We start from the raw sequence: 113961 nt of genomic DNA on the forward strand, positions 1-113961 counted from the left end.
ATTCCCGAGCGAGTACGCAACCCCTCACGTGAAGAAAATGTAGCCCAGTTTACGCCCCCCCGCCATGACCCGAATCAAGTTCCTTGCCGGCACCCTCTTCGGGGCCTCGGCGCTCTTCCGGATGTGGAACCGCGTCAGATCACGAACAGGTCGACGAACCTGTGGACCGGCGTGGCTTCGAGCCGGGCCTGGTCGCGGCACGACTCGAGAATCCTCTCGCAGCGCCGTTGCGGGAAGCGGGTGGTCAGGTGGCGGCGGAATTTCTCTTCCAGCACCGGCACCCCCTCGTCACGACGGCGTCGATGGCCGATCGGGTACTCGACCTCCAACCTCTCCGTGGCAGTGCCGTCCCTGAAGAAGACCTGGATGGCATTGGCGATGGAGCGCTTGTGCGGATCCAGGTAATCGCGGGTATAACGCGGCTCCTCGACCACCTCCATCTTTCCGCGCAGCTCGTCGATGATCGGATTCGCCGCGTGGAAGTCGTCCTCGTAGTGTTCGGCGGTCAGCTCACCGAAGATCAGCGGCACCGCGGTCATGTACTGCAGACAGTGGTCGCGGTCGGCAGGATTGGCCAGCTGGCCGGACTTGGAGATGATACGGATCGCCGACTCGTGGGTGGTGATGACGATGCGCTCGACCTCCTCGAGGCGGTCCCTCACCTGGGGATGCAGGGTAACGGCGGCTTCACAGGCAGTCTGGGCATGGAACTCCGCCGGGAAGGAGAGCTTGAAGAGGATGTTCTCCATCACGTAGCTGCCGAACTCGCGCTGGAAGCTGAAACGGCGCTCGGCTTCGGGCTTGAGCGCCTGGTCCTTGTTGGTCTTGGTAAAGAGGACATCGTAGAAGCCCCACTGGGGCGCGGAGAGCGCCCCGGGAATGCCCATCTCGTCGCGCAGGGCGATATCGGCCAGGCGCACCGCCCTGGAGGTGGCATCCCCTGCCGCCCAGCTCTTGCGCGAACCGGCATTGGGGGCGTGGCGGTAGGTTCGCAGGCTCTGGCCGTCGACCCAGGCGTGGGAGAGCGCCGAGAGCAGCTGGTCGCGATCGGCGCCGAGCATCCTGGTGACCACGGCGGTGGAGGCCACCTTGACCAGCACCACGTGGTCGAGACCGACCCGGTTGAAGGAGTTCTCCAGGGCCAGTACGCCCTGGATCTCATGCGCCATGATCATCGCCTCGAGGACGTCACGCATCGTCAGCGGTGCCTCGCCCTGGGCCGCCCGCTTCTGGGAGAGGTGATCGGCCACGGCGAGGATCGCGCCCAGGTTGTCGGAGGGATGTCCCCACTCCGCCGCCAGCCAGGTGTCGTTGTAGTCGAGCCAGCGCACGATGCAGCCGATGTCCCAGGCCGCCTTCACCGGGTCCAGGCGGAAGGCGGTGCCCGGTACCCGGGCGCCATGGGGCACCACGGTGCCTTCCACCAGGGGCCCCAGGTGCTTGGTGCACTCGGGAAAGCGCAGCGCCAGCAGGCCACAGCCCAGGGTGTCCATCAGGCAGAGCCGTGCGGTGTTCCAGGCCTCATCGCTCTCGATCCGGTAGCCGAGCACGTAATCGGCAATCTTCTGCAGCTCGGCGTCGTAGTCCGGCCGTACATTGGCATCCACGGTGCTCATGCGCTTCTCCTGTCACGGCATCGAATGGGTACCCTCCACTATAGGAAACGCCCCGAGCCCTGCGACCCGGAGCGTATTTCCTGAAGGGGTTTCAGCCTGAACAGGGTGGCGTCAGAAGCTGTCGCCGGGCACGCACACCCAGCCCTCCATCAGTACCCGAGCACTGCGGCTCATCACCGCCTGGTCGATCACCCAGCGGCCGTTCACCAGGCTCGCCTCTGCACCCACCCGCAGGGTGCCGGAGGGATGGCCGAAGGTGACGGCGTTGCGCTTGCCGCCACCGGCGGCCAGGTTGACCAGGGTACCCTCGATGGCCGCCGCCGAGGCGATGGCCACTGCCGCGGTGCCCATCATGGCGTGGTGCAGCTTGCCCATGGAGAGCGCCCGCACCAGCAGGTCGATCTCACCGGCCTCGACCGGCTTGCCGCTGGAGGCGGTATAACCGGTGGGCGATGCCACGAAGGCCACCTTGGGCGTGTGCTGGCGACTGGCCGCCTCGTCCAGCGACTGGATCAGCCCCATCTTCAGGGCCCCATGGGCACGCAGCGTCTCGAAGCGCGCCAGGGCCGCCGGGTCGCCGTTGATGGCCTCCTGCAGCTCGGTGCCGGTGTAGCCGAGATCGGCGGCGTTGACGAAGACGGTCGGGATGCCGGCGTTGATCAGGGTGGCCCGGATCGTCCCCCCCTCCACCACCTCGTTGGGTACCTCCAGGTCATCCACCCGATTGCCGGTGGGGAAGATGGCACCCTCGCCGTCGGCGGGATCCTTGAAGGCCACCGGCACCTCTGCCGCCGGGAAGGTCACCCCGTCCAGCTCGAAATCACCGGTCTCCTGCACCTGGCCGTCGGTGATCGGCACCCGGGAAACGATGGTCTTGCCGATATTGGCCTGCCAGATGCGCACCTCGGCCACGCCGTTGTCGGGAAGACGCGCCGGATCCACCAGGCCGTTGGCGATGGCGAAGGGGCCCACCGCGGCAGAGAGATTGCCGCAGTTGCCGCTCCAGTCGACGAACGCCTTGTCGATGGAGACCTGGCCGAACAGGTAGTCCACGTCATGGTCGGGGCTTTCGCTTTTCGACAGGATCACCGTCTTGCTGGTACTGGAGGTGGCGCCGCCCATACCGTCGATCTGCTTCTGGTAGGGATCGGGGCTGCCGATCACCCGCATCAGCAGACGATCCCGGGCCTCGCCTGGCTTGCGGGCGGCCTCGGGCAGGTCATCCAGCTTGAAGAAGACGCCCTTGCTGGTGCCGCCACGCATATAGGTGGCAGGGATCCTGATCTGCGGAACCTGGCTCATGCCGTGGCCTCCTCGCTCTCCAGGAAGTCCTTGGCGAAGCGCTGCAGCACGCCGCCGGCGGAGTAGACCGTCACCTCCTCGGCGGTATCCAGGCGGCAGGTCACCGGCACCCGATCGACCTCACCCGTCTTGCGGTGGATGATAAGCTCCAGGGTCGCACCCGGCGCCGGCTTGCCCTCGACGTCGTAGGTCTCGGTGCCGTCGAGCTGCAGGGTATGGCGGGTAGTGCCTTCCCGGAACTGCAGCGGCATCACCCCCATGCCGATCAGGTTGGTGCGGTGGATCCGCTCGAAGCCCTCGGCCACGATGGCCTCGACCCCGGCCAGCGCCACGCCCTTGGCCGCCCAGTCCCGGGACGAGCCCTGTCCGTAGTCGGCACCGGCGATCACGATCAAGGGCTGGCCGCGCTCCATGTAGGACTCGATGGCTTCCCACATGCGGGTCACCTCGCCTTCCGGCTCGATGCGCGCCAGCGAGCCCTGCTTCACCTCGCCGTTCTCGTCGCGGACCATCTCGTTGAACAGCTTGGGGTTGGCCAGGGTGGCCCGCAGGGCGGTGAGGTGGTCGCCGCGGTGGGTGGCGTAGGAATTGAAGTCCTCCTCCGGCAGGCCCATCTTGTGCAGGTACTCCCCCGCCGCGCTGTCCATCATGATGGCGTTGGACGGCGACAGGTGGTCGGTGGTGATGTTGTCCGGCAGGATCGCCAGCGGCCGCATGCCCTTGAGCGCACGCACCGCCGCCATGTTGCCTTCCCAGTAGGGCGGCCGACGGATGTAGGTGCTCTGGGGGCGCCAGTCGTAGAGCGGGCTCTCGGCCTTCTCGGCGGCGTCCAGGTCGAACATCGGAATGTAGACCCGCTTGAACTGCTCCGGCTTGACGAACTCGCCGACGATGGCGTCGATCTCCTCGTCGGAGGGCCACAGGTCCTTGAGGGTCACCGGGTTGCCGTCCTTGTCGGTGCCCAGCACGTCCTTCTCGATGTCGAAGCGCACGGTACCGGCGATGGCGTAGGCCACCACCAGCGCCGGCGAGGCCAGGAAGGCCTGCTTGGCGTAGGGGTGGATGCGGCCGTCGAAGTTGCGGTTGCCGGAGAGCACCGCGGTGGCATAGAGGTCCCGGTCGATGATCTCCTGCTGGATCGCCGGGTCCAGCGCGCCGGACATGCCGTTACAGGTGGTGCAGGCGTAGGCGACGATGCCGAAGCCGAGCTTCTCCAGTTCCGGCAGCAGGCCGGCCTCCTCCAGGTAGAGGCGCGCCACCTTGGAACCCGGGGCAAACGACGACTTCACCCAGGGCTTGCGAATCAGACCGAGCTCATTGGCCTTCCTGGCCAGCAGGCCGGCCCCCACCACGTTGCGCGGGTTGGAGGTGTTGGTGCAGCTGGTGATGGCGGCGATGATCACCGCGCCATCGGGCATCCTGCCCGCCTTCTCCTCCGCCTGGGCCTTGTCGTAGTCCACGGCGATGCCGCGCTCGTGCAGGGCGCTGGTGGGCAGGCGGCGATGGGGATTGGAGGGGCCGGCCAGGTTGCGCTCGACGCTGGAGAGATCGAAGGTCAGCACTCGCTCGTACTGGGCACCGGTCAGGCTGTCGGCCCACAGGCCGGTCTGCCTGGCGTAGGTCTCGACCAGCTCGACCTGCTCCGGCTCGCGGCCGGTCAGCGTCAGGTAGTCGAGGGTCTGCTCGTCGATGTAGAACATCGCCGCGGTGGCGCCGTACTCCGGGGTCATGTTGGAGATGGTGGCGCGGTCACCGATGGTGAGGCTCTTGGCCCCCTCGCCGTAGAACTCGAGATACGCCCCCACCACGCGTTCCTTACGCAGGAACTCGGTGATCGCCAGGACGATATCGGTGGCGGTGATACCGGGCCTGGGCTTGCCGGTCAGCTCCACGCCGACGATATCGGGCAGGCGCATCATGGAGGGGCGACCCAGCATCACGATCTCGGCCTCCAGCCCGCCGACGCCGATGGCGATCACGCCCAGGCAGTCGATGTGCGGGGTGTGGCTGTCGGTGCCCACGCAGGTGTCGGGATAGGCCACCCCGTCGCGTGCCTGGACCACCGGCGACATCTTCTCCAGATTGATCTGGTGCATGATGCCGTTGCCGGCGGGGATGACATCGACGTTCTCGAAGGCGGTCTTGGTCCACTCGATGAAGTGGAAACGGTCCTCGTTGCGACGGTCCTCGATGGCGCGGTTCTTCACGAAGGCGTGCGGGTCGAAGCCGGCGTGTTCCACGGCCAGGGAGTGGTCGACGATCAGCTGGGTCGGCACCACCGGGTTGACCTTGGCGGGGTCACCGCCCTGCTCGGCGATGGCGTCGCGCAGGCCGGCCAGGTCGACCAGCGCCGTCTGGCCGAGGATGTCGTGGCACACCACCCGGGCCGGGTACCAGGGAAAGTCCAGGTCGCGGCGGCGCTCGATGAGCTGCTTGAGGGCATCGGTGAGCAGCTCCGGCTCGCAGCGACGCACCAGCTGCTCGGCGAGCACCCGGGAAGTGTAGGGAAGGGTGTCATAGGCACCGGGCTGGATCGCCTCGACGGCCGCACGCACGTCGAAGTAGTCCAGCTCGGTGCCGGGAAGCGGTTTGCGGTATTCGGTATTCATGGCGTGAGGGATCTCTTGCAGGCGTCGGGGCGAAGGGGAAGAAGGCCGGACGACCCGAGAAGGGTCGTCCGGGGGCGGCAATCGATCAGTCGCGCTCCTCGATCGGCACCCACTCGCTGTGCTCGGGGCCGACATAATCCGCGCTCGGGCGAATGATGCGGTTGTTGGCACGCTGCTCGAAGACATGGGCACACCAGCCGGTGACGCGCGAGCAGACGAAGATCGGCGTGAACAGCTTGGTGGGGATGTCCATGAAGTGGTAGGCGCTGGCGTGGAAGAAGTCGGCATTGCAGAACAGCTTCTTCTCGCGCCACATCACCGCCTCGACACGCTCGGAGACCGGATAGAGCACGCTGTCGCCCACGTCCTCGGCCAGTTTCTTCGACCACTCCTTGATGATGGCGTTGCGCGGGTCGGACTCGCGATAGATCGCGTGGCCGAAGCCCATGATCTTCTCCTTGCGCTCGAGCATGCCCAGGATCTCGCGCTCGGCCTCGTCCGCGGACTTCCAGTCCTCGATCATGGCCATGGCCGCCTCGTTGGCGCCGCCGTGCAGCGGGCCGCGCAGGGAGCCGATGGCGCCGGTCACGCAGGAGTGCATGTCGGAGAGCGTCGAGGCGCAGACCCGCGCGGTGAAGGTCGAGGCGTTGAACTCGTGCTCGGCATAGAGGATCAGCGAGACGTTCATCACCCGGGCGTGCAGCTCGGAGGGCGCCTCGCCGCGCAGCAGGTGCAGGAAGTGAGCACCCACCGACTCGTCGTCGGTCTCGGTCTCGATGCGCACGCCGTCATGGCTGAAGCGGTACCAGTAGCAGATGATGGAGGGCAGCACGGCCAGCAGGCGGTCGGAGACGTCCTGCTGCTCGTCGAAGCTCTGCTCGGTCTCCAGGTTGCCCAGCATGGAGGCGCCGGTGCGCATCACGTCCATGGGGTGGGCATCCTTCGGGATCTGCTCGAGCACGGTCTTGAGCGCGTCGGGCAGGCCACGCAGGCCCTTGAGCTTGCTGATGTAGGCATCGAGCTCGGCCTGGTTGGGCAGCTTGCCCTTGAGCAGCAGGTAGGCCACTTCCTCGAACCTGGCCTTCTCGGCCAGCTCCGCGATGTCGAAGCCCCGATACGTCAGGCCGGCGCCGCTCTTGCCGACGGTGCACAGGGCGGTGGTGCCGGCGCTCTGGCCGCGCAGGCCGGTGCTGCTGACGGGTTTATCTGCCATGGTCGTGTCTCCTTGGTCGATCGCGCTTGTCCGGCGCGTTCTTGTCGTCGATGTCGGTTCGAGGTTCAGGCGTCGCTGCCCTTCTCGGCAAGCTCGGTCTCGGCAAAGAGCGCATCGAGCTTCTGCTCGAAGGCGTGATAGTTGAGGAAGTCGTAGAGCTCGTCGCGGGTCTGCATGGTGTCGACCACGTCGCGCTGGTGGCCGTTGTCATGGATGCTCTGGTAGACCTTGAGCGCCGCGGCGTTCATGGCGCGGAAGGCCGACAGCGGGTAGAGCACCATGCGGCAGCCCACCTCGCCCAGCTCCTGCTGGGAGAACAGCGGCGTGGCGCCGAACTCGGTGATGTTGGCCAGGATCGGCGCATCGACCCGCTCGCAAAAGGCACGGTAGTCATCCAGGGTGTGGACCGCCTCGGCGAAGATCGCGTCGGCGCCGGCCTCGATGCAGGCCCGGGAGCGCTCGATGGCGGCGTCCAGCCCGTCCTTCTGGAAGGCATCGGTGCGGGCGATCAGGTAGAAGTCCGGATCGATGCGCGCGTCGGCGGCGGCCTTGACGCGGTCGACCATCTCCTGCTGGGAGACGATGGCCTTGTTGGGGCGGTGGCCACAGCGCTTCTGGGCGACCTGGTCCTCGAGGTGCACGGCGGCCACGCCGGCGCGCTGCATCTCCTTGACGGTGCGGGCGATGTTGAAGGCGCCGCCCCAGCCGGTGTCGATGTCCACCAGCAGCGGCAGGTCGGTGGCGCCGCAGATCCGGTGGGCGTCCTCGACCACGTCGTTCATGGTGGTCATGCCGAGGTCCGGCAGGCCGAAGGAGGCGTTGGCCACCCCGCCGCCGGAGAGATAGATGGCCTGGTGGCCGACGCGCTCGGCCATCATGGCGGTGTAGGCGTTGATGGTGCCGACGATGGGCAGCGGGCGGTTGGCCTCGAGGGCGGCGCGGAAGCGCGCGCCTGGGGTCTGCTGGGTCATGCTGGTTCTCCTCGTGTTGCCGGGCCGCCCTCAGGGGGTCGTCTCGGCTTCCTGTTGCAGAATGGCGGCATAGCGGTCGGCGACGTTTGCCCGGGAGGCACTGACGTGTCGGCGCATCAGCAGCTCGGCCAGTTCGGCATCCCCTGCCTCGATGGCATCGACGATGCGATGGTGCTCGACGAAGGCACGCTGGGGGCGCGAACCGCTGGCACTGAACTGGGTACGATAGAGCCGTACCAGGTAATAGAGGTCGTCACAGAGCATCGTCATCAGCATGCGATTGTGGCTGCCCTGCACGATGCGGAAGTGGAAGTCCAGGTCGCCTTCGCGCTGGAAATAGGACTCGCCACGCTTGAGGTCGCTCTGGCGCTCGTGCACCGCCAGCACCTCGCGCAGCCCGGCGATCTCCTCGCTGGTCATGTGCTCCGCGGCCAGCCGGGCGGCCATGCTCTCCAGCGCCTCGCGCACATCGAACAGCTCGAGCAGCTCCTTCATGGAGAGCTTCACCACCCGGGCACCGACATGGGGCACCCGCTCGATGAGACGGTGGGCTTCCAGGCGGCGCATCGCCTCGCGCAGCGGCCCGCGGGAGATGCCGTAGGCCTTCGACAGCCCCGGCTCGGTGATCTTGCTGCCTGGCGCCAGCTCACCCCTGACGATGGCATCCTGCAACTGGTGGAAGACCCGCTCGGCCAGGGTTCGAACCTCGGGGGCGGCCTGTTCGAATACGATTGAGTTCATGGCAATTGTCGACAATCAAAGGATGAAAACACTTTAAGCACTGTCCAGGGGGCGGTCAACCTGGCAAGTGGCGAGACAGCCTACACCTTTGGTTGTAGACAACCCGACCCCCTGAAGGACCAGTGTCGACAATCAAGACGCCCCTCGTTGATTGGGCGTCCTTGCACCAGCGGGACAACGGGAGGGACAAACCACGCCGCGATGCCTAGAATGAGGCGCCTGTTCAGGGAAGGCGCTTTGATGACACCACGACTCGAGATCACCCCCCTGCCCCACCGGGTGGATCCGCTGGCCTACTTCACGGCATTGCGCCACCGCCCCGGTGCGGTGCTGCTCGACAGCGGGCGCCCCGCCGCCCCGGGGGGGCGCTACGACATCCTCAGCAGCGACCCGCTGTGCCTGCTCGAGATCGATGCCGAGGGTCGTGTCCATGGCGACCCGACCCTCGCCGGGCTCTCGCCCTTCGCCGCCCAGCAGGCACTGCTCGACCGACTCCCGACCACGGTGCCCGACAGCGAGCTGCCGTTTCTCGGCGGGCTGATCGGCTACTGGAGCTACGACCTGGCGCATCATCTGGAACCGGTCACCCGCCGGGCACGACGGATCGTCGAACTGCCCTCCAGCCGTGTCGGACTGCATGACTGGGCGTTGATCCAGGATCACGTGCGCCAGGAGACCTGGCTGGTGGCCACCCCCGAACGGCGTCGGCAAGTGAGCGAGTGGCTGGCCTCACCCCCGCCACCGACGGGTGACTTCCACCTCACCGGTGCCTTCGAGGGCGAGATGGATCGTGACGGCTACCTGCGACGCTTCGATGCCGTGCAGCGCTACATCAGGGCCGGGGACTGCTACCAGATCAACCTGGCGCAGCGCTTCAGCGCCCCCTACGAGGGCGACCTCTGGGCCGCCTACCAGCGCCTGCGCCGGGCCACGCCGACCCCGTTCGCCGGCTACATGGCCTGGGGCGACAAGGCGATCCTGTCGCTGTCGCCGGAACGCTTCCTGCGCAGCCGCGATGACTGGATCGAAACACGCCCGATCAAGGGCACCCGTCCCCGAGGGGCCACCCCCGGCGCGGACCGGCGTCTCGCCATGGAACTGGAGACAAGCCTCAAGGATCGCGCCGAGAACGTGATGATCGTCGATCTCCTGCGCAATGACCTGGGCCGGGTCTGCCGACCGGGCAGCGTGCAAGTCCCCCAGCTCTGCGGCCTCGAGAGCTATGCCAATGTCCACCACCTGGTCAGCGTGATCATCGGCGAGCTGGCACCCGACCGGCGCCCCCTGGACCTGCTTGCCGCGGCCTTTCCCGGCGGCTCCATCACCGGCGCGCCCAAGGTACGCGCCATGCAGATCATCGACGAGCTCGAGCCCTGCCGTCGTAGCGTCTACTGCGGCAGCCTCGGCTACGTGGACGTGCGCGGCTGCATGGATACCTCCATCGCCATCCGCACCGCCGTGGCCGACCGCGGCTACCTGCACCTCTGGGGAGGCGGCGGCCTGGTGGCGGACTCCAGGGGCGAGGACGAGTATGCCGAGACCCTGGACAAGATCCGTCACCTGATGCATGCCCTGACGACCGCCGGAGATCAGCACTATATGGAATAAGCGGCAACGCTTTTCTGCCTTATTGGCATATCCATCCAATGAAACGGTATTGGGGGGCGTTCTGCAGGCTTTGGTAGGGTAGGCCCGACTGCCTCAACGACCTGGAGCCCCCATGGCATCAACACTCGACGCTATCAACGGTGAGCTCGGCAACGATCCGGAAGCACTGATTCACTGGGCCCTGACACAAGGCGAACGCCCCATCTGCACGACCAATTTCCGCCCCTTCGAGGCGGTCATCCTGCACATGGTGACGCGCCAGCTGCCGACGATTCCCATCGTCTGGATGGATAACGGCTACAACACCCCGGCCACCTACCGCTTCGCCGACGAGCTGGTCAAGCGGCTCGACCTCAACCTGATCACCTATCTGCCGCGCCGCACACGGGCTCACCGCGAAGCCGTGGAGGGGCCGATGCCCGGTATCGAGGATCCCCGCCACGAGGCCTTTACACGGGAAGTGAAGCTGGAACCCTTCGAGCGGGCGCTGCGGGAGATGGCACCCGACGTCTGGTTCACGGCGCTGCGTGCCGAGGACACGCCGGAGCGTGCGCGCATGGCGCCCGTCAGTCGCAATGCCGATGGCCTGTTGAAGGTGTCGCCGCTGCTCAACTGGACGGCCCGCGACCTCTACCGCTACCTGCAGGAGCATGACCTGCCCAACGAGTTCGACTACTTCGATCCCACCAAGGTCGAGGAGAAGCGCGAGTGCGGCCTGCACCTCCAGCACTGAGCCGGCTCAGCGCACCGGCAGCTCGATGCCCTCGAACAGCCCCTGCTCGTGGCGCGGTCCCGCATTCATGGCGGCGTCGACGAGGTCCCGCTCGAGGTGAGAGGCGAAGCGCTGGAGAAAGTCGTACATGTAGCCGCGCATGAAGGTGCCGCGACGAATGCCGATCTTGGTGGTGGAGCTCTCGAACAGATGCCCCGCATCCAGCGCCACCAGGTCGGTATCCTGCTCGGGATCCACCGCCATGTGGGCCACGATCCCCACGCCCATGCCCAGGCGGACATAGGTCTTGATCACGTCGGCATCGGCAGCGGTCAGGACCACGTTGGGCGTGAGCCCATGGGCACGGAAGGCGTCGTCGAGCTGGGAGCGGCCGGTGAAGCCGAAGACATAGGTCACCAGCGGATAGCGGGCAAGCGCTTCCAGGGTGAGCTCGCCCTCCTCCGCCAGGGGATGCCCCCTGGGCACCAGGATGCAGCGGTTCCAGCGATAGCAGGGCAGCAGCACCAGGTCGTTGAACAGCTCCAGCGATTCGGTGGCGATGGCGAAGTCGGCCTGGCCATCGCTGACCATCTGGGCGATCTGCTTGGGGGTACCCTGTTGCATGTGCAGGGCCACGTCCGGGTACTTGCGGGTGAAATCGCGGATCACCGGGGGCAACGCATAGCGAGCCTGGGTGTGGGTGGTGGCGATGGACAGGCTGCCGCGGCGTTCGTCGCTGTGCTCCTGGGCCACTTCCTTGATGTTCTCGGTGATGCGGAGCACCTGGCCGGCGAGCTCGATGATCGCCTGCCCTGCCGGTGTCACCCGGGTGAGATGCTTGCCGCTGCGTGCGAAGATCTCCACGCCCAGTTCGTCCTCCAGCAGGCGGATCTGCTTGGAGATCCCTGGCTGAGAGGTATAGAGACTCTGAGCCGTGGCCGACACATTGAGGTTGTGGCGAGTGACTTCCCAGATGTAGCGCAGCTGCTGAAGTTTCATGATGGACTCGACCTCCTCTGTCGCCCGTCGGCTAGATACGCAATCGCGATTAAAGCGACATCATGTAATCACTATATAGCATAAAAGAAAACCACCAACGTCGCCTTGGGTCTCGGAAGCTCATGACCGCGCGCCATGGCCCGGCTAGCCGCCTCCCATTTGCCAGCGACCCGGTCGGCCGCTAACATCAGCCGACCGGACATGCCCGAGGCATGTCATCCGATCCGCTCGATGCAGCGCAACGTAACTGGAGAATCACATGGCCAATAACGTCGATGTCACCAATGCCAACTTCGAGCAGGAAGTCCTCAAGGCCGAGACACCGGTCCTGCTGAAGTTCTGGGCCCCCTGGTGTGGTCCCTGCAAGGTGATGGCACCGGTGGTCGACGAGGTCGCCGAGGAACGTACCGGCAACCTCAAGGTCGTCAGCATCAACGTGGACGATGCCCCGGAGATCGCCGCGGAACAGGGCGTGCGTGGCGTCCCCACCGTGATGCTGTTCAAGTCGGGCAGCAAGGTCGCTTCCCTGGTCGGCGCCCAGTCCAAGTCCCAGCTGACTCAGTTCATCGATCAGAACGCCTGATCGCTTCCCGCTGGAACCGCTCCTTCGCCCCGGGCTCGGCCGGGGCGAAGTCGTTTCGGCATCCTGCAGCCGCTTCAGTTCCCCCCATCGCGTTGCGAGGGCGGCTGGTCGGCATCCTCGATGTCGTCATCGACGAATCGCTCGCCGGGGCCGAGCAGGTGAGCGATCCAGCGGGTGTCGGGATGGCTGTCGAGGGCGATCTTCAGCGTCATGGTCAGCACCACCGACAGCAGCATCCCCACCGCGCCGAACACCCAGCCCCACACCACCAGTGAAAGAAAGGCCACGAAGGTCGACAAGCCCAGTGCACGCCCCATCACCCGTGGTTCCACGATGTTGCCGAGCACGAAGTTGATGGCCAGGTAGGCCGCGGCCAGGAGCGTGGCAGGCAGCAGGCCACCCTCCTGGGACACCAGCAGCAGCAGTACCGGCGGTATGGCGGCAATGGCCGAACCGATGTTGGGGATGAAATTGAGGGCGAAGGCGAGCACGGCCCATAACAGGGGGAAGTCCACGCCCACCAGCAGGCAGGCCAGCCAGACCAGCGCTCCTGTCACCAGGCTGATCATCGTCTTCACCGCCAGGTAGCGCTTGAGCGTCAGGCTGAACTCGCTGAAACGGCGCAGGCTCGGTGCAGGATTGGCCAGTGCCCGCGAGACCTTGTCGCGGAAGTTCAGGGTCTCGAAGAGCATGAAGACCACCAGCAGCGCCACCACCGTGCTCTGCATCAACAGGTTGCCCAGCTCACCCAGCAATGCGGTCACCCAGATGCCATCGTCCTCGATCTCCAGCAGCCGCGCCAGGCGCTCCGGGTCGATGGCCAGCCCCATGGTGGCCAGTCGATCGAGGAGGCTCAGATAGTATTCGTAGAGGCGCGTCTCGATGCCCGGCAGGGCCTCGATGAAGGTCCCGAAGCTGTTGACCACGAGCAGTCCCAGCAGGGACAGGAAGGCCCCGATCACCAGCAGGGTGATCCAGACCGCCAGGCGCAGGCTGAGCCCCAGGCGATTGAGCCACTGCACCGGTGCGGTACAGACCACCGCGATGAACAGCGACAGCAGTAACGGGACGATCAGGCTCGACCCCGCCTTCATCCCGGCAATGATGACCACCAGGGCGGCGAGAGCCAGAATGAGGTTGAGGGGAACGGTCCGGAAGGACTCGTTGTCTGGGAGTTGCATGCCGGGGTCCCTGCCAGCCAGTGGATACCCATGATGCCGCCTGCCAGGCGCGGGTACAAACCGTTTGAAATCCCCGTCGATGAAGGTGCAGATTCGATGGATGCCGCCTTCGACCGCGGAACCCTGCTCGACGTCTGCGCTCGAAGCGAGCGCGCGGTATCATGCCGCGGTTTCCACTACCCGTCGCAAGGAGGCTTCCATGTCACTCTCCCTGTCACCCCGGCCACTGCTGCTGGGCGCCCTGCTCGTCGCCACGTCACTGATCGCCGCCACGGCGGTGGCCGAGGAGCCCCGCTCGCGGCTGGACGTCCAGGCCGAAGCCCGGCTGGACGTGACACCGGACAGGGCCACCCTCAGTGCCCGCCTCTGGGAACGCACCCCGGCCATCGCGCGGCGGGATGACACCACGAGCGACCCCGATGCCCTGCGCGAGGCCCGCGACCGACTCGAGACCCGCGCCGCCACCCTGATCGGAACCCTCGAGGAGGCCGGCCTGGAGCGCGAGACGATCAGTGCCGGCTCCCTGAACGTGCAGCCCGAATACCTGCCGGATGCACGACGAGACGATGGCGAGCACGAGGCACTGACGCGTACTCGCCTCGAGCGCCCCTTCCGGATCGAGGTCGAGGACCTGGCGCGCCTGCCCGTGCTGCTCGATGCCCTGACCGAGGCCGGCGTCGATGCCCTGGACGGCGTGACCTATGACCTGGCCGACCGCGACGCCGCCAGCGACGAGGCCCTGGTCAAGGCGCTGGAGAGGGCCCGCCACAAGGCCGAGCTGATGGCCGACACCCTGGGCGTATCGCTGGGCCCGGTGGTCGGCGTGAGTGAAAACCGCTCGCCGGTATTTCAGCCGCGCATGATGGCCATGAGCGCCGACGCCCGGGAAGGCGCACCCCAGGCGGAGTACCGCCCCGGCACCATCAGCATCGAGGCCGGGGTCAGCGTCAGCTGGGAGATCGAACCACGGCCGTAAGCTGGAAGCTGGAAGCTGGAAGCTGGAAGCTGGAAGCTGGAAGCTGGAAGCTGGAAGCTGGAAGCTGGAAGCTGGAAGCCAGCCTGTTGCCACCAATCCCTGTGTCGAGGCCATTCTTCCAGCTTCCAGGCGCGAAGCGCCGCTCTTCAAGCTTACGGCTACCATTAACGCCTCAAGCGTTAATGGTATCGATCCCGCCCATATAGGGCCGCAGCGCCTCGGGCACGGCGATGGAGCCATCGGCGTTCTGGTGGTTCTCCATCACCGCGATCAGGCAGCGGCCCACCGCCAGGCCGGAGCCGTTGAGGGTGTGCAGCAGTTGCGGCTTCTTCTGCTCCGGGTGGCGGAATCGCGCCTGCATGCGGCGCGCCTGGAAGTCCTCGCAGTTGGAGACCGAGGAGATCTCGCGGTAGGTCTGCTGGCTGGGGAGCCACACCTCCAGGTCATAGGTCTTGGCGGCGCCGAAGCCCATGTCGCCGGTACACAGCGTGACGACGCGGTAGGGCAGCGCCAGCGCCTGGAGGATCGCCTCGGCGTGGCCGCGCATCTCCTCCAGCGCCGCGTAGCTCTTGTCGGGCTCGACCATCTGCACCATCTCGACCTTGTCGAACTGGTGCTGGCGGATCATGCCGCGGGTGTCGCGGCCGTGGGAGCCCGCCTCGCTGCGGAAACAGGGGGTGTGGGCGGTGAGCCTCACCGGCAGCGCCTTGGCATCGAGGATCTCGTCCCGGGCGAAGTTGGTCAGCGGCACCTCCGCGGTGGGGATCAGGTGGTAGCCGCGCTCGTCGTCGAGGCGAAACAGGTCCTCGCCGAACTTGGGCAGCTGGCCGGTGCCGTGCAGCGATGCCTCGTTGACCATGTAGGGGACATAGCACTCCTCGTAGCCATGCTCGAGGGTCTGCTTGTCGAGCATGAACTGGGTCAGGGCCCGATGGAGCCGGGCGATGGGCCCGCGCATCACCGCGAAGCGGGCACCGGTGAGCTTGGCCGCCAGGTCGAAGTCCAGGTGACCCCTGAGCGCCCCCAGGTCGACATGGTCGCGGACCTCGAAGTCGTACTCCCGCGGCGTGCCCCAGCGATGGAGCTCGACGTTGTCGTCCTCGCTCTCGCCCACCGGCACGCTCTCGTGGGGCAGGTTGGGCAGGCCGCTGATCACCTCGTCCCACTCGGCCTGCACCTCGGCGAGACGCGCCTTGGCGGCGTCGAGCCGGTCACCCAAATCGCTCACCTCGGCGAGCAGCGGCTGGATATCCTCGCCCTGGGCCTTGGCCTGACCGATCGCCTTGGAGCGGGTGTTGCGCTCGTTCTGCAGGGACTCGGTCTGGGCCTGCAGCTCGCGTCGCCGGGACTCCAGCGCCTCGAGACGGTCGGTGTCGAGGACGAAGCCCCGCTTGGCCAGTCGTTGGGCGACCGCGTCGAGGTCGCTGCGCAGCAGTTTGGGATCGAGCATGGAATCCGGTCCGTAGCAGTCGGTGAAGTCGTCAGGCTTAGTCTGAACCGTCGCCGAGCGATGGACAGGCAAGGCAAAAATCAGCGAAAAGACGGAGTTTACAAGCTGTAAATGAGTACTTTGAGCTGATTTTTAACGCCGCATGGCCGAGCGCAGGCCCGGTTCGGGCAAGCCTGAATCAAGGCCGCCCATTGTAAGCAAAAGGCCCTCACTGCGCCACGCGCCACCGACCGCAGGATGCGCGGCACCGCCCTCTCGCGGTAAAGTAGTGCCATTCCTTCGCCGCGCCCGCCCCCCGGCGGCGCCGACACGACTGATACCCATACCATGATCGCAAGACTGGACACGGCTAGTTCCCATCCGGCGACACGCCTCGCCGCCCCCTACCTGCGCTTCCTCGAGGCGCTCAAGGACGCCGGCTTCGCGGGCGAGATCGCCCCCGACTACGCCAACCGCACGGTGCTCGCCACCGACAACTCCATCTACCAGCGCCTGCCCCAGGCGGTGCTCTACCCCAAACACGCCGACGATCTGGCGCGCATCGCCCACCTCGCCGGCCAGGTGGAGCACCGCCAGGTGGTGCTCGCCCCGCGCGGCGGCGGCACCGGCACCAACGGCCAGTCGCTCACCGACGGCCTGGTGGTGGACGTCTCCAAGCACATGAACGCGATCCTCGACATCGACGTCGAGAACCGCCGCGTGCGCGTTCAGGCCGGGGTGGTCAAGGACCAGCTCAACGCCGCCTTGAAGCCCCATGGGCTCTTCTTCGCCCCCGACCTCTCCACCTCCAACCGCGCCACCATCGGTGGCATGATCTCCACCGACGCCAGCGGCCAGGGCAGCTGCGAGTACGGCAAGACCCGCGATCACGTGCTCGAGCTCGACAGCGTGCTGCTCGGCGGCGAGCGACTGATCAGCCGCCCCGTGGCGGATACCGAGCTCGAGCGGCTCTGTGAACGCGACGATGTCACCGGCCGCGCCTACCGCACCGCCCGGGAGATCATCGACACCCAGCGCGAGCGGATCGCGTCCACCTTCCCGCCGCTCAACCGCTGCCTGACCGGCTACGACCTGGCGCACCTGCGCGACGACGAAGGCCGGCTGAACCTCAACAGCCTGCTGTGCGGCGCCGAGGGATCGCTGGGCCTGCTCAACGAGGCGGTGCTCAACGTGCTGCCGATCCCCAGGCACTCGACCCTGGTCAACGTGCGCTACGCCGGCTTCATGGACGCCCTGCGCGACGCCAAGGCCCTCATGGGCGCTTCACCAGATCAGCCGCAGGCGCTTTCGGCCAAGCCCACCTCCATCGAGACGGTGGACGACACCGTGCTGATGCTGGCCATGGAGGACTTCGTCTGGGACAGCGTCGCCGAGTTCTTTCCGGCAGGCGGCGAGACGCCGGTGCGCGGCATCAACCTGATCGAGTTCAACGACGACGACCCCGAGCGCCTGGCCGAGCGGGTCGCCGCCTTCTGCCGCCACCTGGAGGAGGACGAGAGCGTGCCGCGCCTCGGCTACACCCTGGCGGAGGGGCGGCCGCAGATCCAGAAGGTCTACGCCATGCGCAAGCGCGCGGTGGGCCTGCTCGGCAACGTCCAGGGCGAGAAGCGCCCCATCCCCTTCGTCGAGGACACCGCCGTACCGCCGGAGCACCTGGCGGACTTCATCGGCGAGTTCCGCGCCGCGCTCGACGCCCGGGGGCTCGCCTACGGCATGTTCGGCCACGTCGACGCCGGGGTGCTGCACGTGCGCCCGGCCATCGACATGAAGGACCCGGCCCAGGAACGGCTGATCCGCGAGGTCTCCGACGAGGTCGCCGAGCTGACCCACAAGTACCACGGCCTGCTGTGGGGCGAGCACGGCAAGGGCGTGCGCTCCGAGTACGCGCCCAAGTTCTTCGGCGCGCTCTACCCCAGCCTGCAGCGGGTCAAGGCCGCCTTCGACCCCCACAACCAGCTCAACCCGGGCAAGATCGCGACGCCGCTGCCAGTGGGCAGCGCCGCCCAGGAGGAAACGGTCAACCTGGTCGACCCGGGCCTGCTGACCATCGATGGCGTGCCCACCCGCGGCCAGCTCGACCGCACCATCGACGAGCGGGTGTGGCAGGCGCACGCCGCCACCGTCTACTGCAACGGCAACGGCGCCTGCTACAACTACGACCCCAACGACGCCATGTGCCCCTCATGGAAGGCCACCCGCGAGCGCATCCACTCGCCCAAGGGGCGCGCCAGCCTGATCCGCGAGTGGCTGCGCCAGCAGGAGGTGGCCGGCATCGACCTGGTCGAGGAGTCGCGCAAGAAGAAGGCCGAGGGCGCCTGGGGCTTCGTCAAGGACTTCCCGCTGCGGCTCAAGAACAGCCTGGCCCGGCGGCGCGGCGAGGCGGACTTCTCCCACGAGGTCTACGAGGCCATGGCGGGGTGTCTCGCCTGCAAGTCGTGCGCCGGCCAGTGCCCGGTCAAGGTCAACGTGCCCGACTCGCGGGCGCGCTTCCTCGAGGTCTACCACGGCCGCTACCTGCGCCCGCTGCGCGACTACCTGGTCGGCGGCCTGGAGTTCCTGATGCCCACGCTTTCCCGCATCGCGCCGCTCTACAACGCCGCGCTGGGCAACCGCCTGGTCGAGCGCCTGCTGGCCGGGCCGCTGGGCCTGGTCGACACGCCGCCGCTCTCGCGCGCCAGTCTCAAAAAGCAGCTCGCCGCCTGGGGGGTGGCCGAGGCCACGCCCACCGCGCTCGGCCTGCTCACCGAGGCGCAGAAAGCCAGGAGCGTGGTGATCGTCCAGGACGCCTTCACCAGCTTCTACGAGGCCAAGCTGGTGATGGACATCGTCGAGTTGCTCGCGCGCCTCGACGTGCGGGTGTTCGTCGCCCCCTTTTCGCCCAACGGCAAGCCGCTCAACGTCCAGGGCTTTCTCGGCGCCTTCGAACGCACCGCCGAGAAGCAGGCCGCGCGCCTGCGCACCCTGGCCGAGTTCGGCGTGCCGCTGGTGGGCATCGACCCGGCGATGACGCTGACCTACCGCCAGGAGTACGTGCACGCCCTGGGCGCCGACGCCGTGCCCGAGGTGCTGATGCTGCAGGAATGGCTGATCACCCGGTCACCCACCCTGGCCCGCCAGCTCGCGCCGAACGGCCTGACACTCGACGACCCCGGCTTCAAGCTGCTCGCCCACTGCACCGAGAAGACCACCGCCCCCGGCTCGCCCGGCGCCTGGCAGCAGGTGTTCGCCGCCTTCGGCCTGGAGCTCGAGCTGGTGGCCACCGGCTGCTGCGGCATGTCCGGCACCTACGGCCACGAGGCCAGAAACCGCGAGACCTCCCAGACCATCTACGCCCAGTCGTGGCAGCCGGTGGTGGAGAATGAGGCCAACGCCGGCCGCCTGCTCGCCACCGGCTACTCCTGCCGCAGCCAGGCCAAGCGCCTCTCCGACACCGCGCTGCCCCACCCGCTGCAGGGGCTGCTCGAAGTGCTGCGGCGCGCCGGCTGAGCCATCAACGCACAGCGCCCACCGGCCAATGACCGGTGGGCGCTGTCTTCTCTCAGACTTAGGGAGGCGACCCATCCCATGAACCGCACCCTGATCCTGATCGGCCTGATCGTCGTCGCCATCGGCCTGCTCTGGCCCTGGCTCGCCAAGCTGCCCCTCGGCCACCTGCCCGGCGATATCGTCATCCGCCGCGAGAACTTCTCGTTCTACTTCCCGATTACCACCATGATTTTGGTGAGCGTGATCCTCTCGGCGCTGCTGTGGCTGTTCAATCGCTAGCCGCAGGAAGCCTGCCGAGCCTGGATCCCGCCGCCCCCCAAGCGTCAGGAAGCGCCGACGGGAAGCCCCTGGGCTGCCCGCCGGCATCGCGTGCGATCGTGGGCATCCACGACCTGCTAGAAGAACAGCCGCCTGAGCGCCTCGCCGGGGTCGGCCTCGCGCATGAAGGCCTCGCCCACCAGGAAGGCGTTGACGTCGTGCTCGCGCATGCGCAGCACGTCGCTGCGGGTATGGATGCCGGACTCGGTGACCACGGTGACGCCGGCCGGAATCCGCGGCAGCAGTTCGAGGGTGGTCTCCAGCCGGGTGTCGAAGGTATGCAGGTCGCGATTGTTGATGCCCACCAGGGCGAGGTCGAGCTTCAGCGCCCGCTCGAGCTCCAGGGCATCATGCACCTCGACCAGCACATCCATGCCCAGCTCCACGGCCTGACGATGGAGATCCGCCATGCGCTCGTCATCGAGAGCCGCGACGATCAGCAGGATGCAGTCGGCGCCGATGGCCCGTGCCTCGCTGACCTGATAGCCATGGGTGATGAAGTCCTTGCGGATCACCGGCAGGTCACAGGCCTCGCGGGCCTCGATCAGGAAGTCCTCGTGTCCCTGGAAGAAGTCGGCATCGGTGAGCACCGAGAGGCAGGTGGCGCCCCCGGCCGCATAGCTGGCGGCGATATCGGCCGGGCGGAAGTCCTCGCGGATCACGCCCCTGGAGGGCGAGGCCTTCTTGATCTCGGCGATCACCGCCGAATCCCCCTCGGCGATGCTCCGCGCGAGCGCCGCGTTGAAGCCCCGTGGAGCGCTCTGCTCCGCGGCGAGTGCCAGCAGTTCCCGTTCGGGCACCGCGCGACGACGCTCGGCGACCTCCTCGTCCTTGCGAGCCAGGATGCGGGTGAGAATGGTGGGGGTATCGGGGCTCATGTGGATGTCCTGGTTGACAGTAACGACGTGCGGGCTCAGGGCGTGAGCACGCGGGTGAAGTCGGCGAGTTCCTTCATCTTCTCCAGCGGCAGCTTCGAGGCCTGGGCGTCCTGCGCCATGGCCACCCCCTCCTTGAAGCTGTCGGCGATGTCGGCACAGTAGAGTGCCGCCCCGGCGTTGAGCGCGACGATATCCGCCGCCGCTCCCTCACCCACCAGGGCCTCGCGCACCAGGCGCAGGCTGTCCTCGGCGCTGACCACCTTGAGTGGGGCGAGCTCCTGACGCTCGATGCCCACGTCTTCCGGGGCAATGGTGTACTCGAGGATCTCGCCGGCCCTGAGCTCGGCCACCCGGGTCGGTGCCGCCAGCGAGATCTCGTCCAGGCCGTCCTCGGCGTGCACCACCATGACGTGGCGGCTGCCCAGGGTCTGCAGCACCTCGGCCATCAGCGGCACCAGCTCGGGGGCATAGACGCCGAGCACCTGGTTGGGTGCCCCCGCGGGGTTGGTCAATGGCCCGAGGATGTTGAACAGGGTCCGCACCCCCATCTCGCGGCGCGGACCGATGGCGAAGCGCATTGCCGGGTGATGGTTGGGAGCGAACATGAAGCCGACCCCCACCTGCTCGATACAGCGCGCCACCTGCTCGGGATCCAGGTCCAGGTGGATGCCGGCCACATCGAACAGGTCGGCACTGCCGGACGACGAGGAGACGCTGCGGTTGCCGTGCTTGGCCACGTGGGCCCCGGCCGCAGCCGCCACGAAGCTCGAGGCGGTGGAGACGTTGAACAGGTTGGCCCCATCGCCACCGGTGCCGACGATGTCGACCACGTTCTCGGCGACGACCCTGACCGGCTTCATCAGCTCGCGCATCACCTGGGCGGCGGCGCTGATCTCCTCGACACTCTCTCCCTTCATCGCCATGCCCATCAGGAAGGCGGCGATCTGAGCGTCGGTGGCCTCGCCCGTCATGATCAACTGCATCACGGCATGGGTGGCATCGAAGCTCAGGTTCTCGCGGCGCATCACCGCGGCGATGGCATCTCGCATCTGCATGGGAAGATTCTCCTCTCGCCTGGCGCGGCTCAGCGGCGTTTCAGGAAGTTGGCCAGCAGCTCGTGCCCCTGGCGGGTAAGGATCGACTCCGGGTGGAACTGCACCCCCTCGACGTCGAGCTCGCGGTGACGCAGCCCCATGATCAACCCCGGGGTGATATCGTCGTCGTCGGTCCAGGCCGTCACCTCGAGGCATTCCGGCAGGCTCTCGCGCTCGACCACCAGGGAGTGGTAGCGGGTCACCTCCAGCGGATCCGCCAGCCCCTCGAACACCCCGGCGCCATGGTGGCGAATCCTCGAGGTCTTGCCATGCATCACCTGGGGGGCGCGCACCACCCGCCCCCCGTAGACCTGGCCGATCGCCTGGTGGCCGAGGCAGATGCCCAGGATCGGCAGCTTGCCGGCGAAGTGGCGGATCGCCGCCATGGAGATACCGGCCTCGTTCGGGGTGCAGGGGCCCGGCGAGATCACCAGGTGGCTCGGCGCCAGCGCCTCGATCTCCTCGAGGGTGATCGCGTCGTTGCGATAGGTGACCACCTCGGCCCCCAGCTCGCCGAGGTACTGCACCACATTGAAGGTGAAACTGTCGTAATTGTCGATCATCAGCACGGACATGGATCGCTCTCCGGCGCTCACCCGGCAATCCCGGGTGATGGAAATCAGGGGGTCACTCGAGGTTGTCGAGGCCACGCTCGGCCATGGCCACGGCGCGGAACAGGGCACGGCCCTTGTTGAGGGTCTCCTGCCACTCCAGGTCGGGTACCGAGTCGGCCACGACCCCGGCACCGGCCTGGACGTGCAGTTCGCCATCCTTGATCACCGCGGTGCGGATGGCGATGGCGGTATCCATGTTGCCGTGCCAGGAGAGATAGCCCACGGCGCCGGAGTAGACGCCGCGCTTGACCGGCTCCAGCTCGTCGATGATCTCCATGGCGCGGATCTTGGGTGCCCCGGAGAGGGTCCCCGCCGGGAAGGTGGCGCGCAGCACGTCCATGGCCGACAGTCCCGGCTTCAGCCGCCCGGTGACGTTGGAGACGATGTGCATGACATGGGAGTAGCGCTCCACCACCATCTGGTCGGTGACCTTCACCGATCCGGTCTCGCTGATGCGCCCCACGTCATTGCGCCCCAGGTCGATCAGCATCAGGTGCTCGGCAACTTCCTTGGGATCGGCCAGCAGGTCGGCCTCCAGCGCCCGGTCCTCCTCCTCCGTCCTGCCCCGCACCCGAGTGCCGGCGATGGGCCGAACGGTGACCTCGCCGTCCTCGAGGCGCGTGAGGATCTCCGGCGAGGAACCGACCACATGGTGGTCGTCGAGGTTGAGAAAGAACATGTAGGGCGAGGGATTGAGACTCCGCAGGGCCCGGTAGAGATCCAGGGGCGAGGCCCGGTAGGGAATCGACATGCGCTGCGACGGCACGCACTGCATGACATCACCGGCCAGCACGTACTCCTTGATCTTTTCCACCGCGGCCTTGAAGCCCGCCTCGGTGAAGCCCGAGGTGAAATGCCCCTCCTCCACTGCCGCCCCGCCGGTGCCGGGGCTGATGGTGTTGAGGGTGGCACTGCGCAGCCGCACCTCGAGCCGCTCGAGGTGCGCGCGGCCGCGCTCGTAGGCATCGGGGTCGGCGGGGTCGACGTGGGTCCAGAGGGTCAGTCGACCGGAGAGGTTGTCGAACACCACCAGGTCGTTGCAGACCATCAGCAGGATGTCCGGCACGCCGATGGGGTCGGGCTTGGCCTCGACATGGGGGCCGCGCAGCCGCGGTTCGATGTAGCGGATGGTGTCGTAGCCGAAGTAGCCCACCAGGCCACCGTCGAAACGCGGCTGATCGTCGAGCCGAGGCACCCTGAAGCGCGACTGGAACTGCTCGATCCAGGCCAGGGGGTCCTCTACCTCGGTAGCCCCCTGGCGCTCGCCGTCGATGACATGGCTGACGGTGAACCCGCGCACCTCGATCCGCTCTCGGCAAGGCAACCCGATGATCGAGTAGCGGCCCCACTTCTCGCCACCCTGAACGGACTCCAGCAGGAAGGTCCAGGGCTCGTCGGCGAGCTTCAGGTAGGTGGACAGGGGCGTGTCGAGATCGGCCAGCACCTCGCGGGTGACCGGAATACGGTTGTAGCCGGCGTCGGCCAGCTCATGGAAACGTTCGGGGGTCATCATGCCCGGATCCTCGATGATGGGGGTTGGCGATGGTGGTGGCGAAGACGAGCGAAAGCCCGCCCTAGCAAGGGTGCGTCACCATCGCCAGCCGCCGGGCACGGCGAGCGGCGCTGCCGGGAGGGCAATGACCGCCAGGGGGTCACCGCCACGGTAGGAAAGGTCATCCAGCGTCATGCGGCCGTCCATCGAAGCATTTCCCTCAGGGGAAGTATGATAGCGAAAACATATTGACAAGCCAGCGCTCATAGCGACAGCCAAAGTTACCCTAAACGAGTTCCGCCAGCGATTCAACCACGCCATCGGGACCGCTGTCGCGCACCGGTTCACCATGATTGTAGCCGTAGGGCACCGCCAGGGTACGAAAGCCCGCAGACCGGCCCGCGGCGATGTCGTGGCGCGAATCCCCCACCATCAGGCAGGCTTCCGCGGCCACGCCGAAATGGGCCGCCACATGCAGCAGCGGCGCCGGGTCGGGCTTCTTCTCGGGCAGGCTGTCACCACCGAGACAGAGGTCGAAATGCCTCTCCAGACCGAAGCCCTCGAGGATCGGTGCGATGAAGGCAACGGGCTTGTTGGTCACCAGGGCCAGGCGAAGGCCACGCTCGCGCAGGGCATCGAGGCACTCGCGCACACCGGGATAGAGCCGTGTGTGGGCGCCGGGGTCGCGGCCGTAGTGCTCGAGAAAGCCCCGGTGGGCACGCTCCAGCAACGCCTCGTCGACTTCACTGCCAGCTCCCGGCGAGGCCGCGTCGGCGTGGGTAGCAAACCGCAGGGCGCGCTCCATCAGCTTGAGCGAGCCATTGCCCACCCAGTCGCGCACCTTGGCCGTACCGGCCGCGGGTAGCGCCAGATCGGCCAGGACGGCGTCCACGGCCCGGGCCAGATCGGGCACCGAGTCGACCAGGGTACCGTCCAGGTCAAAGGCGACCAGCTCGATGTCGTCGAGGAGTGGGTGCATGAGACCCTCCACTGCAGTGAGGCCTCATTGTGCCGGATTGTCCATGGCCAGGAAATGCCGAACGGCTGAACGAGATGCACCGGGGCGAGGAGCCCCCTGCCAGTCCGGCCCGGATCCGCCAGGCGCCATGACGACGAGGTCACCGAGGCGTGACGATTCAGTCGGGCAGGGTCGCAACGATCTCGATCGATTCGTACCAGGCGGCGAGGTGGGAAATCTCCTCGTCGCTGAGGTCCCGGGCAATCACCGACATCATCTCGTGCTCGCGCTTGCCACTGCGGAATGCCTTGAGCTGGGTCTCGAGATAGATTCGGCTCTCGCCGGCCAGGTGCGGCGCGATGGGAATCCTGGCGATACCGTCCAGGCCGTGGCAGGTCCGGCACTGGCTGGCCAGCTCGCGTCCCTTGGCGGGGTCGGCCGCCTGGGCACCCGCCCACACGGCCAGACACGCCACCACCGGCAGCGCCTTGCGCAGGTAGTTCATGACAGCTCCTCCAGGGGAGGCGCCGGCGAGTCGAGACCCGCCGGCGCCGGGGGCGCTCACTCGTTGGCGGCAGGTTCGCGGTAGGAGATGCGATAGATGGCACCGGCCAGGTCGTCGGAAACCAGCAGGGAACCATCCCGCAGCTGGGCGACATCGACGGGGCGGCCGAGGTACTCGCCGTTCTCGTCGAGCCAGCCCTCGGCGAAGGGCACGGTATCACCGGTCACATTGCCCTCGGCATCGACGGGGGTGAACATCACCCGCGCGCCGATCGGCTCGGTACGGTTCCAGGAGCCGTGCTGGGCCGAGAAGATGCCACCCCGATAGGCCGCGGGGAACATGTTGCCGGTATAGAACATCATCCCGAGGTCGGCCGCGTGAGCAACCGTTTCGACCACTGGGAAGAGGACATCCTCGGGCACTTCCTCGTCCATGTACTCGTTGGTACGCACATCTCCCCCGCCATACCAGGGAAAGCCGAAGTTCTGTCCCATTTCCGTCTGACGGTTGATCTCCCCGGGGGGAATATCATCGCCCATGCCGTCCACCTGATTGTCGGTGAACCACAGTTCCCCGGTTGCCGGGTGGAAGTCGTGTCCCACGGAGTTGCGGATGCCGCGTGTGTACACCTCGCGATTGTTGCCGTCCGGATCGACACGAATGATGCCCCCGATCCCGTGCTCGTCGAACACTTCCCGGAGTTCCTTGGGCGGAACGTTATAGGGCTGGCCCAGAGAGATGTACAGCTTGCCGTCGGGCCCCACGTCGCAGACGCGGGCGGTATGGTTGTAGCTGACGTGCTCCTCCGGGATGAGCTCCCCTCCGGCAATGACCGGTACCGCCACCACGTCCGGACTCTCGTAGAAGAATTCGGCGGCAGGATAGGCGAGCACGCGGTTCTGCTCGGCGATGTAGAGCACGCCGTCCGGCGAGAAGCAGGGGCCGTTGGGGATCGCCTTGACCAGGGAGGGGGCGAAGTTCTTCACCTCGTCGGCCACGCGATCCTTGTCGCGATCGGTGACCACCCAGACCTCGGTCTTGCGGGTGCCGACGAAGACGGCGACTCCCTGGCTGCCGACGGCCATGTGCCGTGCATCCGGCACCAGGGCATAGAGGTCGATGCTGAACCCCTCCGGCAGGGTGATGCGCTCCAGCGTCCGACGGATCGCATCGGCGCTGGAGGTGTTCTGGTCGATGACCGTGAACTCGGTGGTCCCGGTGCTCTGGAAGCTGCCGAGCTTTTCCAGGACATCGGCTTCACCGGTATCGGCCTGCTGGGCGTGGGCGTGAGTGAACATGAGGGTGCCGGAGGCCAGGCCGGCGACAAGAAGTTTATTATACATTATAATCTCCTGTTATGCCGATGACTCAGTGACCGGCAAGAACTGAGTTAAGTCACCCCCTTGACAGCCGTCAAGTTGTTCAAACAGGCCCGATGCAGATTCACAGCGTGGCAAGCCAGGATCGCGCCCTCAGCGCCCGAGCGTGCCGCCGCCCCGTCGCCGTGCCAGCCAACGGCGCTTGTCCGCCGCCGACAGTCGCTTGATCTCGGCCTCCAGCCGCAGCGCCTCGCCCCGGCTGCCCACCGCCTCGTGGTAGACCAGCACCAGCGGCCCCTTGCCGCGCAACGCCTTGGCCCCACGCCCGTCGCGATGCTGCGCCAGGCGCCGGGCCACGTCGGTGGTGATGCCGGTATAGAGGGCACCGCCGGCGGTCTCGATCAGGTAGAGATGCCACAGCGGCGGTGACGCGGCATCGTTCACCGAACCTGGGCCAGCTGCTCGCGGAAGTCGCGGATCACGCTGTCGTAGCGGTGCGGGTCGGACGCATTGCCGGCCTTGAACACCGCCGAACCGGCCACGAAGGTATCGGCCCCGGCCCGGGCGATCTCGGCGACGTTGTCCACCTTGACGCCCCCGTCGATCTCCAGGCGGATATCGAGCCCCGAGGCGTCGATACGGTGTCGAGCCGAGCACAGCTTGTCCAGGGTGCCGGGCAGGAACGACTGGCCGCCGAAACCGGGATTGACGCTCATCAGCAGGATCATGTCGACCTTGTCCATCACATGGTCGAGGAATGACAGGGGCGTGGCCGGGTTGAACACCAGCCCCGCCTTGCAGCCGCCGTCGCGGATCAGCTGCAGCGAGCGGTCGATGTGATCCGAGGCCTCCGGGTGGAAGGTGATATAGGTGGCCCCGGCGTCGATGAAGTCCCCGATCAGGCGGTCCACGGGCTTGACCATCAGGTGCGCGTCGATGGGCGCCGTCACGCCGTGCTTCCTCAGTGCCTCGCAGACCATGGGCCCGATGGTCAGGTTGGGCACGTAATGGTTGTCCATCACGTCGAAGTGGACGATGTCGGCGCCGGAAGCCAGCACATTGTCCACCTCCTCGCCCAGGCGCGCGAAATCGGCGGAGAGGATCGAGGGGGCGATAAGGAAGTCGCGGGTCGCGTCGGTCATGGAAGTGTCCAGGCGGTTGCTCCAGGAAGGCTGCATTCTACCAGAGGCCCGACGGGCCGGCAGGCGCCATGGATACCGCGACCGGGCGGGATGCCACACATTTATTCTACAATCGTATATAAAACACGATTGTAATTCCACAATGCCAGGATTAGTCTGCTCACCATATCCCGAGTTCCCGGAGTGAACCGCATGCCCCTGCTCACCCTGTTCCACCGCGGCGCCGTGGGCGCCACCCTGACCATCGCCCTGGGCGCCGGCCTGGCCGGCCCCACCGCGGCGGCCGAGCGCGAGCTGCTCAACTCCTCCTACGACATCGCCCGTGAACTGTTCTCCGCCGTCAACCCCGAGTTCATCGCGCACTGGCAGGCCGAACAGGGCGAGGCGGTGACCGTCAGCCAGTCCCATGGCGGCTCCTCCGCCCAGGCCCGCGCCATCATGCAGGGCCTGCGCGCCGACGTGGTGACCTTCAACCAGGTCAGCGACGTCCAGGTGCTGGCCGAGGCCGGCCTGGTAGCCGAGGACTGGCAGGCCCAGTTCGACAACAACGCCTCCCCCTACTACTCCACCACCGCCTTCCTGGTGCGTGAAGGCAACCCCAAGGGCATCGAGAGCTGGGACGACCTGGCCCGCGAGGACGTGAGCATCGTCTTTCCCAACCCCAAGACCTCCGGCAACGGCCGCTACACCTACCTGGCCGCCTGGGGCTTCGCCGAGCAGCAGTTCGACGGCGACGAGGCGCAGGTCCACGACTTCATGCGCACCCTCCTGCGCAACGTGGCAGTGTTCGACACCGGCGGTCGCGGCGCCACCACCAGCTTCATCGAACGCGGCCTGGGCGACGTGCTGATCAGCTTCGAGTCCGAGGTCAACAATATCCGCGGCGAGTACGGCGAGGATGACTTCGAGGTGATCGTGCCGCCGGTGAGCATCCTGGCCGAGTTCCCGGTCGCCGTGGTCGAGCCCAACGCCGAGCGCAACGGCAACCTCGACCTGGCCCGCGGCTACCTGGACTACCTCTACACCGAAGAGGCCCAGCGCCAGCTCGCCGGCTTCAACTACCGCGTGCATCACGAGGCGGTGGTCGAGGAGTTCGCCGACGCCTTCCCCGAGACCGAGCTGCTGCGCGTCGAGGAGGTCTTCGGCGGCTGGGAGCAGGCCATGGAGACCCACTTCGCCGGCGGCGCCCTGCTCGACCAGCTGCAGCGGCGCTGAGCCACCGGAGACGAGCCACGCCCATGAGCACCCGCGCCCTTCCCTTCGCGTTCGGCCGCACCCCCAGACGGGTGCTGCCGGGCTTCGGCCTGTCGCTGGGCGTGAGCCTGCTGTTCGTGTCGCTGGTACTGCTGCTGCCGATGACCGGGCTGTTCGGCCAGCTGGCCGATCTCAGCCTGGCCGAGTACTGGGCGATCATCAGCGACGGCCGCGTGGTGGCCAGCTACACCGTGACCATCGGCGCCGCCGCGGTGGCGGCGCTGGTCAACGCCGCCTTCGGCCTCCTCCTGGCCTGGGTGCTGGTGCGCTACGCGTTTCCCGGCAAGCGCCTGCTCGACGCCCTGATGGACCTGCCCTTCGCCCTGCCCACGGCGGTGGCCGGCATCACCCTGGCCACCCTCTACTCGAGCAACGGCTGGATGGGCCGGCTGCTCGAGCCGCTGGGCCTGCAGGTGGCCTACACCTGGGCAGGCATCGCCCTGGCCATGGCCTTCACCAGCATTCCCTTCGTGGTGCGCACCGTGCAACCGGTACTCGAGGACCTGCCCCACGAGGTGGACGAGGCGGCGATGACACTGGGTGCCGGTGACGGCGTGGCCTTCCGGCGGGTGATCCTGCCGCACCTGTGGCCGGCGCTGGTGACCGGCACCGGCCTGGCCTTCGTGCGCTCCCTGGGCGAGTTCGGGGCGATCATCTTCATCGCCGGCAACATGCCCTTCGAGACCGAGATCACCGCGCTGATGATCTTCGTCAGGCTGCAGGAGTACGACTACGCCGGCGCCTCGGCCATCGCCTCGGTGGTGCTGTTCGTGTCGCTGGCGCTGCTGCTGGCGATCAACATCTGGCAGGGGCGCTTCGCCAGGCGCCTGCATGGAGGGCGCGGCTGATGCAACGTATCGGTGATGCCCCGGCGGTACGCCGGACCCTGATCCTCGCCGCCGTGTCACTGGCGGCGCTGTTCCTGCTGCTGCCCCTGGTGGCGATCTTCGCCCAGGCCTTCGCCCAGGGCGTCGGCGTCTTCTGGAGCAACGTCAGCGACCGCTACACCCTGGCGGCGATCGGCCTGACGCTGTTCATCACCGTGCTGACCATTCCGGTCTGCCTGGTGTTCGGGGTAGCGCTGGCCTGGCTGGTGACCCGCTTCAGCTTCCCCGGCCGTCGCCTGCTGCAGACCCTGATCGACATCCCCTTCGCCGTCTCGCCGGTGGTGGCGGGCCTGATCTACCTGCTGCTCTACGGCCGCAACGGCTGGATCGGCGGCTGGCTGGACACCCATGACATCCAGCTGATGTTCGCCTGGCCGGGCATCCTGATGGTGACCATCTTCGTCACCTGTCCCTTCGTGGCCCGGGAGCTGATCCCGCTGATGCAGGCTCAGGGCTCCCGCGACGAGGAGGCCGCCGTGACGCTGGGCGCCTCCGGGTGGACGCTGTTCCGCCGCGTGACCCTGCCCAACATCCGCTGGGCGCTGCTCTACGGGGTGATACTGACCAATGCCCGCGCGGTGGGCGAGTTCGGCGCGGTGTCGGTGGTCTCCGGCGCCATCCGCGGCCAGACCAACACCCTGCCGCTGCACCTGGAACAGCTGTACCAGGACTACAACACCGTGGGCGCCTTCGCCAGCGCCGCCCTGCTGGCCCTGATCGCCCTGTTGACGCTGGCCGCCAAGGCCGGCCTGGAATGGCGCGTCGCGCGCCAGGAGGCTCACGCATGAGCATTCGCCTGCACAACATCGGCAAGCACTTCGGCGCCGGGCGCCAGCGCACCCGGGCCCTGGAACCGGTGAACCTCGACATCCACGACGGTGAGCTGGTCGGCCTGCTCGGCCCTTCGGGCTCCGGCAAGACCACCCTGCTGCGCATCATCGCCGGACTCGAGAGCGCGGACCCGGATGCCGGGGCGCGCATCCTCTTCGGCGACCGCGACGTCACCGGCCTGCACGTGCGCGACCGACGCATCGGCTTCGTCTTCCAGCACTATGCACTGTTTCGCCACATGACGGTGTTCGACAACGTCGCCTTCGGCCTGACAGTGATGCCGCGCAGGAGCCGCCCCACCACCGGCGAGATCCGCGCCCGGGTCCACCGCCTGCTGGAAATGGTCCAGCTCGAGCGGCTGGCCAACCGCTATCCGGCCCAGCTCTCCGGCGGCCAGCAGCAGCGGGTCTCGCTGGCCCGCGCCCTGGCGCTGCGTCCCGACGTCCTGCTTCTCGACGAGCCCTTCGGCGCCCTGGACGCCAAGGTGCGCCAGGAGCTGCGCCGCTGGCTGCGCCACCTCCACGACGAACTGGGCTTCACCAGCGTCTTCGTCACCCACGATCAGGAGGAGGCCCTGGAGCTCTCCGACCGGGTGGCGGTGATGAGCAACGGCCGCATCGAGCAGATCGACACGCCCGACGACCTCTACCGGGCGCCGGCCAACCGCTTCGTCTTCGAGTTCCTCGGCGATGTGAACCACCTGGAGGGCGAGGTGCGCGACGGCATCCTCACCTGTGGCGAGGCGCACCTCTCGGTGGAGCTGCCGGACGGCCCGGAGGAGCTGCTGCTGCGCCCCCACGAGGTCATGCTGGTGGAGACCCCGACGGCCGAGGCCAGGCTGCCGGTCACCGTCACCGCCATCTCGCCGGTGGGCGCCGAGGTGAGGGTGGAGCTCGCCGCGGACTGGCTGGGCGAGCCATGGCTCGCCACGGTTCGTCACACCGACTACGAGCACCTCGACCTGCACCGCGGCCAGCGGCTCTACGCCGTGCCGCGGCGCTGGCATCGCTTCCCCGCGGCATCGGGCACCCACCGGACGAGAGCCGCTCAAGAGGTATCGTGAGGCCTCGGGATCGGCCATCCGTGGCGAATCACGCGAGGGCCGCCGACGGGGGGTTCACGCGGAGCCCTGCTGACGCGTCCAGCGCATCAACGTCTCCCGCTCGCCCGTCCGCGGATCCTCGCGCTCACCGCAGGCCTGGAAGCCCAGCCGAAGGTAGAAGGAGACGGCGCGTACGTTGCGCGAGTAGACACGCAGGGTAATGGAAGCGTGGTGCTCCATGGCATGGGCCATCAGCCGGGTACCGTGACCGTAGCTCTGCACCCCGGGGTCGACGAACAGGGCCTCGAGGTGGTCGCCATCGAGGGCAGCGAAGCCGATCACCCGGTCGCCCACATCCAGCACGTGGACCTCGGCGCTGGGCAGGTAGTCGCGGGCCATCTCCTCGGCCCGCGCCTCCCAGAACTCGGCAGGGATGAAATCATGGGCCTGGCACGAGGCTCGCAGCCAGATGTCGACGAGGAGCGGCAGGTCCTCAGGCGTCGCGGGTCGTATCATGGTAGCCATCCATTGGTCGATCCCGACAGTGTAACCGCTCCACGGCGCCCCTGGCTCGCCTTGCCGTCATGACGCCTGCGGCAGAGAGGCGATATACTCGCCTCGAACTTTGATCCATCGGGAGCCTCCGGATGCACCGTCGCCACCTTCTTCGTCTCTCCGCCGCGCTGTTCACCGGCCTCTGGCTGGCCGGCTGTGCCAGTCCCCACTACCTGCAGCTCGACCCGAAGCGCACCGCCGAGGTCCCGCGGACCGGCAGCGGCCAGCCGATCACCGTGGTGGCAATGGATGGCCGTGACAGCGAGGTGATCGGCACCCGCGGCGGCAGCGCCATGTCGACGGCCACCATCACCGTCAACGCCCACGAGTTGATGCCGCGGCTCCAGGCCGAGGCCGAGAGGGCGGTACGCGAGATGGGGTTCTCGCCCACCACCGAGCAGGCCGAGGGCCGCCCCCGCCTGACCCTGACGCTGGAGCATCTCGGCTACGAGCGTGGCGAGAGCCGACCGGTGATCGGCGAGGCACGGCTGGAGGCGGTATTCGTCGCCGAGGCAGTCAATGGCGGCAACACCTACACCGGCACCTACACCTCGCGGCGCACCCAGAGCTTTGCCGTGCGCCCCGACCGCGACACCAACACCCGCATGGTCAACGACCTGCTCTCCGACGGCCTGGACCGCGCCTTCCGCGATCCGGAGCTGGGCCGACTGCTGGCGAGGTAACCGCCAGGCCTGCCGCGCACGAAGGGGCCACCCCCTGGGGTGGCCCCTTCGCCGTCACCGTGCGATTCCGTTACACGGAGGGCCCTCGTCTCACCAGGGCCCAGGCGCTCTCGCGAAAGCCGCTGCCGGCTTCCGGCTCGCCATCCTCGAGGTGGGTGACCTGGAAGTTGGGGTCGAACAGCTCGCGCACCTCCTCGGCGGTCACGCCGAAGGGCGGACCGCCGTCGTCGCCGGGCGCCCGGACCAGGCTGATCAGCAGCCCGCGAGCACCGGGAGGAATCAGCTGGGCCAGGTGGAAGGCGTAGCGCTGCCGGGTGGCCGGCGGCAGGGCGATCAGGGCGGCGCGGTCGTAGAAGGCACCGATCTCCGCCGCCTGCTCGATATGGAAGTGGAAGAAGTCACCACACCACAGCTCCACGTTGCCCTGCCGGCAGATCTCGAAGTCGCCGTGGCGATAGCGCGATACCTCCCCTGCCCCGGCGGCGACGAACTGCTCGATGGCCTCGGGGGCGAGCTCGATGCCCAGCACCGGGTGGTCGTGCTGTCCCAGCCAGCGCATGTCCAGGCTCTTGCCGCACAGTGGCACCAGCACCTTGGTGCCGGGTGTCACGCCCAGCAGGGGCCAGTGCCGCACCAGCGACGGATGGGGGCGTTCGCGGTGGAAGCCGATGCGCCCCGTCCGCCAGCGATCGAGCCATTCGTTGGCCATCTTCGCTCCTCGCAACCGGTATCAGAACCAGCGGTCGCGCTTCTTGCGGCGACGCGGGAGGTGGGGGATGATCAGCCCGACCAGCAGGCCGCCCCCGGCCACGCCGCCGCCGTACATGAAGTAGCGCAGCAGCAGGTCCTCCTCCTGGGTATCCAGGCGTGCCTGCAGCTGGCGAATCGTCCCGCGCGACTGCTCCGCCTCGGCGTCGAGTTCGCGGTTGCGACTCTCCAGCTCCTCGATGCGCTGCTCGCGTGCCCCCAGGGACTCGGTCATGGAGGCGACACGGCTCTCCCACTCGTCATTGATACCGTCCAGCTCCCCGGTCAGTTCGGCCAGCCGGGATTCCAGCTCCGGCAGGCGCACCTGGGCACTGGGGGTCTCCTGGAGCTCGCTGCTCAGCACCCAGGCGGTGCTGCCGTCGCCGTCTTCCACCCGGGAGTAATCGCCGCTCGTCTCGAGCAGGGTGACGGGCTCGCCGGCGGTGAGGGTGCCGATGATACGGTAACCATCGGTGGGGCCACTGCGTACATAGGTGGTCAGTGAGTCGGAAACCCAATGGGTGTCGTCATCGGCCTCCTGGGCATGCAGCGGCAGGGAGAGAAGCCCCAGCGCCATGCCCATGGTCAAGAACTTGAAGTCGTGTTTCGTCATGCCGTCGTCCTGGCTGTATCTGGCGGGATCTGTTCCACCGCGACCCGTGGCCGCCACCGGCTTCCTCCCGGCGACGGCCCGATGAGACCCGGCCGGCCCCTGAGGGAGCCGGCTTAACGTTTTCCACAGCACCTGTGGACAAGTACCGGGAAAACCGCTGGAAAGCCTGCGCCGGGGGCGGTCCTGCCCGACCTCGCCCGGCCTGGTCAATCCGTGAGCAGGGTTCAGCGATCGCCCCTGGGCGGCGGGGCGAAGGGCCGCGGGAACTCCGCCACTCGGCCCTCGCTCTTCACCGCTCTCGGCGGCCCCTCCCGCTCCACCTCGTCGATGCGCACGATGGCGTTCAACGGCAGGTAGCTGCGACTCACGTCCTCGAAGGTACGCCGCAGCTTCTCGGTGGAAGGGTCCACGACCAGCTTCGAGGCATCCTCGAAGACGAACGCCTCGACCTCGATGAAGCCCCAGAGCTCGCTCTGGAAGATCTCGCGGACGTAGAGCTCCCAGACCTCGCCCTGCTGGTGGAATACCACTCGATAGATCGGCTTGGCCGCCATGATGGTGCCTGTTCCTCGACTGTCATCCTGAATGGAACGCTTGCGCGTCACGCCCTGTCGCGAGGCGACAAGGGTACCACAGTCGGCCACTTCGCACCCGGCGTGCTGGCCCCGCGGAGGGTGCCCGCGTATAATGCGGGGTCATTCGAAGGGCCGCACCTGGCCACATCCTCGCGAGGACCTCGCGACCCTCATTCATCTTCATCGGTGACAGACGTCGGGCGCCTGGCGCCACGACCCTATTCTTATGGCGAAGAAACTCTTCATCAAGACGCACGGCTGCCAGATGAACGAGTACGACTCCGCGCGCATGGCGGATCTGCTCGGCGAATCCCACCAGCTGGAGATCACCGACGACGAGCGTGAAGCCGACGTCATCCTGCTCAACACCTGCTCGATCCGCGAGAAGGCCCAGGAGAAGGTGTTCCACCAGCTCGGTCGCTGGAAGAAGCTCAAGGAGGCCAATCCCGACCTGGTGATCGGCGTGGGCGGCTGCGTCGCCAGCCAGGAGGGCGAGGCCCTGCGCAAGCGCGCCCCCTACGTGGACATGGTGTTCGGCCCCCAGACCCTGCACCGGGTGCCATCCATGCTCGACGCGCGTCGTGACGACCAGATCTCGGTGGTCGACGTCACCTTCCCGGAGATCGAGAAGTTCGACCACCTGCCCAAGCCGAGCTCCGACGGCGCCACCGCCTTCGTCTCGGTGATGGAGGGCTGCTCCAAGTACTGCACCTTCTGCGTGGTGCCCTACACCCGCGGCGAGGAGGTCTCGCGCCCCTTCGAGGCGGTGATGGACGAGGTGATCCACCTGGCCGACCAGGGCGTGCGCGAGATCAACCTGCTGGGCCAGAACGTCAACGCCTACCGCGGCGAGAACCGGCTCGGCGACGAGATCGACCTGGCCGAGCTGATCGCCTGCGTCGCCGCGGTGGAGGGCATCGACCGCGTGCGTTTCACCACCTCGCACCCGGTGGAGTTCTCCGACAGCCTGATCGAGGCCTTCGGGGAGATTCCCGAGCTGGTCAGCCACCTGCACCTCCCGGTGCAGGCCGGCTCCGATCGCATCCTGGCGGCGATGAAGCGCGGCCACACCGTCGAGGCGTACATCGAGAAGATGGAGCGCATCCGTGCGCTGCGCCCCGACATCAGCTTCTCCTCGGACTTCATCGTGGGCTTCCCCGGCGAGACCGCGGAGGACTTCGAGGCGACCATGGACCTGATCCACCGCATCGGCTTCGACCACTCCTTCAGCTTCGTCTACTCGGCGCGCCCCGGCACCCCGGCGGCGAGCCTCGACGACGACACCCCGGAGAGCGTCAAGAAGCAGCGCCTGGCGATCCTCCAGGAGCGCATCAACCAGCAGGCGATGCAGATCAGCCGCCGCATGGTGGGATCCACCCAGCGCATCTTGGTAACCGGCTTCTCGCCGAAGGACCCGGGGCAGCTCTCCGGGCGCACCGAGAACAACCGGGTCGTCAACTTCCGCGCCGCCAACCCCATGGAGCTGATCGGCTTCTTCGTCGACGTGGAGATCACCGAGGCGCTGCCCAACTCCCTGCGCGGCGAGCTCGCCTCGCCGGAAGTCTACTGACCCTGATCGAGCGCCGCAGGGAAGCGGTAGCGCCCGGAGAGGGGGTCACAGCGCCTCCTCGACGGTCCGGCACCCCGGGGCCTGTCGACGCACCAGCCCCGAGCAGTCTATCTGCGGCCCTTGCATTGCCCCGGCGACCGCCGGGGCAGTAAGCTGAGGCCACATACACAACGCACGGATTCCCCTGCCTTGAGCCAGCCAGCCACCCAGGCCAACCGCATCATCACTCTCAATCTCGAGCCCAATGACCCGCGCCGCCTGGCCAACCTCTGCGGCCAGCGCGACGAGCACCTCAAGCTGGTCGAGTCCCGGCTGGGCATCACCCTGCGCAACCGCGGCAACATCTTCCAGCTGGCCGGCCCCAGCCATCGCGTCAAGGCCGCCGCCAACGTGCTCGAACACCTCTACCGGGAAACCGAGGGCAGCGACCTGACCCCAGATACCGTGCACCTCTTCCTGCAGGAATCCGGCCTCGAGGCCCTGGACGAGGAGGAAGGTCCCGAGCAGGAGGGCGAGGTGCTGCTGCGTACCCCGCGGACGCTGATCAAGCCCCGCGGGTTCAACCAGCAGGGGTATGTCCAGAGCATCCGCGCCCACGACATCAATTTCGGCATCGGACCGGCCGGCACCGGCAAGACCTACCTGGCCGTGGCCGCGGCGGTGGAGGCCCTCAACCAGCAGGAAGTGCGCCGCATCCTGCTGGTGCGCCCGGCGGTGGAGGCCGGGGAGAAGCTCGGCTTCCTGCCCGGCGACCTGGCCCAGAAGATCGATCCCTACCTGCGCCCGCTCTACGACGCCCTCTACGAGATGATCGGCTTCGAGCAGGTGGCCAAGCTGATCGAGCGCCAGGTGATCGAGATCGCCCCGCTGGCCTACATGCGCGGGCGCACCCTCAACAACGCCTTCATCATCCTCGACGAGAGCCAGAACACCACCCGCGAGCAGATGAAGATGTTCCTCACGCGTATCGGCTTCGGCTCCACCGCGGTGATCACCGGCGACGTCACCCAGGTGGACCTGCCCCGTGGCCAGAGCTCGGGGCTGATCCAGGTCCTCGACGTGCTCAAGGGAACCCCGGGCATCGGCGTCACCCACTTCGCCGCCAAGGACGTGGTGCGGCATCCCCTGGTGCAGCGCATCATCGAGGCCTACGACCACTTCGAGGCAGAACAGGAAGCCTCCGAGCGCGCCCAGCGCGAGGAGCGCGAGACCCTGCGACAGGAGCGGCTGGAGCGCGCCAGGCAGGACAGGCTGCGCCATGGCGACCAGGGCAACGGCGAGCCTGCCGACTCATGAACAGGCCGCTCATCGACCGCCAGGTCGCCATCGAGGCCGAAGGCCTGCCGGACCCGGACGAGCTCGAGGCCTGGGTGGCCGCGGTGCTGGCGCGCCATGACGTCGACCCCGGGTCGGAGCTGACCGTGCGCCTGGTCGACGAGGCGGAGAGCCGGTCCCTGAACCGCGACTACCGCGGGCGCGACCGGCCCACCAATGTGCTCTCCTTCCCCTTCGAGAGCCCGCCCGGCATCGAGCTTGGGCTGCTCGGCGACCTGGTGATCTGCCACCCGGTGGTGGTTCGCGAGGCCCGGGAGCAGGACAAGTCGCTGGGCGCTCACTACGCTCATATGGTGGTGCACGGCACCCTGCACCTGCTCGGATACGACCATCTCGAGGATGACGAGGCCGAGGCCATGGAGGCACTGGAACGCGAGATCCTCGCCGGCCTGGGCATCAGCGACCCCTATCGAGCCGACACCTGCGACGGCCCCACCTCTGCGGGCCCCGATACCGAGGACAAGAGAACCGACGCATGAGCGAAGACCGATCGACCAGCCAGGGTGGCAAGTCCTGGCTCGAGAAGTTGTTCAGCGCCCTTTCCAGCGACAGCGAAGAACCCAGTTCGCGAGACGAGCTGCTCGAGTTCCTGCGCCAGGCGGCCAGCCGACTCAAGCTCGAGCAGGACGCCATGATGATCATCGAGGGCGCCCTGCAGATCAGCGACCAGCAAGTACGCGAAGTGCTCATCCCCCGCTCCCAGGTCACCGCCATCGCCCTCGACCAGCCCCTGGAGGAGTACCTGCCGGTGATCCTCGAGACCGGCCACTCCCGCTACCCGGTGATCGGCGAGAACCTCGACGAGGTCAAGGGCATCCTGCTGGCCAAGGACCTGCTGCCGCTGCTGCGCCAGGGCAAGGAGAACGGGCTGCCGTTCCGGCTCGAGGAGGTGGTGCGCCCCGCCATGTTCGTGCCGGAATCGAAGCGTCTCAACAGCCTGCTCAAGGAGTTCCGCGACACCCACAACCACATGGCGGTCGTGGTGGACGAGTACGGCGGGACCGCCGGGATCGTCACCATCGAGGACATCCTCGAACAGATCGTCGGCGACATCGAGGACGAGCACGACATCGAGGAGGAGGAGGACATCCGCGAGCTCGGCGACGGCCGCTACGCCATCCGCGCCCTGACTCCCATTGAGGAGTTCAACGAGCGCTTCCGTACCCGTTTCCCGGACGACGAGTTCGACACCCTGGGCGGCCTGGTGATGCAGCGCTTCGGCCACCTGCCACGACGCGGTGAACATGCCGAGCTCGGGGGGTGGCGCTTCACGGTACTCAATGCCGACAATCGCCGTATCCGCCTGCTCGAAGCCCACCCCTGCGACGAGCCGGCCAACGACTGACCCGAGCGTTCCCCCCCAAGGATGGCCACGATGCACGAGCTGCGCTTCTCCCCGGCACTGGGTTGCCTGCTGGCCCTGGCCGCAGGCGTCCTCACCACCCTGACCGCCTCTCCCTTCGAGCTCTGGTGGCTGGCCCCGGTGGCGGCCGGGCTGATGTATGCCGGCCTGCCTGCCCTGACGCCCGCCCAGGCCGCCCTGCGCGGCTGGTGCTATGGGGTCGGCCTGTTCGGCTCGGGGGCGTCCTGGGTCTACGTGTCGATCCATGACTACGGCTACACGGGCGTCCCCCTGGCGCTCTTCCTCACCGGCATGTTCGTGGTCAGCCTGGCCCTGTTCTTCGCCCTCACCCTGTGGCTCTACCGCCGCCTCTGCGGGCCTCGCCTGGCCGCCCTCACCTTCGCCGGGGCCTGGGTGCTGGGCGAGTGGCTGCGCACCTGGCTGTTCACCGGCTTTCCCTGGCTGCTGCTGGGCAGCGCCCACGTGGACTCGCCGCTCGCCCCCTGGGCGCCGGTAGTCGGGGTCTACGGCCTGTCGCTGATCACCGCCCTGACCGGCAGCCTGGGCATCGAGTTCCTGCGCCGTCGCTGGTGGGCACTGGCGCCCATCGCCACCCTCTGGCTCATTCCCCTGACGCTGCCCACCCAGTGGACCCAGCCCGCCGGCGAGCCGCTGCGGGTCGCGCTGCTCCAGGGCAACCTTCCCCAGCTGATCAAGTGGACCCCGGAGGGGCAGCGCGTCGCGGCCAACACCTACAGCGAGCTGACCCGCGCCCAGCCCGACGACCTCGACCTGATCGTCTGGCCCGAGGCCGCCCTGCCGATGTTCGAGGAGGAGGCCCGGCCGATCCTGGAACGCGTCCAGTCCAACCTGTCACCCGACACCGCCCTGCTCACCGGCATCCTGCAGCGCGACGGCCAGGGCCTCTACTTCAACAGCGTGATCGGGCTGGGCGACGTGGAGGGCGAGTACCGCAAGGAGCACCTGGTGCCCTTCGGCGAGTACCTGCCGCTGGAGAACCTGCTGCGCGGCACCATCGCCTTCTTCGACCTGCCCATGCCGGCCATGACGCCCGGCCCGGCCCGGCAGGCACCGATCCTGGCGGCAGGCACCACCATCGGCAACGCCATCTGCTACGAGATCATCTACGCCGACCTGGTGGCCGAGCGGGCCAGGGAGAGCGAACTGCTGCTGACGGTCTCCAACGACACCTGGTTCGGACGCTCCATAGGCCCGTTGCAGCACCTGCAGATGGCCCGGCTGCGCGCCCTGGAGAACGGCCGCTATGTGGCCCGCGCCACCAGCAACGGGGTGACCGTGATCATCGACCCTCGAGGCAGGGTCACTGCCAGGGCGCCGCAGTTCGAGACCACCAGCATCACCGGCGAGGTGGTGCCCATGAGCGGGCTGACGCCCTTCACCCGCACCGGCAGCTGGCCGGTCTGGCTGCTCGCCGCCCTGCTGGTGATTCCGGGGGTCCAGCTGCACCGTAAGCCGTAAGCTGGAAGCTGGAAGCTGGAAGCTGACAGACAAAACCCCACCAACCTTGCAGTCGTGGGGTTTCTCTTCAAGCTTCCAGCCGCGAAGCGGCGCGCTTACAGCTTCAAGCTCAAGGCTTCACGCTTCCGGCGACGCCGGGGTCTCGCCCAGCACCTCGGGGATGGTCATCTTCACGTAGCGCCCCGGGGCGGGCTCGAGGATATCCAGCTCGCCCTCGCCGGGCCGGCGTGCCGGCACCATCTTCTCGGGATCGGCGTAGCCGTTCCCGGTGATCCACGCCTGCCAGTGGGGCCACCAGGAACCCTCGTGCTGCTTGGCCCCCTCGAGCCACTGTTCCGGGGTCTCGGGCAGCGCATCGTTGGTCCAGTAGCCGTACTTGTTGCGGCTCGGCGGATTGACGATCCCGGCGATGTGGCCCGAGCCGCCCAGCACGAAGGTCACATCGCCCTTGGGCAGCAGGGCGCCGTAGTAGGTGCTGTTCCACTTGGCGATATGGTCGTCACGGGTGGAGATGAAGTAGCTCGGCGTGGAAACCTTGCGCAGGTCGATCTTCACCCCGTCGAGCTCGATGCCGCCGGGCTCCACCAGCCGATTCTCCAGGTACATGTGGCGCAAGTACCAGGCGTGGGTGCCCGCCGGCAGGTTGGTGCCGTCGGTGTTCCAGTAGAGCAGGTCGAAGGGGGCCGGCTTGTCGCCCTTCAGGTAGTTGCTGATGTAGAAGGACCAGAAGAGGTCGTTCTCGCGCAGCAGGTTGAAGGAGTACGCCATCACGCGTCCGTCGAGATAGCCGTCACGCTCGAGCTTGGCCTCGATGCCCTGGAGCACCGGCTCGCTGAGGAAGACACCGATCTCGCCGGGATCGCGGAAGTCCTGCAGGGTGGCCATGTAGGTCACCGACTTCACCTTGCGCCCGCGCCGCGTGCTGGTGAGGTAGGCCACGGTGGAGGCGGCCAGGGTGCCGCCGATGCAGTAGCTGAGCAGGTTCACCGACTTCTCGCCGGTGGCCTGCTCGATGGCCCCCATGGCGGCGATGGGCCCCATCTGCATGTAGTCGGCCCAGGTCAGGTCGCGCTGCTCCGGGCCCGGATTGCGCCACGAGACCAGGAAGACGGTGTGTCCCTGTTCCACCAGCCACTTGACCAGGGAATTGTCCTGACGCAGGTCGAGGATGTAGTACTTGTTGATCCAGGGCGGCACCATCAGCAGCGGGGTCTTGAAGACCTGTTCGGTGGCGGGGCTGTACTGGATCAGCTGGATCAGCTCGTTCTCGTAGACCACCGCACCCGGGGTGACGGCGATGTTGTCGCCGATCTCGAAGGCGTTGCGGTCGGTCATGGTGACGTTGAGCCCCTCGGCGGAATTGGCCAGGTCCTCGCGCAGCCGGGCCAGGCCGTCGAGCAGGTTCTGGCCGCGGGTCTCCAGGGTCCGGCGCATCACCTCGGGGTTGGTGGTGACGAAGTTGGTGGGCGCCATGGCGTTGACCATCTGGCGGGCATAGAAGGCCAGGTTGCGCTGCTGCCCGGCATCGAGGCCGTCGAGGTTCTCCACCAGCTCCTCGACCATCCGCGAGAAGAGCAGGTACTGCTGCATGATCGCCAGGTAGCGGGGGTCATTGGTCCAGGCCTCGTCGTTGAAGCGACGATCGCCCTTCGCCGGGGTGACCAGCGGCTCCACCGCTTCGCCGGCCAGGGCCCGCACGCCCTGCTGCCACAGCTGGAACTGGTCCTGGAGGAGACGCGACTGGGTCTGCCACAGCAGGGAGGGATCGCGCATCAGCGACTCGGCTCCCGCGCGGAAGCTCTCGCGCATGTCCTCATAGACGGAGTCGGCGGCGTCGCTGGGCACCATGCGCTCCATCATGTCCTCCATCAAGGCCCGATACTCCTCGCCGATCTCCCTGAGCTGGGCGTTCCATGCCTCGAGCTCGGCCTGTGACGGTGCGTGCACCCCTGGCTGCATTGACCCCTCCTGACTTCCTGCCGACTGATTGCCATCAATGTATGAAAGGCCGCTCCCCGACACCCGCGATGCGGGGTGCCGGGAAGCCGCCATCGGTGTGGCCAGGCTCGGTCACACCATCTCGGTGCCGTTCCGCTCAGCTCTTGCTGCCGCGGGAAGACTGGCTGGTGGCCTTGGCCGGAGCGGACTTGTCGCTGCCGCCGGTCTTCTCCGCCTTGTCGGTCGTCCCGGTCTGCTCGGCGACGAGCTGCTCGAGCTGCTGCTTGAACTCCAGGCTCATCTCGCTCATGGCCCGGGCGTCCTCCAGCATCTGCCGGGAGAGCTCGTTCATCATCTCGGCCTGGCGCGTGCCGAAGTCGCGCATGCTCTCGGCATCGCTGACGTCGCCGGCACTGCGCATGCGCTCGGTTCCCATCTGGCTGTAGCGCTTCATCGACTCCAGCTGGTACTGGGTCATCTTCTCCATGTTGTCGAGCATCAGGGAGTTGATCCTGCGCATCGGCTCGAAGAACTGGCGGGTCTGCTCGTTGAAGGCGTCGGTCATCTTGTCAGACATGGCGGCTACTCCTTGCGGGATCTGGATGGGCGGCAGGGCCACCCTTCATGCTGCACTGCACCAAAGAGTAGTCTGCCGGAGGCGGGGTTGCAACAGGATCCAGGACGCCCGGCGCAGATGATCAACCATCCCGCCTGGTGCGGGATCGGGCGCTGGCGGCAGCCTTGCGCCCCCCGGAGGATGGTGACGGGTCATCCTGCCCGGCGGCCTCGCCATCGCCCTGGCCACCCTGCTGGGCCGAGCCGGCCCCCGCCTTGCGCAGCATGTCGAGCATCATCTGCTGGTAGGTGCCGAAGCTCGCCAACCCCTGGGAAAGCCCCTGGGGCAAGCCGGACTGCTGGAGGAAAGGCTGCATCAGGCTCATGGGATCGTAGCCCTCCACCCCGGATTCCATCTGCTTCTGGATCCGGTTCAGCAGGTCCTTCTGGAAGGCCTCGACATCCGGCAGGCCCAGTGCCTGGCGGAACTCCTCGGGGGTCAGGTCGAACTCGACGTTGATCTTCATGGCAGTACTCTTGGTCATCGTGACTGAAGTGTAGCAGCCATGGCCGAGGCCGCGGCTCAACGCAGCCGCGGCGTCTCCACGCTGACCTCCGCGTTCTGGCCACGGTGGCGCAGCAGGTGGTCCATCAGGGTCAGTGCCATCATCGCCTCGGCGATGGGCGTGGCGCGGATGCCCACGCAGGGGTCATGGCGGCCCTTGGTGACCACCTCGACGGCATTGCCATGGACATCGATGCTGCGCCCCGGAATGGTGATGCTGGAAGTCGGCTTGAGCGCCAGGTGAGCGACGATCGCCTGGCCACTGGAGATGCCGCCGAGCACCCCGCCGGCGTGGTTGGAGAGGAAGCCCTCGGGGGTCATCTCGTCGCGGTGCTCGCTGCCGCGGCTGGCCACGGCGGCGAAGCCGTCGCCGATCTCCACGCCCTTGACGGCGTTGATGCTCATCAGGCCGTGGGCCAGTTCGGCGTCGAGGCGGTCGAACACCGGCTCGCCCAGCCCCGGCGGCACGCCCTCGGCGACCACGGTGATCCGTGCCCCCACCGAGTCCTGGTCGCGGCGCAGCTGGTCCATGTAGGCCTCCAGCTCGGGCACGCGGTCCGGGTCGGGACAGAAGAAGGGATTGTCGCCCACCGCCTCCCACTGCTTGAAGTCGATGGCGATGGGACCGAGCTGGCTCATGTAGCCACGCACCCGGATGCCCTGGGTCGCCAGGTACCGCTTGGCGATGGCCCCGGCCGCCACCCGCATGGCGGTCTCCCTGGCACTGGAGCGCCCCCCGCCGCGGTAGTCGCGGATGCCGTACTTGTGGTGGTAGCTGTAGTCGGCGTGGGCCGGGCGAAACTGGTCCTTGATCTTCGAGTAGTCCCTGGAGCGCTGGTCGGTGTTCTCGATCAGCAGGCCGATGGGCGTGCCGGTGGTCACTCCCTCGAAGACGCCGGAGAGGATCCGCACCCGGTCGGGTTCGCGCCGCTGGGTGGTGTGGCGGGAACTGCCGGGACGACGGCGATCCAGGTCGCGCTGCAGGTCCTCCTCGGTGAGCGGCAGGCCCGGCGGGCAGCCGTCGACGATAGCCCCCAGCGCCGGGCCGTGGCTCTCGCCGAAGGTGGTGACGGTGAACAGCTTGCCGAAGGTATTGCCGGACATGGGCGCTCCTCCTCGAAGGGTCGTGGATCAGGCGAAGGACGCCGCATGGGCGTCGAGTTCATCGGCGGTCAGGGCGAAGACCCCCTGGCCGCCGCGCTCGAATTCGAGCCACAGGAAGGGTACCTCCGGGAAGGCCGCCTCCAGGTGGCGGTCGGAGTTGCCGACCTCGACGATCAGCACGCCGTCGTCGCTCAGGTGGTCACGGGCCTGGCGCAGGATGCGTCGCACGATATCCAGGCCATCGCTCCCCGCGCCCAGCGCCAGTGACGGCTCATGACGGAACTCGGCGGGCATGGTGACCAGGTCGCGGGCATCCACGTAGGGCGGGTTGGAGACGATCAGGTCATAGCGCCGGCCGACGAGTCCCTCGAAGAGGTCGGACTCGACCGCCCTGACCCGCTCGCCGACATCGTGGCGGGTGATGTTGGCCCGCGCCACGGCCAGGGCCTCGGGGCTGATGTCGGCGAGGTCCACCTCGCAGGTGGGCAGGTGCAGTGCCGTGGCGATGCCGATGCAGCCCGAGCCGGTGCACAGGTCGAGCACCCGGGCCGGCGGCAGCGCGGGGAACCAGGCGGCAAAGCCGTGCTCGACCAGCTCGGCGATGGGTGAGCGCGGAATCAGCACCCGCTCGTCCACGCTGAAGGGAAAACCGGCGAAGAAGGCCTCGCCCAGCAGGTAGGGCAGCGGGCGACGGGTTTCGATGCGGGCCCGCACCAGCGACACGATACGCGCACGCTCCATGGGCAGCAGCCGCGCATCGAGCACCGCCGGGTCGACGTTCCAGGGCAGATGCAGGGCCCCCAGGGTCAGGGCCACCGCCTCGTCCCAGGCAGAGTCGGTGCCATGGCCGTAGAAGAGCCCGGCCAGATGGAACTCGCTGGCGGCCCAGCGCAGGCAGTCACGCAGGGTGATGAAGCCATCGCGAAGCTCGCTGTCGGAGAGCTGGAGCGTGGAGGTGGAGGCGTCGTTGGAAGCGGCCACGTGACATCCTGTGGTTGACGGTTGCGGGCGGCAAGAGAAGGCCGATTGTACCCGGCCGAGCGGTTCACAGCCACGCTCGACTCGCTATACTGGCGCTTCCCGATCCAGCCCGAGTGCCCAATGAGCCGAAACCGCCACCACCCGGATGACGACGACATCGATGCCTTTCGCCAGGTCCTTCGCGAGGCCGGCGTGCGTCCGATCGAGACCAACCGTGCCGATCCGGGTCGTCGTCGTCGCCCCGACCCTTCCGCCGCCGAGCGCCGAGCAGCGGCGACCGCCGCTCGCGACGATCACGGCACGGGCCGGACATCCGACGGCCGGGTGGAACCGGTGCGCCCCTCGGAGCCGCTCGACTTCGCCCTGCCCGACCTGCCCTGGCGAACCCGCAGCCAGCTCAAGCGGGGCAGGATCGCCTGGGAGGTCGGCCTCGACCTGCACGGTTACACCCTGGAGGAAGCCCGGCGCGAACTGGAGACCTTCCTGCGCGACGCCGCCGCCGAAGGCCGGCGCTGCGTGCTCGTGGTGCACGGCAAGGCCTGGGGCACCACCAGCGATTTCCCGGTGATCAAGAGCCACGTGAACGCCTGGCTCAGGGAGTGGCCCGGGGTGCTGGCCTTCTGCTCGGCCGCCGCGATCGACGGCGGCACCGGGGCGGTCTACGTGCTGCTGCGACGGCGCGGCTGAGGACCACCCTCGGGATCGCCCGCCCCCGGCTCGCCGGGCGGCTTCGGCGACTCCACCACCAGTGCCTCTCTGCTGCCCCATGCCTGCTGCTTGCGGCCCTCGTAGCTGTCGAGCGCCTCCATGGCCAGCCGCTGGCCCAGGCGGATCAGCGATTCGGCACGATGGAACTCGTAGGCGCCGCACACCGTCTTGGGCACCTCGATCAGCACGTCGGGGGGATAGCCGGCTACCTTGTACTTGGCCAGGGCCGCCTGGGTGATGTCGAACGAGGCCAGGATCATGTCCAGCCGACCCCAGGCGCGACGCCCGATGGCCTGCTCGTCCTCCTCCTCTTCCTCCGGGGGGCTGGCGGGGCCGAACCCGTCGAGCAGCCGGCGCGTGGTCTCGCGTACGCCCTCCATCCACCCGGTGAATGGCTGCCCCACGATATCGCGGCGGGAACCGTCGTGCGGCTCCCCCTCGTCCGGTTCATCATCCGCCAGCAACTCGTCCAGCGTCACCGGGCGTGGGCTGTGCGCGGTGGCATTCACCGCCAGCACCAGGTCGGCATGGGCCGAGACGATGGGAATGATCGGCAGGGGATTGAGCAGGCCGCCGTCCACCAGCACCTGATCGCCACGGTGTACCGGCGTGATCACCCCGGGCACGGCGATGGAGGCACGGATCGCCTCCAGCAGCGGCCCGCTCTGGAACCAGACCTCGCGCTGGCGTACCAGGTCGGTGGCCACGGTGGTGACCGGGATCGGCAGCTCCTCGATGCGGGTGGTGCCGATCAGCGACTCGAGCTTGCTCATGACCTTGCTGGCGCGCATGGCCCCCATGGGACTCCAGGTGACGTCGACCAGCCGCAGCACGTCGAAGTAGTCGAGCCGACAGACCCAGTCGCGGTACGCAGGCAGCTCCCCCGCCGCATGGATGCCCCCGACCAGGGCACCCATGGAGCAGCCGGAGATCGCCACGATCTCGTAGCCCCGCGCCTCGAGCACTTCGATGACCCCGATATGCGCATAGCCACGGGCACCACCGCTGCCCAGCACCAGCGCCACCCGCTTGCCGCCCTCCCGCAGGGCCACACGCCGCGCACTCATCGAATAGCCCTCCCCGTGGATCGCCTCATGTCCTGTTCCAGTCGACGATGACCCGGGCCACGCCCTCCACGGCACCCGGCTCCAGATGCAGGTGGTGGCCCCCCGGCAGCACCCGGCGGTCGAGCCGTGGCACCGCGGCTCGCGCACGGGACGCCGGCTCGCGACTGCCGAGGATCCCTGTCTCCCCCTCCACCAGCAACACCGGGCATTCGATGGCGCCGAGCATGGCGAGGGCCTGAGCGCGGTCGAGCCTCACCGGCGAGGGGCGCAACAGACGCCCATCGGTGCGCAGGGCCAGGTGTCCATCCGTCAGGGGCTCGAGATTGCGCCTCACCAGCGGTTCGGCCGTCTCGGCGTCGATGGGGGTGGCCCCGCCGGCCACCCGCGCAGCGACCGCGGTCCTGATATCAGGATAGCTCGGTGGCGGCGATACCGTGCGGCGATGCGCCAGCAGTCCCTTGCGCAACTGCCGCGGCGCCTCGGCGGCTTCGGTGGTCACCGCGCCCAGGCCATCGAGCAGCATCAGGCGGTCGATGCGCTCGGGCAGGGCCGCGGCGGTCAGGCAGGCGACGCCGGCTCCCATGGAGTGGGCGAGCAGGGTCGCCCGCTCGAGCCCCAGGTGGTCGCAGGCATCGAGCAGGTCATGGCAGTAATCCCAGAGGGCGTAGTCACGCCCGCCGGTCAGGTGCCGAGACAGGCCATGGCCACTGAAGTCGATGGCCACCACCCGGATACCGAGCCGCTCGACCAGGCGGGGGGCCAGTCGCGAGAAGCTCGCCGCATTGTCGAGCCAGCCGTGGAGCGCCAGCCAGGTCGGAGCGCGTGCGTCTCCCCAGCTCAGGCCAGCCAGCCTTCCCTCGGCAAGGTGCAGGGGGCGTGAATCGATCATGGTCATTGGTCCAGCAGGGTGTGGAGAGTGGCAAGCAGGGCCTGACGGGTCTCGTCGGGATGCTCCATGGGAAACATGTGGGACCCGGGCACCATGGACACCGGTATCCCGTGGCGTACCAGGCGCCGGCGTCGACGTGGCGTGATCAGGTCGGAGTCGACGCCGGCGAGCAGCCCCACCGGCACCGTCAGCCGCCGCGGCAGGCTGCCCAGGTGATCGGGCAGATGGCGGAAGACCTCCACCTCGACCTCGGGATCATAGACCAGCACGGCCCGACCATCGTCGAGCAGCCGCGTCCCCCCCTCGATGTAATCGCGCAGGGCCTGCTCGGTGAAGCGCCGGAACAGCCCACGGCGACGCAGGTACTTGCCCATCGCGTCGCGATCGGGCCAGATGACGCGCCGCCCTCGGGTCTTGCCGGCCGGGGTGACCCGGTCGACGAAGCCGAAGCGCTTGGCCGCCTTCATGGCCCAGGCATCGAGGCCGAGCATCAGCGGCGGGTCCAGCATCACCACGCAGCGAAAGCGCTCCGGGGCGGCCTCGGCGGCCATCGCCATCAGCACACCGCCCATGGAGTGCCCCACGCCGATCACCGGCGCCTCGTGGCCGACCAGGTATTCGAGCAGCTCGTCGCGCAGCGCCAGCCAGTTGTGGCCGACGGGGAAGTCGGGATGATGCCCGAGGCGATCCAGCGGGTGCAGGTCGAAGCGCTCGGCCAGGGGGGCCAGGAAACTGCGGTAGCTGATCCCCGGGAAGCCATTGGCATGGGCGAAGACCAGGGTGTCACGGTCGGGAGGAGGCATGGGCATGGCGGCGCGTCCTGACTAGCGGTAGCAGACTAACGGGTTTACCATCGAAACGACAGGATAACGCAGAAAGCAAACACTTGTTTCATCCTCGCCCCATGAATCCTCACCTGGAGTGACCGTGCCCAAGCCCCGCGACACCCGCCTTCGCAATCGCCTCTTCTTCGTCACCGTGATCGCCGCCATCGTCGTCGGCCTGTGGCTGGCGCGCTGATGGGGCTGCTCGAGGTCTTTCTCGGCACCCTGGAAGTCACCCTGCCGGTCTTCGCCATGGTGTTCGTCGGCCTGGGCCTCAAGCGCTTCGGCTGGATCGACCAGGCCTTCATCTCCACCGCGTCCCAGCTGGTGTTCAAGGGCACCATGCCGGCCCTGGTCTTCCTCAGCATCATCAAGGCCGACCTCGATGCCACCCTCAACCCCAGGCTGCTCGGCTTCTTCGCCCTGGCCACCCTGGGCAGCTTCCTGCTGAGCTGGGGGTGGGCGCTCCTGCGCGTGCCCTACGAGGAGCGTGGGGTCTACGTCCAGGGCGCCTTTCGCGGGAACGGCGGCATCGTTGCCCTGGCACTGGCCGCCGGCATGTACGGCGATTATGGGCTCTCCGCCGGCGGGCTGCTGCTCGGCGTGGTGATCCTCGCCTACAACGCCCTCTCGGTGATCGCGCTGGCCAGCTACCAGGAGGGCCAACGGACCGACTGGCGCAGCATCGCCGTGAATATCGCAAGGAATCCACTGATCCTGGCCGTGGTGGTGGCCGTGCCGGTAGCGGCACTGGGGCTGGGCCTGCCCGGATGGCTGATGACCACGGGTGAGTACTTCGCCTCGCTGACCCTGCCACTGGCGCTGATCTGCATCGGCGCCACCCTGTCGCTGGGGGCGATCCGCTCCTCGGGGCGGCTGGCCACGGGAGCCAGCCTGATGAAGATGGTCACGGTGCCAGTACTGGCTACCGCAGCCGCCTGGCTGGTGGGTTTCGAGGGCCGCGAACTGGGCCTGCTGTTCCTGTTCTTCGCCAGTCCCACGGCCGCAGCCAGCTTCGTGATGGTCAAGGCCATGGGCGGCAACGCCACCCTGGCCGCCAATATCATCGCCCTGACGACCCTGATGGCCAGCCTGACCATCACCCTGGGCGTCTTCGGCCTGAAGGCCGCCGGGTTGATCTAGGCGAGGTCCACCGGGGACGTGAAACGCACCAGCCTCGCGCAGCCGGCGGCCAGCACATCGGCCTCCAGCTCGGCCACCGCGGCGGTGGGAAAGCCATGACCGCGCTCGGCTCGCCCTTCCACCAGCAGCCCCGTGAGAGCACCGACCAGCGGCATGTGGCTGACCACCAGCAACGGCCCGTCCCCCTCCTGCTCCAGCAGCCAGTCGACCACCGCCGCGGGTGGGTCGTCGGGGGTGATGATAGACAGCGACTCGATCTTGCAGCCCAGGGTCCCGGCGACCAGCTCCGCGGTCTGTTGCGCACGCACATAGGGGCTCGCCAGCAGTCGCAGGCGGGCAACCGGGAGGTCATCCCGGCCTGCCAGCCAGCCGGCCACGCGAGTGACCTCTCGCCTGCCCTGCGCGGTGAGGGGACGCTGCGGATCCGGGTGGCCCGGCGCCGCCTCGCCGTGACGCATGATCAGCAGCCGCTCAGCCATCCTGCACCCCGGAGTCCCGATGGGCCTGCTGCACGTCCTCGCGGGAGAGGATGAACTCCACGTCGCTGCTCTGCTCGCCGAGCATCAGCATGCGCGCCATGTCGCGAGCCGGCACCCCCTCGAACAGCACCTGGTAGAGCCCCTCGGCGAGCGGCATGTAGACGCCGTCCTCGCGCGCCTTGTCGCGCACCAGCCGCACGGTGTTGACCCCCTCTGCCACCTGGCCCAGCGCCTCGACCGCCTCGTCCAGGGTACGGCCCTCGCCCAGGGCATAGCCCACGCGGTAGTTGCGCGAGAGGTTCGACGAGCAGGTGACGATGAGGTCGCCCACGCCAGCGAGGCCCAGGAACGTCATGGGATTGGCGCCCTGATCCACGGCGAAGCGGCTCATCTCGGCCAGTGCCCGGGTCATCAGCATGCTGCGGGTGTTCTCGCCCATGCCCAGTGCCGCCGCCATGCCGGCGGCGATGGCGTAGATGTTCTTGAGCGCCCCGCCGAGTTCCACCCCATGGCGATCATTGCTGGCGTAGACCCGGAAGTAATCGCAGCCCAGCGCCGTCTGTACGCGAGTGCGCGTCTCGGGGTCGTCGCTGGCGACCACCGTCGCGGTGAGCTGCTTCTGGGCGATCTCCGAGGCCAGGTTGGGGCCCGAGATCACGCCGACATGGGTGAAGCCGGTCTCCTCCTCGAGGATCCGGCTCATCAGCTTGAAGCCGTCCTCCTGGATACCCTTGGTGGTACTGACCAGGATCTGGTCGGCGTGCAGCCAGGGCCGCGCCTGGCGCACCACGTCACGGAACGCCTTGGAGGGAATGGCCACCAGCACCAGGCCAGCGCCTTGCAGCACCTCGGCCATGTCGGTGGAGGCCACCACCGAGGGATTGATGGCGTAATCGGGCAGATAGCGGCCGTTGCGGTGCTCGAGGTTGATCTGGGCGGCCAGCTCGGGGTCGCGCAACCACTGGCGCACCTCGGCGCCATTGTCGGCAGCGATGCTGGCGAGTGCAGTACCGAAGCTGCCGCCCCCCAGCACCGCCACCCGCATCGGATCTTCTGACATGATCGTCCCTGGAAGTAGGCTGTGGGGAGAAGTGTAACGAAAAACGCCCCGTCGAGGGGCGTATCCTGGTGAAGCGGGCTCCCGGGCCGGCGTCTCGGTCCGGGAGGATCGCCTCAGTCGATCAGTGACAGCAGGGAATCGATGCTCTCCCGGGCGTCGCCGTAGAGCATGCGCGTGTTCTCCTTGTAGAACAGCGGATTCTCGATCCCCGAATAGCCCGTCCCCTGGCCACGCTTGCAGACGAAGACCACCCTGGACTTCCACACCTCGAGCACCGGCATGCCGGCGATGGGGCTGTTGGGGTCCTCCTGGGCGGCGGGGTTGACGATGTCGTTGGAGCCGATGACGATCGCCACGTCCGTGCTCGGGAAGTCGTCGTTGATCTCGTCCATCTCCAGCACGATGTCGTAGGGCACACGAGCCTCGGCCAGCAGCACGTTCATGTGCCCCGGCAGGCGCCCGGCCACCGGGTGGATGGCGAAGCGGACCTGCTTGCCCTGGCTGCGCAGCTTGCGCACCAGCTCGCTCACCGCATTCTGGGCCTGGGCCACCGCCATGCCGTAGCCCGGCACGATGATCACGCTGTCGGCGTTGTTCAGCGTGCTGGCCACGCCGGCGGCATCGATGGCCACCTGCTCCCCCTCGATCTCGGCCGCCGGTCCCTTGGTGCCACCGAAGCCCCCCAGGATCACGCTGACGAAGTTGCGGTTCATCGCCTTGCACATGATGTAGGAGAGAATCGCCCCGGAGGAGCCCACCAGGGCACCGGTCACGATCAACAGGTCGTTGGAGAGGGTGAAGCCGATGGCCGCGGCCGCCCAGCCCGAGTAGCTGTTGAGCATCGACACCACCACCGGCATGTCGGCCCCGCCGATGCCCAGGATCAGGTGCCAGCCGATGAAGAACGACAGCGCCGCGAGCAGCAGCAGCGTCCAGAAGCCGGCGCCCGAGACATAGGCGACCGCCAGCACCAGGCAGAGCACCACCGCCGCGGCATTGAGCATGTGGCCGCCGGGCAGCTGTCGCGGCTTGCCGTCGACCTTGCCGGCCAGCTTGCCGTAGGCGATGACCGACCCGGTGAAGGTCACCGCGCCGATGAAGATGGCGAACACCACCTCGAGCTGCAGGAACATCAGCTCGTCGGGTGCCTTGGTGGCCACCAGGGCGGCGAAGGCCGAGAAGCCCTCGGTCGATGCCTCGGCTGCCCGAGCTGCCATCACGCGACGTCGCTCCAGGTCGGCACTCCAGGCCACGAAGACCGCGGCCAGGCCAACGAAGCTGTGCAGCGCCGCCACCAGCTGCGGCATCTCGGTCATGGCCACCCGCTTGGCCACCTGCCAGCCGACCACCGCCCCGATGATCACCATCGGTATCATCCACCAGTAGCCGCCGATTCCCGGCCCGAGCGCGGTGAAGAACACCGCCACGGCCATGCCGACGATGCCGTACCAGACGGCCCGCTTGGCCTTCTCCTGGTTGCTCAGCCCTCCCAGCGAGAGGATGAACAGTACACTTGCCGCGATTGCCGCGGCAGAAACGAATCCTTGACCCAACATGTCGCTGTCTCCGCCGCTCAGGATTTCTGGAACATGGCCAGCATCCGGCGTGTCACCAGGAAGCCACCCACGATATTGATGGTTGCGATCAGCACCGAGATCGCTGCCAGTATCACCACGATGGCGCTACCCGAACCGATCTGCAGGATCGCCCCCAGGATGATGATGCCGGAAATGGCGTTGGTGACCGCCATCAGCGGCGTGTGCAGCGAGTGACTGACGTTCCAGATCACCTGGAAACCGACGAAGCAGGCCAGCACGAAGACGATGAAGTGCTGCATGAACGAGGCCGGCGCGATCTGGCCGAGCAGCAGCATCAGGGCGCCACCCACACCAAGCAGCGTGGCCTGTCGCTTGGTCTGGGCCTTGAAGGCGACATGCTCGGCGGCACGCTTCTCCTCCGGGGTCGGCGCCTTCTCCTTCGGCTTGGGCTTGGCCGCAGCGATGGCCTGCACCTTGGGCGGCGGTGGCGGAAAGGTGATCTCGCCCTGATGGGTGGCCGTGGCGCCACGGATCACGTCATCCTCCATGTCATGCACGACCACGCCATCCTTCTCGGGCGTGAGGTCGGTGAGCATGTGGCGGATGTTGGTGGCATAGAGCAGCGAGGACTGGGTGGCCATTCGCGAGGGGAAGTCGGTATAGCCGACGATGGTCACGCCGTTGTCGGTGACCACCTTCTTCTCGGCCTCGGTCAGGTCGCAGTTGCCGCCCTTCTCGGCGGCCAGGTCGATGATCACCGAGCCCGGCTTCATGGCCTTGACCATGTCCTCGAGCCACAGCTTGGGCGCCGGCCGCCCCGGAATCAGCGCCGTGGTGATGACGATGTCGACGTCCGGCGCCTGCTCGCGGAACAGGGCCAGCTGCTTCTCGCGGAACTCGGGGCTCGAGGGCGCGGCATAGCCGCCTGTCTCCGAGCCGTCCTGGCTCTCGTCGAAGTCGAGGAACAGGAACTCGGCCCCCATGGATTCGATCTGCTCGGCGACTTCGGGGCGCACGTCGAAGGCACGCACCACCGCCCCCAGGCTGGTCGCCGTGCCGATGGCCGCGAGGCCCGCCACCCCGGCACCGACCACCAGCACCTTGGCCGGCGGCACCTTGCCGGCGGCCGTCACCTGGCCGGTGAAGAAGCGCCCGAAGTGGTTGCCCGCCTCGATCACCGCCCGGTAGCCGGCGATGTTGGCCATGCTCGAGAGCGCATCCATCTTCTGGGCGCGCGAGATGCGCGGCACCATGTCCATGGCGATGACCGTGGCTCCCTGGGCCCGGCACATCTCCAGCAACGCCTCGTTCTGGGCCGGCCAGAAGAAGGCGATCAGCGTCTGCCCCTGGCGCAGGCGAGCGGCCTCCTCCTCGGAGGGCTCACGTACCTTGATGACCACTTCGGCCTCGTTCCAGAGTGCCTCGGCCCCATCGACGACGGTGACCCCCGCCTCGCGGTAGGCATCGTCGTCGAAGCCTGCGGACTCACCGGCCCCGCTCTCCACGAGACACTCATGGCCCAGTTTCTGGATCTGCTGCGCGCTCTCCGGGGTCAGCGCGACACGCGCTTCCCCCGCGGCACTCTCCTTAGGTGCGCCGATCTTCACGTTTGTTCTCCTCGATGCAGGCTGCCGGGCAGGCGATCCTCGACGCCCGGGGCGTCGAGGATCGTCTGCTGTGAACCAGAACGTTATAGAGCAGCACACCGTGGCGAACGGATCAAGGCCGACGCGACAGCCTGTCGCGGCCAGGGAGCCGAAGCGTCGCCCCCGGAAACGACAACCCCGCCGGCATCCAATGCCCGCGGGGTTGGTGAGCACTTACCGGGGCGGGAAACCCGCCTCTCGACATCAGGCGGTCAGCAGGCCGTTGAGACGCCGGACATAAGCCGCCGGGTCGTCGAGATGGCCACCCTCGGCGATGATCGCCTGGTCCAGCAGCACATGAGCCAGGTCGTCGAAGGCCTCGCCTTCCACTCCCTCCAGCCGCTCGACCAGCGGGTGCGCCGGGTTCAGCTCGAGGATCGGCTTGACCTCGGGCAGTGGCTGCCCGGCGGCCTCCATGATGCGACGCATCTGGTAGCCCATCTCGTGCTGCGGCAGCACCACGCAGGCAGGTGAATCGGTGAGGCGATGGGTGACCCGCACCTCCTGGGCCTGCTCGCCGAGCGCCTCCTTGACCCGCTTGACCAGGGCCTCCTTGGCCTTGGCGGTCTCCTCCTGGACCTTCTTCTCCTCCTCGCCCTCGACGTCACCGAGGTCGAGATCGCCCTTGGCCACGTCGGCGAACTGCCTGCCCTCGAACTCGGTCAGGTGGCTCATCAGCCACTCGTCGATGCGATCATGCAGCAGCAGTACCTCGATGCCCTTCTTGCGGAAGATCTCCAGGTGGGGGCTCGACTTGGCCGCGTTGAAGCCCTCGGCGACGATGTAGTAGATCTTCTCCTGTCCCTCCTTCATGCGCGAGACGTAGTCGGCCAGCGACTGGTCCTGGGTGGCGCTGTCGGTGTGGGTGGTGGAGAAGCGCAGCAGACCGGCGATCTTCTCGCGGTTGGCGTAGTCCTCCGCCGGGCCCTCCTTGAGCACGCTGCCGAAGGTGTTCCAGAAGGTCTGGTAGGCCTCCTTGTCCTTGGCCAGCTTCTTGAGCATGTCCAGGGCCCGCTTGGTCAGGGCGGACTTGATCTTCTCGACCTTGGGATCCTGCTGCAGCAGCTCCCGGGAGACGTTGAGCGACAGGTCGCGGGTGTCGAGCACGCCCTTGATGAAGCGCAGGTAGAGCGGCAGGAACTGCTCGGCGTCGTCCATGATGAAGACGCGCTGCACGTAGAGCTTCACGCCGCGGGCGCCGTCGCGCTCATAGAGGTCGAAGGGTGCGCGGCCGGGCACGTAGAGCAGGCTGGTGTACTCGAGCTTGCCCTCGACCTTGTTGTGGCTCCAGGTCAGCGGATCGCTGAAGTCGTGGGCCACGTGCTTGTAGAAGGCCTGGTACTCGTCGTCGGAGATCTCGCTCTTGGGCCGCACCCAGAGGGCGGTGGCCTCGTTGACCGTCTCCCAGGTCGTGGTCTCGCTGCCCTCGATCTCCTTGCCCTCCTCATCGCGGGCCTTCTCGACCCTGGGCATGCGCACCGGCACCTCGATGTGGTCGGAGTACTTGCGCACCAGGCTCTGCAGGCGGAAGTCGTCGGCGAACTCGCGGGCATCCTCCTTCAGGTGCAGGACGATCTCGGTACCATGGGCCGGGCGTTCGATATCGGCGACGGTGAACTCGCCCTCACCCTTCGAGTGCCACTCGACACCCGCGTCGGTGGCGCTACCGGCCTTGCGCGTGCGCACCGTGACATCGTCGGCGACGATGAAGGAGGAGTAGAAGCCGACACCGAACTGGCCGATCAGCCTGGCATCCTTCTGCTGCTCGCCGGAGAGCTGCTTGAGGAACTCCGCGGTACCGGAGCGGGCAATGGTCCCGAGGTTCTCGATCACCTCGTCGCGGCTCATGCCGATGCCGTTGTCGCGCACGGTCACGGTGCCCGCCTCGGCATCGTGGTCGATCTCGATGCGCAGCTCGCTGTCGCCCTCGTAGAGCGCGTCGTTGTCCAGCGCCGCGTAGCGCAGCTTGTCGCAGGCATCGGCGGCGTTGGAAATCAGCTCGCGCAGGAAGATCTCCCGGTTGGAGTAAAGGGAGTGGATCATCAGGTGCAGCAGCTGCTTGACCTCGGTCTGAAAGCCGAGGGTTTCTTCATGCGTGGCAGTGGTCATGTGTCTCGGACCCTCATCGACATGTCAGGGTGGCGATGCCACCGGGTTGATCACTTGCGTCGATATGGGGACAGGGGCCGCCTTTTCAACCACCCGGCTGGGCGGCGCGTCGCTGGACGGGGTCGGCCAGCACGAAGTGCAACCGGGCCGTGGCCACCGGCTGCGCCTCGTCCTGCTGCCAGGCCGAGACCTGGACATTGGCCAGGCGACGGCCCTCGCGCAGCATGCGGCAGCGCGCCAGGGTGGGCACCACCCGCGCGGTACGCAGGTAGTCGATGGAGAGGTCGACGACGTGGGGCAGCCGCGGCGAACGTGTCGCCAGCAGCAGGTCCAGGGTCGCAGCGGTCTCCATGAAGGCGGCCACCACCCCGCCATGCAGCGCCGGCAACAGCACGTTGCCCACGTTCCCGGGTTCCGGCTCGAGCCGGAACAGCAGGCCTTCGCCATCGGGGTCGGGCAGCGCCGAGACGCCGATGCGTCGCGCATAGGGGATCAGCCCCAGCCAGGCGGCCACGTCGGCATCGGCCCGGGTCCTCTCCAGCCACTGCACGTCGTCGAAGCCTTCAGGCATGAGGTGCCTCCTCCGAGAACAGCGCCTCGGCCAGGCCGGGGGGCGTGTTGCGTGCCCCCAGGCGCATGAAGTTGCCGATCCCCCTGGCCACCGGGACCCCCTCCTCCTGCCAGAGCATGCCCTCGGTGAAGACCACCGAGGCGGTGACCCGGACCACCCGGGCTTCGGCGAGGATCGCCCTGCCGGCTACCGCGGGGCGGAAGTGATCGATGCGCAGGTCCAGGGTGGGACATACCTCCGGTGCCGGCAGCGCACGCAGCACCGCCGAGCCACAGGCGGTATCCAGCAGCATGGTCAGCACGCCACCGTGCACCAGGCCACGCTGGCTGTCGCCCAGCAGGGCATCGCACCACGGCAGGCGCATCAACGTCCGCTCGGCCGTCACCTCCAGCACCTCGAGGCCCAGCTCGCGGGTGTGGGGGATCACCGTCACGAAGCGGGTCAGCGCCCGGCGCCAGGCTTCCGGGGAATGATCGGGATGGGGCGTCACGCCGGGTTCCTCCTGGAATTCCAACAAGCGTTTGATACGGTCACTGCCAGCCTAATCCCCCCTCCCCCGATACACAAGGTGGCCAGCTGCCGACGGTGTGCACTCTTTCCCCCTTTCCCCCTACCCAAGGGCTCATGGATAAGCCAGGATACGGTGAGTTGGTGTTTGCTCACGGAGGCCTCCCCTATGCGCCATCGTCACCCCCTCATGACGCGCGGCGTCCGGCGCGTCGGCTCCCTGCTGACCGCCCTGACACTGTCACTCCCCCTGTCACTATCGCTGGGAAGCCCCATGGCCCTGGGCGACGACCGTGCCATGCGCGACGCCCTGGAGGCCGCCCGCAACCAGGAGTGGCGGAAGATCGACCAGGCGGCCATCGAGGGCCACCCGCTGGCCGGCTACGTGGAGTACCACCGCCTCCGCGAGCGTCTGCCCCAGGCCGAGCCGGGCCAGGTGCTCGACTTCATCGAGCGCCACGCGGATTCCCCCCTCAGCGAGTGGATGCGCGGCCAGGCCATTGCCCAGTACGGCCACGCCGGGCGCTACGGTAGCCTGCTGGCGGTGGCCGATGGTGTGCCCGAGGGGACCGCACGCCAGTGCTACTACTATACGGCCCTGCTCGGCTCCGATCCGCGGGCAGCCGCCGCCGGCGGCCGCGAACTGTGGCTCGTCGGCCGCTCGCAGCCGGACGCCTGCGACACCCTGTTCCGGGCACTCCGCGAGAACCACGAGATCGGCGAGCGTGAGGTCTGGGAGCGCAAGATGCTCGCCTGGCAGGCCGGCGAGAGAGGATTGCAGGCCTACCTGGGCAGGATGCTGGGCAGCCGCTGGCAGGAGGGCCGGGATGCCCTCGAGCGGCTGCAGAAGGACTATGCCGCCATCACCCGGGTGCCTCGCTGCATCGGTCCGGATTGCCAGGGCAGCAGCGCGCTGTTCGCGGCCGCCATGCATGGTTTTACCCGCGCCGATACCGAGGCCGCGCTGGAGGCGTGGCGCAAGGTCGCCCCGCACCTGGAACTCGACGCTGCCAGTCGTCGCGGCATCGAACGCGACCTGGCCTTCTACTCGCTGGTGCGGGACATCCGCCAGAACCGCGGCTGGGTCGACGAGACCCTGGTGGGGCTACCCGACGCCGAACTGCTCGAGCTGCGGGTGCGTACTGCCCTCGCCGAGCGCGACTGGCGAGGCGTCGTCGACTGGGTGCACCGCATGCCCGACGAGCCACGCCAGGAGGCCCGCTGGCAGTACTGGCTGGGCCGGGCGCTGGAACAGCTCGGCGACACGGCCACGGCAGAGACCGCCTATGCGGCCGCGGCCGGTGGCCGCAGTTTCTTCGGCTTCGCCGCCGCCGACCGCCTGGGCCGACCCTACGCCCTGAACCTGGAACGCAACGGCTTCGACGACAGCTTCCGTGAACAGGTCGCCCGCTGGCCGGCCGTGCAGCGCACCGAGGCGCTGGTGCGCATCGGCGAACAGGGCCTGGCCAACAGCGAATGGTACGCCGCCGTGGCCCGGGCCACGCCCCGGGAAGCCCGTGCCCTGGCCGACCATGCCCAGCGCCGGGGCTGGCACGCGAAGCTGGTGCAGACCACCATCACCGGGCGGATGTGGGATGCCCTGGACTGGCGCTTCCCCGAGGCCTACCGCGAGCACTTCCTGCACTGGGGCCGCGAGACCGGCGTCGACCCCTACCTGCTGATGGGCATCGCCCGCCGCGAGAGTGCCTACAACCCCGAGGCGCTCTCACCCGCCGGCGCCCGCGGCCTGATGCAGCTGATGCCGGGCACCGCCACCCAGCTCAGCCGCCAGCTCGGCATCAGCGACCCGGGCCCCTACGGCGTGCTCGATCCGCAACTCAACATTCGCCTCGGCAGCACCTACATCCGCGACATGCTCGACCGCTACCGCGGTAACCGCCTGGCCGCCACCGCCGCCTACAACGCCGGCCCCGGGCGCGTCGACCGCTGGTTGCGCGACGCCCCGGAGGAGTTCGACCTTTTCGTCGAGAGCATCCCCTTCCGCGAGACCCGCAACTATGTGCAGGCGGTGCTCGCCTACCGGGCGATCTTCGAGAGCCTGGCCAACGGCGGCAACAGCGAGGGGGTGGCGATGCTGAGCCAGGCGGAGAAGTCGGTGCGTTACGATCGCTCGCTACTGGCCCGCAACTGACCCGGACTTCGCCGGGAGCTGGAAGGTATAAGCCTGAAGCTAGAAGAAAACCCTGGATCCGAGGGCTGGAGGAAACACATCGCCTTTCAGCTTCCAGCCGCAAAGCGGCGCTCTTCCAGCTTCAAGCTCCCGGCGTTAGCCGGGCTGGCGCTCCAGCGCCAGCTTGACGCCGAAGGCCACCAGCACCCCGCCGGTCACCGCGTTGAGCCATCTGGCGAAGGCGCGGCTGGCCAGCCAGCGCCCGGCGCTCCCCACCATCAGCACGATGGCGATCTGCCACAGGTTGGCGATCACGAAGTGCACGCCCGCCAGCCACAGCGACTTGAGCAGCGCCGGATCCCCCGGGGCGACGAACTGGGGCAGGAAGGCCATGTAGAAGACCACCGTCTTGGGGTTGAGCACGTTGGACAGGAACCCTTCCCGCAGCGGCTGCCATGCCGGGACGGCGCTGCGCCCGGTGTCGACGCCGGCGACCGGCAACCCCCGGCCCCGGCGGGCGGCGAGCAGGCTGCTCACCCCCAGCCAGACCAGGTAGGCGGCGCCGGCCAGCTTCAGCAGGCCGAAGGCCCAGGCGGACTGCAGCAGGATCAGCGAGATCCCCAACGCCGAGACGGCGGCATGCACGAAGAGCCCGGCGCAGATCGCCAGGCTGGTGAGGATGCCGTCTCGGACGCCGCCACGGGCGGTATTGCGGATCACCAGCAGGGTATCGACACCCGGGCTCATGGTCAGCAGGGTGATGGCCACCAGGAAGGGCCAGAAGTGCGCATCGATGAACATCCAGGGACTCTAGCAAGGGATCGGGAAGGCGGCCGACAGGTGCTGGACGCGTGTGGGGTTTCCATCTACAGTGAGCTTGCGGGCGGTTGCAACGTTCCCCTGCGACAGCCCGATTGACGCAATCGGGGTGACGGTGCAACATCCGCTGCGTTGGTCAGCAAGTAAAAAGTCGTCAGTTGTACTTCGATTCCTTCGATACACCCAGTGCGAACTTCTTCCTTGTCTTGCCCACGCACTTGGGGCGCTCGATACGGCATCGTGTGCCCGGCACGATCATTACAGTATGTTAAGGAAATCGACAATGGCAACTGGCACTGTCAAGTGGTTCAACGACACCAAGGGCTACGGCTTCATCTCTCCGGACGACGGCGGTGATGACCTGTTCGCGCACTTCTCCGAGATCCAGGCTGAAGGCTTCAAGACCCTGCAGGACGGCCAGAAGGTCACCTTCGAGGTCACCCAGGGCAAGAAGGGCCTTCAGGCCTCCAACATCCGGGTCGCCAACTGAGGGAGCCCTCCCTCGCGCCCCGGCGTTGCAGCTGGTTGCCGACCCCGTCTGAGGACGACATCGCCAATCGGAGTGCTGCAGCCCGCAACAGGAAGGCCCACCTCGAAGGTGGGCCTTTTTCGTGGCGTCCCACCGGGAGCTCGACTCACTCCTCGATCTCCATGGGCTCGAACTCGATCCTGTCCTGCTCCACTTCCTCGAACTGCTCTTCCAGCTGGCGCTGGGCTTCCTCGAAACGCCGCTCCTGCTCCTCGATGATGGCATCGATATCACGGCTGGTGGGCTCGCCGGCCTGGGCAGCCTCCTCGTCCAGGCGGGTGTCGCCCGGCTCGCCCAGGGGATCGCCGGAAGCCTCGAGGTCGAGCGGATCGTCCATGGGCTCGAATTCGGGCGTCTCCTGCTCAGCCTCCTCGAACTGCTCGTCGATGCGGCGGCTCGCCTCCTCGAAGCGGCGCTCCTGCTCCTCGATGATGGCGTCGACATCATCACGGGTGGTCTCCCCGGGGAGCGACTCGTCGTCTCCCAGGGTGCTGTCGGGCGACTCGCCGAGCGTTTCGGCATCGGCATCCAACTCGGGCTCGCCCTCCAGCGTCTGATCGGTGTCGGCGGGCGGAGGCGGCTCGGCGGCGGCGGGCTCGTCGTCGTCCATCTCGGCAGCGGGCGCCTCCGCCTCCCGGGTTTCCTCGGCCTCGGCGGGATCTGACGCGTCATCGCCGTTACCGCAGCCGGCAAGTCCAAGGGAGAGTGCCAGGACAGCCACCAGAGGTATCCAGGGTTTCATCGCCATCCTCTGTCTCCTGAAGAAAGGGGGACATTGCACCAGAGCGTCGACCGGCTCGCAAGACGGGGCCGGGATTCAGGTGGCGAACAGCTGGCCGGCGATGTCACGGAACGCCTTGAACTCGATGGCGTTGCCGCTGGGATCGCGGAAGAACATGGTGGCCTGCTCGCCGGGCTCGCCGCGGAAGCGGATGTAGGGCTCGATCTCGAAGCGCACCCCGGCGCCGGTGAGCCGATCGACCAGCGCCTCCCAGTCCGCCATCTCCAGCACCACGCCGAAGTGCGGCACCGGCACGCCGTGGCCGTCCACGGGGTTGCGGTGATCGTCGATGCCCCGCTCGCCCAGGGCCGGATTCAGGTGACAGACGAACTGGTGGCCGAAGAGGTTGAAGTCGACCCAGCTGTCGCTGGAGCGGCCTTCCGGGCAGCCCAGCAGCTCGCCATAGAAGCGTCGGGCCTCGGCCAGGTCACGCACCTGTACGGCGAGGTGAAAGGGGGTGAGCATCGCGGTTCCTCCAGCAGTGGTCATGATTCGTGTTCTCCATCATGCCGCGGTACAGCCTGGCTGGCCAGCCCGGCGCGGTCGGGGCCGGGCAAGGGACAGCCGAGGGTCCAGGCCACGGCTTGCAGCAACTCCGCCTGTTCGGGCGCGACCCGTCCATCGTGTTCCACGCATCGCGTCATGGCCGCCAGCAACGATGCCCGCTCGGCCTGGACCAGGCGGACCAGCCGTTCCATGGCCCAGTCCAGGTCCGCCGCCTGGGCCGGCTCGGGCACGAAGCTCAGCTCGACCCCCAGGACATCGGCAGCCCGGTCGACCGCGCACCGGGCTGCCTGCCGATCATGGCCGGCCAGCGCCAGGGTCGAGAGCAGCAGCGAGAGCGGCCCCGCCAGTTGTCCCGGGTGACGGTCGCGCCGGGCCCTGCGCTCGCCCTCGATACCCTGGATGACCAGCCGGTGCAGCGCCCACTGCAGGGCGCCCGGACGGGTCTCGATCGCCATCAGCCGGACGAGGCAGGCACGAAAGCCGGCGAACTGGGCGGCGGAGAGCTGGCGCAGTACCGGCAATGCCAGCTCGATGAGCGGCAGCCGGTGCCCGGGGGCGAGTCGCGCCAGGGGCTCGGCGAGCCGATCCAGCTCGACCAGCACCTCGGGCAGCGCCTGGCTGGCCAGGGCGAGGCGCTGGCTCTCGTGACTCTCCGGGTCGGCGCCCATCAGGATACCGTAGACCAGGGCCCGGGCAGCGAAGGGCTCATGGGCGGCCTCGATCAGCTGTGGCTCGATCGTGGCGAGCCGGGCACGGGCCCGGGCAATGTCATGCGCATCGGGCCGGCCGACGCTGGCCACCACCGCGGCGGCCAGGGCCGCACCGGCGGTCGTCGGGGGCTCGGGCTCGGGGGGCGCTGCCGGGCGGGTCGTCGGCGTCGGCAGGCTTCCGTCCCAGTGAGGCAGCACCCGGCGGATCCGCTGCTCCAGCGGCGGGTGGGTCGCCGTCAGCCGGCTCATGGCTGCCACCCCGCGGCCGAAGTAGAGATGGCTGAACTCCTCGGCATTGGCGGCGCCGAGTCGGGAACCGGCCGAGTGGGCGGCGAGCTTCTTCAATGCCCCGCCGATGCCGTCGGGGTTACGGGTGTACTGCACGGCGCTGGCGTCGGCAAGGAACTCGCGCTGGCGACTCACCGCTGCCTTGATCAGGTTGCCGCACAGGGTACCGACATAGCCCACCGCCATCAGTGCCGCGCCCAGCCCCAGCACCACGGCATGGCCATTGCCGCGCCGGGAACGAACGCGTCGCCTCGACCCCAGCGCGGCGCCACGCAGCAGCATGTGGCCGATCAGGCCGATTACCAGGATGCCGTGGAGCAGTGCCACCAGGCGAAGGTTGAGGCGCATGTCGCCGTGAAGGATATGGCTGAACTCGTGGGCGATCACGCCCTGCAGTTCGTCGCGCCCGAGGGTCTCGATGGCGCCACGGGTGACGCCGATGGCCGCATCATGGGCATCATGGCCGGCGGCGAAGGCGTTGATGGCGGGATCCTCCAGCAGATAGACCGACGGTACCGGCATGCCGGCGGCGATGGCCATCTCCTCGACGACGTTGAGCAGGCGGCGTTCGTTCGCGTCACGGGTCTGCAGGTTGAGCGGCCGCCCTCCCAGCGCCTCGGCCACCGCACTGCCACCGGCGCGCAGCTGAAGATGGCGTCCCAGGCTACCCACCGCCACCACCAGGATCACCGCCGCCGCCACGCCACCCAGCAGGCGGGGGGACAGGGCGCGTGCCAGGGGGTCGCCGCCGGCCTGGCCATCGAGCACCACCACCGCCAGGGCCACGACCAGTGACGCGACGACGATCAGTGCCACCACGGACAGCAGCAGCAGGCCGACCAGCCGGCCGGTCAGCCGCCGGGCATGATCCTGGGCCTCGAAGAAATCCATGCTGCAGGCCCCCTCAGAAGCTTACGCGGGGCGCGGCCTGGATCTCGGCGCTGTCCTCGAACTCCAGCAGCGCGGCGTCCTCGCGATGGCCCAGGGGGCCGGCCAGCAGCACCGCAGGAAACCGCTGCCGGTAGGTGTTGTACTGCATGACGGCATCGTTGAAGGCCTGGCGGGCGAAGGCGACCCGGTTCTCGGTGCTGGTCAGGGTCTCGCTGAGCTGACGCATGTTCTCCGAGGCCTTGAGGTCGGGATACGCCTCCATCACCACGTTGAGGCGGCCCAGCGCGGCCCCCAGGGCACCCTCGGCCCCGGCCAGCTCGGCCATGGGCCCGGGCTCGCCAGGGTGCGCAGCGGCGGCCCTCAGACCGGAGAGGGCGACGTTGCGCGCCTCGGTGACCGCCTGAAGGGTCTCGCGCTCGTGGCTCATGTAGGCCTTCGCCGTCTCCACCAGGTTGGGAATCAGGTCATAGCGGCGCTTGAGCTGCACTTCGATCTGGGCGAAAGCGTTGCTGTAGCGGTTCTTGAGCGTCACCAGGCGATTGTAGATGGCCACCCCGTAGATCAGCAGGAAGGCCACAACCACCAGCAACACGATCGTCGTAAGTCCCATTGTCAGCTCCTTGTGCGAGGGAAGGCTGGTCCCGGAATCATGACCTGCATCAAGGCCATGATCATAGCCGACTCATGCCGCGATGCGGGGTTGATGATATATTGGTGCCGCCCCGACCGGACGCGCCCCGTCTCCTAGGCTAGCAGGATGGCGAATGCGGGTCGCCGCCGGGATGTTCGACGGATCTTCCAGGGAGCCTGACTTGGCCGAGCAATTCCGGGACTTCGCCCACGCCCTTCTCCATGCGCTGCGCAACCTGCTGCCGATCATCGTGGTGGTGGTGGCCTTCCAGGCCCTGCTGCTGCGCGAGTGGCCCGAGGGCGGCGTGGGCATGGCGATCGGCCTGGGCATCGTTGCCGTGGGGGTGGCGCTCTTCCTGCAGGGGCTGGAGCTGAGTATCTTCCCGGTGGGCAAGCGGCTGGCCAACCAGTTCGCCCGCCGCGGCTCCATGCCGCTGCTCATGGCCTTCGGCTTCGCCATCGGCTTCTCGGCGGTAGTGGCCGAGCCGGCGCTGATCGCCGTCGCCGAGCAGGCCAACGAGATCAGCGACGGGCGCATCGAAGCCCTGACCCTGCGATTGATCGTGGCCGCCTCGGTGGGCCTGGTGATGGCGCTCGGGGTGTTCCGCGTGATCCTGGGCCACCCCCTCCACTGGTACATGATCATCGGCTACGTGACGGTGGTGCTGGTGACCTTCTTCGCCCCGGAGGAAATCGTCGGGCTGGCCTACGACTCCGGCGGCGTCACCACCAACATCGTCACCGTGCCGCTGATCGCCGCCCTGGGTATCGGCCTGGCCGCTTCCATCCGCGGCCGCAACCCGCTGCTCGACGGCTTCGGCCTGGTGGCACTCGCGGTGATGGTGCCGATGATCAGCGTGCAGCTCTACGGTATCCTGGTCTACGCCGACCCGGGGGAGGTGGCCAACGGCGCCGCCCTGGTCGCCGCCGCCAGCGATACCGAGGCCCCTTCCGGCCTGGTCACCATGATCCTCGACCTGTTCGGCATGCTGCGCGACGTGCTGCCGATCATCCTGGTGATCCTGTTCTTCCAGTACGTCGTGCTCCGGCACCCGCTGGCCAGCCCGCTCAAGGTGGGCGTGGGCTTCGCCCTGGTGATCGTCGGGCTCTACGCCTTCGTGGTGGGGCTCAAGCTCGGCCTCTTCCCCATCGGCCAGAGCATGGCCGAGCAGCTGATCGGCTTCGACAGCTGGCTGTGGGTCTACCTGTTCGCCTTCGCCATCGGCTTCGCCACCACCATGGCCGAGCCGGCGCTGATCGCCGTGGGCCACCAGGCCGAGGAGGCCGCCGCCGGCAAGATCCAGGGCAACGTGATCCGGATACTGGTCGCCGTGGGCGTGGCCATCGGCATCACTATCGGGGTTCACCGCATCATCAGCGGCGACTCCATCCACTACTACATCATCGGCGGCTACCTGCTGGTGATCGTCTTGACCGCCCTGGCGCCCCGCTACATCGTGGCCCTGGCCTTCGACCTTGGCGGCGTGACCACCTCCGAGGTGACGGTGCCGCTGGTCACGGCGCTGGGCATCGGCCTGGCCAGCCAGATCGAGGGCCGCAACGTGCTGATCGACGGCTTCGGGCTGATCGCCTTCGCCTCGATCTTTCCTATCGTGACCGTGATGAGCTATGCCATTCTGATGGAAGGAGTGGCGAGATATAGAGGCAAGACGACATGAAGTTTTCCCTGTTGGTCGCCATCGTGCCCGAGGAACTCGAGCAGGAGTGCATCGATGCCGCCACCGAGGCCGGCGCCGTGGGCATGACCCTGATGACGGGCCGCGGCATCGGCGGCGAGCGCAAGAAGACGTTCTTCGGCCTGACCTTCGAGGGCAGCCAGAGCATCATGCTGCTGACCCTGGAGAAGGGCCTGTCGCTCAAGGTGCTCAAGACCATCCGGCATGTCCTCAACCCCACCGGCGACGACTCCAGGGGCCTGGTCATGACGCTGCCGGTGGAGCATCTCGGCGGTATCGACATGTCACAGGTCAAGCGCTTCGAGGAACGGATCCGACACGACGTCTGACCCACTGCACGGAGAAACAAGATGCTGGTCAAGGACATCATGATGCGCGACGTGGTGACGGTATCCCCGTTCGCCACCCTGCGCGACGCCCTGGGGCTGATGAAGCGCCACAACCTCAAGTGCCTGGTCGTGGAACAGCAGGACCCCCACGACGCCTGGGGGCTGATCACCTACACCAATATCCTCAAGACCATCGTCGCCGAGAACGGCGACATCGACCTGATCAACGTCTATGACGTCTGCGCCAAGCCGGCCATCGGCGTCGGCGAGTCGCTGGACGTGCGCCACGTGGCCAGCCTGATGACCGAGAGCGTGGTCAAGCGGGTACTGGTGCTCGACGACAACCGGCTGGTCGGCCTGGTGACCATGGACGACATCGTCGGCACCGTACTCGACCTGATCGAATGAGGCGCCCGACCCTGCGACATGGCTGACTTCTTCACCTGGCTCGGCGCCGCGCTGGGCGATCTCATCCGCTTCGTCGTCGACCTGCTGACCGGCTTCTTCGCCAATCTCGGCGACTCCGCCCGGGGCTTCCTGCGGGGCCTCTCCGAATCGCTCGGCATCGCCCCCTCGCTGATCAGCCTGCTGGTGCTGGTCGTCGGCCTGTGGCTGCTGTGGAAGGGGCTGGGCGCCCTCCTGCGTCGCGCCCTCGTCGTCGCCCTGGTCTGGCTCGTGCTTGGCGCCACCGTGCTGAGCTGGCTGATCAACTGATCCGGCGGCGCTCTTTCAAGATGAAAAGGAAATTACCCTTTTCTAGGCCAGGGCCTTTTCGACCACCTCATAGACATTCGGCGAGAGTTCCTCGGCGCGGATGCGCTCGAGCTCGCCCTTCATGAGGTCCTGGCGCGTCTCGTCGAAACGCTGCCAGCGGGTCAGCGGTGTGATGAGGCGTGCGGCGATCTCCGGATTGAGCCGGTTGAGCTCGATCACCACGTCGGCCAGCAGCCGGTACCCCTCGCCGTCGAGGCGATGGAAATTGACCCGATTCTGGCCGGCGAAGGTACCGATCAGCGCCCTCACCTTGTTGGGGTTCTTCAGCGAGAAGGCCGGGTGCTCCATCAGGAACTTCACCCGATCGAGCACGTCCGGCTGGGGCCGGGTGACCTGGATGCTGAACCACTGGTCCATGACCAGGGGATCATGGGCCCACTTCTCGCCGAACGACCTGAGCGCCGGCTCGGCGATGTCGTCCCGCGTGCTGTGGGTCAGCAGGGTCAGGGCATGGCGCACGTCGGTCATGTTGTGGTCGGCGGCAAACTGCTCGCGGGCGAGCTCGATCCCCTGCTCGTCCTCGATCGCCATCAGGTAGGAGAGGGCCACGTTCTTCAGGCTGCGCTGCGCGATCTGCTCGGGCTGCGGGGCATAGGGCGCATCGCTGCGGTGGCTCTCGTACAGGCGCAGGAAGTCATCTCGCAGGGCCATGGCCAGCGACTGCTTGACGAAGTCCCGGGCAGCGTGGATGGCGTCCACGTCCACCAGCGGCTGCTGCTCGGCGATGTAGGCCTCGGAGGGCAGGGTCAGCATCTCGGCGAGGACCGCCTTGTCTGCGGGATCGGAAGACAGCAGCCCACGGAAGGCCTCCACCACCCGCGGGTCCATCACCTTCTCCACCCCGTTGCGGTGGGCGGCGATCAGGTCATCCAGCGCCAGCAGGGCCAGACGCTGGCCGGCGTCCCAGCGATTGAAGCCATCGGAATCATGCTGCAGCAGGAAGGCCAGGTCCTCGCGGCCATAGGGGAAGCGCAGCTTCACCGGCGCCGAGAAGCCGCGCAGCAACGAGGGTACCGGCGCCTCGGAGACATCGGTGAAGACGAATTCCTGCTCCGCCTCGCGCAGGTGGATGACGGCATCGCGGCCCAGGGTCTCGCCGTCGAGGGTCAGGGAGAGGTCGCGGCCCGACTTGGTGCCCACCAGCCCCAGGCGAATCGGTATGTGCAGGGCGTGCTTCTCGGGCTGGTCGGGGGTGGCCGGGGTTCGCTGGCGCAGGATCAGCCGGTACTCGCAGCGGGCATAGTCATACTCGCCGTGGGCGTCGATCTCGGGCGTGCCGGCCTGGGAGTACCAGAGCATGAAGCGGGAGAGGTCCTGGCCGGAGACCTCGCTCATGCAGCCGACGAAGTCCTCGATGGTCACCGCCTGGCCGTCGAAGCGCTCGAAGTAGAGATCGGCACCGCGGCGGAAGGTCTCCCCGCCCACCAGGTTGCAGAGCATGCGCACGATCTCGGCACCCTTCTCGTAGATGGTCAGGGTATAGAAGTTGCCGATCTCGATGTAGTGATCCGGACGCACCGGGTGGGCCGTGGGGCCGGCATCCTCGGCGAACTGGGCGGTACGGAAGAAGGAGACGTCCTCGATGCGCTTGACCGGTGCCGAGTTGGTGTCAGCGGAGAAGCACTGGTCACGGAACACCGTGAAGCCCTCCTTGAGGGAGAGCTGGAACCAGTCGCGGCAGGTCACCCGGTTGCCCGACCAGTTGTGGAAGTACTCGTGGGCGACGATGCCCTCGACCCGCTGGAAGGCGGCATCGGTAGCGGTATGCGGATGGGTCAGCACCGCCGCCGAGTTGAAGATGTTGAGCCCCTTGTTCTCCATGGCACCCATGTTGAAGTCGTTGACCGCCACGATCATGAACAGGTCGAGGTCATACTCGCGGCCGTAGGTCGCCTCGTCCCACTGCATGGCGCGCTTCAGCGAGGCCATGGCATGGTCGGTCTTGCCGAGGTTCTCCTCCTCGACCCAGATCTGCAGGGCCACCTCGCGGCCGCTCATGGTGGTGAAGGTGTCCTCGACCTTCTGCAGGTCGCCGGCCACCAGGGCGAACAGGTAGCAGGGCTTGGGATGCGGGTCTTCCCAGGTGACGAAGTGGCGGTCGCCGGGCAGCGTGCCCCGCTCGACGGGATTGCCGTTGGAGAGGAGCACCGGCAGGCTCGCGGCGTCACCGATCAGGGTGGTGGAGAAGGTCGCCATGACGTCGGGGCGGTCCGGATAGAAGGTGATGCGCCGGAAGCCCTCGGCCTCGCACTGGGTGCAGTACATGCCGTTCGACTGGTAGAGCCCCTCGAGAGCGGTGTTCTTGCTGGGCGCTATCTCCACCTCGGTATCGAGCAGGAAGGTCTCCGGCACCCGGTGCACGATCAGGCCGCTGTTGGTGAGGGTGTACTCGTCCTCGCCGAGCGGCTGGCCGTCGATGGCGATGGCCTTGAGCGCGAGCTGCTCGCCGTCGAGCTCCAGCGCTTCCCCGGCCTCGCGATCGGGGTGGCGTTCCAGATGAAGGCGAGCCTTGACCCGGGTGGCTGAGGGGTCGAGATCGAACGTCAGCTCGGTGCGGGTCACGCGGTAGGCGGGTGGACGGTAATCACTGAGATAGGTCGGCTGGGGTTCTGACATCGAGGTGGCTCCTGTCTGGAATTGCCGCCCATTGTACGGCTCCCCTGCCCTCCACCTCAAAGCGCCTCGGACGGGATGACGGAATCCATGCCTCAGGGTGCCGCAACGGGTTCGGGCCGGGTGAAGATCCACGCACCGATCAGGGAGAGCCCGGCGATCAGCGAGAGCTTCAGCCACAGCAGGCTCACGGTGAAGGCCAGTACCAGCATCGAGAAGGCCAGCATGGCGGTGGCCAGCCACTTGGCATGGCGGGGAATGGCGCGCTCACCCTCCCAGGCCACCACGGCCGGACCGAAGCGTGGATGCTCACGTATCCAGATCGCAAAGCGGGGCGAGCCGCGGGAGGCGGCCCACACCGCCAGCAGCATGAAGCAGGTGGTGGGCATGAGCGGCACGAAGACGCCGATCAGGCCGAGCGCGAAGCTGACCCAGGCGATGGCGATGAAGACCGCACGTTGCAGCGTCGACATCGAGTGCTCCCTCCCTCTACCCTGAACCCTCATTGAAGCCCAAGGTGGGCGCCATGGCCAGTCCCGATACCCCGGGAGCCGACGCCACCGAAGCGCACGGACCCGCGTGACGGCGGGCCCGTGGCGGGAGGCACACGCTCAGCCCTGGATGGGGATCTCGCGGCGTGCCGCCTTGGCCTCGGCAGAGCGCGGCACGGTGATCCTGAGCACGCCGTTGGCGAAGGAGGCCTTGATCTCGTCGACCCGGGCGTCACCCGGCAGGTCCAGCACCCGCCGGAAGCTGCCGTAGGAGCGTTCGATGCGCTGATAGCGCTCCTCCCGGGTACTGCTCTCCTGGCGCTTCTCGCCCTCGATCACCAGGCGGTGGTCGTCCAGGCTCAGCTTGACGTCCTTCTCCTCGACGCCTGGCACCTCGACGCCGATCTCGTAGTGATCGTCGTGCTCGGTGATGTCGAGGCTCGGACGCAACAGTGCCGGCATGTCACCGAAACCACTGCCCAGCGACGGCATGCCGAACTGGCGCATCATGCCGTCCATCCAGCGATCGAGTTCCTGATGCATGCTCGTCAGCGGGGTCAGGTCGCCGCGGCGAGGCTCCACTGCCCCGGTCGGGGCGTCGGCACTCTCGCTCTTGAACCAGTTCCAGGGAGAGAATTTCTGCAGGTTCATCAGCCACACCTCCTTTCTCGTCTGTCGAAGATGCTTCACAGCAAGATGTCCACCCTTTCTGCAATCTCAGAATTGGTGGTCGCTCGGCGGTTTTCAAGTCAGAAAGGGCGGCCGCATGACCTGCATCAAGGCGGCCCGGGTCAGTCGCGGAAGTTGTCGAACTGCAGGGGAAGGTCAGGGCCGCTCTCGCCCTTCAGCAGGGCCATGACCGCCTGCAGGTCGTCACGCTTCTTGCCGGTCACGCGCACCTTCTCGCCCTGGATCTGGGCCTGCACCTTGAGCTTGCTCTCCTTGATGCGCTTGACGATGTCCTTGGCCTCCTTCGGGTCGAGGCCCTGCTTGAGGAGTGCCTCCTGGCGGGCGCGCACGCCGGAGAGTGCCGGTTCCTGGACGTCCAGGCAGCGGGCATCGATGCCGCGCGCGATCAGCTTGTTGCGCAGCACCTCGAGCATCTGCCTGAGCTGGAAGTCCACCTCGGCCTCGAGCGACACCGTCTCGCCGTTGAGCTCGAAGCTCGCGGTGACTCCCCTGAAGTCGAAGCGCGTCTGGATCTCCCGATTGGCCTGATCGACGGCATTGCTGGCTTCGTGCTTGTCGAACTCGGAAACGATATCGAAGGAGGGCATGGCGCTGTCCTGGTAGTCGCTGGGAATGGAAGGGTGATTCTATCAGCCCGCGCGCTCCTCCGCGGCCTCGACCGAGGGTGCCAGCTCCTTGACCATCTGCCAGCCGGCACAGCCGTCCTCGTAGTAGTCCTCGAGCCAGCCCTGGAGCCGGAATCCCAGGCGACGATAGAGCCCGAGCGCCACCCGGTTGTCGGCGCGAACCTCCAGGCCGAGGCGTTCGACTCCCCGCGACCGCGCCAGCTGCTCCAGGGCCTCGATCAGGCGACGGCCCAGCCCCGACCCCCGCGCCCCGGGATGAACGCAGAAGGAATACAGCCGCGCGCGTCGACTACCGCGGCGAAACAGCAAGGTGCCGTACCCCAGCAGCTGGCTCGGTGCTCCCGCGGTCCCCGCATCCTCGGCCACCAGCGTCACGGCATGGGCACGATTGAGCAGATGCCAGAGCTGGCGGCGGCTGAAACGGTCACCGGTGAAGGCCACCTGCTCCAGGCGATAGAGGTTGTCCAGGTCGGGGGTGCCGGCCTGGCGCAGACGTACGGTCATCTCATGGCTCCGGGGGTCACGGGCGTGATTGTGATCATGGCCTAGAAGCTTGTCAGCGCTCCGGTTCATGAAATCTTTTCATCAGCTGCCCGGCTTGTCGATGATCAGACTCAAGGGCATGCTGGCGTCGTTCCGCTGGCACCCTGCCACCCTCGTCCCGCCCCCCGGAGCCTGCCCCCATGAGCCCCCTGCGCATCGTCGTCGACCGCCTGGAAGACTGGCGCCCCTACTACCCGTCGGAGGACCTGGTCACCGCCGACGACTTCCTGGCCCAGGACCGGCGCCACCGGGTCACCGAGGACGCCGATCGCTCCACCCATGTGATCAACCTGTGCAGCGAGCTCGACTATCTGGGCACCGGCTACTACGTCTCGCTGCTCGCCCAGGCCCGAGGCCAGCGAGTGCTGCCGACGGTGGAGACCCTCAACGAACTGTTGCGCAAGGCGCTGACCGACCTGCAGCTGGACACCCTGGCCCCGCTGCTGGGCGAGCTGGCTCGCCAGGGCTCGTTGGCCGGTGACAGCCTGACCCTGCGCGTACTGTTCGGGGAGTGCCGTGAGCCGGCGCTGGCGCGGCTCGCCCGCAAGCTCTTCGAGCGCCTGCCCTGCCCGCTGCTCGAGGCCAGTCTGGTACGGCGCCACGACCTCTGGCGGCTGGCACGGCTGAGGCCGGTACGCCTGCGCGACCTGACCCTCGACGAGCAGGACCTGTTCGCCACCGCGCTCAACCGCCACTCGCGGCAGGTGTGGCGCACCCCCAAGGCGCGCCGACGCTACCGCTTCGACCTGGCGATGCTGGTCGATCCGCAGGAGGCGCTGCCGCCCAGCAACCGCGGCGCCCTCAAGGCGTTCATCCGGGCCGGGCGGCGTCTGGGCATCGATGTCTCGCTGATCACGAGGCGTGATGCCGGCAGGATCGCCGAATTCGACGCCCTGTTCATCCGCGAGACCACCGCGCTGAACCACCACACCTACCGCATGGCCCGCCTCGCCGAGCACGAGGGGCTGGTGGTGATCGATGCCCCGCGGGACATCCTGCGTTGCACCAACAAGGTCTACCTGCACGCCCTGCTGCGGGCACGCGGCGTGCCGGCCCCCGAAGGGGTGCTGCTCAAGCGCGGTGACCGACGCCCGCTGGCCGAGCGGATCGGCCACCTCGGCTTCCCGCTGGTGCTCAAGATCCCGGATGGCGCCTTCTCCCGCGGGGTCGTCAAGGTCACCGACCACGCCCAGCTCGAGCACGAGAGCGCCCGTCTGTTCGAGGCTTCCGCCCTGCTGCTGCTCCAGGAGTGGCTGCCCACGGAATACGACTGGCGCATCGGCGTGCTCGACGGCCAGGTGCTGTTTGCCAGCCGCTACTTCATGGCCCGGGGCCACTGGCAGATCTATGACCACTCCGGCGCGCGGGTAAAGAGTGGGGGCTTCACCACCCATGACCCCGCCGAGGTGCCGCCGGCAGTGATCAGGGCCGCACTCAAGGCCACGCGACTGATCGGCAACGGCTTCTACGGTGTGGACCTCAAGCAGTCCGGCGAACGGGTGGTGGTGATCGAGGTCAACGACAACCCCAATGTCGATGCCGGTATCGAGGACGCGGTGCTCGGCCGCGCCCTCTATGACCGCATCATGGGCATCTTCCTGGCCCGCCTGGAGGCGCGGGTGCGCCAGGGCGCCTGAGGCACGAGTGTCGCGGCTGACGGCCCTGCACTTCTGGCGTAACCTGTCGAACGTATCCCCGATCGAACCCGGCCCGGAGTCAAGATGAGCGACCGCGATACCCGCCACCAGCAGGCCATGCAGAAACTCAAGGCCCATGTCGACGAGAAGGTGGCCAGGGCCACCGAGCAGCGCGGGCTGCTGCTGGTGTTCACCGGCAACGGCAAGGGCAAGACCACCGCCGCCTGGGGCACCGTCACCCGCGCCCTGGGCTACGGCTACCGGGTCGGCGTGGTGCAGTTCATCAAGGGGCTCTGGGAGTGCGGCGAGCGCGACCGCCTGCAGGACGACCCCAACCTCGAGGTGGTGATCATGGCCACCGGCTTCACCTGGGAGACCCAGAACCGCGAGGCCGACACCCGTGCCTGCCGCGAGGTATGGGCCGAGGCCCAGCGCCTGCTGGCCGATCCCGGCGTCTATCTGGTGGTGCTCGACGAGCTCACCTACATGCTCAAGTTCGGCTACCTGGACATCGGCATGGTGAAGCGGGCGATCGAGAACCGTCCCCGCGAGCAGACGGTGATCATCACCGGGCGCAACGCTCACCGGGAACTCGTGGCGCTGGCCGATACCGTCACCGAGATGCAGGAGGTCAGACACGCCTTCAACGGCGGCATCCAGGCCCGGCGTGGCATCGACTATTGAGCGCCTCCCCCCTCCCGTAAAACCCCTTCCATATCAGCAGCCTGCCGGGTGGCGCCAGCCACCTGTTGCCTATTGGCTACAGCCAACTACTTGATCTGCAAGGTGACTTGCATCTCGCACCTGGAGTGTTGCCTCGTCGCGACGGTTCGGGCGTTTCCTGGCGGCGACGCCGCCAGGATCGACAACACAACCCACTGATATAAAGGGATTCCCACGAGCTGGCCCGAATGTTGCTCTGGGTTGGGTCGCCAATCAATGTCCCGGCCCTTCCGCGTCATCGCTCACCGGCACCTCCGGGGGCGGACTGACGTGGCGTGCATGGAGCGGCCCTACAGCAAGGAGCAACGACGACCATGAGGATTACCATTTTCGGTTCCGGATACGTGGGACTCGTCACGGGTGCCTGCCTGGCCGATGTCGGCCATGACGTCATCTGTGTCGATGTGGACGAGGCCAAGGTGGCCCGGCTCGAGGCCGGCGAGATCCCGATCTACGAGCCCGGCCTCGAGAGCCTGATCCGCCAGAACCAGGCCGCCGGGCGCCTGAGGTTCACCACCGACGCCGCCAAGGGCGTGGCCTTCGGCCTGCTCCAGTTCATCGCCGTGGGCACCCCCTCCGACGAGGACGGTAGCGCCGACCTGCGCCATGTGCTCCAGGTCGCCGAGACCATCGGCCGCCACATGAACGAGTATCGCATCATCGTCGACAAGTCGACGGTGCCGGTGGGCACCGCCAGCAAGGTGGAGCGGGTGATCGCCGCTGCCCTGGACGATCGGGGCCTCTCGCTCGACTTCGATGTCTGCTCCAACCCCGAGTTTCTCAAGGAGGGGGCGGCCATCGAGGACTTCTCCCGTGGTTCGCGCATCGTGGTGGGGACCGAGTCGGAGCGGGTCAGGAGTGCCATGCGCGAGTGCTACGGCCCCTACAACCGCCAGAAGGACAAGCTGATGTTCATGTCGGTGCGCAGCGCCGAACTGACCAAGTATGCCGCCAACGCCATGCTGGCCACCAAGATCAGCTTCATCAACGAGATCGCCAACCTGGCCGAACGCCTCGGGGCCGACATCGAGGAAGTGCGCCACGGCATCGGCAGCGATCCGCGCATCGGCTACAGCTTCATCTATCCCGGCTGTGGCTATGGTGGCTCCTGCTTCCCCAAGGATGTGAAGGCCCTGGCCCATACCGCCGAGGAAGCCGGCTACCCAACCGAGATGATCAGCGCCGTGGAACGCGTCAACGGCCGGCAGAAGGGCAAGCTGTTCGAGAAGCTGTGCCAGGCCTTCGACGGCAAGCTCGCCGGCAAGACCATCGCCCTGTGGGGGCTGGCCTTCAAGCCCAACACCGACGACATGCGCGAGGCGCCGAGCCGGGCCCTGATGGAGGCCCTGTGGGAGACCGGTGCCCGTGTGCAGGCCTTCGATCCCGAGGCCGCCGAGGAGTGTCGCCGACTCTATGGCGAGCGTGACGATCTGGTGCTCAGCGAGCGCCGCGACGAGGCCCTGGAGGGTGCCCACGCGCTGGTGATCTGCACCGAGTGGAAGGCCTTCCGTACCGTCGACTTCGGCCTGCTGCGCGAGACGCTGCTCGAGCCGGTGGTGATCGATGGCCGCAACCTCTTCCAACCCGAGAGTGTCAAGGCCGCCGGGCTCGGCTACTACGCCATCGGCCGGGGTGACTCCGTCCGGCCCGTACTGGCCTGAGGAGTCGAGATGTCGAGACCACCCGTCGATCGCTCCGTCGCCAGCGGGGTGACGGAGTTCACCACCCTGGCACTGGTCCTGGCCATGCTGGTGGTGGTGATCATCGAGCTGCCGTCGGAGGTTTTCTCGCCGGAGTCGAAGAGCTTCTTCTTCGCCATCGGCGCCGTGGGGGCCTGGCGCTACACCTGGTGGCTGGTCCAGGCCGTCCGCTCGGTGTGGTACAACCGCCGCCTCTTCCCGCGCCTGCGGGCCGAGGCCGACGCCGCCGCGGCGGTGTCGAGCCCGCCGGAGCTCTACGTGCTCTGCACCTCCTACCGCATCGACCCGGAGGTCAACTTCCGGGTCTACGATGCGCTGGTGCGCGAACTCGTCGACTACGGCGTGCCCACGACCCTGTTCGCCTCGATCTCGGATCGCACCGACGTCGACGTCATCACCCATGTGCTGGACGACCACGGCTGGCCGGACAACGTCGAGGTCCGCTACATGTTCCAGAAGGGGGACGGCAAGCGCTCGGCCATGGCCGAGGTGCTGCGGGCGATCTCGCGGCGCCTGCCGGAACCGGGCGCCCTGCTGATCTCGATGGACGGCGACATCCGGCTGGAGCCCGGCACCCTGTCGCGCTCGCTGTCGTTCTTCCAGGCGGATCCGGACCTGGGGGCCCTGACCACCAACAACAGTGCCATCGTCACCGGCGGCGATGCCACTCGCGAGTGGTACGACCTGCGCTACGCCCAGCGCCATCTGGTGATGAGTTCGCTGTCGGTCTCCAACCGGCTGCTGGTGCTCACCGGCCGCTACAGCGCCTTCCGTGCCGACCTGGCGGTCCAGCCGGACTTCATCGACCTGGTCGAGAACGACCATGTCGAGCACTGGCGCTTCGGCAAGTTCAAGTTCCTCTCCGGCGACGACAAGTCGACCTGGTACTGGCTGCTGAAGAACGGCTGGCGGATGCGCTACCTGCCCGATGTCTACGTCTCGGGATTCGAGGAGCTTCCCGACCGGCGTCGCTTCTTCGCCTCGACTACCGACCTGATGCGTCGCTGGTACGGCAACATGCTGCGCACCAGCAATCGGGCCATCGCGCTGGGGCCGCGCCCCATGGGGATGTTCGCCTGGTGGAGCCTGGTGGACCAGCGCCTCTCCATGTGGACCACCCTGATCGGTCCCACGGTGGCGACCCTGGTCACGCTCTTCGTGCGTCCCTCGTTCATCTTCGCCTACCTGCTGTGGATCCTCTTCACCCGGGGTATCGCCACCCTGATCCTGGCCTGGCAGCGAGGGCGCTACAGCCTGCTGTGGATTCCGCTGATCTACTACAACCAGGTATGGGGCGCGATCCTCAAGACCTATGTCAGTTTCCGCTTCAACCGCCAGAAGTGGTCGCGCCAGGGGATCTCGGCCGGTGAACCCGACGACCCGGTGGCAGTGCGCCGCCAGCGGGCCGTGGGCCATGTGCTGCACGGCTTCGCCTATGGCGTGCTGCTCTTCGCGTTGATCCTCACCACCGGCGTGCTGCAGCCCCCCGATCGCATGTCCCTGGCCATCGCCCGCGACATGGGCGGCGAGCGTGCCGCGACACCGGAGAATGCCAACCGCTGGCTGTCGCAGGTCATCACCACGCTGCCCGAGGGCAGTACCGTGCAACTGCCCGCCGGCCACCTGCGAGTCAACGAGGCGCTTCTCGATTCCCTGGAAGGCAGCGAGCGGATACGGGCGGTACGCCTCGACGGCGACAATGGGGGGCATCCCACCACCCTGGCCCTCACCCCGGGCGTCGCGGCCAGTATCGAGGGCCCCGCCGGCGAGCCCGTGGGGGAGTCCACCCTCTGCACGCCGGAAGCGAACTGCGCCCTGACCCTGGACCGACAACGCCTGAGCCTCGTCAACGTGCGCCTGAGGGTCGAGGCCGACCCCATCATGGAAGCCGTGGCGACGGCCGGCCCCTGAGCAAGGAGAAACCAACGGATGGCTGACCACTTTTCCGATCATCGCGATCAGGAGCGACACGAACCCACCCTCGGGGGTGCCCGGGATGATGACCGCTATCCGGCGGGGGCCCCCCATGACCACGCCCGGCAGGTGAACGGCGACCGCATCCAGCACGAACGCCGTGACGAGCGCCGCCATATCCGCGTGTCGCCGCCCTTCCGGGTCCGGCTGGAGGACGGCACCACCCTGACCGGGGCAGATGTCTCCCTGGGCGGCTTCGCCCTCTACAGCGACCGCGCCTTCCAGACCGGCGAGGCGATCTCGGCCTCGCTGCTGATGATGGCCGGTCCCACCGAGCTGATCATCCCGCTACGCGCCGAGTGCCGGCGTGCCGTGCCCGAACCGAACGGACGCGGGTACAAGGCGGGGTTCGAGATCATCGACATGGAACCGCCTCACCGGGAACTGCTGCGACAGGTGATCCGCAGCTGCCTGAGCGGACGCACCGCCAGCGTCGAGGCGTTGATGGCCGGCGAGGATCCCCAGACGCCGCGCAAGCGGCAGGCCGGGGTCACCAAGCCCCTGCCCTCGTCTCGCCCCCCGCGTCCCAGAAGCCGCTATATGCTGCTGTTCGCGGCCATCGGGGTGCTGGTGCTGGTCGCCGCCGCCACGGCCTATCGCAACTTCATGATGATCGAGCCGAGCTTCGCCGCCGTGACCGCGCCACGCATCGATATCCGCGCCCCCGGGCCCGGCATCCTGGCGGCGCACGAGCTGCAGGCCGGAGACCGGGTCGAGCGGGACCAGCTGCTCACCAGCGTCGAGAACAGCGACCTGGAGTCGGACCTGATCCTCGCCAATGCCGCCCAGCGCTACAACAACCGCCTGATCGAGAACCTCCAGGAACATCTCGACGGCGGCACCCAGGAGGTCAGCCTGGCCAACTCCGCCCAGCCTGCCAGCGGCGACACCCTGTCGTTCGAGTCGGTGTCGCCGGAGATCGCCCGGGCGCGCATCGAGCAGTTCGAGACGGCACGCGACTACGAGAGCTCGCGTATCACCGCGCTGGAGGCCCGCAAGGCCAACAACGACATCTACAGCCCCTGCGACTGCCTGGTGGCCTGGGCGCTGAGCAGCGCCGACGGCACCTATATCAACGAGAGCGAGCGGATCATGACGCTCATCCGCACCGACCAGGACGACGTCCTGGTCGAGGCGCTGGTGCACATGAACGACATCGAGCGCATCGAGCCCAACCAGCAGGCCTTCATCGCCCTGCCCCACGCCTCGGAGCCGATCCGCGCCCGGGTTCGCAACGTCGCCCTCGACGTGGAACGGCAGCCCCGCGCCGGCTTCCCCAGCTGGGTGCGCCAGCAGCAGAACGTGGCCAGCGTGCTGCTGGTTCCCGAGCGCGACCTCCCGGCCGAGAGCGTCGGCCAGCCGGTCGACGTGCGCTTCACCGAAGCGCCGCTGCTGGGCGCCACCGCCGAGTGGGTCTGGCAGGGTATGCGCGCGGTCATCCAGTTCGGCGACCGCATCTACCGCGCGGCCATGGAAGAAGACGAGAGCGACGCCGGCTGATGGAATTCATGTTCACATCCGCGGGAGTCGCGGATGACCACCCAGGAGGCACCATGTTCTTGGACGCTAGCAAGGGCACCGGCCCCGCGGCCGGCCTCACCCTGGCAGCACTGCTGACGGCACTCCTCCCCGGGGCCGCCCGGGCCGGCGACATCGACGAGGCCTCCCTGGGCCTGCCGCGGGTCGAGGCCTGCTCGGCGCGCTACGTCGAGGTCGATGCCCCCCGGCCCAGCGGTGCTGACGACGGCCATACGGCGATCCGCGAGGGCTTCGACACCCATCGCCACTGGGGTACCGAGCGGAACGTCGAACGACTCGACACCGCCCAGACGGGCCTCGGCGTACCCGGACTGCGGGTCCACTACCCCGCCGGCACCTCCTCGCCGGGCGACGACGAACAGGGCGGTGCCGGCTTCTATACCGAGCCGGCCTCCCTGGCCGGCGCCGAGCAGGCGTGCCTCAGCTATCGGGTGCGCTTCGAGCCCGGCTTCGACTTCGTCAAGGGAGGCAAGCTGCCGGGCCTCTATGGGGGCGAGGCGCCCAGCGGTGGCGAGACCGCCGATGGCGAGAACGGCTTTTCCATGCGCCTGATGTGGCGTGAGCTTGGCCAGGGGGAGCTCTACGAATACGTGGTCGATCAGGAAGGCACCTCGGTGGGCCGCGGTGCCTGGACCTTTCCCAGCGGCGAGTGGGTGACCATCGAGCAGGAAATCGTCCTCAACGATCATGATCAGGCCAATGGCCTGGCACGCCTGTGGATCGACGGTCAGCCGGTACTCGAGCAGCGCGACATCGTCTACCGCACCACCCCCGACCTGACCATCGACGGCCTGATGTTCTCGACCTTCTTCGGTGGCACCGGTGAAGAGTGGCGTACCCCTCGCGACCAGTACGCGGACTTTGCCGACTTCCGCCTGCTTGTCCCGGGGTCATGAGCCGCGGCCCGGCCGACCCTCAGTCGCTCGACCTGCCCGGAGGGACCATCCCGTCCGGCTCGATCCAGTTCAAGAAGGGAGTCACGACGACCATGCCTCAAGCCCGATTCCGAGTCTTCCCGCCGTGTCGCCCACGTCCCGTGCTCCTGGCCCTGCTGCTCGTCGGGCTGGCGGGCGGGGCCGGCGCCGACGAGAATGAGCTCCTCGGCCGGGAGGAGCGGGAAGCCCTGGATCTCTCGGAATACCAGGTCAACGCGCCGGATGCCGGCTACTTCGATGTGGCCGCTCGCATGGCGGAGCTGGAGGAGGTCGACAACTCCATCCTCCTGCAGGAGATCGACGAGCTCTCCCAGGGGCCGAGCTGCCAGCAGTTGCTGGAGTACGAGCCCATCACCACCCGGGTGCGGATCCCGGGCTACTATCCCAGTCCCGAGGAGTGGGAGCTCGCCTCGGAGCCGCTGTTCCGCTTCGAGGACAACGTCTCGATGCTGGCGGGGTCCTTCGTCGCCAGCGGCGACCCCTACTACGCCGAGTGCCTGGTCCGCTACCTGGACCACTGGGCCCAGGCCGAGGCGCTCACCGACTTCCACTACGACTCCATGCAGCCCCAGGCCTGGTTCGCCACCGAGTCGATGCTGTTTGCCGCCGGCATGGCCTACGCCACGGTGCGCCCCTTCCTGGAAGGCCTGGAGGAGGAGCGCGAGCGCCTCGAGGCCTGGCTCAACGACCTCGCCCACATCCATGCCGATATCCCCGGCGAGCCCCAGAACAGCTGCTGCAACAACCACTTCTACCGCCGGGCCCTCTACGGCAGCGTGATCGGCGTGCTCACCGAGGACGAAGAGCTGTTCCGCTTCGGGGTCAGCGCCATCTACTCCGCGCTGCACGACATGACCGCAGAAGGCGCCTTCCCCCTGGAGGTGAACCGCGGCCGGCGTGCCACCCACTACCAGAACTATGCCCTGCTCTACCTGGTGACCAACATGCAGGTCATCGCCCGCCAGGGCTACGAGGAGATCTTCGACCTGGAAATCGAGGGCCGCACCATCCACGACGCCGTCGACTTCCTGTTCGAGATCCTCGAGGACCCCGCCGCGCTCGGCGACTACGCCCCCCTCGAGCAGTACACCGGTTTTCTCAAGGATCCCCAGTACTTCACCTGGATGGAAATCTACCAGACCCGCTTCGACGACCCGCGCATCGACGACTTCGTGACCCGAGTGCGGCCGCTCTACAGCCGCAGCGCCGGCGGTTACGCCACCCTCTACTTCATGTCGCCCGATGCCCAGACCCACGTCTTCCTCGACGAGGAGCAGCGCCAGACCGAGGCCTTCCGTGGCCTCGGCCAGCAGTGAAGCGGTCGTCCCACCGCAGAACGAGGAAACATCCATGAAGCAGACCGTCTCTACCATCCGCTCCTCCGTCCCTCGCCGGCTCACGGCCTCCCTCGCCCTGCTGGCTGTACTGGCAGGCTGCGCCGCGCCCGGTCAGCCCACCGATGGAGGCGACACCCGTGGGGTGCCGGCCGGATACGCCGACTGGTTCTCCGGCGGGCCTCGGGCCGCCATAGAAGGAGAGGACTGGAACAGGATCAGCCGCATCCAGGAACTGGTCGAGGCCGGCCGGCACGACGAGGCCATCGAGCGCCTCGAGCCGTTGATGGCCCGCCACGTTCCCCCCGCCTTCTACGAGATGGCCAAGCTCTACGATGCCGGCCAAGGCGTCGAGCGGAATCCCGTCGAGGCGGCACGACTCTACGGCAGGTCGATCGAGCAACCCTCGCCGATCCGCGGCAATGCCTCGCTCAGCCTGGCCGAACTCTACCGCACGGGCGATGGTGTCGAGCGCAACGACGTACTGGCCTACTACCTGCTGGACCAGGCAGTGAACGAGGAGGTGGAGCGCGCCGAGCCGATGCTGGCGGAACTGCTCGCCGAGGGCGGCGAGGGGATCGGAGCCGATCCCGAGCGGGCCAGGCAGCTCTATGTCCGTGCCGCCGAACGGGGTGACGAGCAGGCCCTGCTGGCCCTGGCCGAGGCGCATGCCCCCGGGGGCTGGCTCCCCGAGGCCCCGGAGCACACCATGGATTACGCCCGGCGTTATGCCGCCACCCTCGAGGAGCAGGCCGCTGCCGGCGACACGAATGCCATGCGCCAGCTGGCCGGCCTCCATGCGCCGGACGGGCTGCTGGGCGACCAGCCCGAGAAACGCCGTGCGTGGCTGGTCCGGGCCGCCGAGGCCGGAGATGAGGATGCCCTGGGCCAGGCCGGCAGGGCCATGATGGAGAGCGACCCCCAGCGCGGCATGGCGTTGCTCGAGGAAGCCGCCGAACGCGGTGACGTGGACGCCATGACACAGCTGGGCCGGCTCCTGCTCGACCCGGAACAGGGGCCGACCCGGCGAGGCGAGGCCGAGCGCTGGTTGACCCGCGCCATCGAGGCCGGCTCCGTGGATGCCATGGTGGTCCTCGGTTCGGCTCTGATCGATGAGGCGGCGGAGCGGGCCAGCCTCATGGCCCAGGGCCGCCGGGAAGGCGACACCGGCAACGACATCGCCGACACGGCGATGCGCACCTCGCCCGACGTCAGGCGTGGCATCGAACTGCTCGAACGGGGCGCCGAACAGGACGATCCACTGGCCCTGGCGTACCTCGGGGACATCTATCTCGGCGATGAACTGGTACCGAGCCAGCCCTACCTGGCCGTGGACTACCTGGAGCGTGGCCACGAACTGGGTCACCCCTGGGCCACGCAGCAGTTGGGAGCCGCCTACCTCGAGGGACGGGGCGTGCCCGCCGACGGCCGCCGGGCCGAGGAGCTGCTGAACGCGGCAGCCGACCGGGGCCAGGAAGGGGCCCTGCGCCTGCTGGGTGAGGCCTATCTCGACGGCGAGGTGGTTCCCTTCCATCCCAGCCGCGGCGAGGAACTGCTCCTGGCCGCAGCCGACGCCGGCGACACCACCGCCATGACCACCCTCGGCGAGGCCTACCTCGCCGGCCCCCTCGAGGAGCAGCCCCGCCGCGGGCTGGAGCTGCTCGAGCAGGCGGCCCACCAGGGCGATGCCTACGCCATGGTGGTACTGGGCCGCGCCTATCGTAATGGCCAGGGCCTGCCGAGGGACCTGGACGCAGCGGATCGCTGGCTGACCCGGGCCCGGGATGCCGGCCACGGCTCCGCCGACGAGGCCCTGACCCACCTCAACCGGGAGCGGGGCGCCCAGGGTGACATCCGTGCCCTGGTGGCAGCCGCCGAGGATGGTCACCCGGGCGCGATGGCCGACCTGGGCCGCGCTTTCCTGGACGGCGAAGGGGTCGAGCAGAACCGCGAATATGCCCGGGCCTGGCTCGAGCGCGCCGCCAACGCCGGGCATACCGGGGCCCGGGCCGACTTCGGCGAGATGCTGCTCGACAGCGACCCCGAACGTGCCATGCAACTGCTGCAGGGCGCCGCCGATGCCGGCCATGAAGGTGCGCGTCTCACCCTGGGCCGCGCCTACCTGCAGGGTGAAAACGTCGAGACCGACCCCGAGCAGGGGCTCGCCTACCTGCGCCCCGCCGCCGAGGCCGGCAACCCCCACGCCGCCCAGCTGCTGGGCCTGGCCTACCTGGAAGGCAACGGCGTCGAGGCAGACCCGGTCCAGGCCGAGGAGTGGCTGACCCGGGCGGTGGAGAGCGGCGACCTCTCCTCCCGCGCCAACCTCGGTCGGGTACTGCTGCGTGGCGAGGACGGTATGCCCCAGGATGTCGAACGCGGCACGGCGCTGCTGCAGGAGGCCGCCGATGCGGGTCATGCGGGGGCCCAGGCGACCCTGGGACGAGAATACCTGCGTGGCGAGCACCTCGACCCGGACCCCCGGCGCGGCGCCGACTATCTGTTGCAGGCCGCCCACCAGGGGCACTCCAGTGCCCGGCTGGCGCTCGCCGAGGCCTACCTGTCGGCCCACGGCCTGGAGAATGCCAACCGCGAACAGGCGCTGCTGTGGCTCGACGAAGTCATGGAGGGAGACAGCGACATGGCCCTGGAGACCCTCCACGACCTGCTGTCGGACGATATCGCCGCGACGCAATGACGCCACGGCGCTCGCACCACGCGAAAGGCCGGCACCGGGTGCCGGCCTTTCGCGTATCGGGGAGGGTGCACGGGACAAGAGCCCGGCTTCGCCCCGGAGCCCTGCCCCTTCGCACGGCTCAGCCGTCGAAGGGGTTGCGCAGCACGATGGTCTCGTTGCGATCGGGCCCGGTGGAGATGATGTCGATGGAGGTGCCGACCTTCTCCTCGAGGAAGCTGATATAGGAGCGGGCGTTGGCCGGCAGGTCCTCGACGCGCTTGGCGCCCAGGGTCGACTCGCTCCAGCCCGGCAGGTCCTCGTAGAGCGGCTCGACGGCCTCGTAGCCCTCGGAATCCACCGGCGTGTCGAGGACCTCGCCATCCTTGCTGCGGTAGCCGACGCAGACGCGGATGTTCTCCAGCCCGTCGAGCACGTCGAGCTTGGTCAGGCAGATGCCGGAAACCGAGTTGATCTGCACCGCATGGCGCAGGGCCACGGCGTCGAACCAGCCGCAGCGGCGCGGCCGCCCGGTGGTGGCACCGAACTCGTGGCCACGTTCGGCCAGGTGTCGGCCGTGCTCGTCGAACAGCTCGGTGGGGAAAGGCCCGGAGCCGACCCGGGTGGTGTAGGCCTTGGTGATGCCCAGCACGTAGTCGAGGTAGAGCGGCCCGACACCGGAGCCGGTGGCGGTACCGCCGGCGGTGGTGTTGGAACTGGTCACGAAGGGGTAGGTGCCGTGATCGATGTCGAGCAGCGAGCCCTGGGCCCCCTCGAAGAGGATGTTCTCGCCGGCACGGCGCAGGTCGTGGACCAGGCCCACGGTGTCGCAGACCATGGGGCGCAGTTCCTCGGCCATCTCCATCGCCTCGTCGAGCACCTGCTGGAAGTCCACCGGTGCCTCGCCATGGTAGTTGACCAGCACGAAGTTGTGGTAGTCGAGCACCTCGCCGAGCTTGGAGGCGAAGCGCTCACGGTGCAGCAGGTCGCCCAGGCGAAGGCCACGGCGCGCCACCTTGTCCTCGTAGGCCGGACCGATGCCGCGGCCGGTGGTGCCGATCTTGGCCACCCCGCGGGCCTTCTCGCGGGCCTGGTCCAGGCGCACGTGGTACGGGAGGATCAGCGGACAGGCCGGCGACAGGCGCAGGCGCTCGCGCACCGGCACGCCCTTGGCCTCCAGCTCGCGGATCTCCTTGATCAGCGCTTCCGGCGACAGCACCACGCCATTGCCGATCACGCAGGTCTTGTCGGGTCGCAGGACACCGGAAGGGATCAGGTGCAGGACGGTCTTCTCGCCATCGATGACCAGGGTGTGGCCGGCATTGTGCCCCCCCTGGAAGCGCACCACCGCGGAGGCGGATTCGGTGAGCAGGTCGACCACCTTGCCCTTGCCTTCGTCACCCCACTGGGTGCCCAGTACGACTACGTTCTTGCCCATTGTGCTCTCGTCTCTCGTTGCGGCGCCGCGCTGCCCGCGCTACGCCCATGTCAGGCCCAGGGCCATCTACGATGACCGGCGCACCGGCCAGGCCCACTGTTGTGAAGTCTACAGGGAGCGAGGCTCCCAGCGGCCATCGATCCGCGCCAGCTGCCGGTTGCAGCGGTGCTCCACCGCACCGGTACGCTGGCCGGGCAGCGCCTGGACGACCCGCTCGCCCCGCTCGCGCAGGGCGGCGATGGCCTCCCGCAGGCCCTCGCCCTCGGCCGGCGCCCAGATCCCGTCATGGGCCGGCTCGCCGAGCGCCAGGGTGGCCAGCAGCTTGAGGTCCATGGAGAAGCCGGTGGCCGGCCGGGCGCGACCGAAGGCGCGACCGGTATCGTCATAGCGCCCGCCCTTGGCCAGGGCCTGGCCGTAGCCGGGCACGTAGGCGGCGAACATCATGCCGGTGTGATACTGGTAGCCGCGCAGCTCGGCCAGGTCGAAATAGGGCTCGACCTCGGGATGCTGGGCCTGTACCCCCTGGTGCAGGGCCCGCAGCTGATCCAGTGCCGCCCCCACCGCGGCGGGTGCCTCGGCGAAGGCCTCGCGCGCCTCGTCGAGCACCTCGGGGCCACCGTGCAGGTGGCCCAGCGCCACGAACATCCCGGCCAGGGCGGGGTCCGCGACGCTCTCGTCGACCCGGGCCGCCAGCTCGCCCGGCGACTTGAGCTCCAGCGCTTCGAACAGTGCCCGCTCCTGCTCGACATCGAGCTCGGCGGCCTGTACCAGGCTACGGTAGATGCCGATGTGGCCCAGCGCCAGGTGAATCTCGTCGGCCCCGGCGGCGACCAGGCTGGCCAGTGCCAGGTGCAGGATCTCCAGATCGGCCTCGAGGCCGGCATGGCCGAACAGCTCGACGCCCACCTGCACCGGGCTGCGCCCCCCCTGGTGCTGGTCGGCCTTGGCCCGCAGCACATTGGTGCAGTAGCACAGCCGCACCGGCCCCTGGCGCTGCATCGAGTGGGCATCCATGCGCGCCACCTGGGGAGTGACGTCAGCGCTGACACCCATCATGCGGCCGGTCAGCTGATCGGTGAGCTTGAAGGTCTGCAGGTCCAGGTCGGTACCGGTGCCGGTCAGCAGCGAGTCGAGGAACTCCACCGGGGGCGGCATCACCTGGTCATAGCCCCAGCGGTGATAGAGATCGAGCAGCGCCCGACGCAGTTCCTCCATGCGGCTCGCCTGGGGAGGCAGCACCTCGTCCATGCCGTCGGGCAGCAGCCAGCGGTCAGCGATGGTCATGTCTATTCGTCCTGCAACACGATGAATGGCCTGGGAAAAATACTCCGGTGAGCGGCGCGATGGCACACCCGCCGGGACGGGAACAGGCCACAAAAAAACCGGGCCACGCCCGGTTCAAGGATTCTACCACGTTTGCGCCGGGGATGAACCCCGCCAGGGGCGGGGCCCATGCCGGACCAGCCGATGGGCCGGGTCATCCCTCGTTCTGGGGCACGGCGCTCTTCAGGTAACGGAAGAAGTCGCTGGTGGGATCGAGCACCAGCATGTTGCCGTCGCCGTTGAAGCTCTCGCGGTAGGCGTTCAGGCTGCGCCAGAAGGCGAAGAATTCCTGGTCCTGCTCGTAGGCCTCGGAGAAGATCGCCGCGGCCTCGGCGTCACCCTCGCCTCGCAGGGTCTCGGAACGCTCGGTGGCCTGGGCCAGCAATACCTGGCGACGGCGGTCGGCGTTGGCACGAATCCGCTCGGCCTCCTCCTGGCCCTGGGCCCGCCACTCGCGGGCCTCGCGCTCGCGCTCGGAGCGCATGCGCTCGAACACCGCGGCGGAGACGTCCTCGGGCAGATCGATCCGCTTGACACGGATGTCGCGGATCGCCACGCCGAGCTCGTCGCGCATCAGGGCGTCGAGCTCCTCGGTGGGGCGCAGCATCAGGTCGTCGCGACGCTCGGCGATGATCTGCTGCAGGTCCAGGCGACCGAACTCGTTACGCAGGCTCTCGTCGACCCGGGGCTGGATCAGGCGGATCGCCATCATCTCGTCACCGGCGGTGGCCTCGTAGTAGCGGGTCGGGTTGATCACCTGCCACTTGACGTAGGAGTCGACGATCACCGCCTTCTGCTCCAGGGTCAGGTAGCGGCTGGTGTCGGTATCCAGGGTCAGCACCCGGGTATCGAACTTGCGGATGGTCTGGGTGACCGGGATCTTGAAGTGCAGCCCCGGCTGGATGTTCTCCTCGATGACCTCACCGAAGCGCAGCTTCACCGCGCGCTCGGTCTCGTCGACCACGTAGAGGCTGTTGCTCGCCAGCCAGGCCACGGCCGCCAGGCCGCCGACGATGATCAGGGAACGATTGTTGATCATTTAGCGGCCCTCCCTGCGGATTCCACTGCTGTTGGTACTGCCGGTCGCTTGACTGCCACGCAGGCGCTCGAGCACCCGCGGGTCGAGCTCGCCCTCCTCGCCGAGGCGCTCGCCGTCGCCGCGACGCTCGCCGCCGCCATTGCCCATCTGGTCGAGCGGCAGGTACATCAGCGGGCTGTCGTCGGCCACGTCGACCAGCACCTTGGGCGTGCTGCCGAAGATCTCGGCGATGGCATCCAGGTAGAGACGCTCGCGCATGATGGCCGGCGAGTTCTGGTACTGGGTAAGCAGGGCGTTGAAGCGGTTGGCCTGGCCGCGGGCCTCGGCCACGACCGATTCACGATAGCCCTGGCCCTGCTCGACCAGGCGCTGGGCCTGACCCTGGGCCTCGGGGATGATGGCGTTGGCGTAGGCCATGCCCTGGTTGATGGTCCGCTGACGGTCCTCGCGGGCCCGGATCACGTCGTCGAAGGCGTCGATGACCGGTGCCGGCGCCGAGGTGGACTCGATGTTGATGGTCTGCAGCCGGATACCCGTGCCGTAGCTGTCCAGGTAGGACTGCAGGCGACTGGCCACGGAGCTGCCGAGGATCTCGCGGCCCGAGGTGAGGATGTCGATCATGTCGGTACCCCCCACCACGTGGCGCAGCGCCGAATCCAGCGCATTCTCGATGGAGAGCTGCGGGTTGCGCACGTTGAGCACGAAGTCACGGGGATCGTTGACCTGATACTGGGCCGAGATCTCGACCTCGACGATGTTCTCGTCGCGGGTCAGCATCGACTGGGTCTGGGTCAGCGAACGCACCCGGGTCACGTTGACCATGCGCACGTCATCGATCAGCGGCGGGTTCCAGTGCAGGCCGGGACTGACCACCTCCTGGAACTTGCCGAAGCGCAGCACGACACCGCGTTCGGACTGGTCGACCAGATAGAAGCCGGTCGCCGCCCAGATCGCCAGTGCCACGATGATCAGCAGTCCCGGCAGGGCGAAGGTGTTGCGCGGCTTGCCACCGCCCCCCTTGCCACCGCGGCCGCCGCCCTTGCCACCGCGGCCGCCGAGCATGCTGTTGAGCTTGTCCTGAAACTTCTTCAGGGCCTCGTCCAGGTCGGGGGGGCCTTGATTGCCGCCGCGGTTGCCGCCGCCCCCATTGCTGCCGCCGCGTCGGCCACCACCACTCCAGGGGTCGTGCTGGTTGCCACCACCAGGCTCATTCCAGGCCATACGTCCTCTCCACTATGCGTTGCTTCCCGCCCCCGGAGGGCTCTCCGGGGGCGGGCATCGGTTGCGATCCTGTGTGCGCCGTCCGAGCGACGCCTGTCGACCTTGTCGTTATCCTTCGCCCCCGCGCCGTGGCCATGACCGGGGCCGTTCGTCGTTCAGCCCTCCCAGACGGGCCGCTCCTGCAGCTCCCGCGGCAGGTAGTCGTCGGCCCGCTCGCCGAGCCGGGCCATCAGCTGCAGGAAATCGCGGCGCGGCAGCCGTACCTCCAGCCGGGTATGCCCCTCGTCGTCGAAGGCCTCCTCGCGCACCGCCCCCAGCTCGTGCAGGCCGGCGCGCAGCCTGCCCTGCTCGTGCGTCAGGGTCAGCTGCACGTCGATCACGTCGCCGGCCAGGCGCTCGGAGAGCGCCTGGCCCAGCAGTTCCAGGCCCTGCCCGTCGCGGGCCGAGAGCCAGACCACCTCGGGTCGACCCTCGCCGTCCCGCTCGATGCGCGGGGCGCTGTCGAGCAGGTCGATCTTGTTCATCACCTTGAGCATCGGCACCTCGAGGGCACCGATCTCGTCGAGCACCGCCTCGACCTGGGTCACGTTGAGGTCGCGATCGGGATCGGCGGCATCGATCACGTGCACCAGCAGCGACGCCTCGGCCGCTTCCTGCAGGGTGGCACGGAAGGCCTCCACCAGCTTGTGGGGGAGATGCCGGATGAAGCCCACGGTATCGGCCAGCACCACGGGGCCCACATCCTCGACCTCGAGTCGACGCAGGGTCGGGTCGAGGGTAGCGAAGAGCTGGTCGGCCGCATAGACCTTCGATTCGGTCAGGGCGTTGAACAGCGTTGACTTGCCGGCGTTGGTGTAGCCCACCAGCGAGACGCTGGGAATCTCGGCACGGGACCGGGCACGGCGGTTCTGGCTGCGCTGGCTGCGCACCTTGTCGAGGCGCTTGTGGATCGCCTTGATGCGCGCCCGCAGCAGCCGGCGGTCGGTCTCGAGCTGGGTCTCGCCCGGGCCACGCAGGCCGATGCCGCCCTTCTGCCGCTCCAGGTGGGTCCAGCCACGCACCAGTCGGGTCGACATGTACTCGAGCTGCGCCAGCTCCACCTGCAGCTTGCCCTCATGGGTACGGGCGCGCTGGGCGAAGATGTCGAGGATCAGCCCGGTACGGTCGAGCACGCGACACTTGAGCGTGCGCTCGAGGTTGCGCTCCTGGGAGGGACTCAGGGCATGATTGAAGATCACCAGCTCGGCACCGTGGGCAGCCATCGCCTCGCGCAGCTCCTCCACCTTGCCCGATCCCACGAAGGTTCGCGGATCGGGCCGGTGGCGACTGCCGGTGAGCAGCGTGGCCGGCTCGGCACCGGCGGAGCGCACCAGTTCAAGGAACTCGCCCGGGTCCTCGCGCTCCTTTTCGTCCTGGAAATCGACATGGACGAGTACCGCCGTTTCACCGGCGTCGGGACGTTCGAAAAACAATCAATACCTCACACGTTGTTTTCCTGCGGCGCGGCAGGATCCTGGGCCGGCAGACGCACATTGCGCGACGGCACCACGGTGGAGATGGCGTGCTTGTAGACCATCTGACTGACGGTGTTGCGCAACAGGATGACAAACTGGTCGAAGGATTCGATCTGACCCTGCAGCTTGATGCCGTTGACCAGGAAAATCGATACCGGAATACGCTCCTTGCGCAGGATGTTCAGGTACGGGTCTTGAAGGGACTGCCCTTTGGACATGTTGCTCTCCCTGAAATTGTTTCTGGGGGTTGATGTTATGCTCGGTCGCGCCGCCGACAAGTCGGCGCCTGCTGTTACCCGAAGGGGCCTGGTCACCCGGCCGCTCGAAGGGATTATCTTACGCTAACTGCCGAATTGGCGCACGAGTTTCAGTACTTCGCCCAAGGGGTCGCGGCCCAGGCTGTCCACCCAGTGCAGCCCGGGCCAGCTGCGCATCCAGGTCAACTGGCGCTTGGCCAGCTGGCGGGTGGCCACGATACCCCGATGACGCATCTCGGCCAGGTCGACCTCGCCGTCGAGGTATGCCCAGGCCTGACGATAGCCCACGCTCTTCATCGACGGCAGGCCCGGGTGCAGGTCGCCGCGCGCCCGCAGCACCGCCACTTCCTCGATCAGGCCCGCGTCGAGCATCTGCTCGAAGCGGGCCTCGATACGGGCATGCAGTACCCTGCGGTCGAAGGGTGCCAGCCCTATCGACAGCGTACGCCACGGGAAGGTTTCCGGTCGCTGCTCGGCCCACAGCTCGGTCAGCGTGCGGCCGGTGGCCCGATGGACCTCCAGGGCACGCATCAGCCGCTGGGGGTCGTTGGGGTGGATGCGGGCCGCGGAGGCCGGGTCGACCCGCGCGAGCGCCTCGTGCAGGGCCGCCAGGCCGTGGCGGGCGGCCTCCTCCTCCAGCTCGGCACGCACCTCGGGGGCGGCCGAAGGCAGGTTGGCCACCCCTTCCAGCAGATGCTTGAAGTACATCATGGTTCCCCCCACCAGCAACGGCATCCGGCCGGCTGCGGTGATCCGTCGCATCTCGCCCAGGGCATCCTCGCGAAAGTCGGCCGCCGAGTAGGGCTCGGCCGGGTCGCGGATGTCGATCAGCCGGTGCGGCGCGAAGGCGAGCTCCTCGGGAGACGGCTTGGCGCTGCCGATGTCCATGCCGCGGTAGACCATGGCCGAGTCGACGCTGATCAGCTCGACACCCAGGCGCTGGTGGAGCGCGATGGCCAGGTCGGTCTTGCCGGCGGCGGTGGGCCCCATCAGCAGGATGGCGGGAGGGCGGGAATCGCTCACGTGATCTCCTGATACGGGTACGTTTGCTACCTGCGCAGCAGGCCTGCGATTGGCGGCAACGCTCCAGCGCTGACGCTCCCTTTGGGGTCAGACCCCGGCGGTGTCGAATCCGCTCGCAACCTGCACGAAGGCGGGCCTGCTGGCTCGGCCGGGGTCTGACCCCAAAGGGGCCATGCCGCTGACATATGCCATGAAAAGGTCGTCAACACCGGCAACTCGAGGCCGGGCTTGGTATGGAGCCGCCCACGCTTTGCCGTTCGCTCATTGCCCCCTCATAAAGAGGCGGTCCAGCTCCTTCATGCTCATCTCGGTCCAGGTGGGGCGGCCGTGGTTGCACTGGCCGCTGCGCTCGGTGCGCTCCATGTCGCGCAGCAGGGCATTCATCTCCTCCAGGGTCAGGCGACGGTTGGCGCGCACGCTGCCGTGGCAGGCCATGGTGGCCAGCAGCTCGTTGACATGGGCCTCGATGCGGTCGGAGCGGCCGTAGCGTTCGAGGTCGGCCAGCATGTCACGGATCAGCGGCTCCACGTCGGCATCACTCAGCAGCGCCGGCAGCTGGCGCACCAGCAGGGTCTCGGGGCCGGCCACATCGAGCTCGACACCGAGCCGGGCGAAGGCCTCGCGCTCGGCCTCGGCGGTGGCCACCTCGGCAGGACTCGCCGCCAGCGATACCGGCACCAGCAGCGGCTGGGCCTCGAGCACGCCGCCGTGCACCTGGGTCTTCATGCGCTCGTAGACGATGCGCTCGTGGGCGGCGTGCATGTCAACGACGATCAGGCCGCGCTCGGACTGGGAGAGGATGTAGATGCCATGCAGCTGGGCAATGGCGTAGCCCAGCGGTGGCGCCCGGGTGGCATCCTCCTGCGGCAGCGCGGGCCGCGGGGCCTGCGCCCTGGCCTCCACCCCGGACGGGACCTGGCGTTCGTGCAGTGCCACGCCCGCGGCGGCGCCGCCCGCACCGGGCGCGGTCGGCTGCGGCGTCAGCAGCTGCTCCTCGTGGTCGGGGTGCAGCGCCCGATAGCCGTCCATGAAGGCGCGGACCCGATCCGGCGTCACTCGATCACGGGCCCCGTCCTCGCGGCCGGGCAGCGCCATGGGTTGCTGCTGCCAGGCAGCCGAGGGCTCGGCGACTTCCGCGGCCGGCGAGGCCGCTTCCTCTTCCGGCGCCTCCCGTCCACCGGCGCGCGCCTCGCCCAGGGCACGGTGCAGGCTGGAGAAGAGGAAGTCGTGGACCATGCGGCCGTCGCGGAAGCGCACCTCGTGCTTGGTGGGGTGGACATTGACGTCCACTACCGTGGGGTCGACCTCCAGGTAGAGCACGAAGACCGGGTGGCGACCGTGGAAGAGCACGTCGCGGTAGGCCTGGCGGATGGCATGGGCCACCAGGCGGTCGCGTACCACCCGGCCGTTGACGAAGAAGTACTGCTGGTCGGCCTGGGCCCTCGAGTGGGTGGGCAGGCCCACCCAGCCCCACAGGCGCAGGCCGCCGGTCTCGAGGTCCAGGTGCAGGGCATTCTCGAGGAACCCCTTGCCGAGCAGTGCGGCGATGCGCCGCTCACGGGCGACCATGTCGTCGCCGGGCCGCAGCTGGTGGATGGTCTTCTGGTTGTGGCGCAGCACCCAGCCGATGTCGAAACGCGACAGGGCCTGGCGACGAAAGGCCTCCTCCACATGGCCGAACTCGGTCTTCTCGGTGCGCAGGAACTTGCGTCGTGCCGGCGTGTTGAAGAAGAGGTCGCGCACCGTCACCGAGGTGCCGCGGGGATGGGGGGCCGGCGAGACCCGGGGCTCCATCTGGCGCCCCTCGGCCACCACGCGCCAGCCGCTGCGGGGGTCGTCGTCGATATTCGAGATCAGCTCGAGCCGCGATACCGAGCTGATCGAGGCCAGGGCCTCGCCACGAAAGCCCAGGCTCGCCACGCCCTCGAGTTCCTCCAGCGACACGATCTTGCTGGTGGCATGGCGCGACAGGGCCAGCGGCAGGTCCTCCTCGCCGATGCCGCTGCCATCATCGCGCACACGGATCAATCGCGCTCCCCCGCTCTCGAGCTCCACCTCGACGCGCCGGCTGCCGGCGTCGATGGCATTCTCCACCAGCTCCTTGACCACCGAGGCGGGACGCTCGACCACCTCGCCGGCGGCGATCTGGTTGGCCAGCCGCGGGTCGAGGATGCGGATGCGTCGCTGCTCTGTCATATCACTCCTCAAGACGAGCCGGAAGCCATAAACCCAGCCGCGGTCATTGCGGTTGCCAGTACCAGGGTTCTACTTACAGCCTCAAGCTTATCGCTTACAGCTCCCCGAAGGGATCATGAACGGGGAATTCGAATCAGCTGGCCGACCCTGATCACGTCGCCATTGAGTTCATTGGCCTGCTTCAGCTGGGCCACCGGAACGCCGTGGCGGGCAGCGATCTGGGACAGGGTATCACCGGGCTGGATACGATACGCGTTGCCATCGGTGCTGCGGTTCTGGTCACGCCGCCAGGCCAGCAGGCTCGCCGGCGGCGGGTTGCGCTGGAAGTGGTCGCGAAGGCCGTCGAAGATCGCCAGTGCCAGCCCCTCCTGGTGGGAGGGATCGCGCAGCCGGCGCTCTTCCTCGGGGTTGGAGATGAAGCCGGTCTCGATCAGCAGCGAGGGAATGTCCGGCGACTTCAGCACCATGAAGCCGGCCTGCTCCACCCGTGACTTGTGCAGCCGGTTGACCCGCCCCAGCTGGTCGAGCACCTGTCCCCCGATGGTCAGGGAGTCGTTGAGGGTCGCGGTCATGGTCAGGTCGAGCAGCACGCCGCGCAGCACCTCGTCCTTGTCATCCAGCGATAGGTTGCCATCCACCCCGCCGATCAGGTCGGCACGGTTCTCGCTGGCGGCCAGCCACTGGGCCGTTTCCGAGGTGGCGCCGCGCTGCGACAGGGCATAGACGGAACTGCCGTTGGGGCGCGGGCTGTTGAAGGCATCGGCGTGGATCGAGACGAAGAAGTCCGCCTTCTGCTCCCGGGCGATGCGGGTGCGCTGGCGCAGGCCGATATAGTAGTCGCCGTCGCGGATCATCACCGGACGGAAGCCTTCGGCCTCGCTGACCAGCCGCTGCAGGCGTCGGGCGATCTCCATCACCACGTCCTTCTCGCGGGTGCCGCCCGGGCCGATGGCCCCCGGGTCCTCGCCGCCATGGCCGGGGTCGATGGCGATGATGATGTCGCGCCGCGGATGAGGCTGGGCCTGCTGCAGGGCCACGGCCGCCTCGGACGCCACCTGGCCGGTACCGCCGCCCGATTCGGCCCGGGCCCGGTTGGCCGCGATCTCCTGCTCGCGGATCATCGCCTCGATGGGGTCGATGGGGTCCTCGACCGCGCTTTCGCCGGGGTACTCCAGGTCCACCACCAGGCGATGGCCATACTGGTCATTGGGTTCGAGGGTGAAGTGGCGGGGCTCCACCTCGCGCTCCAGTTCGAGCACCACCCGCAGGCCATGGCCGTCGCGCACCCCGGTACGCACGCGGCTGATGGCACTGCCGGTGAGGTCGAGCCGGTCGATGTCGGCCTCGAGGCGGCTGTCGTCCAGGTCGATCACCAGGCGCCGGGGACCGTCCAGGGTGAAGACATGGGTGCGGGTGGCGGACGAGAGGTCGAAGACCAGTCGCGCGTGGTCGGGAGCGGCCCACAGGCGCATGTTCTCGACCTGGCCGGCACCGGCGGCGCCGGTCACCAGCCAGGCGGTCACCAGCAGTGCCCCGGACAGCAGGCGGCGGCCGAATGATACCCTGCTCATGAGGCCGTCTCGCCATCCATGTCGGCGAGGCCGGCCACCGCCGGGTCACGCGCCAGGCGTGCCAGCACCTGGTGGCCATGCTCGCTGAACGCCTCGAGACGCGCCTCGCGCCCCGCCCCGGCCAGCCTCAGGCGCACCACCAGGTCGGGCGTCGGCAACCAGCCCTCCCCGCGCCCCGGCCACTCGATGATGCAGAGGGCATCCTCGGCCAGCAGGTCGCGGCCACCGATGAACTCCAGTTCCTCGGGGTCGCCGAGGCGGTAGAGATCGAAGTGGTGGACGCGCACCCCGTCGAGTTCATAGGGCTCCACCAGGGTATAGGTGGGGCTCTTGACCGCACCGCGATAACCATGGGATCGCAGGATGCCGCGCGCCAGGGTGGTCTTGCCGGCCCCCAGCTCGCCTTCCAGATGTACCCGACCGTGCCCTTGCAACGCCCGCCCCAGGCACTCGCCGAAGGCGACCTGGCGGTCTTCGTCATCGAGTCGCAGCTGCATGGTCCTCGCCCGTCCCGGGGTTGATCAACAATTGCGCATAGGATGCCAGATCACCGGCCAGCAGACCACGCTCGCCGATATCGCCGGCCGCCATGTCCGCCGCCAGGGCGTGCACCAGGACACCCAGTCGTGCGGCGGCCTCCAGGGGCAGGCCCTGGGCCAGCAGCCCCCCCAGGATGCCCGAGAGCGCATCGCCCATGCCACCGCTGGCCATGCCAGGGTTGCCGAAGGGGCAGACCGCGAGCCCCGACGGCCCGGCCACCAGGGTACCGGCCCCCTTGAGGATCACCACCCCGCCGCGACGGGCCTGGAGTTCGCGCGCCGCCGCCGGCCGGTCGGCTTCCACCTCGGCGGCACTCGTGCCGAGCAGGCGCGCCGCCTCGCCGGGATGCGGGGTCAGGATCCACTGGTCGCGAGCCTCGTCCGGCCAGCGCGACGCCAGCAGGTTGAGGGCATCGGCATCCGCCACCAGCGGCCGGTCGGCCTGCAGGGCCGCCTGCAGCATCCCCTGCCCCCAGCTGCCCTGTCCCAGCCCGGGACCGACCACCAGCACCTCGGCATTGCCGATCAGCTCGCCCAGGTCGGTGGCCCCCCGCAGGCCGTGTACCATCACCTCGGGGCGGCGCACCAGGCTCGCCGTGACATGCTCAGGAGCCGTGGCCAGGCTGGTCTTGCCGGCCCCCAGGCGGGCGCAGGCCTCGGCGGCCAGCAGGGCCGCCCCGCCGAAACCGGGCGCCCCGCCGAGCACCAGGACATGGCCGAAGTCCCCCTTGTGGGCGTCGCGCTGGCGAGGCGGGAGCCAGGCACCGATCAGCCCCGCATCGAGCAGGCGTGCCGCCGGCAGCAGGTCGGCCTGCTCCTCGGCATCGACCCCCAGCGCACGAAAGTCCAGCTCGCCCACATGGCGTGCCGCCGCACCGGTATGCAGCCCCAGCTTGTCGCCGATGAAGGTCACCGTGCGCGTCGCCAGTACCGCGTCGCCGAGCACCGCTCCGGTATCGGCGTGCAGCCCCGAGGGGATATCGATGGCCAGCACCGGCAGACCGCTCTCGTTGACGTCGGCGATGGCCTCCCGGATGGCACCTTGCACCTCCCCGCCCAGACCGGTGCCGAGCAGGGCATCGACGACCAGCTCACCGCGCAGGGCCAGGCCAGGCCGCCACGGCTCGGTGCCCACGCCGGCAGCGGTCGCCATCTCGGCGGCGCGCCGGGCGTCGCCGGTCAGTTCGTCCACCGCCTTGAGCAGGATACGTTGTACCGCCAGCCCCTCGGCCGCGGCCAGGGCCGCCAGCACATGGCCATCGCCCCCATTGTTGCCGCCACCGCACAGCACGGTGATGGAGCGAGCCCCCGGCCAGTGGGCCCTCAGGCTCTGCCAGGCGGCCATGGCGGCACGCTGCATCAGGGCAAAACCGTCAATTCCCGCGGCGATGGTACGGCGGTCCAGCTCCCGCACCTGTTCGGCGCTGTAGAGCGGACGACCGCGGTGCTCCTGATGATCGAGCGACTCGATTGACATCCGGTGTCTCCCCTGAACGTGATGCTTTACCATGGAGTGTAAGGGCTTCTCGTCCCGCGCCAAGCCCCCCGGCAGCAGAATGCGCGCCGGGGCACCTTCTTGCTCATTCCTTTCAACAATGGCGGTCTCTCGATCATGAGCGCCTCGGCGCCGATTCCCGACACCCGACCCGACCTCCGCGCCCTCGCCGACAGGATCAAGACCTGGGGGCGGGAGCTCGGCTTCCAGCAGGTCGGCATCACCGACACCGATCTGGCCGATGACGAGCGGCGCCTGCAGCGCTGGCTGGACGCCGGTCACCACGGCGAGATGGGCTTCATGGCGAAGCATGGCACCAAGCGCACGCGACCCGCCGAGCTGGTGCCCGGCACGCTGCGGGTGATCAGCGTGCGACTCGACTACCTTCCCGCCGAGGTGGAAACGGCGAAGGTGCTCGGCCAGCCGGCGGTCGCCTATGTCTCCCGCTACGCCACGGGGCGCGACTACCACAAGCTGATGCGCAAGCGCCTGGCCAGCCTGGCGAAGCGGATCGAGGCCGAGGCAGGCCCCTTCGGCTATCGCGCCTTCGTCGACTCCGCCCCGGTGATGGAACGTGCGCTGGCGCGCAAGGCCGGGCTCGGCTGGTTCGGCAAGAACGCCATGCTGCTGAATCCCCGGGCCGGCTCGCTGTTCTTCCTCGGCGAGCTCTACACCGACCTGCCGCTGCCCGTGGACGAGCCCTTCGACGGCGACCACTGCGGCAGTTGCAGCGCCTGTCGCACGGCCTGCCCCACCGGGGCCATCGTCGAGGATCGCGTGGTCGATGCCCGGGCCTGCATCTCCTACCTGACCATCGAGCTGTTCGGGACCATCCCCGAGCGCTACCGGGAGGCCATGGGCAACCGGGTCTTCGGCTGCGACGACTGCCAGCTGGTCTGCCCCTTCACCCGCTTCACCCGGGCCACCCGGGAGGCGGACTTCGCCCCCCGCCACGACCTGGACCGCGCCAGCCTGGTCACGCTCTTCGCCTGGGGCGAGGAGGAGTTCCTGGAGAAGACCGCCGGCAGCCCGATCCGCCGCATCGGCTACGAGCGCTGGCTGCGCAACCTCGCCGTGGGGCTCGGCAATGCCCCCTGGAGCGAGGCGGTGGAGGCCGCGCTGTGGGCGCGACTGCCCTACCCCTCCGACCTGGTGCGCGAGCACGTGCGCTGGGCGCTGGCCCACCAGCGGCAGAAGCGTGAGCGGCTGATCGCCAGCACCTAGCGCCGCAGGATGATGTCCCGGCTCAAGAGCCTGTCGACCTGCTGCTGCGGTACCGGTCTTCCCATGTCGGCGGCATGGCCCCTTTGGGGTCAGACCCCAGCCAAGTCACGAAGCCCGTCATGGTGCGCCTTGCGAGCGGATTCGACGCCGCCGGGGTCTGACCCCAAGGGGACCGCCAGCGCTGGCAACCAACCGCTTGGCGCTGGCCTGAAGGGGCTACTCCTCCTCGTCGCGCTCGCTGCCCGCCAGGCGCAGGAAGGTGTTGCGGTAGTGAGCCAGCTCGGCGATCGACTCCTTGATGTCGTCCATGGCCAGGTGCACGTTGCGCTTCTGGAAGCCTGCCAGGGCGCCGGGGTTCCAGCGCTTCGCCAGCTCCTTGAGGGTGGAGACGTCCAGGTTACGGTAGTGGAAGAAGGCCAGCAGCTCGGGCATCTCCCGCTCCATGAAACGACGGTCCTGATGGACACTGTTGCCGCACATCGGCGAGCTGCCGGGCGCCACGTGTTCACGCAGGAACTCGAGGGTGCGGCGCTCGGCCTCGGCGGTGTCGACCCGGCTCGCCTTCACGCGCTCGACCAGCCCCGACTCGCCATGGGTCTTCTGGTTCCACTCGTCCATGGCGTCGAGCAGGCTGTCGGGCTGGTGCACGGCGATCACCGGCCCTTCGGCCACCGGGTTGAGGTCGTGGTCGGTTACCAGGGTCGCGATCTCGATGATACGCTCGCGGTTCGGATCGAGGCCGGTCATCTCCAGGTCGATCCACACCAGGCGCTGCTGGCGCGGGTCAGGCTTCTCGCTCGTCTGGGACATGTTGTGTTCCTTGCTGGGCGGCACTGCGGCACGGCTGGCGACAGCGGCCACCTTGGGTGAGTACAATGACACCATTGTACCGAGCTTCGGGCCTCCATGAGCAAACGCAAGCTGAGCCGCCAGCAACGCTGGCGCATCGAGAAGATCCAGGCCGAGCGTGCCCGGCGTGCCGAGCAGCTCGACGCCCGGGATGCCGACAGGCTGGCCGCCGGCGAGTACGGCCCCGAGCAGCCGGGCCGGGTGATCGCCCACTTCGGCCGTACCCTGGATATCGCTCCCGAAGGGGATGGCGCTGCGGTGCGTTGCCACCTGCGTGCCAACCTCGAGGGGCTGGTCACCGGCGACCGCGTGATCTGGCGCGGCGCCCGCGACGGCAGCGGCGTGGTGGTGGCGAGGGCCGAACGCCACAACGTGCTGGAACGGCCCGACGCCCGCGGCCAGCTCAAGCCGGTGGCGGCCAACATCGACCAGATCCTGATCGTCTTCGCCGTCGAGCCGGCGCCCCATGCCAACCTGATCGACCGCTACCTGGTCGCCGCCGAGGCCACCGGCATCCCTCCGGTGCTGGTGCTCAACAAGATCGACCTGTTGCCGGAGGACGGCGGCGAGCTGCGCGAACTGCTGAGTCGCTACGAGGCGCTGGGCTACCCGGTGGTGACCACCACCACGGCGTACGAGGACGGCCTCGCGGCCCTGCACGAGCGCCTGGCCGGGCGCACCTCGGTGTTCGTCGGCCAGAGTGGCGTGGGCAAGTCCTCGCTGATCGGCTGCCTGCTGCCGGGCGAGGAACTTCGCATCGGTGCACTGTCAAAGGATTCGCGCAAGGGTACCCACACGACCACCACGGCGCGCCTCTATCGGCTGCCTGCCGCCGATGGCGGCGAGCTCATCGACTCGCCGGGGATTCGCGAGTTCGGCCTGGTTCACCTGGACGAGCAGCAGGTCACCGAAGGGTTCATCGAGTTCCGCCAGTACCTGGGCCACTGCCGCTTCCGCGACTGCCGCCACCGCCTCGAGCCGGGCTGTGCGCTGCTCGCTGCCGTGGAGCGCGGCGAGATTCATCCCGAACGCTTTGCCAGCTACCGACGCATCGTCGACAGCCTCGACGATGCCTGAGACGGGTAGCATCGACGAGTACCCGAGCCAGGAGACCGACATGAGTTCAGAAGACAACCTGCTGCCGCTGATCGTCGAGCCCGAGCGGCTCGCCGAGTCCCTCGACGAGCCGTCGCTGCTGATCATCGACGTGCCGCTCAAGGCCGAAAGCCATGATCAGGGGCATGTGCCCGGCGCCGTCTTCCTGGATCACCGCCTGCTGCTCAGCGGCGAGGGGGACGTGCCCTGCAAGGTGCCCTCGCCGGACGCGCTCTCGCGGCTGTTCTCGTCGCTCGGCCTGACCCGCGACACCCATGTGGTGGCCTACGACGACGAAGGCGGTGGCTGGGCCGGCCGCCTGCTCTGGACCCTGGAGCTGATCGGCCATACCCGCTACTCCTACCTCAACGGTGGTATCCACGCCTGGCGCCAGGCTGGCCAATCCGTCTCCACCGAGCGTCGCACGCCCACTCCCAGCGAGTACGAGGCCGAGATCCTGAATCCCGAGGTGGCCATCGATCGCATCGAGCTGCAGGAGCGTCTCGGCGAGAAGGGCTTTGCCATCTGGGATGCCCGCTCGCCGGCGGAGTACCGTGGCGAGAAGGGCGAAAACCGCAAGCTCGGCCATATCCCCGGGGCGGTGAACATGGAGTGGACCGCTGCCATGGACCGCGAGCGCGCCCTGCGCATCCGCGACTATGCCGAACTGATCACCGAGCTCGAGGCCCTGGGGCTGACCCCGGACATGGAAGTGGTCACCCACTGCCAGAGCCACCACCGCAGCGGCTTCACCTGGCTCGTCGGTCGTGCGCTGGGCTTCGAGAAGATCCGCGGCTATGCCGGCTCCTGGAAGGAGTGGGGCAACCGCGACGATACGCCAATCGAGAAATAGGCCTGGAGGAAGAGGAGGCACCATTCGGCCCACCGATGGGGAGGCGTATTTACCCTCGCCAGTGCAGCCCTTGGGGTCTGACCCCGTGGCCAGCTTGGGCAGGCAACACCGGCAAGACCCGGCAGTATCTGCGACCTGGGGGTCAGACCCCAAGGGTGCGGCCTCGGCGCCGGGATCAAGCCGGCCATCGGTGCCTACGAAAGCGGCCTCATCCCTCCGCCGCTGTCTGTCCATCAACCAACCATGGGGTGAACCTGCAAGGTCACCCCGCTCCGAATTCAGTTCAAGAGAATCCCCGTCTTGTCACTTGCCAAGCTCTTCGCCCTGATCCAGTACCCGCTGCCCCACCACCTGCTCTCGCGGCTGGTGGGCCGGCTCGCCGACTGCCGCCAGCCGTGGCTCAAGAACCGCCTGGTCCGGGCCTTCATCCGCCAGTTCCGCGTGGACATGAGCGAGGCCGTCGAGCCGGACCCGACGGCCTACGCCACCTTCAACGACTTCTTCACCCGTGAGCTGAAGGAGGGCGCCCGCCCCATCGGCGAGGGCGTGATCAGTCCCGCCGACGGCACCCTCTCGCAGTTCGGTGCCATCGAGGCCGGCCAGCTGTTCCAGGCCAAGGGGCACCGCTTCTCGGCCATGGAGCTGCTCGGTGGCGACGGCCAGGCGGCCAGGCGCTACCTGGGCGGCAGCTTTGCCACGGTCTACCTCTCCCCCAGCGACTACCATCGGGTGCACATGCCGATCGGCGGCACCCTGACGGAGATGGTCTATGTGCCGGGCCGGCTGTTCTCGGTGAACGCCGCCACCACCCGACATGTCCCCAACCTCTTCGCCCGCAACGAGCGCCTGGTCTGCCACTTCGACACCGAGCACGGCCCCCTGGTGGTGGTGCTGGTCGGCGCCATGATCGTCGCCGCCATCGAGACGGTATGGGCCGGCCAGGTCACGCCGCTCTCCGGCGAGGTGCAGCGCACCCGCTTCGACACGCCGGTGCGGTTCGAGAAGGGCGAGGAGATGGGCCGCTTCAAGCTCGGCTCCACGGTAGTGATGGCCTTCGCCGAGCCGGTGGCCTTCGCCGACGGCATCGAGCCCGGCGCCAAGGTGCAGATGGGGCAGTCGCTGGGGGCGCTCCACTCCCCATAGCGAGGGGCGCCGGAGACAGGCCGAAGAGGGGGTCCTACGCCAGGGATGGCGTCGGTAGCGTACAGGGAGGTATTCACAGCGCCCCCTCGTAGGGCTGTCGACGGATCAGCCCCGAGCGGTGCAGATCGCACGATGTCTGGGCATCTTGCTAACAGCGCGGCGTGGCGAAGGCCATCACCGCCGCCACGCTCGACTTGCCCAGCGCCAGCTGGATCAGCCGGTCGATGCCCAGCGCCACGCCGCTCCCCTCTGGCATGCCGTGAGCCAGCGCCGCCAGCAGGCGTCGATCCACGTCCACCTCGGGCAGGCCCGCCTCGCGGCGAGCGGCATTGTCCTCGGCGAATCGCGCCGCCTGCTCGGCGGCATCGGTCAGCTCATCGTAGCCGTTGGCCAGCTCCAGCCCCTGCAGATACACCTCGAAGCGCGAGGCGACCCACGCGCCATCCTCGGGATCCCGATGGCGCCGCGCCAAGGCCGCCTGGCTTGCCGGATAGTCCACCACCACGTCGATACCCTCCCACCCCAGGTGCGGTTCTATCTCGAGGCTCAACAGCAGGTCGAGGCAGTCGTCGCGGGGTGCATCGGCCATGGCCAGCCCGCCCTTCTCCTCGGCCAGGCGGCGCAGTTCCGCCAACGGTACGGTAAAGGGATCGACGGCCAGGGCCTCCCGGAACAGCTCACGGTAGCGATGCCGCCGAATCGGGCCGGGCGACTGCCCGAGCACCGTGTGAATCAACGCGGCCGTCTCCTCGATCAAGCCGTCGAGCGACATGCCCGGCCGGTACCACTCCAGCATGGTGAACTCGAGGTTGTGGCGGCGCCCCACCTCGCCGTCGCGAAAGCAGCGCGCCAGCTGGAAGATCGGCCCGGCACCTGCCGCCAGCAGCCGCTTCATGGCAAACTCCGGAGAGGTCTGCAGCCACAGCCGCTCGCGGCCGGCCGGCGTCGTCGCCTCGGTCGAGAGGGAGGCGAGGTGCGGGTCGGTGCTGCCGCCGTGGCCCAGTACCGGGGTCTCCACCTCCAGCACGTCGCGCGCGGCGAAGAAGGCCCGCACCCCGGCGATCAGCCGAGCCCGCTCGCGCAGGGTCTCGATACTTGCCGTGGGGCGCCAATCAGTTGCCATGACACCTTCTCCGGAACGATGAAGGCCACGCCGGATTGGCGTGGCTTTCTTGAAGATGATCCCATCGCAAGCAGACCAAACCGCGGCTTTCCCGGCGACAGGTCCCGGGACGCCGGACCGACGCGAGGGCGCTGTGAATACATCCTTGTACGCTACTTTTGCCATCCCTGGCAAAAGACCCTCTCTACGACCTGTCCCCGGCGGCGCTAGCCACACAAGCAGTCCTATCGCCCTCTCCGAGCGATGCTCAGACAAGGCGAATCCTGGCTAAGGCAGCGGAGTTTAGCAGCGCTAAATGAGCAAGCCGTGCCAGGATTCAACGCCGTATGAGCGAGCGCAGGAAGGGCCGCACCTCAAGCGCGGGAGACGTACTCGCCGGAGCGGGTATCCACCTTCAGCACCTCGCCCTGGTTGATGAACAGCGGTACGCGGACCACGGCACCCGAGGAGAGGGTCGCCGGCTTGGAGCCACCCTGGGCGGTGTCGCCCTTGAGGCCCGGGTCGGTCTCGACCACCTCCAGCTCGATGAAGTTGGGGGGGCTGACGGCGATGGCATTGTCGTTCCACAGGGTCACGGTATAGGGCACCTGCTCCTTGAGCCACTTTTCGGTGTCGCCCAGGGCCTTCTTCTCCACCGCATACTGCTCGAAGGAGCCATCGGTCTTCATGAAGTACCACATGTCACCGTCGGTATAGAGGTACTCCATCTCCAGCTCGAGGACATCGGCGCCCTCCAGGGACTCGCCGGACTTGAAGGTACGCTCCCAGACGCGACCGGTGATCAGGTTGCGCAGCTTGACGCGGTTGAAGGCCTGGCCCTTGCCGGGCTTGACGAATTCGTTCTCGACGATGGTGCAGGGATCGCCGTCGAGCATCACCTTCAGACCGCCCTTGAATTCGTTGGTAGAATAGTTCGCCATGATCTCTCACCCATATTCGAGCACGCCACCGGCACTGGCCGGCGGCGCGCCCAAGCAAACGAAGTTCGACGAGGGCTCGCCCCTCGCCCGCATTGACTGGTGTGCCGCATGATAACCCGAAGCCCTGCCCTTTTGCAGCGTTCCGGCCGGCAGGCCCGGCCACTGACCATCGCGGCACCCTGGCAGACCCAGCTGGCCAGGGCGATCCGCGACCCGGCCGAGCTGTGCCGGCGACTCGGGCTGGACGACGCCTGGCTGCCGGGCGCCGAGGCCGGCCACCACCTCTTCGAGGTGAGGGTGCCGGAACCCTATCTCGCCCGCATCCGCCCCGGTGACCCCCTTGATCCGCTACTGCGTCAGGTCCTGCCACTGGGTGACGAGGCCCTGCCCACGCCGGGCTATGTCACCGACCCCCTGGAAGAAACCGACCATACGTCGGCCCGGGGGCTGATCCACAAGTACGCCGGCCGGGTGCTGCTGATCGCCAGTCCCGCCTGTGCGGTGAACTGCCGCTACTGCTTCCGCCGACACTTCCCCTACGAGGAGAACTCGCCCTCCCGGGCCCAGTGGGACCACACCCTGGATACCCTGCGCGATGACACCTCGATCCAGGAGGCGATCCTCTCCGGCGGCGACCCCCTGGCCGCCAGCGACCGGCAGCTCGCCTGGCTGGTGGCACGCCTCGAGGCCATCCCCCACCTCAGGCGATTGCGCATCCACACCCGGCTGCCGGTGGTGATCCCCGACCGCATCGACGACGCCCTGCTCGGCTGGCTCTCCGCCACCCGCCTGCAGAAGGTGGTGGTGCTGCATGTCAACCACGCCCAGGAGATCGATGACAGCGTGATCGCGGCATGTGAGCGGCTGAAGGATGCCGGCGTCACCCTGCTCAACCAGAGCGTGCTGCTGCGCGGCGTCAACGACTCGGTAGACGCCCTGGCCGAACTCTCCGAGCGGCTCTTCGAGGCCGGCGTGCTGCCCTACTACCTGCACGTGCTCGACCCGGTGGCCGGCGCCGCCCACTTCGATGTGCCGGACTTTGATGCCCGCGAACTGGTCGCGGGCCTGCGTGAGGTGCTGCCGGGCTTCCTGATGCCGCGGCTGGTGCGGGAGATCCCCGGCGAGGCGAGCAAGACGCCATTGTGAACCCCGGGATCGCCAGGCATGGCGGTCCTGGGGGCCGAGCCTTGCCGGCCTGGGGAGGTTACCCGCCCCTGGCAACATTCTGGTAGAGTGCCGCGTTTCAAAAAACCATAAGCACGGTCCATGACGCAGCGAACCTACTCCCGATCCCGCCCGCTCCCCTCACTATTCACGACCTGGCTGAAGTTCTTCCTGATACTGGCCCTGCTGACATGGCTGCTGCGGCTGCTGGGCAGCAGCCTGATGGTACCCGACGCCCTCTGGCCACGAGCCTGGTGGTGGGGCCTGCGCTTCGACCTGGCCATCAGTGCGCTCCTCGCCGGCATGACGATGCTCGGCCTCTGGCTGCCCAGCCGGCTCCGCCTGACGCCGCCTCGACGCGGCTGGCTGGTTCCCGCCTGCGTCATCCTGCTGGGGGCTCACCTGGGCGACTGGCTCTACTGGCAGGAAACCGGCCGGCACCTCGGCTACGAGGCAACCGAACTCTTCAACTCTCCGCACAGCCTGCTCAACACCCTGTACCGCCACTGGCCCTGGCTGATCGGCCTGCTGGCAGTCACCACCCTCTCCTCCACCGTGGCCTGGGTACCGAGCCGCCACCCGGGCCGAGGACCACGACTGGAAATGAACCTGCTGGCGGTCACCGTCCTGACCGTACTCATCGTGCGCGGCGGCATGGGCGGCGTACCCCAGGGGCCGCACGATGCCATGCGATTGACCGACGCCCGCGAGGCCACGGCGGCACTCAACGGGGCCTATGCAGCGCTGCATGGACTGCAGGGGGGGCGGGATGGACTGCGCCGACACCCCCTGGACTGGATGACGGCCGAGGAAGCCGAGGACCAGGTCGCCACTCTCTATGCCCGTTCGCGCCGGCCCCCGGCGGCGCCCTCCCTCGAGCCGGTCAATGTCATCGTGGTGCTGCTGGAAAGCTGGTCGAGCGTCCACATGGCACCGCTCGAGGACGGCACTCCGGTCACGCCGCACTTCGATGCCATCGCAGCACGCTCGCTCGCCACCCTCGACATGGTGCCGGGAGGCATGCGCACCACGGAGGGCATGTTCTCGCTGTTCTGCAGTTACCAGAATCCATTGGGCCAGACACTGGCCCGCACGTCCCAGGCACTGTTCGACTTCGACTGCCTGCCACGACGGCTACGCGATGCCGGCTGGTCGACCGCCTTCTTCCAGGGCTCCCACGAGAATACCAGCGGCGTTGGTGCCTATGCCCAATCCCTCGGCTTCGAGATCAGCCAGGGCAAGGCATCGATCCGCCATCGGGACTTTCCCGAGAACGCCTGGGGGGTCTATGACCATGATCTCTATCGTCATGTCCTGACGACGCTGGACGACCTGCAGGAGCCGGTACTGCTGGGCATCAACACCAACACCACCCATGATACCCGGCTGCCCGACGGCATCATCCCGCTGGTGGACGCCTCGACGCCCCTGGATGTCGAGCGCAACGTCCTGCACCTGGCCGATCATGAACTGGGGGCGTTCATCGACGCCCTGGAGGCCCGTGACTGGCAACACCCCTGGCTGCTGGTGCTGGCCTCCGACCACACTGCCAGGGTAGGCGGCAGCCAGCTCGAGCGCTTCCGCGTGCCCTTTGCCCTCCATGCGCCGGGGCGAGTGGCGCCGGGTACACCGGGCCGTATCCCCCACCATCGCGATGTCGCGCCGACCCTGGCCGAGCTGCTGGGATCGCCCATGCCCCATGCCATGGGCCACTCCCTGCTGGATCCCGACGGCCCCCAGATTGCCGAGTACTACCTCAATGGCACCCTGGGCTGGTTCACGGGCGACGACCTCCTGGTCGAGTTTTCCCTGGCATCGCCGGAGAGCGCCACCTGTCACCCCTGGCGACAGGACCCGGGGCTGGATCGCCCGCAGCCCTGTAATGACGGACATCTCGACGAGATCCGCCGTGCCTACGGCCTGACCCAGCGCGCCCAGGCACGGCTGTTCGGCAACGAGGCCCTGGCACTGGTGCCACCGCCCGTGGTCGCGGAGTGAACGCACGGGCCGAGCAGTAAGACGAAGGCCGGCTTCCTCGGGAAGCCGGCCTTCGTGCCCTGCGGGTTCAGGCCAGGGACAGTGGAAACTACTTCGCTGCCGCCAGGCTCTCGGCCGTCACATTGGCCGCCGGCTCGGCGGTGGAGACATGGCGGTTGATGGCGCTCATCACGCCCTTCATCGAGGCGCTGGTGATGCTCTCGTCGGTACCGACGCCGAACACCGCCTTGCCGTCGATGCGCACCTCCACGTAGGCGATCGCCTCGGCGTCGGAGCCCTGTCCGCGGGAGTGCTCGTGGTAGTCGATGATCTCCACGTCGTGGCCGGCGGCGGCCAGTGCCTTGATGAAGGCGGCCAGCGGACCGTTGCCCTCGCCCTGGATGGTGCGACGCTCGCCGCGCTCCTCGATGGTCGCCTCCAGCGCCACCCTGGGGCTGTCGGGCTCCGAGGAGAGGCGGTGGCCGACCAGCGCATAGGGTGCACGACGTTCCAGGTACTCGTCGGCGAAGGCCTGGTAGATCATCTGCGAGGTGATCTCCTTGCCTGTGCGGTCGGCCACCTCCTGCACCACCTGGCTGAACTCGATGGAGAGCCGGCGCGGCAGCTCGATGCCATGCTCCTGCTCGAGCAGGTAGGAGACCCCGCCCTTGCCGGACTGGCTGTTGACCCGGATCACCGCCTCGTAGCTGCGGCCCACGTCCAGCGGGTCGATGGGCAGGTAGGGCACTTCCCACATGGCGTCCGGATTGGCGCGGCGCTCGGCCATGCCCTTCTTGATGGCGTCCTGGTGGGAGCCGGAGAAGGCGGTGAACACCAGGTCGCCCACATAGGGGTGGCGCGGATGCACCGGCAGCTGGTTGCAGTACTCCACCTCGCGCATGATCGGGGTGATGTTGGAGAAGTCGAGGCCCGGGTGCACGCCCTGGGTATAGAGGTTCATGGCGAGCGTCACGATGTCGACATTGCCGGTGCGCTCGCCGTTGCCGAACAGGCAGCCCTCGACGCGGTCGGCACCGGCCATGAGCGCCAGCTCGGCGGCGGCCACCCCGGTGCCGCGGTCGTTGTGGGGGTGCAGGCTGACGATCAGGTGGTCACGGTTGTTGACGTTGCGACAGAACCACTCGATCTGGTCGGCGTAGTTGTTGGGGGTGGCGGCCTCCACGGTGGCCGGCAGGTTGACGATCATCTTCTTCTCGGCGCTGGCGCCGTAGGCCGCCATCACCGCCTCGACCACCTCCCTGGCGAAGTCCATCTCGGTGGTGGTGAACAGCTCCGGCGAGTACTGGAAGGTCCAGTTCGTCTCCGGGGCCGCCTCCATGCGGCTCCGGATCTGCGTGGTGGCATCCACCGCGATCTGGATGCACTCCTCCTTGCTCACGTTGAACACCACGCGGCGGAACACCGGATCGGTGGCGTTGTAGACGTGCACGATGGCGTTCTTCGCCCCCTTGAGCGCCTCGAAGGTGCGGTCGATCAGATGGTCGCGGGCCTGGGTCAGCACCTGGATGGTGACGTCATCGGGCACCTTGTCCTGCTCGATCAGCGCGCGCACGAAGTCGAAGTCGGTCTGGGACGCCGAGGGGAAGCCCACCTCGATCTGCTTGAAGCCGATCTTCACCAGCAGGTCGAAGAATCGCTGCTTGCGCTCCTGGTCCATGGGGTCGATCAGCGCCTGGTTGCCGTCGCGCAGGTCGACACCGCACCAGATGGGCGGTGTCTCGATGCGACGATCGGGCCACTGGCGGTCGGGCAGATCGACGGCGACGAAGGGGCGATACTTGGTGGCGGGGTTGTCGAGCATCATGGCGGCGTTCTCCCTGGACTGGCGGTGCGGCACTCTTGCGAATACGGCTCAGAAACGGCAACGCCCCGACGGCCGGTGGCCTGTCGGGGCGTCACGCGAGGTATCGGACACGATCACGCCGAAACCACGAACGACACAGCGTTCGCGACGAATCGGCGCGGCATGGATTTCAATGGAACGACTGGCAATGCTGGGTGACATGGTACGACCTCGTTTCGACCGGGACCTTCTGGCGAAGGACAGTGGCGATGCAGACGGCATCGCCCACGCTCTCAGGAGCGGGCTAGTAGTCGTAGGTCGAGGTCGTACGCCGTCATGTTCATGGCTCTAGAGAATCAAGGTTGGGCGGCTTTGTCAACTCCGGCGTTCTAACATCCTCTCCATCCGCGACAGCTGGTCACGCAGCTGACGCACGTCGTCGCGCAGGCCGTGCAGCTCCGCGGCCTCGCCCTCCCCGCTCTCCAGCTCGATGGCCAGGCTCTCCTTCTGCATCACGTCGAGCACGATGCCGATCATCATGTTGAGGAAGATGAAGGCGTTGAGGAAGATGAAGGTGAGGAAGTAGATCCAGGCGTAGGGGTAGTGCTCCATGGTCGGATAGAGCACCGCCGTGGCCCAGCTCTCGAAGGTGGCCACCTGGAACAGCGTCAGCATGGCCAGGGAGATGTTGCCCCACAGTGCCTCGTCGACGCTGGCGAACAGGAAGCTGCCGATGGCGCCGTAGATGTAGAAGATGATGAACATCAGCAGCGCCACGTAACCCATGCGCGGGATCGACTTGAACAGCGCCGCGATCAGCAGGCGCAGCTCGGGGATCATCGACACCAGGCGCAGCACCCGGAAGATGCGCAGCAGGCGGGCCAGCAGCACCATCTCCGAGTCGTCCAGGGGAATCAGGCTGGCGGTGACGATGAGGAAGTCGAAGATGTTCCAGCCCTTGCGGAAGAAGTCGCGCAGGCGCCGCTCGGCGGCCATGCGGATCAGGATCTCCACCAGGAAGAACATCGTCACCGCCACGTCGAGCCACAGGATCCACTCCTGGAAGGGGCTCACCTCCTCCTCGTAGGTCTTGGCACCGATCAGCAGCGCCGAGACCACGATGATGGTGATCACCGTGAGCTCGAAGGCCTTGTTGGAGCGCAGCCGCTCGAAGCGGTCGCGCCAGGTCCCGAAGCTTGCGCTCACGACGCCGGCTCCTCCAGGTCCACCTGGCGATAGCCGATCAGGTAGAGCACCGCATCGATGCCCAGGGTCGAGATGGAGTGGCTGGCCTGGGCACGCACCAGCGGCTTGGCGCGAAAGGCGATGCCCAGCCCGGCGGCGGCGAGCATCTTGAGGTCGTTGGCGCCATCGCCCACGGCGATGGTCTGCTCCATGGCGAGCCCCTCGCGGGCGGCGATCTCGTGCAGCAGCTCCGCCTTGCGGTTGGCGTCGAGGATCGGCTCGCGCACCTCGCCGGTCACCTTGCCGTTCTCGATGACCAGTTCGTTGGCGTGGATCTCGTCGAAGCCGAGCGTCTCCTGCAGGTGGCGGGCGAAGTAGGTGAAGCCCCCGGAGAGGATGGCGGTGCGATAGCCCAGCCGCTTGAGCTGCTTCATCAGCCGCTCGACGCCGTCCATCAGCGGCAGCGTCTCGGCGATCTCGGCCAGTACCGACTCGTCGAGGCCGCGGAGCTTGGCCATGCGCTCGCGGAAGCTCTGCTGGAAGTCGAGCTCGCCGCGCATGGCCCGCTCGGTGACTTCGGCCACCTCGTCATACACGCCATGGCGGCGCGCCAGCTCGTCGATCACCTCGGCCTGGATCAGGGTGGAGTCCATGTCGAAGCAGACCAGCCGCCGGTGCCGGCGCCAGATGGAGTCCTCCTGGAGGGCGATGTCGACGCCGTGCATGGCGCCCAGCGCCAGGGCCTTCTCGCGCAGGGCGTCGAGGTCGACCTCGTCACCGCGCAGCCAGCACTCCACGCAGGCGCCCTGGATGCTCTGGTGGTCGCGGGGCACGCCGCCGTCCAGCGGCTCGCGGCCGGAGAGGCGGTGGATCAGCTCCACGGTGAGGCCGTGCTCGGCGGTCAGCGCCCCCACCTCGGCCAGGATGCCCGCCGGCAGGTGCGGCGCCAGCAGCGTCAGGATCAGCCGCGGCCGGCTGGCCGCAGCGCTCCAGCGCTGGTAGTCCTCGGCGCTGACCTGGATCGCCTGGACGTCGAGGCCCAGCTCGTCGCCCACGGCGGC

The 113961-nt window shown here is 67.9% G+C and carries 102 protein-coding genes (1 of these 102 only partly in view); 38 read left to right on the top strand and 64 right to left on the bottom strand.

Translation table 11 applies throughout. The annotated features are described in order from the left end of the window. Positions 1–134: 134 nt before the first annotated feature. From ACOMD9_RS13025 to ACOMD9_RS13050, 6 genes are all read right to left on the bottom strand, one after another. Positions 135–1616 (bottom strand): bifunctional 2-methylcitrate dehydratase/aconitate hydratase, encoded by a 1482-nt coding sequence (locus ACOMD9_RS13025; protein WP_421415559.1) that lies wholly within the window; start codon positions 1614–1616, stop codon positions 135–137. A gap of 111 nt (positions 1617–1727) precedes the next feature. Next, positions 1728–2918, bottom strand: coding sequence for a 2-methylaconitate cis-trans isomerase PrpF (gene prpF, locus ACOMD9_RS13030; protein ID WP_421415562.1), 1191 nt, complete (start codon positions 2916–2918; stop codon positions 1728–1730). Next, positions 2915–5527, bottom strand: coding sequence for a Fe/S-dependent 2-methylisocitrate dehydratase AcnD (acnD, locus tag ACOMD9_RS13035; RefSeq protein ID WP_421415564.1), 2613 nt, complete (start codon positions 5525–5527; stop codon positions 2915–2917). The genes prpF and acnD overlap by 4 nt, the downstream gene beginning before the upstream one ends. Positions 5528–5612: 85 nt before the next feature. Continuing rightward, entirely contained in the window at positions 5613–6740 is a 1128-nt protein-coding gene (prpC, locus tag ACOMD9_RS13040) for a bifunctional 2-methylcitrate synthase/citrate synthase (RefSeq protein ID WP_421415566.1), read from the bottom strand. A gap of 65 nt (positions 6741–6805) precedes the next feature. After that, positions 6806–7711 carry a methylisocitrate lyase gene (prpB, locus tag ACOMD9_RS13045; protein WP_421415568.1) on the bottom strand — a complete coding sequence of 302 codons (906 nt, stop codon included), beginning with the start codon at positions 7709–7711 and terminating at the stop codon, positions 6806–6808. A 30-nt stretch (positions 7712–7741) separates the two neighbouring features. After that, positions 7742–8452, bottom strand: a complete 711-nt coding sequence (locus ACOMD9_RS13050; protein ID WP_421415569.1) for a GntR family transcriptional regulator — start codon at positions 8450–8452, stop codon at positions 7742–7744. 240 nt (positions 8453–8692) lie between these two features. On the opposite strand from ACOMD9_RS13050, the gene pabB reads away from it, so the two are divergent. Together pabB and ACOMD9_RS13060 are read left to right on the top strand one after the other, a co-directional pair. Next, positions 8693–10060: an aminodeoxychorismate synthase component I gene (pabB, locus tag ACOMD9_RS13055; protein ID WP_421415571.1), complete on the top strand. Its 1368-nt coding sequence runs from the start codon at positions 8693–8695 to the stop codon at positions 10058–10060. A gap of 112 nt (positions 10061–10172) precedes the next feature. Further along, positions 10173–10793 carry a phosphoadenosine phosphosulfate reductase domain-containing protein gene (locus ACOMD9_RS13060; RefSeq protein WP_421415573.1) on the top strand — a complete coding sequence of 207 codons (621 nt, stop codon included), beginning with the start codon at positions 10173–10175 and terminating at the stop codon, positions 10791–10793. 6 nt (positions 10794–10799) lie between these two features. Here ACOMD9_RS13060 and cysB read toward each other — a convergent pair whose 3' ends face one another. After that, complete coding sequence (gene cysB / locus ACOMD9_RS13065; RefSeq protein WP_421415575.1) at positions 10800–11771, bottom strand: HTH-type transcriptional regulator CysB; 972 nt, start codon at positions 11769–11771, stop codon at positions 10800–10802. 259 nt (positions 11772–12030) lie between these two features. Between cysB and trxA the strand changes: the two genes are divergently transcribed. Further along, positions 12031–12354, top strand: coding sequence for a thioredoxin (trxA, locus tag ACOMD9_RS13070; RefSeq protein WP_421415577.1), 324 nt, complete (start codon positions 12031–12033; stop codon positions 12352–12354). A gap of 74 nt (positions 12355–12428) precedes the next feature. Here the strand turns inward: trxA and ACOMD9_RS13075 are convergent, their stop codons facing one another. Continuing rightward, positions 12429–13535: an AI-2E family transporter gene (locus ACOMD9_RS13075; RefSeq protein ID WP_421415579.1), complete on the bottom strand. Its 1107-nt coding sequence runs from the start codon at positions 13533–13535 to the stop codon at positions 12429–12431. Positions 13536–13734: 199 nt separating this feature from the next. Here ACOMD9_RS13075 and ACOMD9_RS13080 point away from each other — a divergent pair, with 199 nt between their 5' ends. Further along, positions 13735–14511: an SIMPL domain-containing protein gene (locus ACOMD9_RS13080; RefSeq protein ID WP_421415581.1), complete on the top strand. Its 777-nt coding sequence runs from the start codon at positions 13735–13737 to the stop codon at positions 14509–14511. Between the two features lie 172 nt (positions 14512–14683). Here ACOMD9_RS13080 and serS read toward each other — a convergent pair whose 3' ends face one another. Continuing rightward, positions 14684–15961 (bottom strand): serine--tRNA ligase, encoded by a 1278-nt coding sequence (gene serS, locus ACOMD9_RS13085; RefSeq protein ID WP_421415582.1) that lies wholly within the window; start codon positions 15959–15961, stop codon positions 14684–14686. 327 nt (positions 15962–16288) lie between these two features. Between serS and ydiJ the strand changes: the two genes are divergently transcribed. Together ydiJ and ACOMD9_RS13095 are read left to right on the top strand one after the other, a co-directional pair. Beyond that, the gene (ydiJ, locus tag ACOMD9_RS13090) at positions 16289–19447 is read left to right on the top strand and encodes a D-2-hydroxyglutarate dehydrogenase YdiJ (RefSeq protein WP_421415583.1); all 3159 of its coding nucleotides are present in this window, start codon (positions 16289–16291) and stop codon (positions 19445–19447) included. Positions 19448–19525: 78 nt separating this feature from the next. Beyond that, positions 19526–19726 carry a DUF2905 domain-containing protein gene (locus ACOMD9_RS13095; RefSeq protein ID WP_421415585.1) on the top strand — a complete coding sequence of 67 codons (201 nt, stop codon included), beginning with the start codon at positions 19526–19528 and terminating at the stop codon, positions 19724–19726. A 116-nt stretch (positions 19727–19842) separates the two neighbouring features. On the opposite strand, the gene trpC is transcribed toward ACOMD9_RS13095, so the two are convergent. The 9 genes from trpC to rpe form a co-directional block, all read right to left on the bottom strand. Continuing rightward, positions 19843–20643, bottom strand: a complete 801-nt coding sequence (gene trpC / locus ACOMD9_RS13100) for an indole-3-glycerol phosphate synthase TrpC (RefSeq protein WP_421415586.1) — start codon at positions 20641–20643, stop codon at positions 19843–19845. Positions 20644–20678: 35 nt separating this feature from the next. After that, positions 20679–21698 carry an anthranilate phosphoribosyltransferase gene (trpD, locus tag ACOMD9_RS13105; protein ID WP_421415588.1) on the bottom strand — a complete coding sequence of 340 codons (1020 nt, stop codon included), beginning with the start codon at positions 21696–21698 and terminating at the stop codon, positions 20679–20681. A gap of 29 nt (positions 21699–21727) precedes the next feature. Beyond that, on the bottom strand, positions 21728–22312 hold the full coding sequence (locus tag ACOMD9_RS13110; protein WP_421415589.1) for an anthranilate synthase component II: 585 nt from the start codon (positions 22310–22312) through the stop codon (positions 21728–21730). 52 nt (positions 22313–22364) lie between these two features. Further along, positions 22365–23861: an anthranilate synthase component I gene (trpE, locus tag ACOMD9_RS13115; RefSeq protein ID WP_421415766.1), complete on the bottom strand. Its 1497-nt coding sequence runs from the start codon at positions 23859–23861 to the stop codon at positions 22365–22367. A gap of 268 nt (positions 23862–24129) precedes the next feature. Beyond that, entirely contained in the window at positions 24130–24822 is a 693-nt protein-coding gene (locus ACOMD9_RS13120) for a phosphoglycolate phosphatase (RefSeq protein WP_421415590.1), read from the bottom strand. 157 nt (positions 24823–24979) lie between these two features. Beyond that, positions 24980–25306, bottom strand: coding sequence for a c-type cytochrome (locus ACOMD9_RS13125; protein WP_421415592.1), 327 nt, complete (start codon positions 25304–25306; stop codon positions 24980–24982). Positions 25307–25362: 56 nt separating this feature from the next. Beyond that, positions 25363–26649: a PQQ-dependent sugar dehydrogenase gene (locus ACOMD9_RS13130; protein WP_421415594.1), complete on the bottom strand. Its 1287-nt coding sequence runs from the start codon at positions 26647–26649 to the stop codon at positions 25363–25365. Positions 26650–26778: 129 nt separating this feature from the next. Continuing rightward, on the bottom strand, positions 26779–27069 hold the full coding sequence (locus ACOMD9_RS13135) for a GIY-YIG nuclease family protein (RefSeq protein ID WP_421415596.1): 291 nt from the start codon (positions 27067–27069) through the stop codon (positions 26779–26781). Beyond that, entirely contained in the window at positions 27066–27767 is a 702-nt protein-coding gene (gene rpe / locus ACOMD9_RS13140; protein ID WP_421415598.1) for a ribulose-phosphate 3-epimerase, read from the bottom strand. The genes ACOMD9_RS13135 and rpe overlap by 4 nt, the downstream gene beginning before the upstream one ends. Before the next feature lie 192 nt (positions 27768–27959). On the opposite strand from rpe, the gene cysP reads away from it, so the two are divergent. From cysP to ACOMD9_RS13160, 4 genes are read left to right on the top strand one after another with little or no spacing between them, the layout of a single operon-like run. Then, complete coding sequence (gene cysP, locus ACOMD9_RS13145) at positions 27960–28982, top strand: thiosulfate ABC transporter substrate-binding protein CysP (protein ID WP_421415601.1); 1023 nt, start codon at positions 27960–27962, stop codon at positions 28980–28982. Between the two features lie 23 nt (positions 28983–29005). Beyond that, complete coding sequence (cysT, locus tag ACOMD9_RS13150) at positions 29006–29869, top strand: sulfate ABC transporter permease subunit CysT (RefSeq protein ID WP_421415603.1); 864 nt, start codon at positions 29006–29008, stop codon at positions 29867–29869. Continuing rightward, positions 29869–30696, top strand: a complete 828-nt coding sequence (gene cysW / locus ACOMD9_RS13155) for a sulfate ABC transporter permease subunit CysW (RefSeq protein WP_421415606.1) — start codon at positions 29869–29871, stop codon at positions 30694–30696. Before cysT ends, cysW begins: the two co-directional genes overlap by 1 nt. Further along, a complete protein-coding gene (locus ACOMD9_RS13160; RefSeq protein WP_421415609.1) occupies positions 30693–31802 on the top strand; it encodes a sulfate/molybdate ABC transporter ATP-binding protein in 1110 nt (369 codons plus the stop codon). Before cysW ends, ACOMD9_RS13160 begins: the two co-directional genes overlap by 4 nt. 54 nt (positions 31803–31856) lie before the next feature. On the opposite strand, the gene ACOMD9_RS13165 is transcribed toward ACOMD9_RS13160, so the two are convergent. After that, entirely contained in the window at positions 31857–32297 is a 441-nt protein-coding gene (locus ACOMD9_RS13165; RefSeq protein WP_421415611.1) for a GNAT family N-acetyltransferase, read from the bottom strand. A gap of 131 nt (positions 32298–32428) precedes the next feature. On the opposite strand from ACOMD9_RS13165, the gene ACOMD9_RS13170 reads away from it, so the two are divergent. Continuing rightward, on the top strand, positions 32429–33019 hold the full coding sequence (locus ACOMD9_RS13170) for a YajG family lipoprotein (protein WP_421415612.1): 591 nt from the start codon (positions 32429–32431) through the stop codon (positions 33017–33019). Positions 33020–33089: 70 nt separating this feature from the next. On the opposite strand, the gene ACOMD9_RS13175 is transcribed toward ACOMD9_RS13170, so the two are convergent. The 3 genes from ACOMD9_RS13175 to ACOMD9_RS13185 all read right to left on the bottom strand — a co-directional run bounded on the left by ACOMD9_RS13175 (position 33090) and on the right by ACOMD9_RS13185 (position 34933). Further along, positions 33090–33728, bottom strand: a complete 639-nt coding sequence (locus ACOMD9_RS13175; RefSeq protein ID WP_421415614.1) for a class I SAM-dependent methyltransferase — start codon at positions 33726–33728, stop codon at positions 33090–33092. A gap of 21 nt (positions 33729–33749) precedes the next feature. Next, a complete protein-coding gene (locus ACOMD9_RS13180; RefSeq protein WP_421415767.1) occupies positions 33750–34343 on the bottom strand; it encodes a TIGR04211 family SH3 domain-containing protein in 594 nt (197 codons plus the stop codon). A gap of 260 nt (positions 34344–34603) precedes the next feature. After that, positions 34604–34933 carry a DUF1820 family protein gene (locus tag ACOMD9_RS13185; protein ID WP_421415616.1) on the bottom strand — a complete coding sequence of 110 codons (330 nt, stop codon included), beginning with the start codon at positions 34931–34933 and terminating at the stop codon, positions 34604–34606. Between the two features lie 247 nt (positions 34934–35180). Here ACOMD9_RS13185 and miaB point away from each other — a divergent pair, with 247 nt between their 5' ends. The 5 genes from miaB (at position 35181) to lnt (ending at position 40701) form a co-directional block, all read left to right on the top strand. Next, positions 35181–36524 (top strand): tRNA (N6-isopentenyl adenosine(37)-C2)-methylthiotransferase MiaB, encoded by a 1344-nt coding sequence (gene miaB / locus ACOMD9_RS13190; protein WP_421415619.1) that lies wholly within the window; start codon positions 35181–35183, stop codon positions 36522–36524. A 189-nt stretch (positions 36525–36713) separates the two neighbouring features. After that, positions 36714–37820, top strand: a complete 1107-nt coding sequence (locus tag ACOMD9_RS13195) for a PhoH family protein (RefSeq protein WP_421415622.1) — start codon at positions 36714–36716, stop codon at positions 37818–37820. Then, a complete protein-coding gene (gene ybeY / locus ACOMD9_RS13200) occupies positions 37817–38338 on the top strand; it encodes an rRNA maturation RNase YbeY (RefSeq protein ID WP_421415625.1) in 522 nt (173 codons plus the stop codon). The genes ACOMD9_RS13195 and ybeY overlap by 4 nt, the downstream gene beginning before the upstream one ends. Beyond that, positions 38335–39204: an HlyC/CorC family transporter gene (locus tag ACOMD9_RS13205; RefSeq protein ID WP_421415626.1), complete on the top strand. Its 870-nt coding sequence runs from the start codon at positions 38335–38337 to the stop codon at positions 39202–39204. The genes ybeY and ACOMD9_RS13205 overlap by 4 nt, the downstream gene beginning before the upstream one ends. Before the next feature lie 30 nt (positions 39205–39234). Continuing rightward, positions 39235–40701 carry an apolipoprotein N-acyltransferase gene (gene lnt / locus ACOMD9_RS13210; RefSeq protein ID WP_421415628.1) on the top strand — a complete coding sequence of 489 codons (1467 nt, stop codon included), beginning with the start codon at positions 39235–39237 and terminating at the stop codon, positions 40699–40701. A 117-nt stretch (positions 40702–40818) separates the two neighbouring features. Here lnt and phaC read toward each other — a convergent pair whose 3' ends face one another. The 5 genes from phaC to prmB form a co-directional block, all read right to left on the bottom strand. Next, complete coding sequence (gene phaC, locus ACOMD9_RS13215) at positions 40819–42660, bottom strand: class I poly(R)-hydroxyalkanoic acid synthase (RefSeq protein WP_421415630.1); 1842 nt, start codon at positions 42658–42660, stop codon at positions 40819–40821. Positions 42661–42796: 136 nt separating this feature from the next. After that, positions 42797–43216, bottom strand: coding sequence for a phasin family protein (locus ACOMD9_RS13220; RefSeq protein WP_421415632.1), 420 nt, complete (start codon positions 43214–43216; stop codon positions 42797–42799). 121 nt (positions 43217–43337) lie between these two features. After that, a complete protein-coding gene (locus tag ACOMD9_RS13225) occupies positions 43338–43721 on the bottom strand; it encodes a DUF6489 family protein (RefSeq protein ID WP_421415634.1) in 384 nt (127 codons plus the stop codon). A gap of 56 nt (positions 43722–43777) precedes the next feature. Then, a complete protein-coding gene (gene aroC / locus ACOMD9_RS13230) occupies positions 43778–44863 on the bottom strand; it encodes a chorismate synthase (protein WP_421415636.1) in 1086 nt (361 codons plus the stop codon). A 27-nt stretch (positions 44864–44890) separates the two neighbouring features. After that, positions 44891–45844, bottom strand: a complete 954-nt coding sequence (prmB, locus tag ACOMD9_RS13235) for a 50S ribosomal protein L3 N(5)-glutamine methyltransferase (protein WP_421415638.1) — start codon at positions 45842–45844, stop codon at positions 44891–44893. A gap of 120 nt (positions 45845–45964) precedes the next feature. Here prmB and ACOMD9_RS13240 point away from each other — a divergent pair, with 120 nt between their 5' ends. After that, the gene (locus ACOMD9_RS13240) at positions 45965–46531 is read left to right on the top strand and encodes a Smr/MutS family protein (RefSeq protein WP_421415640.1); all 567 of its coding nucleotides are present in this window, start codon (positions 45965–45967) and stop codon (positions 46529–46531) included. On the opposite strand, the gene ACOMD9_RS13245 is transcribed toward ACOMD9_RS13240, so the two are convergent. The 3 genes from ACOMD9_RS13245 to ACOMD9_RS13255 are packed head-to-tail and all read right to left on the bottom strand — an operon-like array spanning position 46504 to position 49311. Beyond that, a complete protein-coding gene (locus ACOMD9_RS13245; RefSeq protein WP_421415642.1) occupies positions 46504–47619 on the bottom strand; it encodes a patatin-like phospholipase family protein in 1116 nt (371 codons plus the stop codon). The two genes, ACOMD9_RS13240 and ACOMD9_RS13245, sit on opposite strands and share 28 nt — an antisense overlap. A 25-nt stretch (positions 47620–47644) precedes the next feature. Then, positions 47645–48508 carry an alpha/beta fold hydrolase gene (locus tag ACOMD9_RS13250; RefSeq protein ID WP_421415644.1) on the bottom strand — a complete coding sequence of 288 codons (864 nt, stop codon included), beginning with the start codon at positions 48506–48508 and terminating at the stop codon, positions 47645–47647. Positions 48509–48510: 2 nt separating this feature from the next. Continuing rightward, complete coding sequence (locus ACOMD9_RS13255; RefSeq protein WP_421415769.1) at positions 48511–49311, bottom strand: alpha/beta fold hydrolase; 801 nt, start codon at positions 49309–49311, stop codon at positions 48511–48513. 216 nt (positions 49312–49527) lie between these two features. Here ACOMD9_RS13255 and ACOMD9_RS13260 point away from each other — a divergent pair, with 216 nt between their 5' ends. Next, positions 49528–50475, top strand: a complete 948-nt coding sequence (locus ACOMD9_RS13260) for an AEC family transporter (RefSeq protein WP_421415645.1) — start codon at positions 49528–49530, stop codon at positions 50473–50475. Here ACOMD9_RS13260 and sixA read toward each other — a convergent pair. From sixA to ACOMD9_RS13295, 7 genes are all read right to left on the bottom strand, one after another. After that, positions 50472–50954 (bottom strand): phosphohistidine phosphatase SixA, encoded by a 483-nt coding sequence (sixA, locus tag ACOMD9_RS13265; RefSeq protein WP_421415647.1) that lies wholly within the window; start codon positions 50952–50954, stop codon positions 50472–50474. The genes ACOMD9_RS13260 and sixA overlap by 4 nt on opposite strands. Further along, the gene (locus ACOMD9_RS13270; protein WP_421415650.1) at positions 50947–52014 is read right to left on the bottom strand and encodes an NAD(P)H-dependent glycerol-3-phosphate dehydrogenase; all 1068 of its coding nucleotides are present in this window, start codon (positions 52012–52014) and stop codon (positions 50947–50949) included. Before ACOMD9_RS13270 ends, sixA begins: the two co-directional genes overlap by 8 nt. 113 nt (positions 52015–52127) lie before the next feature. Further along, a complete protein-coding gene (locus ACOMD9_RS13275) occupies positions 52128–53570 on the bottom strand; it encodes an NAD(P)(+) transhydrogenase (Re/Si-specific) subunit beta (protein WP_421415652.1) in 1443 nt (480 codons plus the stop codon). A gap of 17 nt (positions 53571–53587) precedes the next feature. Next, the gene (locus ACOMD9_RS13280; RefSeq protein WP_421415653.1) at positions 53588–55159 is read right to left on the bottom strand and encodes a Re/Si-specific NAD(P)(+) transhydrogenase subunit alpha; all 1572 of its coding nucleotides are present in this window, start codon (positions 55157–55159) and stop codon (positions 53588–53590) included. A gap of 243 nt (positions 55160–55402) precedes the next feature. Beyond that, positions 55403–57307, bottom strand: a complete 1905-nt coding sequence (htpG, locus tag ACOMD9_RS13285; protein ID WP_421415655.1) for a molecular chaperone HtpG — start codon at positions 57305–57307, stop codon at positions 55403–55405. Between the two features lie 85 nt (positions 57308–57392). Next, positions 57393–57878, bottom strand: coding sequence for a PaaI family thioesterase (locus ACOMD9_RS13290; protein WP_421415656.1), 486 nt, complete (start codon positions 57876–57878; stop codon positions 57393–57395). Continuing rightward, entirely contained in the window at positions 57871–58368 is a 498-nt protein-coding gene (locus ACOMD9_RS13295; protein ID WP_421415657.1) for a PaaI family thioesterase, read from the bottom strand. Before ACOMD9_RS13295 ends, ACOMD9_RS13290 begins: the two co-directional genes overlap by 8 nt. 186 nt (positions 58369–58554) lie before the next feature. Between ACOMD9_RS13295 and ACOMD9_RS13300 the strand changes: the two genes are divergently transcribed. Next, positions 58555–60537, top strand: a complete 1983-nt coding sequence (locus ACOMD9_RS13300; protein ID WP_421415659.1) for a transglycosylase SLT domain-containing protein — start codon at positions 58555–58557, stop codon at positions 60535–60537. Positions 60538–60672: 135 nt separating this feature from the next. Here ACOMD9_RS13300 and ACOMD9_RS13305 read toward each other — a convergent pair whose 3' ends face one another. After that, positions 60673–61317, bottom strand: coding sequence for a LysE family translocator (locus ACOMD9_RS13305; protein WP_421415661.1), 645 nt, complete (start codon positions 61315–61317; stop codon positions 60673–60675). A 301-nt stretch (positions 61318–61618) separates the two neighbouring features. Here ACOMD9_RS13305 and ACOMD9_RS13310 point away from each other — a divergent pair, with 301 nt between their 5' ends. Next, positions 61619–61825, top strand: coding sequence for a cold-shock protein (locus ACOMD9_RS13310; protein ID WP_086511600.1), 207 nt, complete (start codon positions 61619–61621; stop codon positions 61823–61825). 145 nt (positions 61826–61970) lie between these two features. On the opposite strand, the gene ACOMD9_RS13315 is transcribed toward ACOMD9_RS13310, so the two are convergent. From ACOMD9_RS13315 to ACOMD9_RS13330, 4 genes are all read right to left on the bottom strand, one after another. Then, the gene (locus ACOMD9_RS13315) at positions 61971–62612 is read right to left on the bottom strand and encodes a hypothetical protein (RefSeq protein WP_421415663.1); all 642 of its coding nucleotides are present in this window, start codon (positions 62610–62612) and stop codon (positions 61971–61973) included. Positions 62613–62681: 69 nt separating this feature from the next. Next, positions 62682–63110: a VOC family protein gene (locus tag ACOMD9_RS13320; RefSeq protein ID WP_421415664.1), complete on the bottom strand. Its 429-nt coding sequence runs from the start codon at positions 63108–63110 to the stop codon at positions 62682–62684. Between the two features lie 20 nt (positions 63111–63130). Continuing rightward, entirely contained in the window at positions 63131–65041 is a 1911-nt protein-coding gene (locus ACOMD9_RS13325) for a M48 family metallopeptidase (protein ID WP_421415666.1), read from the bottom strand. A 13-nt stretch (positions 65042–65054) separates the two neighbouring features. After that, the gene (locus ACOMD9_RS13330; RefSeq protein ID WP_421415668.1) at positions 65055–65651 is read right to left on the bottom strand and encodes a LemA family protein; all 597 of its coding nucleotides are present in this window, start codon (positions 65649–65651) and stop codon (positions 65055–65057) included. 202 nt (positions 65652–65853) lie between these two features. Here ACOMD9_RS13330 and ACOMD9_RS13335 point away from each other — a divergent pair, with 202 nt between their 5' ends. The 4 genes from ACOMD9_RS13335 to ACOMD9_RS13350 are packed head-to-tail and all read left to right on the top strand — an operon-like array spanning position 65854 to position 68411. Continuing rightward, on the top strand, positions 65854–67350 hold the full coding sequence (locus ACOMD9_RS13335; RefSeq protein WP_421415671.1) for a DUF1538 domain-containing protein: 1497 nt from the start codon (positions 65854–65856) through the stop codon (positions 67348–67350). After that, on the top strand, positions 67347–67697 hold the full coding sequence (locus tag ACOMD9_RS13340) for a P-II family nitrogen regulator (protein WP_421415674.1): 351 nt from the start codon (positions 67347–67349) through the stop codon (positions 67695–67697). The genes ACOMD9_RS13335 and ACOMD9_RS13340 overlap by 4 nt, the downstream gene beginning before the upstream one ends. Positions 67698–67718: 21 nt before the next feature. After that, positions 67719–68105 (top strand): CBS domain-containing protein, encoded by a 387-nt coding sequence (locus ACOMD9_RS13345; protein WP_421415677.1) that lies wholly within the window; start codon positions 67719–67721, stop codon positions 68103–68105. An 18-nt stretch (positions 68106–68123) separates the two neighbouring features. Beyond that, positions 68124–68411, top strand: a complete 288-nt coding sequence (locus tag ACOMD9_RS13350) for a hypothetical protein (protein WP_421415678.1) — start codon at positions 68124–68126, stop codon at positions 68409–68411. A gap of 42 nt (positions 68412–68453) precedes the next feature. Here ACOMD9_RS13350 and pepN read toward each other — a convergent pair whose 3' ends face one another. From pepN to ACOMD9_RS13375, 5 genes are all read right to left on the bottom strand, one after another. After that, entirely contained in the window at positions 68454–71087 is a 2634-nt protein-coding gene (pepN, locus tag ACOMD9_RS13355; protein ID WP_421415680.1) for an aminopeptidase N, read from the bottom strand. Between the two features lie 92 nt (positions 71088–71179). Beyond that, a complete protein-coding gene (locus tag ACOMD9_RS13360) occupies positions 71180–71557 on the bottom strand; it encodes a YbaN family protein (protein WP_421415682.1) in 378 nt (125 codons plus the stop codon). Between the two features lie 138 nt (positions 71558–71695). After that, the gene (locus ACOMD9_RS13365; RefSeq protein ID WP_421415685.1) at positions 71696–72226 is read right to left on the bottom strand and encodes an Hsp20/alpha crystallin family protein; all 531 of its coding nucleotides are present in this window, start codon (positions 72224–72226) and stop codon (positions 71696–71698) included. Positions 72227–72366: 140 nt separating this feature from the next. Next, positions 72367–72852, bottom strand: coding sequence for a YajQ family cyclic di-GMP-binding protein (locus ACOMD9_RS13370; protein ID WP_421415688.1), 486 nt, complete (start codon positions 72850–72852; stop codon positions 72367–72369). 42 nt (positions 72853–72894) lie between these two features. Further along, positions 72895–73395, bottom strand: coding sequence for a GNAT family N-acetyltransferase (locus ACOMD9_RS13375; protein ID WP_421415690.1), 501 nt, complete (start codon positions 73393–73395; stop codon positions 72895–72897). A 179-nt stretch (positions 73396–73574) separates the two neighbouring features. Between ACOMD9_RS13375 and ACOMD9_RS13380 the strand changes: the two genes are divergently transcribed. The 8 genes from ACOMD9_RS13380 (at position 73575) to ACOMD9_RS13415 (ending at position 85971) form a co-directional block, all read left to right on the top strand. Continuing rightward, positions 73575–75071 (top strand): RimK family protein, encoded by a 1497-nt coding sequence (locus tag ACOMD9_RS13380; RefSeq protein WP_421415693.1) that lies wholly within the window; start codon positions 73575–73577, stop codon positions 75069–75071. Positions 75072–75155: 84 nt separating this feature from the next. Beyond that, a complete protein-coding gene (cobO, locus tag ACOMD9_RS13385; RefSeq protein ID WP_421415695.1) occupies positions 75156–75755 on the top strand; it encodes a cob(I)yrinic acid a,c-diamide adenosyltransferase in 600 nt (199 codons plus the stop codon). Between the two features lie 353 nt (positions 75756–76108). Next, positions 76109–77455 carry a UDP-glucose dehydrogenase family protein gene (locus ACOMD9_RS13390; protein WP_421415698.1) on the top strand — a complete coding sequence of 449 codons (1347 nt, stop codon included), beginning with the start codon at positions 76109–76111 and terminating at the stop codon, positions 77453–77455. A gap of 9 nt (positions 77456–77464) precedes the next feature. Further along, positions 77465–79405 carry a glycosyltransferase gene (locus ACOMD9_RS13395; RefSeq protein WP_421415700.1) on the top strand — a complete coding sequence of 647 codons (1941 nt, stop codon included), beginning with the start codon at positions 77465–77467 and terminating at the stop codon, positions 79403–79405. An 18-nt stretch (positions 79406–79423) separates the two neighbouring features. Next, complete coding sequence (locus ACOMD9_RS13400) at positions 79424–80968, top strand: PilZ domain-containing protein (protein WP_421415702.1); 1545 nt, start codon at positions 79424–79426, stop codon at positions 80966–80968. Between the two features lie 53 nt (positions 80969–81021). Further along, the gene (locus ACOMD9_RS13405; protein ID WP_421415704.1) at positions 81022–81903 is read left to right on the top strand and encodes a polysaccharide lyase; all 882 of its coding nucleotides are present in this window, start codon (positions 81022–81024) and stop codon (positions 81901–81903) included. Positions 81904–81995: 92 nt separating this feature from the next. Continuing rightward, positions 81996–83258 carry an alginate lyase family protein gene (locus ACOMD9_RS13410; protein ID WP_421415706.1) on the top strand — a complete coding sequence of 421 codons (1263 nt, stop codon included), beginning with the start codon at positions 81996–81998 and terminating at the stop codon, positions 83256–83258. A 34-nt stretch (positions 83259–83292) separates the two neighbouring features. Continuing rightward, positions 83293–85971: a tetratricopeptide repeat protein gene (locus tag ACOMD9_RS13415; RefSeq protein WP_421415709.1), complete on the top strand. Its 2679-nt coding sequence runs from the start codon at positions 83293–83295 to the stop codon at positions 85969–85971. 118 nt (positions 85972–86089) lie between these two features. Here ACOMD9_RS13415 and ACOMD9_RS13420 read toward each other — a convergent pair whose 3' ends face one another. From ACOMD9_RS13420 to ACOMD9_RS13470, 11 genes are all read right to left on the bottom strand, one after another. Continuing rightward, positions 86090–87385, bottom strand: coding sequence for an adenylosuccinate synthase (locus ACOMD9_RS13420; protein ID WP_421415713.1), 1296 nt, complete (start codon positions 87383–87385; stop codon positions 86090–86092). Between the two features lie 108 nt (positions 87386–87493). Next, entirely contained in the window at positions 87494–88669 is a 1176-nt protein-coding gene (locus ACOMD9_RS13425) for an ATP phosphoribosyltransferase regulatory subunit (protein WP_421415715.1), read from the bottom strand. Between the two features lie 193 nt (positions 88670–88862). Then, on the bottom strand, positions 88863–89747 hold the full coding sequence (gene hflC, locus ACOMD9_RS13430) for a protease modulator HflC (RefSeq protein WP_421415716.1): 885 nt from the start codon (positions 89745–89747) through the stop codon (positions 88863–88865). After that, positions 89748–90968, bottom strand: a complete 1221-nt coding sequence (gene hflK, locus ACOMD9_RS13435; protein ID WP_421415718.1) for an FtsH protease activity modulator HflK — start codon at positions 90966–90968, stop codon at positions 89748–89750. Positions 90969–91123: 155 nt separating this feature from the next. Beyond that, on the bottom strand, positions 91124–92440 hold the full coding sequence (gene hflX / locus ACOMD9_RS13440) for a ribosome rescue GTPase HflX (RefSeq protein ID WP_421415720.1): 1317 nt from the start codon (positions 92438–92440) through the stop codon (positions 91124–91126). 8 nt (positions 92441–92448) lie between these two features. Continuing rightward, the gene (gene hfq / locus ACOMD9_RS13445; RefSeq protein WP_421415723.1) at positions 92449–92700 is read right to left on the bottom strand and encodes an RNA chaperone Hfq; all 252 of its coding nucleotides are present in this window, start codon (positions 92698–92700) and stop codon (positions 92449–92451) included. Positions 92701–92823: 123 nt separating this feature from the next. Continuing rightward, complete coding sequence (gene miaA / locus ACOMD9_RS13450; protein ID WP_421415725.1) at positions 92824–93762, bottom strand: tRNA (adenosine(37)-N6)-dimethylallyltransferase MiaA; 939 nt, start codon at positions 93760–93762, stop codon at positions 92824–92826. 261 nt (positions 93763–94023) lie between these two features. Next, a complete protein-coding gene (mutL, locus tag ACOMD9_RS13455; RefSeq protein ID WP_421415727.1) occupies positions 94024–95958 on the bottom strand; it encodes a DNA mismatch repair endonuclease MutL in 1935 nt (644 codons plus the stop codon). A gap of 113 nt (positions 95959–96071) precedes the next feature. Then, the gene (locus ACOMD9_RS13460) at positions 96072–97529 is read right to left on the bottom strand and encodes an N-acetylmuramoyl-L-alanine amidase (protein WP_421415730.1); all 1458 of its coding nucleotides are present in this window, start codon (positions 97527–97529) and stop codon (positions 96072–96074) included. Next, on the bottom strand, positions 97526–98026 hold the full coding sequence (gene tsaE, locus ACOMD9_RS13465; RefSeq protein WP_421415732.1) for a tRNA (adenosine(37)-N6)-threonylcarbamoyltransferase complex ATPase subunit type 1 TsaE: 501 nt from the start codon (positions 98024–98026) through the stop codon (positions 97526–97528). Before tsaE ends, ACOMD9_RS13460 begins: the two co-directional genes overlap by 4 nt. Beyond that, the gene (locus ACOMD9_RS13470) at positions 98007–99545 is read right to left on the bottom strand and encodes an NAD(P)H-hydrate dehydratase (protein WP_421415734.1); all 1539 of its coding nucleotides are present in this window, start codon (positions 99543–99545) and stop codon (positions 98007–98009) included. Before ACOMD9_RS13470 ends, tsaE begins: the two co-directional genes overlap by 20 nt. 135 nt (positions 99546–99680) lie before the next feature. Between ACOMD9_RS13470 and queG the strand changes: the two genes are divergently transcribed. Beyond that, a complete protein-coding gene (gene queG, locus ACOMD9_RS13475) occupies positions 99681–100787 on the top strand; it encodes a tRNA epoxyqueuosine(34) reductase QueG (RefSeq protein ID WP_421415771.1) in 1107 nt (368 codons plus the stop codon). A gap of 216 nt (positions 100788–101003) precedes the next feature. On the opposite strand, the gene orn is transcribed toward queG, so the two are convergent. Further along, on the bottom strand, positions 101004–101597 hold the full coding sequence (gene orn, locus ACOMD9_RS13480; protein ID WP_421415736.1) for an oligoribonuclease: 594 nt from the start codon (positions 101595–101597) through the stop codon (positions 101004–101006). A gap of 96 nt (positions 101598–101693) precedes the next feature. On the opposite strand from orn, the gene rsgA reads away from it, so the two are divergent. From rsgA to asd, 3 genes are all read left to right on the top strand, one after another. After that, on the top strand, positions 101694–102713 hold the full coding sequence (gene rsgA, locus ACOMD9_RS13485; protein ID WP_421415739.1) for a small ribosomal subunit biogenesis GTPase RsgA: 1020 nt from the start codon (positions 101694–101696) through the stop codon (positions 102711–102713). 40 nt (positions 102714–102753) lie between these two features. Further along, positions 102754–103584, top strand: coding sequence for a sulfurtransferase (locus ACOMD9_RS13490; RefSeq protein ID WP_421415741.1), 831 nt, complete (start codon positions 102754–102756; stop codon positions 103582–103584). A 300-nt stretch (positions 103585–103884) separates the two neighbouring features. Further along, a complete protein-coding gene (gene asd / locus ACOMD9_RS13495; RefSeq protein WP_421415744.1) occupies positions 103885–104727 on the top strand; it encodes an archaetidylserine decarboxylase in 843 nt (280 codons plus the stop codon). 148 nt (positions 104728–104875) lie between these two features. Here the strand turns inward: asd and epmA are convergent, their stop codons facing one another. Continuing rightward, on the bottom strand, positions 104876–105850 hold the full coding sequence (epmA, locus tag ACOMD9_RS13500) for an EF-P lysine aminoacylase EpmA (protein WP_421415746.1): 975 nt from the start codon (positions 105848–105850) through the stop codon (positions 104876–104878). A gap of 353 nt (positions 105851–106203) precedes the next feature. Next, positions 106204–106770, bottom strand: coding sequence for an elongation factor P (gene efp / locus ACOMD9_RS13505; RefSeq protein WP_421415749.1), 567 nt, complete (start codon positions 106768–106770; stop codon positions 106204–106206). Between the two features lie 108 nt (positions 106771–106878). Here efp and epmB point away from each other — a divergent pair, with 108 nt between their 5' ends. Both epmB and ACOMD9_RS13515 read left to right on the top strand, forming a co-directional pair. Next, positions 106879–107916: an EF-P beta-lysylation protein EpmB gene (epmB, locus tag ACOMD9_RS13510; protein ID WP_421415751.1), complete on the top strand. Its 1038-nt coding sequence runs from the start codon at positions 106879–106881 to the stop codon at positions 107914–107916. Positions 107917–108036: 120 nt separating this feature from the next. Then, the gene (locus tag ACOMD9_RS13515; RefSeq protein ID WP_421415753.1) at positions 108037–109932 is read left to right on the top strand and encodes an LTA synthase family protein; all 1896 of its coding nucleotides are present in this window, start codon (positions 108037–108039) and stop codon (positions 109930–109932) included. Between the two features lie 88 nt (positions 109933–110020). Here the strand turns inward: ACOMD9_RS13515 and leuA are convergent, their stop codons facing one another. The 3 genes from leuA to serB form a co-directional block, all read right to left on the bottom strand. Beyond that, positions 110021–111736, bottom strand: a complete 1716-nt coding sequence (gene leuA / locus ACOMD9_RS13520; protein ID WP_421415755.1) for a 2-isopropylmalate synthase — start codon at positions 111734–111736, stop codon at positions 110021–110023. 354 nt (positions 111737–112090) lie between these two features. After that, positions 112091–112921, bottom strand: a complete 831-nt coding sequence (locus ACOMD9_RS13525) for an ion transporter (RefSeq protein WP_421415758.1) — start codon at positions 112919–112921, stop codon at positions 112091–112093. After that, a protein-coding gene (gene serB, locus ACOMD9_RS13530; protein ID WP_421415761.1) for a phosphoserine phosphatase SerB crosses the window boundary here: on the bottom strand, positions 112918–113961 show its 3' portion. It continues 186 nt past the right edge of the window; the window shows 1044 of its 1230 coding nt (coding positions 187–1230); the start codon falls outside the window, past its right edge; it ends in the stop codon at positions 112918–112920. Before serB ends, ACOMD9_RS13525 begins: the two co-directional genes overlap by 4 nt.

This window comes from Halomonas terrestris, from assembly GCF_049166755.1.
In the GTDB taxonomy this organism is placed as follows: Bacteria; Pseudomonadota; Gammaproteobacteria; order Pseudomonadales; family Halomonadaceae; genus Halomonas.

Coding starts and splice junctions, on each gene's coding strand:
- ACOMD9_RS13250 (WP_421415644.1), bottom strand. CDS start 48,508: ATGATCGATTCACGCCCCCTGCACCTTGCCGAGGGAAGGCTGGCTGGC.
- tsaE (WP_421415732.1), bottom strand. CDS start 98,026: ATGCAGCTGCGACTCGATGACGAAGACCGCCAGGTCGCCTTCGGCGAG.
- ACOMD9_RS13220 (WP_421415632.1), bottom strand. CDS start 43,216: ATGTCTGACAAGATGACCGACGCCTTCAACGAGCAGACCCGCCAGTTC.
- ACOMD9_RS13240 (WP_421415640.1), top strand. CDS start 45,965: ATGAGCCGAAACCGCCACCACCCGGATGACGACGACATCGATGCCTTT.
- ybeY (WP_421415625.1), top strand. CDS start 37,817: ATGAACAGGCCGCTCATCGACCGCCAGGTCGCCATCGAGGCCGAAGGC.
- ACOMD9_RS13420 (WP_421415713.1), bottom strand. CDS start 87,385: ATGGGCAAGAACGTAGTCGTACTGGGCACCCAGTGGGGTGACGAAGGC.
- ACOMD9_RS13205 (WP_421415626.1), top strand. CDS start 38,335: ATGAGCGAAGACCGATCGACCAGCCAGGGTGGCAAGTCCTGGCTCGAG.
- acnD (WP_421415564.1), bottom strand. CDS start 5,527: ATGAATACCGAATACCGCAAACCGCTTCCCGGCACCGAGCTGGACTAC.
- serS (WP_421415582.1), bottom strand. CDS start 15,961: ATGCTCGATCCCAAACTGCTGCGCAGCGACCTCGACGCGGTCGCCCAA.
- lnt (WP_421415628.1), top strand. CDS start 39,235: ATGCACGAGCTGCGCTTCTCCCCGGCACTGGGTTGCCTGCTGGCCCTG.
- ACOMD9_RS13245 (WP_421415642.1), bottom strand. CDS start 47,619: ATGAGTGCGCGGCGTGTGGCCCTGCGGGAGGGCGGCAAGCGGGTGGCG.
- ACOMD9_RS13050 (WP_421415569.1), bottom strand. CDS start 8,452: ATGAACTCAATCGTATTCGAACAGGCCGCCCCCGAGGTTCGAACCCTG.
- epmB (WP_421415751.1), top strand. CDS start 106,879: ATGATAACCCGAAGCCCTGCCCTTTTGCAGCGTTCCGGCCGGCAGGCC.
- ACOMD9_RS13080 (WP_421415581.1), top strand. CDS start 13,735: ATGTCACTCTCCCTGTCACCCCGGCCACTGCTGCTGGGCGCCCTGCTC.
- trpC (WP_421415586.1), bottom strand. CDS start 20,643: ATGAGCCCCGATACCCCCACCATTCTCACCCGCATCCTGGCTCGCAAG.
- ACOMD9_RS13360 (WP_421415682.1), bottom strand. CDS start 71,557: ATGTCGACGCTGCAACGTGCGGTCTTCATCGCCATCGCCTGGGTCAGC.
- cobO (WP_421415695.1), top strand. CDS start 75,156: ATGAGCGACCGCGATACCCGCCACCAGCAGGCCATGCAGAAACTCAAG.
- ACOMD9_RS13255 (WP_421415769.1), bottom strand. CDS start 49,311: ATGCCTCCTCCCGACCGTGACACCCTGGTCTTCGCCCATGCCAATGGC.
- ACOMD9_RS13125 (WP_421415592.1), bottom strand. CDS start 25,306: ATGAACTACCTGCGCAAGGCGCTGCCGGTGGTGGCGTGTCTGGCCGTG.
- ACOMD9_RS13310 (WP_086511600.1), top strand. CDS start 61,619: ATGGCAACTGGCACTGTCAAGTGGTTCAACGACACCAAGGGCTACGGC.
- leuA (WP_421415755.1), bottom strand. CDS start 111,736: ATGATGCTCGACAACCCCGCCACCAAGTATCGCCCCTTCGTCGCCGTC.
- cysW (WP_421415606.1), top strand. CDS start 29,869: ATGCAACGTATCGGTGATGCCCCGGCGGTACGCCGGACCCTGATCCTC.
- ydiJ (WP_421415583.1), top strand. CDS start 16,289: ATGATCGCAAGACTGGACACGGCTAGTTCCCATCCGGCGACACGCCTC.
- ACOMD9_RS13165 (WP_421415611.1), bottom strand. CDS start 32,297: ATGATACGACCCGCGACGCCTGAGGACCTGCCGCTCCTCGTCGACATC.
- ACOMD9_RS13185 (WP_421415616.1), bottom strand. CDS start 34,933: ATGGCGGCCAAGCCGATCTATCGAGTGGTATTCCACCAGCAGGGCGAG.
- rsgA (WP_421415739.1), top strand. CDS start 101,694: ATGAGCAAACGCAAGCTGAGCCGCCAGCAACGCTGGCGCATCGAGAAG.
- ACOMD9_RS13345 (WP_421415677.1), top strand. CDS start 67,719: ATGCTGGTCAAGGACATCATGATGCGCGACGTGGTGACGGTATCCCCG.
- ACOMD9_RS13095 (WP_421415585.1), top strand. CDS start 19,526: ATGAACCGCACCCTGATCCTGATCGGCCTGATCGTCGTCGCCATCGGC.
- trpD (WP_421415588.1), bottom strand. CDS start 21,698: ATGCAGATGCGAGATGCCATCGCCGCGGTGATGCGCCGCGAGAACCTG.
- ACOMD9_RS13380 (WP_421415693.1), top strand. CDS start 73,575: ATGAGCCCCCTGCGCATCGTCGTCGACCGCCTGGAAGACTGGCGCCCC.
- ACOMD9_RS13515 (WP_421415753.1), top strand. CDS start 108,037: ATGACGCAGCGAACCTACTCCCGATCCCGCCCGCTCCCCTCACTATTC.
- htpG (WP_421415655.1), bottom strand. CDS start 57,307: ATGACCACTGCCACGCATGAAGAAACCCTCGGCTTTCAGACCGAGGTC.
- prpF (WP_421415562.1), bottom strand. CDS start 2,918: ATGAGCCAGGTTCCGCAGATCAGGATCCCTGCCACCTATATGCGTGGC.
- ACOMD9_RS13060 (WP_421415573.1), top strand. CDS start 10,173: ATGGCATCAACACTCGACGCTATCAACGGTGAGCTCGGCAACGATCCG.
- ACOMD9_RS13390 (WP_421415698.1), top strand. CDS start 76,109: ATGAGGATTACCATTTTCGGTTCCGGATACGTGGGACTCGTCACGGGT.
- ACOMD9_RS13160 (WP_421415609.1), top strand. CDS start 30,693: ATGAGCATTCGCCTGCACAACATCGGCAAGCACTTCGGCGCCGGGCGC.
- sixA (WP_421415647.1), bottom strand. CDS start 50,954: ATGGCTGAGCGGCTGCTGATCATGCGTCACGGCGAGGCGGCGCCGGGC.
- hflK (WP_421415718.1), bottom strand. CDS start 90,968: ATGGCCTGGAATGAGCCTGGTGGTGGCAACCAGCACGACCCCTGGAGT.
- efp (WP_421415749.1), bottom strand. CDS start 106,770: ATGGCGAACTATTCTACCAACGAATTCAAGGGCGGTCTGAAGGTGATG.
- ACOMD9_RS13290 (WP_421415656.1), bottom strand. CDS start 57,878: ATGCCTGAAGGCTTCGACGACGTGCAGTGGCTGGAGAGGACCCGGGCC.
- ACOMD9_RS13110 (WP_421415589.1), bottom strand. CDS start 22,312: ATGTCCGTGCTGATGATCGACAATTACGACAGTTTCACCTTCAATGTG.
- ACOMD9_RS13395 (WP_421415700.1), top strand. CDS start 77,465: ATGTCGAGACCACCCGTCGATCGCTCCGTCGCCAGCGGGGTGACGGAG.
- ACOMD9_RS13275 (WP_421415652.1), bottom strand. CDS start 53,570: ATGTTGGGTCAAGGATTCGTTTCTGCCGCGGCAATCGCGGCAAGTGTA.
- ACOMD9_RS13025 (WP_421415559.1), bottom strand. CDS start 1,616: ATGAGCACCGTGGATGCCAATGTACGGCCGGACTACGACGCCGAGCTG.
- ACOMD9_RS13260 (WP_421415645.1), top strand. CDS start 49,528: ATGGGGCTGCTCGAGGTCTTTCTCGGCACCCTGGAAGTCACCCTGCCG.
- ACOMD9_RS13425 (WP_421415715.1), bottom strand. CDS start 88,669: ATGACCATCGCTGACCGCTGGCTGCTGCCCGACGGCATGGACGAGGTG.
- ACOMD9_RS13120 (WP_421415590.1), bottom strand. CDS start 24,822: ATGCACCCACTCCTCGACGACATCGAGCTGGTCGCCTTTGACCTGGAC.
- hfq (WP_421415723.1), bottom strand. CDS start 92,700: ATGTCCAAAGGGCAGTCCCTTCAAGACCCGTACCTGAACATCCTGCGC.
- ACOMD9_RS13130 (WP_421415594.1), bottom strand. CDS start 26,649: ATGTATAATAAACTTCTTGTCGCCGGCCTGGCCTCCGGCACCCTCATG.
- ACOMD9_RS13415 (WP_421415709.1), top strand. CDS start 83,293: ATGAAGCAGACCGTCTCTACCATCCGCTCCTCCGTCCCTCGCCGGCTC.
- orn (WP_421415736.1), bottom strand. CDS start 101,597: ATGTCCCAGACGAGCGAGAAGCCTGACCCGCGCCAGCAGCGCCTGGTG.
- cysT (WP_421415603.1), top strand. CDS start 29,006: ATGAGCACCCGCGCCCTTCCCTTCGCGTTCGGCCGCACCCCCAGACGG.
- ACOMD9_RS13490 (WP_421415741.1), top strand. CDS start 102,754: ATGAGTTCAGAAGACAACCTGCTGCCGCTGATCGTCGAGCCCGAGCGG.
- ACOMD9_RS13325 (WP_421415666.1), bottom strand. CDS start 65,041: ATGGATTTCTTCGAGGCCCAGGATCATGCCCGGCGGCTGACCGGCCGG.
- queG (WP_421415771.1), top strand. CDS start 99,681: ATGAGCGCCTCGGCGCCGATTCCCGACACCCGACCCGACCTCCGCGCC.
- pepN (WP_421415680.1), bottom strand. CDS start 71,087: ATGTCAGAACCCCAGCCGACCTATCTCAGTGATTACCGTCCACCCGCC.
- ACOMD9_RS13300 (WP_421415659.1), top strand. CDS start 58,555: ATGCGCCATCGTCACCCCCTCATGACGCGCGGCGTCCGGCGCGTCGGC.
- ACOMD9_RS13405 (WP_421415704.1), top strand. CDS start 81,022: ATGTTCTTGGACGCTAGCAAGGGCACCGGCCCCGCGGCCGGCCTCACC.
- ACOMD9_RS13320 (WP_421415664.1), bottom strand. CDS start 63,110: ATGCTCACCCCCTTTCACCTCGCCGTACAGGTGCGTGACCTGGCCGAG.
- prpB (WP_421415568.1), bottom strand. CDS start 7,711: ATGACCCAGCAGACCCCAGGCGCGCGCTTCCGCGCCGCCCTCGAGGCC.
- aroC (WP_421415636.1), bottom strand. CDS start 44,863: ATGTCCGGCAATACCTTCGGCAAGCTGTTCACCGTCACCACCTTCGGC.
- ACOMD9_RS13365 (WP_421415685.1), bottom strand. CDS start 72,226: ATGAACCTGCAGAAATTCTCTCCCTGGAACTGGTTCAAGAGCGAGAGT.
- prpC (WP_421415566.1), bottom strand. CDS start 6,740: ATGGCAGATAAACCCGTCAGCAGCACCGGCCTGCGCGGCCAGAGCGCC.
- ACOMD9_RS13340 (WP_421415674.1), top strand. CDS start 67,347: ATGAAGTTTTCCCTGTTGGTCGCCATCGTGCCCGAGGAACTCGAGCAG.
- ACOMD9_RS13460 (WP_421415730.1), bottom strand. CDS start 97,529: ATGAGCAGGGTATCATTCGGCCGCCGCCTGCTGTCCGGGGCACTGCTG.
- cysB (WP_421415575.1), bottom strand. CDS start 11,771: ATGAAACTTCAGCAGCTGCGCTACATCTGGGAAGTCACTCGCCACAAC.
- ACOMD9_RS13170 (WP_421415612.1), top strand. CDS start 32,429: ATGCACCGTCGCCACCTTCTTCGTCTCTCCGCCGCGCTGTTCACCGGC.
- ACOMD9_RS13350 (WP_421415678.1), top strand. CDS start 68,124: ATGGCTGACTTCTTCACCTGGCTCGGCGCCGCGCTGGGCGATCTCATC.
- ACOMD9_RS13180 (WP_421415767.1), bottom strand. CDS start 34,343: ATGGCGCTGGGGCTTCTCTCCCTGCCGCTGCATGCCCAGGAGGCCGAT.
- ACOMD9_RS13305 (WP_421415661.1), bottom strand. CDS start 61,317: ATGTTCATCGATGCGCACTTCTGGCCCTTCCTGGTGGCCATCACCCTG.
- ACOMD9_RS13400 (WP_421415702.1), top strand. CDS start 79,424: ATGGCTGACCACTTTTCCGATCATCGCGATCAGGAGCGACACGAACCC.
- mutL (WP_421415727.1), bottom strand. CDS start 95,958: ATGACAGAGCAGCGACGCATCCGCATCCTCGACCCGCGGCTGGCCAAC.
- ACOMD9_RS13225 (WP_421415634.1), bottom strand. CDS start 43,721: ATGAAGATCAACGTCGAGTTCGACCTGACCCCCGAGGAGTTCCGCCAG.
- ACOMD9_RS13470 (WP_421415734.1), bottom strand. CDS start 99,545: ATGTCAATCGAGTCGCTCGATCATCAGGAGCACCGCGGTCGTCCGCTC.
- ACOMD9_RS13315 (WP_421415663.1), bottom strand. CDS start 62,612: ATGGCGATGAAACCCTGGATACCTCTGGTGGCTGTCCTGGCACTCTCC.
- rpe (WP_421415598.1), bottom strand. CDS start 27,767: ATGACCGACGCGACCCGCGACTTCCTTATCGCCCCCTCGATCCTCTCC.
- pabB (WP_421415571.1), top strand. CDS start 8,693: ATGACACCACGACTCGAGATCACCCCCCTGCCCCACCGGGTGGATCCG.
- ACOMD9_RS13375 (WP_421415690.1), bottom strand. CDS start 73,395: ATGACCGTACGTCTGCGCCAGGCCGGCACCCCCGACCTGGACAACCTC.
- epmA (WP_421415746.1), bottom strand. CDS start 105,850: ATGGCAACTGATTGGCGCCCCACGGCAAGTATCGAGACCCTGCGCGAG.
- phaC (WP_421415630.1), bottom strand. CDS start 42,660: ATGCAGCCAGGGGTGCACGCACCGTCACAGGCCGAGCTCGAGGCATGG.
- trpE (WP_421415766.1), bottom strand. CDS start 23,861: ATGACCCCCGAACGTTTCCATGAGCTGGCCGACGCCGGCTACAACCGT.
- trxA (WP_421415577.1), top strand. CDS start 12,031: ATGGCCAATAACGTCGATGTCACCAATGCCAACTTCGAGCAGGAAGTC.
- ACOMD9_RS13330 (WP_421415668.1), bottom strand. CDS start 65,651: ATGGGACTTACGACGATCGTGTTGCTGGTGGTTGTGGCCTTCCTGCTG.
- ACOMD9_RS13270 (WP_421415650.1), bottom strand. CDS start 52,014: ATGTCAGAAGATCCGATGCGGGTGGCGGTGCTGGGGGGCGGCAGCTTC.
- ACOMD9_RS13410 (WP_421415706.1), top strand. CDS start 81,996: ATGCCTCAAGCCCGATTCCGAGTCTTCCCGCCGTGTCGCCCACGTCCC.
- ACOMD9_RS13175 (WP_421415614.1), bottom strand. CDS start 33,728: ATGGCCAACGAATGGCTCGATCGCTGGCGGACGGGGCGCATCGGCTTC.
- cysP (WP_421415601.1), top strand. CDS start 27,960: ATGCCCCTGCTCACCCTGTTCCACCGCGGCGCCGTGGGCGCCACCCTG.
- miaB (WP_421415619.1), top strand. CDS start 35,181: ATGGCGAAGAAACTCTTCATCAAGACGCACGGCTGCCAGATGAACGAG.
- ACOMD9_RS13370 (WP_421415688.1), bottom strand. CDS start 72,852: ATGCCCTCCTTCGATATCGTTTCCGAGTTCGACAAGCACGAAGCCAGC.
- ACOMD9_RS13075 (WP_421415579.1), bottom strand. CDS start 13,535: ATGCAACTCCCAGACAACGAGTCCTTCCGGACCGTTCCCCTCAACCTC.
- hflC (WP_421415716.1), bottom strand. CDS start 89,747: ATGATCAACAATCGTTCCCTGATCATCGTCGGCGGCCTGGCGGCCGTG.